Annotated in this window: 83 protein-coding genes, 2 pseudogenes and 1 CRISPR repeat array; of the genes and pseudogenes, 46 read left to right on the forward strand and 39 right to left on the reverse strand. The window is 41.8% G+C overall.

Annotated elements, in window-relative coordinates:
- Together F8S12_RS13290 and F8S12_RS42315 are read right to left on the reverse strand one after the other, a co-directional pair.
- A pseudogene (locus F8S12_RS13290) lies at positions 1-187 on the reverse strand (hypothetical protein); the annotation flags it as partial.
- Positions 188-210: 23 nt separating this feature from the next.
- Positions 211-399: pseudogene (locus F8S12_RS42315) on the reverse strand (IS4/Tn5 family transposase DNA-binding protein).
- 193 nt (positions 400-592) lie between these two features.
- On the opposite strand from F8S12_RS42315, the gene F8S12_RS13300 reads away from it, so the two are divergent.
- The 9 genes from F8S12_RS13300 (at position 593) to F8S12_RS13340 (ending at position 9,755) form a co-directional block, all read left to right on the forward strand.
- Entirely contained in the window at positions 593-1,225 is a 633-nt protein-coding gene (locus F8S12_RS13300) for a bifunctional 4-hydroxy-2-oxoglutarate aldolase/2-dehydro-3-deoxy-phosphogluconate aldolase (protein WP_196516744.1), read from the forward strand.
- A gap of 108 nt (positions 1,226-1,333) precedes the next feature.
- On the forward strand, positions 1,334-1,846 hold the full coding sequence (locus tag F8S12_RS13305; RefSeq protein WP_196516745.1) for a L,D-transpeptidase: 513 nt from the start codon (positions 1,334-1,336) through the stop codon (positions 1,844-1,846).
- A gap of 528 nt (positions 1,847-2,374) precedes the next feature.
- Positions 2,375-2,914 carry a L,D-transpeptidase gene (locus F8S12_RS13310; RefSeq protein WP_196516746.1) on the forward strand — a complete coding sequence of 180 codons (540 nt, stop codon included), beginning with the start codon at positions 2,375-2,377 and terminating at the stop codon, positions 2,912-2,914.
- Positions 2,915-3,447: 533 nt separating this feature from the next.
- Positions 3,448-4,191: a tetratricopeptide repeat protein gene (locus tag F8S12_RS13315; protein WP_196516815.1), complete on the forward strand. Its 744-nt coding sequence runs from the start codon at positions 3,448-3,450 to the stop codon at positions 4,189-4,191.
- Positions 4,192-4,270: 79 nt separating this feature from the next.
- Complete coding sequence (locus F8S12_RS13320; protein ID WP_196516747.1) at positions 4,271-5,152, forward strand: SDR family oxidoreductase; 882 nt, start codon at positions 4,271-4,273, stop codon at positions 5,150-5,152.
- A 260-nt stretch (positions 5,153-5,412) separates the two neighbouring features.
- Entirely contained in the window at positions 5,413-5,859 is a 447-nt protein-coding gene (locus F8S12_RS13325; RefSeq protein WP_196516748.1) for a hypothetical protein, read from the forward strand.
- Positions 5,860-6,166: 307 nt separating this feature from the next.
- Positions 6,167-7,180 (forward strand): glycosyltransferase family 2 protein, encoded by a 1,014-nt coding sequence (locus F8S12_RS13330; protein ID WP_196516749.1) that lies wholly within the window; start codon positions 6,167-6,169, stop codon positions 7,178-7,180.
- Between the two features lie 763 nt (positions 7,181-7,943).
- Entirely contained in the window at positions 7,944-9,500 is a 1,557-nt protein-coding gene (locus F8S12_RS13335) for a serine/threonine-protein kinase (RefSeq protein ID WP_196516750.1), read from the forward strand.
- 114 nt (positions 9,501-9,614) lie between these two features.
- A complete protein-coding gene (locus F8S12_RS13340) occupies positions 9,615-9,755 on the forward strand; it encodes a hypothetical protein (protein WP_196516751.1) in 141 nt (46 codons plus the stop codon).
- A 432-nt stretch (positions 9,756-10,187) separates the two neighbouring features.
- Here the strand turns inward: F8S12_RS13340 and F8S12_RS13345 are convergent, their stop codons facing one another.
- The 5 genes from F8S12_RS13345 to F8S12_RS13365 form a co-directional block, all read right to left on the reverse strand.
- Positions 10,188-10,385 carry an NblA/ycf18 family protein gene (locus tag F8S12_RS13345; RefSeq protein WP_196516752.1) on the reverse strand — a complete coding sequence of 66 codons (198 nt, stop codon included), beginning with the start codon at positions 10,383-10,385 and terminating at the stop codon, positions 10,188-10,190.
- Between the two features lie 646 nt (positions 10,386-11,031).
- A complete protein-coding gene (locus tag F8S12_RS13350; protein WP_196516753.1) occupies positions 11,032-11,769 on the reverse strand; it encodes a Stp1/IreP family PP2C-type Ser/Thr phosphatase in 738 nt (245 codons plus the stop codon).
- A gap of 17 nt (positions 11,770-11,786) precedes the next feature.
- Positions 11,787-13,475, reverse strand: coding sequence for an ABC1 kinase family protein (locus F8S12_RS13355; protein WP_196516754.1), 1,689 nt, complete (start codon positions 13,473-13,475; stop codon positions 11,787-11,789).
- A 143-nt stretch (positions 13,476-13,618) separates the two neighbouring features.
- Positions 13,619-13,945 (reverse strand): DUF6825 family protein, encoded by a 327-nt coding sequence (locus F8S12_RS13360; protein WP_196516755.1) that lies wholly within the window; start codon positions 13,943-13,945, stop codon positions 13,619-13,621.
- 499 nt (positions 13,946-14,444) lie between these two features.
- Entirely contained in the window at positions 14,445-14,687 is a 243-nt protein-coding gene (locus F8S12_RS13365; protein WP_196516756.1) for a hypothetical protein, read from the reverse strand.
- Positions 14,688-14,911: 224 nt separating this feature from the next.
- Here F8S12_RS13365 and F8S12_RS13370 point away from each other — a divergent pair, with 224 nt between their 5' ends.
- The 6 genes from F8S12_RS13370 to F8S12_RS13395 all read left to right on the forward strand — a co-directional run bounded on the left by F8S12_RS13370 (position 14,912) and on the right by F8S12_RS13395 (position 18,365).
- Positions 14,912-15,577: a CIS tube protein gene (locus F8S12_RS13370; RefSeq protein ID WP_196516757.1), complete on the forward strand. Its 666-nt coding sequence runs from the start codon at positions 14,912-14,914 to the stop codon at positions 15,575-15,577.
- Positions 15,578-15,616: 39 nt separating this feature from the next.
- The gene (locus F8S12_RS13375; RefSeq protein WP_196516758.1) at positions 15,617-15,907 is read left to right on the forward strand and encodes a hypothetical protein; all 291 of its coding nucleotides are present in this window, start codon (positions 15,617-15,619) and stop codon (positions 15,905-15,907) included.
- A 10-nt stretch (positions 15,908-15,917) separates the two neighbouring features.
- A complete protein-coding gene (locus tag F8S12_RS13380) occupies positions 15,918-17,054 on the forward strand; it encodes a hypothetical protein (RefSeq protein WP_196516759.1) in 1,137 nt (378 codons plus the stop codon).
- Positions 17,051-17,581: a phage baseplate assembly protein V gene (locus F8S12_RS13385; protein WP_196516760.1), complete on the forward strand. Its 531-nt coding sequence runs from the start codon at positions 17,051-17,053 to the stop codon at positions 17,579-17,581. Before F8S12_RS13380 ends, F8S12_RS13385 begins: the two co-directional genes overlap by 4 nt.
- The gene (locus F8S12_RS13390) at positions 17,581-17,916 is read left to right on the forward strand and encodes a hypothetical protein (RefSeq protein WP_196516761.1); all 336 of its coding nucleotides are present in this window, start codon (positions 17,581-17,583) and stop codon (positions 17,914-17,916) included. The genes F8S12_RS13385 and F8S12_RS13390 overlap by 1 nt, the downstream gene beginning before the upstream one ends.
- 92 nt (positions 17,917-18,008) lie before the next feature.
- Complete coding sequence (locus tag F8S12_RS13395; RefSeq protein WP_196516762.1) at positions 18,009-18,365, forward strand: GPW/gp25 family protein; 357 nt, start codon at positions 18,009-18,011, stop codon at positions 18,363-18,365.
- Here the strand turns inward: F8S12_RS13395 and F8S12_RS13400 are convergent.
- The gene (locus F8S12_RS13400; protein ID WP_196516763.1) at positions 18,349-18,489 is read right to left on the reverse strand and encodes a hypothetical protein; all 141 of its coding nucleotides are present in this window, start codon (positions 18,487-18,489) and stop codon (positions 18,349-18,351) included. The genes F8S12_RS13395 and F8S12_RS13400 overlap by 17 nt on opposite strands.
- 91 nt (positions 18,490-18,580) lie before the next feature.
- Here F8S12_RS13400 and F8S12_RS13405 point away from each other — a divergent pair, with 91 nt between their 5' ends.
- From F8S12_RS13405 to F8S12_RS13460, 12 genes are all read left to right on the forward strand, one after another.
- The gene (locus F8S12_RS13405) at positions 18,581-21,142 is read left to right on the forward strand and encodes a baseplate J/gp47 family protein (protein ID WP_196516764.1); all 2,562 of its coding nucleotides are present in this window, start codon (positions 18,581-18,583) and stop codon (positions 21,140-21,142) included.
- Positions 21,139-25,065: a putative baseplate assembly protein gene (locus tag F8S12_RS13410; RefSeq protein WP_196516765.1), complete on the forward strand. Its 3,927-nt coding sequence runs from the start codon at positions 21,139-21,141 to the stop codon at positions 25,063-25,065. Before F8S12_RS13405 ends, F8S12_RS13410 begins: the two co-directional genes overlap by 4 nt.
- A 14-nt stretch (positions 25,066-25,079) precedes the next feature.
- Positions 25,080-30,023: a hypothetical protein gene (locus F8S12_RS13415; protein WP_196516766.1), complete on the forward strand. Its 4,944-nt coding sequence runs from the start codon at positions 25,080-25,082 to the stop codon at positions 30,021-30,023.
- 10 nt (positions 30,024-30,033) lie between these two features.
- Positions 30,034-34,296 (forward strand): DUF6519 domain-containing protein, encoded by a 4,263-nt coding sequence (locus tag F8S12_RS13420; protein ID WP_196516767.1) that lies wholly within the window; start codon positions 30,034-30,036, stop codon positions 34,294-34,296.
- A gap of 86 nt (positions 34,297-34,382) precedes the next feature.
- Positions 34,383-34,823, forward strand: a complete 441-nt coding sequence (locus F8S12_RS13425) for a hypothetical protein (protein WP_196516768.1) — start codon at positions 34,383-34,385, stop codon at positions 34,821-34,823.
- A 35-nt stretch (positions 34,824-34,858) separates the two neighbouring features.
- Positions 34,859-36,397 carry a phage tail sheath family protein gene (locus F8S12_RS13430; protein ID WP_196516769.1) on the forward strand — a complete coding sequence of 513 codons (1,539 nt, stop codon included), beginning with the start codon at positions 34,859-34,861 and terminating at the stop codon, positions 36,395-36,397.
- 78 nt (positions 36,398-36,475) lie between these two features.
- Complete coding sequence (locus tag F8S12_RS13435) at positions 36,476-37,003, forward strand: phage tail protein (protein WP_196516770.1); 528 nt, start codon at positions 36,476-36,478, stop codon at positions 37,001-37,003.
- Between the two features lie 53 nt (positions 37,004-37,056).
- On the forward strand, positions 37,057-37,806 hold the full coding sequence (locus F8S12_RS13440; protein WP_230967994.1) for a T4 family baseplate hub assembly chaperone: 750 nt from the start codon (positions 37,057-37,059) through the stop codon (positions 37,804-37,806).
- Positions 37,806-38,765: a hypothetical protein gene (locus tag F8S12_RS13445; protein WP_196516771.1), complete on the forward strand. Its 960-nt coding sequence runs from the start codon at positions 37,806-37,808 to the stop codon at positions 38,763-38,765. Before F8S12_RS13440 ends, F8S12_RS13445 begins: the two co-directional genes overlap by 1 nt.
- Positions 38,762-40,060: a Pvc16 family protein gene (locus tag F8S12_RS13450; RefSeq protein WP_196516772.1), complete on the forward strand. Its 1,299-nt coding sequence runs from the start codon at positions 38,762-38,764 to the stop codon at positions 40,058-40,060. The genes F8S12_RS13445 and F8S12_RS13450 overlap by 4 nt, the downstream gene beginning before the upstream one ends.
- The gene (locus F8S12_RS13455; protein WP_196516773.1) at positions 40,057-42,051 is read left to right on the forward strand and encodes an ATP-binding protein; all 1,995 of its coding nucleotides are present in this window, start codon (positions 40,057-40,059) and stop codon (positions 42,049-42,051) included. The genes F8S12_RS13450 and F8S12_RS13455 overlap by 4 nt, the downstream gene beginning before the upstream one ends.
- Entirely contained in the window at positions 42,048-42,314 is a 267-nt protein-coding gene (locus tag F8S12_RS13460) for a hypothetical protein (protein WP_196516774.1), read from the forward strand. The genes F8S12_RS13455 and F8S12_RS13460 overlap by 4 nt, the downstream gene beginning before the upstream one ends.
- 10 nt (positions 42,315-42,324) lie before the next feature.
- Here the strand turns inward: F8S12_RS13460 and F8S12_RS41995 are convergent, their stop codons facing one another.
- From F8S12_RS41995 to F8S12_RS13480, 4 genes are all read right to left on the reverse strand, one after another.
- Entirely contained in the window at positions 42,325-43,041 is a 717-nt protein-coding gene (locus F8S12_RS41995; protein ID WP_196516775.1) for an eCIS core domain-containing protein, read from the reverse strand.
- The gene (locus tag F8S12_RS13470) at positions 42,989-43,330 is read right to left on the reverse strand and encodes a hypothetical protein (protein WP_196516776.1); all 342 of its coding nucleotides are present in this window, start codon (positions 43,328-43,330) and stop codon (positions 42,989-42,991) included. The genes F8S12_RS41995 and F8S12_RS13470 overlap by 53 nt, the downstream gene beginning before the upstream one ends.
- Positions 43,331-43,432: 102 nt before the next feature.
- Positions 43,433-44,080, reverse strand: coding sequence for a hypothetical protein (locus F8S12_RS13475; protein WP_196516777.1), 648 nt, complete (start codon positions 44,078-44,080; stop codon positions 43,433-43,435).
- Positions 44,070-49,079, reverse strand: a complete 5,010-nt coding sequence (locus F8S12_RS13480; protein WP_196516778.1) for an eCIS core domain-containing protein — start codon at positions 49,077-49,079, stop codon at positions 44,070-44,072. The genes F8S12_RS13475 and F8S12_RS13480 overlap by 11 nt, the downstream gene beginning before the upstream one ends.
- 402 nt (positions 49,080-49,481) lie before the next feature.
- On the opposite strand from F8S12_RS13480, the gene F8S12_RS13485 reads away from it, so the two are divergent.
- A complete protein-coding gene (locus F8S12_RS13485) occupies positions 49,482-49,631 on the forward strand; it encodes a hypothetical protein (RefSeq protein ID WP_196516779.1) in 150 nt (49 codons plus the stop codon).
- Positions 49,632-49,698: 67 nt separating this feature from the next.
- Here F8S12_RS13485 and F8S12_RS13490 read toward each other — a convergent pair whose 3' ends face one another.
- The 15 genes from F8S12_RS13490 to F8S12_RS13560 all read right to left on the reverse strand — a co-directional run bounded on the left by F8S12_RS13490 (position 49,699) and on the right by F8S12_RS13560 (position 59,839).
- Positions 49,699-50,187: a hypothetical protein gene (locus F8S12_RS13490; protein ID WP_196516780.1), complete on the reverse strand. Its 489-nt coding sequence runs from the start codon at positions 50,185-50,187 to the stop codon at positions 49,699-49,701.
- 63 nt (positions 50,188-50,250) lie between these two features.
- A complete protein-coding gene (locus F8S12_RS13495; protein WP_196516781.1) occupies positions 50,251-50,388 on the reverse strand; it encodes a hypothetical protein in 138 nt (45 codons plus the stop codon).
- Positions 50,389-50,645: 257 nt separating this feature from the next.
- On the reverse strand, positions 50,646-50,897 hold the full coding sequence (locus F8S12_RS40570) for a hypothetical protein (protein WP_230967995.1): 252 nt from the start codon (positions 50,895-50,897) through the stop codon (positions 50,646-50,648).
- A gap of 91 nt (positions 50,898-50,988) precedes the next feature.
- Positions 50,989-51,480: a DUF3368 domain-containing protein gene (locus F8S12_RS13505; RefSeq protein WP_196516782.1), complete on the reverse strand. Its 492-nt coding sequence runs from the start codon at positions 51,478-51,480 to the stop codon at positions 50,989-50,991.
- A gap of 2 nt (positions 51,481-51,482) precedes the next feature.
- Positions 51,483-51,725, reverse strand: coding sequence for a UPF0175 family protein (locus tag F8S12_RS13510; protein ID WP_331001388.1), 243 nt, complete (start codon positions 51,723-51,725; stop codon positions 51,483-51,485).
- Positions 51,712-51,903 (reverse strand): hypothetical protein, encoded by a 192-nt coding sequence (locus F8S12_RS13515; RefSeq protein WP_196516784.1) that lies wholly within the window; start codon positions 51,901-51,903, stop codon positions 51,712-51,714. The genes F8S12_RS13510 and F8S12_RS13515 overlap by 14 nt, the downstream gene beginning before the upstream one ends.
- A 28-nt stretch (positions 51,904-51,931) precedes the next feature.
- Positions 51,932-52,624, reverse strand: a complete 693-nt coding sequence (locus F8S12_RS13520) for a DUF3800 domain-containing protein (RefSeq protein WP_196516785.1) — start codon at positions 52,622-52,624, stop codon at positions 51,932-51,934.
- 128 nt (positions 52,625-52,752) lie between these two features.
- Complete coding sequence (locus F8S12_RS13525; RefSeq protein ID WP_196516786.1) at positions 52,753-53,223, reverse strand: hypothetical protein; 471 nt, start codon at positions 53,221-53,223, stop codon at positions 52,753-52,755.
- Positions 53,224-53,251: 28 nt separating this feature from the next.
- Positions 53,252-53,710, reverse strand: coding sequence for an aspartyl protease family protein (locus F8S12_RS13530; protein ID WP_196516787.1), 459 nt, complete (start codon positions 53,708-53,710; stop codon positions 53,252-53,254).
- Between the two features lie 103 nt (positions 53,711-53,813).
- A complete protein-coding gene (gene secA, locus F8S12_RS13535) occupies positions 53,814-56,606 on the reverse strand; it encodes a preprotein translocase subunit SecA (protein WP_196516788.1) in 2,793 nt (930 codons plus the stop codon).
- A gap of 275 nt (positions 56,607-56,881) precedes the next feature.
- Entirely contained in the window at positions 56,882-57,514 is a 633-nt protein-coding gene (locus F8S12_RS13540) for a cytochrome C (protein ID WP_230967996.1), read from the reverse strand.
- Between the two features lie 55 nt (positions 57,515-57,569).
- On the reverse strand, positions 57,570-57,956 hold the full coding sequence (locus F8S12_RS13545; RefSeq protein ID WP_196516789.1) for a type II toxin-antitoxin system RelE/ParE family toxin: 387 nt from the start codon (positions 57,954-57,956) through the stop codon (positions 57,570-57,572).
- A complete protein-coding gene (locus tag F8S12_RS13550) occupies positions 57,946-58,203 on the reverse strand; it encodes a type II toxin-antitoxin system RelN family antitoxin (RefSeq protein ID WP_196516790.1) in 258 nt (85 codons plus the stop codon). The genes F8S12_RS13545 and F8S12_RS13550 overlap by 11 nt, the downstream gene beginning before the upstream one ends.
- 302 nt (positions 58,204-58,505) lie before the next feature.
- Entirely contained in the window at positions 58,506-58,871 is a 366-nt protein-coding gene (locus tag F8S12_RS13555) for a hypothetical protein (protein ID WP_196516791.1), read from the reverse strand.
- 59 nt (positions 58,872-58,930) lie between these two features.
- Positions 58,931-59,839, reverse strand: coding sequence for an AAA family ATPase (locus tag F8S12_RS13560; protein WP_196516792.1), 909 nt, complete (start codon positions 59,837-59,839; stop codon positions 58,931-58,933).
- A 644-nt stretch (positions 59,840-60,483) separates the two neighbouring features.
- Between F8S12_RS13560 and F8S12_RS13565 the strand changes: the two genes are divergently transcribed.
- The 5 genes from F8S12_RS13565 to F8S12_RS13585 all read left to right on the forward strand — a co-directional run bounded on the left by F8S12_RS13565 (position 60,484) and on the right by F8S12_RS13585 (position 66,109).
- Positions 60,484-60,861, forward strand: coding sequence for a hypothetical protein (locus F8S12_RS13565; protein ID WP_196516793.1), 378 nt, complete (start codon positions 60,484-60,486; stop codon positions 60,859-60,861).
- 10 nt (positions 60,862-60,871) lie between these two features.
- The gene (locus tag F8S12_RS13570; RefSeq protein ID WP_196516794.1) at positions 60,872-64,282 is read left to right on the forward strand and encodes a caspase, EACC1-associated type; all 3,411 of its coding nucleotides are present in this window, start codon (positions 60,872-60,874) and stop codon (positions 64,280-64,282) included.
- Positions 64,283-64,655: 373 nt separating this feature from the next.
- Entirely contained in the window at positions 64,656-64,982 is a 327-nt protein-coding gene (locus tag F8S12_RS13575; protein WP_196516795.1) for a DUF433 domain-containing protein, read from the forward strand.
- 12 nt (positions 64,983-64,994) lie between these two features.
- On the forward strand, positions 64,995-65,348 hold the full coding sequence (locus F8S12_RS13580; RefSeq protein ID WP_196516796.1) for a DUF5615 family PIN-like protein: 354 nt from the start codon (positions 64,995-64,997) through the stop codon (positions 65,346-65,348).
- Positions 65,349-65,491: 143 nt separating this feature from the next.
- A complete protein-coding gene (locus tag F8S12_RS13585; RefSeq protein WP_230967997.1) occupies positions 65,492-66,109 on the forward strand; it encodes a Uma2 family endonuclease in 618 nt (205 codons plus the stop codon).
- A gap of 147 nt (positions 66,110-66,256) precedes the next feature.
- Here the strand turns inward: F8S12_RS13585 and F8S12_RS13590 are convergent, their stop codons facing one another.
- The 3 genes from F8S12_RS13590 to surE all read right to left on the reverse strand — a co-directional run bounded on the left by F8S12_RS13590 (position 66,257) and on the right by surE (position 69,671).
- The gene (locus F8S12_RS13590) at positions 66,257-67,330 is read right to left on the reverse strand and encodes a bifunctional riboflavin kinase/FAD synthetase (RefSeq protein ID WP_196516797.1); all 1,074 of its coding nucleotides are present in this window, start codon (positions 67,328-67,330) and stop codon (positions 66,257-66,259) included.
- 360 nt (positions 67,331-67,690) lie between these two features.
- Complete coding sequence (locus tag F8S12_RS13595; RefSeq protein ID WP_196516798.1) at positions 67,691-68,587, reverse strand: MBL fold metallo-hydrolase; 897 nt, start codon at positions 68,585-68,587, stop codon at positions 67,691-67,693.
- Positions 68,588-68,873: 286 nt separating this feature from the next.
- The gene (gene surE / locus F8S12_RS13600; RefSeq protein ID WP_196516819.1) at positions 68,874-69,671 is read right to left on the reverse strand and encodes a 5'/3'-nucleotidase SurE; all 798 of its coding nucleotides are present in this window, start codon (positions 69,669-69,671) and stop codon (positions 68,874-68,876) included.
- 279 nt (positions 69,672-69,950) lie between these two features.
- On the opposite strand from surE, the gene pheS reads away from it, so the two are divergent.
- From pheS to F8S12_RS13630, 6 genes are all read left to right on the forward strand, one after another.
- A complete protein-coding gene (gene pheS, locus F8S12_RS13605) occupies positions 69,951-70,943 on the forward strand; it encodes a phenylalanine--tRNA ligase subunit alpha (RefSeq protein WP_196516799.1) in 993 nt (330 codons plus the stop codon).
- 252 nt (positions 70,944-71,195) lie between these two features.
- A complete protein-coding gene (locus tag F8S12_RS13610; RefSeq protein ID WP_196516800.1) occupies positions 71,196-72,302 on the forward strand; it encodes a DUF262 domain-containing protein in 1,107 nt (368 codons plus the stop codon).
- The gene (locus tag F8S12_RS13615) at positions 72,299-72,964 is read left to right on the forward strand and encodes an MAE_28990/MAE_18760 family HEPN-like nuclease (RefSeq protein WP_196516801.1); all 666 of its coding nucleotides are present in this window, start codon (positions 72,299-72,301) and stop codon (positions 72,962-72,964) included. The genes F8S12_RS13610 and F8S12_RS13615 overlap by 4 nt, the downstream gene beginning before the upstream one ends.
- A gap of 124 nt (positions 72,965-73,088) precedes the next feature.
- Positions 73,089-73,733, forward strand: coding sequence for a Uma2 family endonuclease (locus F8S12_RS13620; protein ID WP_196516820.1), 645 nt, complete (start codon positions 73,089-73,091; stop codon positions 73,731-73,733).
- Positions 73,734-73,777: 44 nt separating this feature from the next.
- A complete protein-coding gene (locus tag F8S12_RS13625; RefSeq protein ID WP_196516802.1) occupies positions 73,778-74,119 on the forward strand; it encodes a DUF4926 domain-containing protein in 342 nt (113 codons plus the stop codon).
- A gap of 133 nt (positions 74,120-74,252) precedes the next feature.
- Complete coding sequence (locus F8S12_RS13630; RefSeq protein WP_196516803.1) at positions 74,253-74,552, forward strand: DUF433 domain-containing protein; 300 nt, start codon at positions 74,253-74,255, stop codon at positions 74,550-74,552.
- 22 nt (positions 74,553-74,574) lie between these two features.
- On the opposite strand, the gene F8S12_RS13635 is transcribed toward F8S12_RS13630, so the two are convergent.
- On the reverse strand, positions 74,575-76,464 hold the full coding sequence (locus tag F8S12_RS13635; protein ID WP_196516804.1) for a S9 family peptidase: 1,890 nt from the start codon (positions 76,462-76,464) through the stop codon (positions 74,575-74,577).
- A 399-nt stretch (positions 76,465-76,863) separates the two neighbouring features.
- On the opposite strand from F8S12_RS13635, the gene F8S12_RS13640 reads away from it, so the two are divergent.
- Both F8S12_RS13640 and pip read left to right on the forward strand, forming a co-directional pair.
- Complete coding sequence (locus tag F8S12_RS13640; RefSeq protein ID WP_196516805.1) at positions 76,864-77,109, forward strand: hypothetical protein; 246 nt, start codon at positions 76,864-76,866, stop codon at positions 77,107-77,109.
- A 42-nt stretch (positions 77,110-77,151) separates the two neighbouring features.
- On the forward strand, positions 77,152-78,090 hold the full coding sequence (gene pip, locus F8S12_RS13645; protein ID WP_196516806.1) for a prolyl aminopeptidase: 939 nt from the start codon (positions 77,152-77,154) through the stop codon (positions 78,088-78,090).
- A 237-nt stretch (positions 78,091-78,327) separates the two neighbouring features.
- On the opposite strand, the gene F8S12_RS13650 is transcribed toward pip, so the two are convergent.
- Positions 78,328-79,287, reverse strand: coding sequence for an RsmB/NOP family class I SAM-dependent RNA methyltransferase (locus F8S12_RS13650; protein WP_196516807.1), 960 nt, complete (start codon positions 79,285-79,287; stop codon positions 78,328-78,330).
- Between the two features lie 226 nt (positions 79,288-79,513).
- Between F8S12_RS13650 and F8S12_RS13655 the strand changes: the two genes are divergently transcribed.
- Positions 79,514-80,935: a DUF2157 domain-containing protein gene (locus tag F8S12_RS13655; protein WP_196516808.1), complete on the forward strand. Its 1,422-nt coding sequence runs from the start codon at positions 79,514-79,516 to the stop codon at positions 80,933-80,935.
- Positions 80,936-81,113: 178 nt separating this feature from the next.
- The gene (locus tag F8S12_RS13660) at positions 81,114-81,824 is read left to right on the forward strand and encodes a GDYXXLXY domain-containing protein (RefSeq protein WP_196516809.1); all 711 of its coding nucleotides are present in this window, start codon (positions 81,114-81,116) and stop codon (positions 81,822-81,824) included.
- A gap of 107 nt (positions 81,825-81,931) precedes the next feature.
- On the opposite strand, the gene F8S12_RS13665 is transcribed toward F8S12_RS13660, so the two are convergent.
- Positions 81,932-82,171: a hypothetical protein gene (locus tag F8S12_RS13665; protein ID WP_196516810.1), complete on the reverse strand. Its 240-nt coding sequence runs from the start codon at positions 82,169-82,171 to the stop codon at positions 81,932-81,934.
- A 342-nt stretch (positions 82,172-82,513) separates the two neighbouring features.
- Here F8S12_RS13665 and F8S12_RS13670 point away from each other — a divergent pair, with 342 nt between their 5' ends.
- Positions 82,514-83,158 (forward strand): peptidoglycan-binding domain-containing protein, encoded by a 645-nt coding sequence (locus F8S12_RS13670; RefSeq protein ID WP_196516811.1) that lies wholly within the window; start codon positions 82,514-82,516, stop codon positions 83,156-83,158.
- Positions 83,159-83,418: 260 nt separating this feature from the next.
- Here the strand turns inward: F8S12_RS13670 and wecB are convergent, their stop codons facing one another.
- Together wecB and F8S12_RS13680 are read right to left on the reverse strand one after the other, a co-directional pair.
- The gene (wecB, locus tag F8S12_RS13675; RefSeq protein WP_196516812.1) at positions 83,419-84,549 is read right to left on the reverse strand and encodes a non-hydrolyzing UDP-N-acetylglucosamine 2-epimerase; all 1,131 of its coding nucleotides are present in this window, start codon (positions 84,547-84,549) and stop codon (positions 83,419-83,421) included.
- Positions 84,550-84,823: 274 nt separating this feature from the next.
- Entirely contained in the window at positions 84,824-85,198 is a 375-nt protein-coding gene (locus F8S12_RS13680; protein WP_196516813.1) for a hypothetical protein, read from the reverse strand.
- Positions 85,199-86,034: 836 nt separating this feature from the next.
- Between F8S12_RS13680 and F8S12_RS13685 the strand changes: the two genes are divergently transcribed.
- Both F8S12_RS13685 and F8S12_RS13690 read left to right on the forward strand, forming a co-directional pair.
- Positions 86,035-87,309 carry a type IV pilus twitching motility protein PilT gene (locus F8S12_RS13685; RefSeq protein ID WP_196516814.1) on the forward strand — a complete coding sequence of 425 codons (1,275 nt, stop codon included), beginning with the start codon at positions 86,035-86,037 and terminating at the stop codon, positions 87,307-87,309.
- A gap of 399 nt (positions 87,310-87,708) precedes the next feature.
- The gene (locus F8S12_RS13690) at positions 87,709-88,476 is read left to right on the forward strand and encodes a circadian clock KaiB family protein (RefSeq protein ID WP_196516263.1); all 768 of its coding nucleotides are present in this window, start codon (positions 87,709-87,711) and stop codon (positions 88,474-88,476) included.
- Between the two features lie 468 nt (positions 88,477-88,944).
- A CRISPR array of direct repeats spans positions 88,945-91,155; the repeat unit is 37 nt; unit sequence ATTGCAATTAACCAAAATCCCTATTAGGGATTGAAAC.
- Positions 91,156-91,220: 65 nt separating this feature from the next.
- On the opposite strand, the gene F8S12_RS13695 is transcribed toward F8S12_RS13690, so the two are convergent.
- The 4 genes from F8S12_RS13695 to F8S12_RS13710 all read right to left on the reverse strand — a co-directional run bounded on the left by F8S12_RS13695 (position 91,221) and on the right by F8S12_RS13710 (position 94,180).
- The gene (locus F8S12_RS13695; protein WP_196516264.1) at positions 91,221-92,324 is read right to left on the reverse strand and encodes an AI-2E family transporter; all 1,104 of its coding nucleotides are present in this window, start codon (positions 92,322-92,324) and stop codon (positions 91,221-91,223) included.
- Between the two features lie 325 nt (positions 92,325-92,649).
- Positions 92,650-93,087 (reverse strand): NUDIX hydrolase, encoded by a 438-nt coding sequence (locus tag F8S12_RS13700; RefSeq protein WP_196516265.1) that lies wholly within the window; start codon positions 93,085-93,087, stop codon positions 92,650-92,652.
- A gap of 37 nt (positions 93,088-93,124) precedes the next feature.
- Positions 93,125-93,613, reverse strand: a complete 489-nt coding sequence (locus F8S12_RS13705) for a hypothetical protein (RefSeq protein ID WP_196516266.1) — start codon at positions 93,611-93,613, stop codon at positions 93,125-93,127.
- 168 nt (positions 93,614-93,781) lie between these two features.
- Positions 93,782-94,180 (reverse strand): hypothetical protein, encoded by a 399-nt coding sequence (locus F8S12_RS13710; RefSeq protein ID WP_196516267.1) that lies wholly within the window; start codon positions 94,178-94,180, stop codon positions 93,782-93,784.
- Positions 94,181-94,289: the final 109 nt, after the last annotated feature.

Raw genomic sequence — 94,289 nt, forward strand, 5'->3', positions numbered from 1 at the left:
CGACACCCGTGTGTTGAAGTTGACGAATTTTATCGAAAACTTCTGTGATATCACCTTCTCTGTCGAAAACATGAATTACTCGCGTGTGCTTAGTTACAAGTTTTTCTACAATCCTGCCATAATCAAGAAAAGTGGTGTCTCCAACACACAGCACTACATCGTATTCTGCAACAGTTTCCGCCGTCATTTGACAGTGCGGTTCGATTAGTCTTAAAAATTCCACTTTGGGGTTTGCAAAAACTCATAAGCCCTTTTGAGTACAGTTCCTCCGTTGAAGATTTCTGACAGCCATTTGCCAAATCCTTGACTTCAAGCAAAACCAATTGACATTGTACGTTCATTCAATCGGCGATCGCCTAACTCACAAGTCGCAAAATTTTTCTCCCACCAGTCCAACATGATTTGTCGCCTCTGATACCACGCTTGGCTTATTTTACTGCAAACCTTCTAATTTGCCCTAAATCCTTTGTGAGCAAGCTTTTCAAGACTTAACGGGAAAAGTCAGATTAGGTATTAGCTACTGAGTATTAGTATTGAAAATTAGGCATTAGGAAAACCATTCTCTAGTGCTAAGTTCCCAGTCCCAATTAAAATGCTTAATCAAATTTGGTTATCACAGTTGCAACAACACCGAGCGATCGCAGTCATCCGCGCCCCTAAAATCGAAGTGGGACAGCAAATGGCAATGGCTGTAGCATCTGGGGGAATGCAGCTAATCGAGATTACCTGGAATAGCGATCGCGCCGGGGAATTAATCAGTCAACTACGTTCGGAATTACCAGCTTGCATCATTGGCACTGGTACGCTATTCAATGTGCAGCAGTTACAAGAAGCGATCGCATCTGGGGCGCAATTCCTCTTTACACCCCATGTTGACCCCACAATGATTCAAGCAGCACAAGAAAAAGATGTGCCCATCATCCCCGGAGCGCTGACTCCCACAGAAATTGTTACCGCCTGGAGTCAGGGTGCTAGTTGTGTAAAAGTGTTTCCTGTCCAAGCAGTGGGAGGGGCTAAATATATCAAAAGTTTACAAGGGCCACTAGGTCAGATTCCCTTAATTCCTACTGGCGGCGTTACTCTAGAAAATGCCAAAGAATTTTTGCAAGCGGGAGCGATCGCAGTGGGTTTGAGCGGTGAATTATTTCCCAGAACGCTTATCATAGAGGGAAATTGGGAGGCGATCGCATCTAGAGCAAGAAAGCTGATGCAACAGTTAACTTAGAATCAAATCATTAAAAACTCACGTCTATTAAAGTAATAGATAGGGAAATAAAGGTGAAAACTGATAAGTTTCTCAAAACCCCGTGATTTGAGTGTGAGTGTATCTAAAATGAAAAGACTGATTTATTCTGACTGGGTGCGTCGCTTACAAATACTACTTGCTGGTACAGCGTTGTCCTTAAGTGTTTTTACTAGTGAATCGAGTGAAGTTTGGGCGAATTCCAAAAAGCAAGTAATTGCCCAAACAATTCAGAGATTACAAAAATCGGATAAGCGCTGGATTCAAATTAATCTTTCAAAGCAACGGTTAATAGCTTGGCAAGGTGACAAAGTAGTTTATGGAAGTGCTATTTCCTCTGGCAAAAAATCCACGCCTACTCTTGTTGGCAGTTTTAAGATTCAATCCAAGTTCAAAACTACGAGGATGCGGGGAGAAAACTACAATGTTCCCAAGGTTCCTCATGCAATGTTTTACCAAGGCAATTACGGTATTCATGGTGCCTACTGGCATAAGAGATTTGGCACTCCAGTGAGCCACGGCTGTGTAAATCTTGCACCTAAACATGCTAAATGGTTATTCGAGTGGGCATCAGTAGGAACACCAGTAGTCATCCATAAATAGTAGGTGAAGCAACCAAAAAACAATTTATGCAAAATCAGAAATAACAACAAATCCAGACAATTAAGTGATTCCCAGCATAAAATATTGCTGGGAATATTCGGAGTCGGAATTACTGAAATTGAAATAAAATATAGAAGAGGGCATTCAACAATTTGCCCAAAATAATAAGCGTAAATCCTGACAATTCCCGTATGAAATTAAAAGGCAAATATGAATTCGGGGAAAGTTTGCATTTAGGCATTTAAATGACAGATTTTTTGTAACTTTTGTCCTTTGCAATTAGTCATTAGGAATGTGGATTAAACAAAATGCAAAACTTTGCTCTTTATTAAATCTGTGTTCCTTAGTGAATAACCAAAGACAAATGTGCAAATTGGATGCAGATTAGCTTAGAACTTGTCTTGAGAAGCATTAGCGGATGAATTGCGTAAATCCTCCACAGGAAGCTAGAAGTGACTCTGGAAATTTGTAGTTTTCATAAAATTACTTCACTTCATAATTTTTGCGTAGTTTAGAAGATGAGGCATAATGCAAACCTGGATTCGCAGTGGTGGAATTCGTTCCTCTGGAACTTTTTGTACGGGCGTGGCGCTGATGGTGACTTTATTCTCTTGGTCATCACCGTTAACAGGTACATCCAACTCGACTACAGCAACAGCCACGTTAGTCGATGAAAACAGCATCACTCTATCTAATAATATCAGGCAAACATCCCAACCTCGCTGGATTGAAATTGACCTGTCAGAGCAACGCTTACGTGCATGGGAAGGTAATAAACTTGTTCATTCATACCGTATTTCTGGTGGTAAGCGATCGACTCCTACACCCATAGGTAGATTTCGGATTAATTCTAAGTATCGCACTCATCGGATGCGAGGCAGGGGCTACAACATTCCTGATGTTCCTTACACAATGTATTTCTACAGAGGCTATGCTATCCACGGCGCTTACTGGCATAACCGTTTTGGGACTCCAGTCAGCCACGGTTGCGTAAATTTACCTGTTAAGCAAGCTCGCAATCTTTACAACTGGGCTTCAACGGGAACTTTAGTAGTGGTGCGGAAATGATGATGAATTGAAATTGATCAGGCGTTGCAATTCTTGTCTTGATATATGAACAGGTGCGTTACACTCCGTAAACGCACCTGCCCATATATACTCAGGACTTAGAGCAAAGTGATCTACTGGATAATTTATAAAAGCTAAATTCAATAAAGTCCTAATTCTAAAGCCTACTAAAGATTTTGTTGAGAACAATTGTGCGGTTGTTATGTGTGTTTTTGCATATAGTGAAAACTAATACGATCGCACCCTCGTTAATTAAAAGAGGAATTACCAAACGAATGCGATGTCTACGATGGGCTACGCCTACCTGTCTACATAGCAAGACAAATTGTTGTTTAAGTAGGCTTTAAGCAAAGCAATTGCCTTATGGGTATTTAATATGGTAATGTAAAACACACTTGAGATTAATAACAATCTATACATGAACAGTAAAGTTTTTTCTCAAAGAAGTTAATGGTTAAAAACTAGTGTATTTTGATAATCTTCAAAAATCCGAAAAAACTTTAGCATCATCTGATAAATTCTGTAGGTACAGCATGGTCTTTCGTCGCTACTTCGTTCCATCTAGCTTAATAGTTTTCTTCGCATTAGGCTGTAGTGGTGGGGCAAACTCATCGACAGAAAATACTAAGCAAGTAGTACAAGAAAGTAATGTAACCCAGCTTTTCATAGAAGTGAAGGCTACCCAAAAAGCAGAAAATTTCTTTCGTCAAGGTAATAATTTATTAGATAGACAACATTACGAAGATGCAATAAAAGCATACGACAAAGCGATCGCCATCAAAGTTGAGAGTTCTGAAGCTTGGATTAACCGTGGCATAGCCTTAACATCGTTGCAACGCTACCAAGACGCTCTGGCATCTTACGATACAGCGATCGCCATCAGTCCCGACAAATACGAAGCTTGGTATAATCGTGGCATAGCATTAACATCATTGCAACGTTACAAAGACGCTGTTGCATCTTACCACAAAGCGATCGCTATCAAACCCAACAAGTATGAAGCCTTAATTAACAAAGGCATTGCTCTGACAAAGCTACACCGCTACAAAGATGCGATCGCATCTTATGATCGAGCGATCGCGATCAAGCAAGATTTGCACCAAGCATATTACAATAAAGCTTGCTCTTATGCTTTACAGAGCAATTTAGAATTAGCAATGGAGAATTTAGATAAAGCAATCCAGCTTGTTCCTGCAAAGTACAAAAAACTAGCAAAAACTGACCCAGACTTTAGCAAAGTGCGTAGTAAAAAGCAGTTTCAAGAATTGCTGCAATAGTATTTTTTAACCACCGCTCCGTGTATAATATAAAACTACTGTAGCAAGGAATTTTTTCTTGAGCGGTTTAAGATTAGACATGAAAAAACTGTTAATCACCGGAGCCAGTGGTTTTGTGGGATGGCATCTTTGCCAGCTTGCAAAACAAGAATGGGAAGTTTATGGGACTTATTTATCGCATCCTTTAGAGATTCCTGGCATCAAAACTTTAAAAGTAAATTTGACAAATTTTCAGGAATTAAAGAGCATATTTAGTAATGTCAAACCAACAGCAGTTATTCATACTGCTGCACATTCGCAACCAAACTTTTGTCAAACCCATCCTGAAGAATCGCACGCAATTAACGTTATGGCATCCTGCAATATTGCCGGACTTTGTGCAGATAATTTTATTCCTTATGCTTTTACATCAACCGACTTGGTTTTTGATGGTTTAAATGCTCCTTATCAAGAAACAGATCCGGTATGTCCTGTCAATCTTTACGGTGAGCAAAAAGTCATGGCAGAAACAGGTATGTTACAGCGATATCCGAAGACCGCAGTATGCCGAATGCCCTTAATGTTTGGCGCAGCAACACCCACAGCAAAAAGCTTTATTCAGCCGTTTATCCAAACTTTAAAAGCAGGAAAAGAACTAAATTTATTTATCGATGAATTCCGCACACCAGTCAGTGGAACAACTGCGGCAAAAGGACTGTTATTAGCATTAGAAAAAGTTAACGGATGTATTCACTTAGGAGGCAAAGAGCGGATTTCTCGCTATGATTTTGGGCGGCTATTAATCGAAGTATTTCAACTCCCCGCTACCATGCTAAAATCCTGCCGACAACAAGATGTGAAAATGGCAGCACCCAGACCAGCAGATGTTTCTTTGGATAGTTCCAAAGCTTTTGCATTGGGGTATCAACCTCTATCCTTACGACAAGAATTAAAAGAATTATTTAATAGCGATCGCTATTGACAAGACGCTGCATAAGTGGATATGTAAAAAGATTTAAACCCGTTTATAATAACTCAACTTCTTCTCCATTCAGCCTTCTGGGTAGATCTAGACTGAAATTGGGACTTTTACAAGAGGTTTATTTTTAATTCAGTACTCGTAACTCGAGACTCACAACTCAGGAGTCAGCACGGGCTAAAAACCCCGCTATCGCTAACGGAACTCAGCACTGCTATAACTGTAGTCTTGGTGGCACTCGATCAAGACAGGGAATATAGAAGGTGGCTCATACTTTTTTATTGGAACCAGGACGCTGGACAATGCAAGGAAATTGGCTGGAACGTAATGGTATGCCAATCAGCGTCAAGGGTATGACCTTGGTAGCTTGGAATCGAGATAATTGGTTCACCATGGCCACAAAGCTGATATTCCCAGGTAGCGATCGCTCGGAAATATCTTTGCAATACAAGGGGCGGTTGCATCAGGGAGAGCGCCAGTACACTTTTTTACTCCAACATAATCTTTTGGGGCAGGTTGAAGGCGAAGGCTGGATTGGTCTAGATACTATTGTCCAACATTACTGGGTAATAGGCGATCGTCAGCGTCGTAGTGGCTTTGAAACCCTGCACCAGATTTCAGAAGATACATATAACCTCAGTAGTGGCATGTTGGCTGGTCATTTTTTAACTAACACAATGGAAGCTAGCCTAGAGCGTCAGTCAACCTAAGGGCAATCAGTAGCTAATTACAAACAAAACAAATTATATTAAAGAATGTAAATTACTTATTTTCTACGTCGGTTACTATAAGTCTCTAATCCGATGCGATGCTAGCTGCTACAACGGTGGAAACCGCCGCTTCGAATTCTGTCTACAGTGATGGGCTCATCACTGTATACTAGCTCACCCGAGCTTAACAAGTCATGGTTTATTCTCACCAACCTACTTAGGTGTATAGTTAAAAAGAAATTATCAAGTTATCTATCGTCAGGATTTTAGCATTTTTCCCTAACGGTGTAGTCAGGAGAGCGGTTTCGTGAATCCCAAAATATCTGTCATTATCCCTGCTTACAATACTGAGGCTTATATTGGAAAAGCAATAGAGTCAGTCTTAGAGCAAACACTCAATGATATTGAAGTTATCATCGTCGATGATGGTTCAAGTGATAAAACTGTAGAAGTCGCTAAAAGTTTTACTGACCAACGTTTAAAAGTGATAGTTAATCAACAAAACCTTGGAGCTGCTGCTGCACGTAATTGTGCCCTCAGAGCAGCCCAAGGAGAATGGATTGCTGTGCTTGATTCAGATGATTGGTATGCTCCCGAAAGATTGGAAAAGCTTCTATCGCTGGCTAATGAAACAGATGCAGACATGATTGCTGATGATGTTCATTTAATCAACGATGGCGAAACATCTCCTTGGAGTACATTAATTAAAGAAAGTGGAGAACGTATAGATAAAATTCGCCAAATTGATATCGTTTATTTTGTAGAAACTGATGTTTTTGGACAACCAGGGTTACATCTTGGTTTAAGCAAACCTATATTCAAACGAGAATTTCTGGTTAAGCACGGCATTGAATACGATGAATCCATCAGGATGGGTCAAGATTTTTGGCTTGATATGAAATGCTTAATTAAAGGAGCTCGCTTTTTCCTTGAGCCAAAACCCTACTATTTCTACCGCTCCCGCCCCGGCTCTCTTGTACATCAAAGTTTATTACCACGGCTTAATCAATACTGCAAAGCTACTAATTCTTTCATGCAAGAAGAAGTTGTGAAAAGAAATCCAGCTTTAGTGCGTGCTCTGTCTCATAATCTTGCAGTCTATAAAAAAAATCTAGCTTACTACAAAGTTGTAGAGCCTTTAAAGCAAGGAGAATGGTTAACAGCATTGGCAGAAATGGTGAGAAATTTCTACTTTTTTTATTATTTTATTTTCCAGATTAACAAGATTATTGAACGTCGAATTCAATACTATGTGATGGGTAATAAATCAGTTTTTCACATTTCTTATAACTTACAGAAAAAACGAAACACTAACAATTAGTATTAGAGTAGTGCTAAATGATTTGTGAAAAACTACAAATGACAAACAGAAAAGTCTGAGCGTCGGCTTCCGGCGATAGCGCATTTAAGTCGTGTCCGTGTTCGCGTAGCAGCGTCTGGCTCCGCCTTCCCTTCCCTTCCGTCTTCCGTCAGCAAAAAGGTATGGAACTTCGAGGACAGCCTTCACAAAGAATCTTACAACTCAAATAGGATTGACATATCACAGCTTTATTTATATTTAAAACTCCGCGCTCATTACTCAGTTCTCAGAACTCCGTGGTGAGTGTAGTTTTCCCCAATACCGATTTTGGGCATATCCTAGAGTTATTTATTTAGTCAAAATTGGGAAAACTAAAACTACACCACAATTAAAGTGCAGAATGGTACAAAACGTCATTATAAATCTACCCTTTCTGCTTATTACAACTGGTATATTGCACCAGTTGTAATAAACGTCTCGGTTGCAAACTGCCAGATCATAGTTTCAATCCTCTAAAGAGGACTGAAAAAAGCTAGTACAGTAGGGCGGAAATCAAGCTACCACACCCTGTCTTAAGCCGCTACGCGTCTACAAAATGGTGAAAAAGCCGAGAATATAAGTCTTTAACTTTTGATTTTTGACTTCTGTGTAGCCGTACTAGCCCATGAATGGATTTTGGCTAATAACCTGGAAAGTGATTTCTAGACCGAGATAATTTAGATATCAGTTTGAATGCACTTTTCCTCCCAAACACTCATAATCTGCTTTTGGAGTCGAATTTTCTATGTCAGACCCCAACATTGGTCGCTTACTCAGCAAACGCTACCAACTCCAGGAGTTAATCGGTACTGGAGCAATGGGTCGTGTTTATCGTGCTAAGGATATTTTGTTGGGAGGTGTACCTGTTGCCGTTAAGTTTCTCGCTCTATCAATCCAAAATGAAAAAATGCAATTGCAAGACCGCTTTGAGCGAGAAGCGAAAACCTGTGCTTTACTAGGGCAAAAAAGCATCCACATTGTCCGAGTGATGGACTATGGCGTAGATGACAATAACACCCCGTTCTACGTCATGGAATACCTTCAAGGACAAAGCTTGAACACTATTATTCGCAAGCAACGATTGCCTTTACCAAGATTCCTGAGTATGGCGCGTCAACTCAGCTTGGGGTTACAGTGCGCTCATGATGGTATCCCAGTTGAGGGAACAATTTGCCCAATTATTCATCGCGATGTCAAACCAAGCAATATGCTGGTGATTCAAGATCCCAGTTTCGGAGAATTGGTCAAGGTTCTAGATTTTGGTATTGCTAAGTTATTACAGTCAGATGGTGACCATACGAAATTCTATTTAGGGACACTGGCTTATTCTTCTCCCGAACAGATGGAGGGCAAGGAATTAGATAACCGTGCTGATATTTATAGTTTGGGCGTTATGATGTTTGAGATGCTCACAGGCAAAATGCCACTAGTAGCCCCAACTCACTCTTTTGGAGCATGGTATAAAACACATCACTATCAAAAACCACGTTCTTTTGCTGAGGTTGCGCCTGGATTAGACCTACCAAAAGAAATCGAAAATTTGGTGATGAGTTGTCTAGCTAAAGTAGCACGCGATCGCCCCCAACGGATCAGTGAAATTCTTAGGGTTTTAACCTCTTTAGAACAGCCTGAGCATACACACAGCATTAAGCAAGACAGCCATAGCCATGCATTAGTTCCTGCTACACTGAGCAATGATCTGGAACAAAAGACAAAAGCCGATTTGCGGGCATCTTGGTCAAACGATGAAATCGCTCGCGCTGTTTGTTGGCCTCAAAACAAACCAATTGCTGATATTGTGTTTCCCCAGTCCATCCAGATAAAGGGGGAAGTTTTACCAGCCCTGTGGGTAATGCTACCGCAAGAGGAAATTCTAAAGCGCTTAGTCTGTACCCGGTATAATCAATTTCTTTTTATCTCCATTCCCCATCCTATGCTGCTGTGGATTACTGTCATCTACAACCGCAAATATGGCGCTAAATGGTTACCTTATTATCTTGATCTCAAAACCAGTCTTGGTCAAGAGATGACTCGCTTACTACAGCATACGGGTTACTACCGTCTGTTGTTTTTTACACGAGAAACACCAAGTCGCTGTACCCATATTCTACTTTCTAGCGTTGCTTTTGCTCAACGCCAACGACTGCAAGAGTGGGTCACAATGAGCAACAGCTTAATGTCTTCTGCCGACCCCCAAAATAGTAAAAGCTTACTCAAAAATGAGTATGAAAAGATTAAGCCTCAAATTCTGGCAAAACTGGAAGGTATTGATACAGATTCTCCATACGACTTCTCCGGCTAGTGATAATTTCTTAATGTTACCGAAACAGTGCTGAGTGCTGAGTAACGAGTGCTGAGTAAAAAAAAGTAATAATCGCACTCAGCACAAAAGGTCTAAAGCCCCTGCCTAAAGCCAATGGAAAAAGAAATAGATATTTATTTCGAGATGCGTAGCGCATATTTAATGCGTCCTTACTTCAATCCCCTAGATTTATCTATGGGGTTACTCAGCACTCAGTACTCAGCACTCAGCACTCCTGAAATATGTTTTCTGTAATATTAAGAGTGTTGACTCATAAAATGTAAATTTTTATAAACAAAATATATATGTTGTTGTAACTTCTAGTTATATGTATAAAGAGTGAAAGCACTAGATAGTAAAAGTTCGGCCATACAAATACTCTGAAAATGTTCCTGTGTACATATTCTGGGTAATTATAGATTTACGCAGGTGTAATGATCACAAATCTAGACGAAACGCAAAGAAGTTTGGCTAAAGTACACAGTGAATTTGGACTACAAATTTAAAGTAAGTCTACACTCCATTAGATGTGTGGTTGAAAATTTTACTCATTCTTATCGTGAATTGAACTTTTGTGCCAACCTTGTGGAATTGCTTATCGAAGTTGACGCCCCGACATCCCCAGCTCTTTTCCTCCTTGGAACCAAGCAAGAGAAGGAGGTCGCCCACTGCGACATTAGAACGACTCTATGCCATAGTGGAACCGGAATCTAAGCCCCACTGGTGCTTAAGAAGCTCTTGATAAGTTGCTTCGCGGACGACCATTTGCTCATAGAGCTTGACCAAGAAGTCTTTGGCTTGATCATGGCTCATGTGCTGTACTTGAGTGGAAAATGAACAGATGCTGAATTGCTGTTCCAAGGATAGTTTCATTGGTTGGTTCATAATTAACTCCGAAAAAAACAACGCGTAAAAATGATATCGCTCACAGAAGTCCAAATGGGATAATACTTGGACTTGTATCTGTCCCGCATTTGTTCTTCCGTATTAAGAAAGATAACAAGTATGTGACAGATTGCCCACATCCTAAGTGTGGATTTTTTTCGATTTGATATCTTGCACCTAATCCCACTGGTATACCACCCAAGTTAACCGAGGCATATTCCGGAAAAAAGGCTTTATTTAGTCCTCAGTTAGGTATAGCCACCTTGTTTAACTCCTTCCTGCTTTGCATAACTCTACTTTTCCGTAGATGAGCAGGTTTTATCCTTAACCCTTGATAGTTTCCCTATTTGAAGAAAACTAAATCATGTCTCCCCCACTATGGAGGAAGCTTTGGAGGGTAGAGATTTTAAGGAGGTTGGGAAAATGAATAGTATTAAGCGTGAATTATACTTGCTCCACCTCATTTCGTGCAAGATGTCAATTTATGCAAATTTAACCTCCTTAGTTTACTTCGGAGGTTAAAAGTATTTGTATCAAATTGTAAAAAGGAAAAATGCTCAGATTGAACAAATTGCTGGGTATATCTACTGGATTTGTCATCAGTCATTTGTCAGTTGTCCTTTATTCAATAACTAATGGCCAATGACTAATGACTATTTTCTTCGAGTGAGACGATGACAACTGTGATGTTATCGTGACCTCCTTGCTCTTTGGCAGCCTCAACTAGAGAGATGGCGGCTTTATCAACATAAGGAGTGTCTTGGAGGCAGCTAGCAATCTTCTGCTCGACAAGTTCTTCTGTAAGACCATCACTACATAGCAGTAAGCGATCGCCAGTTTTTACATCTAGTGGTTGCACGTCAATTTGATGCAAGTCTTCACGCCCTAAACAGCGCGATAATACATGACGAAAAGGATGTAATCGGGCTTCATCTAAGGTGATGTCGCCTATTTTGATTGCCCGTGCTACCCAAGTATGGTCTTCCGTTACCTGTTCTAATTGCGATTCTCGAAAGCGATATAGCCGTGAATCGCCAACATGAGCGCACCAAGGTGACTCTGGGGAGCGGAAAATTACTGCTACAACGGTTGTACCCATGTCAGCGCGTTCGGGATGATTTTGCTGATCCTGCAAAATCGCTTTATTGGCATCCCACAAAGCTTGCTCTAACAATTCTTGAGAAGACTTTGAAGATTGCCAATTTGACACCAAATAAGCCTGAATTTCCTTAGTGGCAATGCGACTTGCTTCCTCGCCTCCCGCATGACCACCCATACCATCAGCAACAACAAAAAATCGCCCCTCTGGATCGATATAGTAAGCATCCTGATTATTAGAACGAATAAGTCCCGGATCGCTAAAACCCGTGAAATTAAGTTTCATAATTTTTTTTGCAACAATTAATACATGCGATCATAACGGTCGAGGCGTAAAAGTAGTCGGATCAGGATTACTGAAAGCCCTACTGCAATTAAACCAGGCACTAGTGCCAACCATACATAATCCTTAACCACTAATAGGATAGTAGCTGAAAGTGTGAAACCGCTAATTAACAGAGCATAGCTTATTGAGAGCTGAATACTGCTCTGTCGCCGGAGCAGGCGTTCAGTTTCTATAGACCGAACGCGCAGGCGCATGTCTCCCCGCTCTAGCTTCTCTAGCGTATCCTCTAATCTCCGTGGTAGACCAAAGGCAGTACTACTTACCTGAGCTGCTTGACGACTCAATTCGTTAAGAAAGCTATTCCCCTCAGAACCATTCATATCGGTTATAAGTTGCATTGCGTATGGTTTGGCAACTTCCATAAAGTTAAACTCTGGATCTAAGCCTCTGCCTACCCCCTCTAGAGTAGAAAAAGCTCGCATCACAAAAGTAAAGGTTGCTGGAAATCTAAATGGCTGATTATAAGCTATTTCGTAAAGGTCGTCACTGATTGCCGCCACTGATTGGTTTTCAAAAGGCTTGTCCATGAAATGGTCGAGCATGTACTGGACGGAACGCCGCACTGGCCCCATGTCATCCGTTGGGGCGATCGCGCCTAAATCAATGAGTGACTGAACAACGCGATCGCCGTCTTTTTGGGCAATACCAAACAGTGTTTGCATCAATCCTTCGCGGACATTGGCTTTAATCCGCCCCATCATGCCGAAATCGTAGAATATCAAAGACCCATTTGCACTAATGGCAATATTGCCTGGATGGGGGTCGGCGTGGAAAAAGCCACTATTGAGCAACTGATGTAGGTAGGCTTGAGCGCTTTGACGAGCGATCGCCTTTCGATCTAAACCAGCTGCTTCTAAAGCTTCGTATTGGCTAATTTTAATTCCAGGGAGATATTCCAAGGTCAGTACTCTGGACGTGGCGTAACGCCAGTATATTCTTGGGACGTTCACCCAATCGTAGCCGCGAAAGTTCCGGCGAAAAGTGTCGGCGTTGCGACCTTCGTTAAGATAATCAATTTCTTCCCAAAGAATGCGACAACACTCTTCGTAAATACCTAACCAATCTCGCCCTTTTCCCCATTTAGGATGGTTTTGAAAGTAGCGGGTAATTCCTTTGAGAATTTGTAAATCTATTTCAAATAACTTCTTTAGTCCAGGACGTTGTACCTTGACGACAACCGATTCCCCAGTGTATAGCACAGCTTTGTGTACTTGCCCTAAGCTAGCAGCAGCTAAGGGAATAGGTTCAAAATTATGGAATAGTTCAGGAATTTTCTTGCCTAGTTCTTTCTCAATGGTCGCTTCTACTTGCTCATAGCTAAATGCCGGTACTTTGTCTTGTAACTTGGCTAGTTCTTCTACGTATTCACCAGGGAATATATCAGCACGAGTAGAAAATAGTTGCCCGACTTTGATGAAGGTTGGCCCTAAATCTAGCAGGGTATTCCGAATCCAAACCGCTTGGGTTTTGCGTTTTGCAGCTTGCTTTGCTTCAGTCACACCACCCGGATAACTCCAAGATTTTTTGTATAGCCAAAGTTTGAACAATAAGGTCAAGACAAAAGACCAAATGTCCACAAAACGCCGTCTGCTAGAGTAATTTTCCCGATTCCAACGGTATGCCTTTTCTGAATAACCTTGTTCCATATACTTTGTGTACCGTTGGTTTGCAACCGAATCACCTGGAAGAAAAGACACTCTGATTCCTAAACTGTTTTTTCTTAAGTGTCCTTTGTCATTTGTCCTTTGCGTATAATTTTTGACTAATGACCAATGACTAATGACCAAATTTATGCAGATGCTCTGCGATAATGTTGCAATTCTGTTCGCAACAAAGCAATTTCTGCTCGCAATTCATCAATATCTGCTTGCAAGTCGCCTGTATCTGAACTGGGTTGCCTAACGCCTGTGGTAGTTTGATTAGCATTAGCTGCTTCTGCTGCCCGATTTGCCCGGTCTAGGACTTCTTGTGTAAACTGGTGCAACTTTTCTCTAGCTTCCGCATCAAATTTGCCCAGTTCACTCAAAGCATCGGTCAAGGCGACCTCTAAACGCTCATTAACTACTTCAGCTACCGCTCTGCCTACGAAAAAGGCTTGCACAAGGGGGTTACTCATAAATATTTGTTACGTTGCTCCGCAAGAGAATTATAACTTGCCTGTATGCTTTGCGGCTTCTATTGTAGAGCTAGGATTTTGGGTTAGCGATCGCTTTTTCTATTTTCCCATCTCCATTTTTCCTCACAAACACTTAAATAACTATAGGACTATGATTTGATTTCTGAAAAAACTCCGTACAGATCAAAGAGCATTCTTTCCCGTTGCCTCTTGCCTCTTGCCTCTTGCCTGCCTACCCAGATAAGTTCAAAAATAAAATCGGATTGCTATATTGTCAAAAATATTCATTAATTGATGTACCCCTGGTAGCTTAAGTGTGTTTGCGTATTAAAAAAACCAGACCGAACCATTGGAAGTCGCGGCTAAACAAACGTTCGCGTAGCGTCTCGCAGAGAAGTCCGCACTTCTCTACGAGACGCTGCGCCAACGACAAGCTCAGTGAACACCTGCGCGGACTAAATCTTTTAGCCTCGGTCGGCAGGCTTTGTTTTGGTAGCCGCTATTTTAATCGTCCGGCGCAAGATGTGAAAATACTATATTTGTTATTTGTTGCTCTTGAACTATGAATGATTTCTGACTCTAAAATACTCGCCTGCAAAGTTTGACGATACTTTTCTTCAGTTACCATCGCACTCATGCGCTTATCTGCGATCGCATTAACAGCGCCAATCAGTGTAAATTCAGAAATTCTTGAAAATAATAAAAATACTAACTTGCCGGATGAAGCAAAACGGAAGTACATACTCTCCAGGAACGGTTAAATCAATTGCGGGTGGGGATTTCAAATGAAATTAAGATTGATTAACCTCGTCCAAGAAACCTCTAGTTGTTAACATTTTATTTACTTTTTGCTCAAAAAGTAAATAAAATTAGTCTTGTGCAATGGTAATCAGCTATTATCTATGTAAATAATTTTATCTTTATTCATTAGTCCTAAACTCCTCTTAGGAAAGGATCAATGACCTTGTGACTACTTTCCCAGGTTCTCCCAAATTATTCAAAGGGGCAATTGTCGCTATTGACTCGACTACAAATATAGTCATCAGCACGATTGCATTTCAATACAATCCAGAAACGCTATCTCGTACTCTTCAACCACAAACTGTGGGAGAAGGACAAGGTGCGCGTTCGGAAGCATTACGTTTAGAAGGTGCGCCAGTAGAAAGCATCAAAATAGATATTGAATTGGATGCCACAGATCAATTAGAAAAAGTAGAGGATGTGGCGGTTCAATTTGGCATCTATCCTCAACTTTCGGCTTTAGAAACTTTAATTTACCCAGCCAGTTCAACTATTGAAACCAACATGGGACTAGCAGACAGAGGAATGATGGAAATCATTCCGATGGAAGCACCAATGACACTGCTGGTTTGGGGCAGTAAACGAGTATTACCAGTCCGTTTAACAGAGTTCAGCATTACAGAAGAAGCCTATGACATTAATCTGAATCCGATTCGAGCCAAAGTGTCTCTTGGTCTGCGAGTTCTCAACTATGGTGATTTGCCGTGGGGACAGCGCGGATCTCGCTTGTTCTTAGCTCATCACAAAGCAAAAGAACTGATGGCAATCAAGGGTAGCATCAATAATCCAGCAGCTATCGGAGTTAAAATTTCCAACTTACTTGGTGGCTAGAAGTAAATATTTAGATTTATATCTAAACACAAATTCCCCATGTTTGACCATACCAGCCGTTATTACAACATAGAAAGTGTCGAATATACTACAGGAGATGGGCGTAAAATTGCTTACAAACGTCGGCGGTTTCTTCCCCAAGGTCAGGAAATTCCTCTGTTTGTGGAAGTCACGGTAAATGAGGGAAATCGTCTTGATTTGATTACCTCTAACACTCTCGGCGATCCCCTGCAATTTTGGCAGATATGTGATGCCAATAACACAATGAATCCAGAGGAGTTAACTGCTGAGTTAGGCAAAGTTATACGTATTCCCATGCCGCAAGTGTAGGGAGTAGTTTATGCCACTTGGAATTAACCTAACCCTACTGATTGGTGAAAACGTTCCTGCACCTGCTCCACGAATGATTATGGAAGCACTGCAAAGTGTAGAAGTAACACAGAGCGATGAAGGACGCTCTGGTTTTCAAATTGTTTTGCAGTTGGGACGATCGCAACGCAATGACATGCAAGATTACCAGTTACTCAAAAACCCTCTATTAAAAGTATTTAATCGTGTAATTATCATTGTCACCATTGGAGCGATCGCTCAAGTTTTGATGGATGGCATCATCACCAATCAACAGTTTTCACCTAGTAGCGCACCAGGTAGTTCCACCTTGGCAATAACAGGTGAAGATGTCAGCGTCATGATGGATTTGGAGGAAAAGTCTATTGAACACACCGCCCAGGATGAAGCTACCATCGCTCGTTTTTTGATTTCCAATTATGCCAAGTATGGTTTAATTGCTAAAGTCATCGCTCCAAAATTCAGAGATCGCCCCACTCAAAATGAGCGAATTCCATCACAGCAGGGAACTGACTTAAAGTATCTACAAAGCATCGCCGAACGATTTGCATATGTTTTCTATATAATTCCAGGGCCAACATCAGGTACAAACACAGCTTATTGGGGGCCACCTCAACGTCAAACCCAACCCCAACCAGCCTTGACGGTGAACATGAGTTCTTTCACCAATGTGAATTCCATCAACTTCCAAAACAATGGTTTGGCAGCTACGGATGTTAGGGGACAAGTCCAAGACCGACGTAGCAACGAGAGCCGGTCTCTGCCTCAAGCAACCAGCGATCGCCCCCCACTAGCAAATCAACCAGCAGCCACCAACCAACCCCACAAACGGACTGAACAGTATCGAGAAACAGGACGGGAGATAGCACAAGCCCAGGCGTATGCCCAAGCGATCGCTAACCGATCTGTCGATGATGTCGTCACGATTACAGGTGAAGTAGATACTGTGCGTTATGGAAGTTTGCTCCAAACACGAGGAGTAGTCACCTTGCGGGGCGTGGGATTGAATTATGACGGACTCTACTACATCAAAAATGTCACACATAAAATCAGCAAAGGAGATTACAAACAAAGCTTTACGATTACCCGTGAAGGATTAGGCAGCACAATACGGCAGGTTGCAGGATGAAGCAATTTTTTGGCAAATATCGTGGTAAAGTCACAGCTAACAACGATCCGCTTCGCCAAGGGCGAATTCAAGTTAGCGTCCCTGCTATTTTCGGAGACGGACGGCAGAGTTGGGCTATGCCTTGTTTTCCCTACGCTGGCAAAAATATTGGTCTGTTTGCGATTCCACCAGTTGATACCAACGTTTGGGTAGAGTTTGAGGGAGGCGATCCAGATTATCCGATTTGGAGTGGTTGTTTTTGGGGTAAAGACGAGTTACCAGAGGAGGCAAAGCAGGCCACTAACGCTGAAGATATCATTGTTTTCAAAGCTTTTGCGGATGGCAGAGCCGCCAAGGGAATTACCATCACCATGAGTAATTCTGGTGAAAAAGGATTGACCATTGAAGTCAATCCGCCAGTTGTGCCTCAGCCTCTCAAACTGACATTTGATCCTACAGGCATTGAGATTTCAGCAGGAAACTTAGGAACTATTAAAGCTTCCATCAATAGTGTTTCAGTCAATAACGGTGCTTTAGAGGTGACTTAATGGGCAATTCTCTATTTCATGTGAACGCTGTTGCCAATTGTCCTCATGCTGGTGTGATTTCCACAATAGTTACTAATCCTCGTGTGAAAGTTAGCGCTCAACCAGTTGCCACATTAAATGACATCTATTTAATTGCAGGCTGTCCCTTTACTTTACCTAACGGGAAATACCAACCTTGCCTCAAAGTCAAGTGGGTGACAGTTGCGACACGAGTTCGCGTCAACAACCAACCTGTAGTCCTGCAAACTAGCACAGGTCTTTGTCTAAGTGCCGAAGAGATTCCCCAAGGGACAGCAAATATTATCATGACTCAACCAAGAGTAAAGGGGATATAACACCAATTTGAAAAAAGAATGCAACAAATGCCAATCTTGAAACCCGCGCTAAATCTAGATTTATTAATTTTGAATTTTGAATTGGTATAACTATGGAAATCAACTATCCCCTACAAATTGATGGGCGAGGGCGAGTCGCCGAGGTAAATTACGATCGCCATATCCGGCAGTTGATTGAACAAGTGTTATTTACAGAACCAGGGGAACGAGTCAATCGTCCCAATTTCGGCAGTGGTTTGAAACAATTGCTTTTTGGACCCAATAGTCCTGAGTTAGCAGCAGCCACTCAGATGTTGGTGCAGGGAACATTAGAACAGTGGCTAGGAGATTTGATTCTACTGGAAGCAGTAGATATTGAAAATGTTGACTCCCGTTTAGAAATTGCGATCCAATATGTGGTTCGACAAAATCAACAGCGACAGGTAGCACAGTTCAGCCGCGAGGTTTGATTTCTAAAATTGTTTGCGTAGGTAGGCAATAGGCAATGGGCAATGGGCAATGGGCAATGGGCAATAGGCAATGGGCAATGGGCAATAATAAAGAAGACTCTTTGAGTTGTATTGATTTTTTCATCAAATAGGAGTCCTATAATTCGTAATTCGTAATTCGTAATTCGTAATTAAGACACGCTCAAAAAATACATCCTTTCCCAATTTGGTTTGAGATGATTACTCAATATCGATGCAAAAATGAGCAACGACGCAAAGCAGTCCGAGACACTTTTGATAATGGCCGTCCTCGGCTGAACGGCATTGATTATCTAGAAGTGCTGGCTGACCAAAAGACATTAGTTGTGTATTTGATTCATCCATTAGTTGATTTGGATGAGGAAGATAAATTCACTGAAGAAAAAGTGGTAATTGAGGGAGGAATACGGTTAAGAGATATTCGTGTCGAGTCTGCAAGCTCGAATGCAAATGTCTTAACAATACGTGTCAATCAAACTGGAGATTACTCTCGCTATACTTTACGTTTAGTTAATTCCTCTACCACTTCTTCACCACCCGACGGCTTCGATCCTCAACTTTCTCAGGTGGAGTTCTCTTTCTGGGTGGAGGAAGTAAGTGAATTCGATTGTCAAACACCTGCTCCTTTAACTGAAAAAGAGTCACCACCGCCAGCGATTAACTATTTGGCAAAAGACTATAGCAGTTTTCGTCAGTTAATACTCGATCGCTTGGCTGTAATCATGCCGCAGTGGAAAGAACGCAACCCTGCGGACATCGGCATCATGCTAGTGGAATTGCTAGCTTATACAGGTGACTATCTCAGTTATTACCAAGATGCTGTTGCTACCGAAGCATATTTAGGAACAGCCCGCAAGCGGGTATCAGTACGTCGTCATGCTCGGCTATTAGACTATTTCATGCACGATGGCTCTAATGCACGGGCTTGGGTTGTAATTGAACTCAACAATAATTTTGCAGAACAAAGTATAAAATTGCTGGGGCCTGCGATTGAAAAAAACCGTTCTGGCGTGAAATTTTTAACTAAAACCAACATTGCCTCTGCTGCATTACCCCTTGAAAAATTTGATACAGCTGTGAATGCTGGCGCACAGATTTTTGAAACGTTACATGACATAACTCTGTACCAATCTTTAAATACTATCAAGTTTTATACTTGGGGAGAGGAGCAGTGTTATTTACCCAAAGGTGCGACCTCTGCAACCTTGATAGATACAGATGGAACCCTGCAAAAGTTGTTAGTTCGCGGCAAAGTCTTGATATTGGAAGAAGTACGCGGCCCCAAAACAGGAGAGCCAAGAGATGCAGATATCACACATCGACATCCTGTACGTTTGACCCAGGTTGCAGGCAAAAGCGATCCGCTCTATGACGAGCAGATTGTAGAAATTCAGTGGTCAGCCACAGATGCCTTGCCCTTTGATTTGCAGATTTCTAATATCGATGCCCAAGGGGAACGCATTACTGACATTAGTGTGACACGAGGCAACGTTGTTTTAGTCGATGCAGGATGTACAATTCCTCAGCCACAATCAAAAGTCAACACGAGTAGCGAACCAGAAGTCAAACAACTAGAAGAACTGTCGAAAAATCCTGGTTGGAATCGGCTGCGACCTCGTTTAAAGGAAGGCCCATTGACTCAACAAGGGTATGTGTATAATAAGCGAAATCAGTGGGTTTGGTTTGATCCAGAGGAACCAGCGATCGCAGCCATGCAATGGAAGTTGCAAGATACTTTCCCAGCGATCGCAGTGTGGGAAAATCAACCACCTAACCCAGATACAGAACCAGGCCCGCGTTGGGAAGCGCAAACAGACTTACTGATTAGCGATCGCTTTGAGCGTCACTTTGTTGTCGAGACAGAAGACGATGGTAGGGCTTACCTTCGCTTCGGTGATGATACTTTAGGCAAAAAACCCAAGCTAAACACAAAACTATTTGCTACCTACCGCATTGGCAATGGCAGCATCGGCAATGTCGGTGCAGGGACGATCGCCAATATTCTCATCTTGCCTGAGAATTTGGAATTAGAGCAACGCTCACACCTTAAGGCAATTAACGAAAGCATCGTCAAAGTTTATAATCCCCTACCTGCTCAAGGAGGAGTTGACGCGGAACCCATAGAGCAAGTGCGCCTCTATGCACCCCAAGCATTTCGAGAGCAACGGCGGGCAGTGACGACAAAAGACTATGCAGACATCGCTCAACGATTTCCGGGAGTCCAAAAAGCGATCGCTAACCGCCGTTGGACGGGTAGTTGGCATACTATTTTTATCACCGTTGACCGTGAGGGGGGGCGATCGCTTGACGATGATTTCAAACAAAAGCTTTTAGCCTTTCTCGAAGAGTTCCGATTGGCGGGACATGACATCGAAATTGAAAGTCCTCGTTTCATCCCTTTGGATATTGCCATGATAGTACAAGTCGAGCCGGGGTTTTTCCGGGGCGTAGTCAAAAAAGCTTTATTAGATACATTCAGCAACCGAGTTTTAGCGGTTGGAAAAACAGGATTTTTTCACTCCGATCGCTTTACTTTTGGTCAACCTGTGTATCTGAGTCAGGTGATTTCCACAGCAGTGCAAGTGGCAGGGGTGCGATCGGTCGATATCACCCGCTTCCAACGTTTGAATGAATTACCCAATCAAGAACTGGAAATTGGTCAAATTCCTTTTGAACCCTTAGAAATTGCCCGTTTAGACAATGACCCTAGTCTACCTGAATCCGGCAAAATAGAGTTCCAAATGGAGGGTGGTTTATGAATTCTAATTATGCTCCCAAACAGCCCGAAAACCGCCCAGGTTTGCCACAGTTGGCATATCGAATTACAGATTATACATCCACTCGCAAGCGGCTACTGAGCTTACTGCGAGACAGCTTGCGTCTCCAAGAATCTCAGGAGGCAGGCCCCCTTGCCAAACTTACCATCCGTGCCGATGACGACCCCGCGATCGCCCTGCTGGATGCATGGGCAGTGGTAGTAGATGTCCTCACCTTTTATCAAGAGCGAATTGCTAATGAGGGATATCTGCAAACTGCAACAGAACGGCGATCGATACTAGAACTGGCGCGGATGATTGGCTATGAACTCAATCCCGGTGTTGCTGCTAGTACGTATTTAGTGTTTACAGTCGAAGATGCTCCTGGTTCTCCAGATGTGGCGACAATTCCCAAAGGCACTCAAGTAATGAGCATTCCGGCTGAGGATGAATTGCCTCAAACCTTTGAATCTAGTGAAGAGTTCATCGCTCATGTTATTTGGAATAATCTTAAACCCCGCCCCAACCGCCCCCAAAAGATTACAAGTGAAACACGACAGTTGTACATCAAAGGTGTTAATACCCGACTTCAGCCAGGTGATTTCCTTTTTTTGGTTGAGCAGATTGATGAATCAACTACTGGTCGCAAGTATCTTTTGCCATTAACGAAGGTTGAAACTAATACTAGTGAAGCCTATACCTTAGCAATTTGGAAGGATACTCTTCCAGATCAAAATACAACTTCTGAGCAAAGTAGTCTTCCTTTAGAAAATCCCCAAATATTCGCTTTTCAACAACAAGTCTCCCTCTTTGGTCATAACTTCTCTCCGACAGCAAATATTCAGATACCTCCTCCTAATCCACCAACAACAAAACCTATAACTTTAAATGATTTCGTGGTATCAAATCTTCTGCAACCTAATCTAAGCAAAAAACAAATTGATCTCGATAATCTCTATCCTAAAATTATTAAAGGTGGCTGGCTTGCTTTATATGATGCCCGGAATTCTAATAAATTACTTACTGGTGTTTATCAAACTAAGAATATATTTTCGAGTTCTAGAGTTGAAAATCTACTTTTTATTTTTGATAAAAACCTTGCTCAAACGCGAAAGATTACTAGCGTTGAATTGGATAGTTTTATAAGCATTGAGTTTAACGATGTTGACTCGGAAAAATTTAATATTAGAAGTACAATTATTCTTGCACAAAGCGAACTACTAGAATTAGCTCCCGAACCACTTAATATTAGCGATCTGCAAGCTAAAATCTTTGAAGATCCAATTCAGGGTAAAACTGTTTTTCTTAGTGAGTTTATTCCCAAATTACAACCAAATCAAACAGTAATTGTCAGTGGTCAATGCATTCGCGCTCAACTCAATGATATTGGTGGAGTGTTTGCATTAAGAAAACAATCAGAGAATATTTCCTGGGAAAAAATCAATAATGGCTTGACGAATTCGCAAGTGCGATCGCTAGCAGTTAATTCTGAAGGAACTCTGTTTGCAGGTACTACCAAGGGCATTTTTATTCATCCAAATGAAGCTAAACACTGGGAACCGCTCATTAGTTGGGAATCAGCTAGTCAGAAATTAGAAAAAAAAGAGATACAAGTACTACTTATCCCTGAAAACTCTAATTTAATTGTTGTTGGTACTGCTAACGGTATCTTCCGTTATGAAGACAAAGATAAGAAGTGGGAAGAAATTAATCAACAGGCTGGTTTGGGTTATACCGATATCAGAGCATTGATATATCGAGGTAGTGAAATTCTCGCAGGCACAATTAATGGCGGAGTTTTCAAATCAATCAATGATGGTAAAAATTGGCTGCCAACGGGTTTAAATAACACTGATGTGCAAACTTTAGCAACTCAAGGAAATTATATATTTGCAGGAACCATTCGGGATGGAATATTCCGCACTACTGATGGCGGCTCAACTTGGCAGCAAATTACTAATATCAGGCAAGGAAAAGGCACGATTACAACTGAAGGTACAGGTGTATTCCGTCACGACACAAACTTTTCGACGCAACGCCAATTAGATGATGTTAACACAGGTGATATAATTAACGCTAACGGTCAAAGTCGAACTGTTCTCGCAATTAGTTCTGATAAGCAGGAACTAACTATTGATCGCCCTTTCCGTCCCGATTTAACTGTAAATACTTCCTTCAATATTAATACTGGCTTAACGAATAAAAATTTTACTGTATTAGCTGTTAAACAAAATTATATCTTTGCAGGAACAGCAGGTAGCGGCGTTTTTCGCTCTGAAAATAATGGCGATCGCTGGATAGCAGTCAATACCAACTTGATTGATTTAGAAATTCGGTGCTTAACAGTTCACAATGAAGAAATTTGGGTTGGTACATCTCAAAATGGTGTTTTCTGTTCTACTAACAACGGTGATACATGGGATGCAATCAACCCCAATCTCACTAACTTAGATGTGCGAGCAATTTTACCGCCAACAGAATCTAATAGCAATTTCTTTGTAGCTGGAATCGGAATTTTGCAGCCTCCAGAAGGCTTATCTCCCAAACCTATACAGCGAGGAGATATTGTACAAATCTTAGAACCACCAGTTTCTATACCAGACAAACCAAATAACTACCTATGGAAGGTGATAGACAAAGACGGTTTCCCAGGCGATTTAATTACTACAACAGGTTTAGACAAGCCTGAATTTAAAAATGAGCTAACCTTGCTTCCCGCCTTGAAAGATAGTGAGATGGTGAGCGAAACGGCTGTAATTCAAATACCACCCACAGATCAACAAAGTCCCATTCTCACCTTGCAAGAGCCATTAAAATATGCATACGATACCGCAACTGTCAACATCTACGCCAATTTGGTACAGGCTACCCACGGTGAAACGGTAGAAGAAGTCTTAGGAAGTGGAGATGGCTCAACTCCCAATGAGCGCTTCATGTTGAAAAAGCCGCCATTAACTTATGTTGCTGCGACGAACGCTAGAGGTTCGGAAAGTACTTTAGAGGTGCGGGTAAATGGCATTCTGTGGCAAGAAGTTCCCTCTTTGTACCCTCTGAAACCATACAGCGAAAACTATATTATTCGCATCCAAAATGATGGAAAAAGCATTGTCACCTTCGGAGATGGCAGCAAAGGCGCTCGTTTGCCTAGTGGACAGGAAAATGTTACAGCTACCTACCGCAGTGGCATCGGTTTAGAAGGGAATTTGGCTGCGGAACAATTGAGTTTGCTAAAAACTCGCCCTCTTGGCGTTGCTGAAGTTATCAATCCTTTGGCAGCAACGGGAGGTGCGCCACGCGAGTCCCTAGAAGAAGCTCGTGCTAAAGCACCGCCTACCGTCCGCACCCTAGATCGCATTGTCTCAATCCGCGATTTTGAAGACTTTGCTCAAGGATTTGCTGGTATTGGCAAAGCTCAAGCCGTTCCTCTGTGGAATGGGGAAAGCCAGCTGGTGCATATCACGATCGCAGCTGTCAAAGGCTCAGATGTACCAAAGGATTCTCAACTTTACACCAAACTTGTAGAAGCGATCGACAATGCCAGAGATCCAATTCAGCAGGTGCAGGTTGATTCTTATCAGCGTTTATTGTTTAACGTAGAAGCCCGTTTATTACTCGATGCTCGCTATCAAACGAAACTTGTGCAGCAGGACATCCATGAAACTTTAAACAAAACCTTTGCTTTCGAGCAACGCCGTTTTGCTCAAGAAGTAACTGCGGCAGAAGTTATTGCTGCAATCCAGACAGTCAAAGGTGTGGTAGCGGTTGATTTAGATGCCCTTTACCAACTTGGACAAAGTAAAGCGCTAAAACAAACACTTCCAGCATTACCTGCTCGTTATGATCCTCAAATTAGTACTATTTATCCTGCCCAATTGCTGCGATTGAATCCAGAAGGTATCCAATTGACGGTTGTAACAACCTTGTAAGGAATAAAACTACTATGAACCAGCTACCAGGCGATCGCCTCTACAAATTAATACCCGCCATCTATCAAATACGAGATGTCGAAGAGGGAGAACCCTTACGCGCTTTGCTGGCCGTCATTGAACAGGAATTGGGCATCATTGAAGATGATATTAACAATTTATATGACAACTGGTTTATCGAAACTTGTGACGATTGGGTAGTTCCCTATATTGGCGATTTGCTGGACGTGAGGGAGCTAGAGTCTAGTTCTTTTTCGACCAATCAACCACAATCTGCGCGCTCTCGATCTTATGGACAACAAGAACAACGAGCTTACGTAGCCAATACCCTGGCATATCGCAGGCGCAAAGGCACAGCCCCAATCCTAGAGCAATTGGTACGTGATGTCACAGGTTGGCGAGCAAGAACTGTGGAATTCTCTCGCTTACTACTAAGTACGCAAAATTTGAATCACATTCGTTCTGCAAGTGCAACGGTTGATTTACGGGCAAATAGTTTACAACTGGTTGGCACTCCTTTTGAGCAACAAGCTGTTTACACAGCAGAAGTGCGACGGGCTAGCCAAGGTGGACGTTACAACGTCCCGAATATTGGGTTATTTATTTGGCGGTTGCAAAGTTACCCAATTGAGCGTAGCACCGCTCGTGTAGCGCCTTTTAGACTTGATAATGAGCCAACAGGACGGTTTTACACGTTTAATCCCCTTGGTTACGATGATGTACCGCTATTCAACCAACCCCAAAAAGAGACAGATATTGTCACCCTGGCTCAAGAAATTAATTTGCCAGCCGCTTTACGCTACCAACCTTTAGCGAATGAACTCAAACAGCGGCGACAGTTACGCTTACAAGGGAAATCTATAGAAGGAATTCGCTACTTCGACAGCGATCCGGTAATTCAAATCTTTGTAAATGGACAGCAAAACCCGATTCCACCAGAAGAAATACTAATTTGTAGTTTGTTAGAGATACAAGAAAATCAGCAAGAAGAATCGAAGCCTTGGCGCTTTGTAGAAGTTGATTCTGAACTGAGTCTGGATGATACGGCGTTACCGACAAAAACTGTTGCCGTCGATCCCGAACTGGGACGCATTGCATTTCTCGATCGCATTCTTCCCCAACGAGTAGAAGTAAGTTATCTCTATGCTTTTAGTGATGACCTTGGTGGAGGGACTTACAGTCGTGGTGTCACTAAAAATGATTTGCTTGATGCTTCTGCGCCAAACCAAACAGCATCTTTGACCAATCCTTTATTGTGGGAGGTTGAGCAAGCAATTTCTGCCGAGCAAAATCCTCTAGCTACAGCAGTCCAAGCATGGAATCAGACTGTATCTGCTTGGCAATCTTTACAAAATGGCACTCATATTCGCCTCGCCTCGATTACTGTTCATCCCGTTCGGGAAATTAAACCAGGCAAAAAACTGCAACGTTTTGCTCCTGGGATTGTGAACAAAGGGTTGGATGTTGTTCCTGGTTGGTGTAATACAGAGATATGTGTCACTCCAGGATTAGCGATCGATTCTCAAGGAAGATGTCTGCAAATCAGAGTGAAGGAAACCGTTGATCTGAGTGAGATTGATCTGAGTAGTTATCCCAATGGCACGGGTCTTTTAGTTATTAGCTATCGGGCAGCTTTGCAAGAAAATAATTACCAACTTGATGTTGTTCCTGAAACGGCTATTGATGATACTGGCTATCCTCAAGGAACGTTTATTCCCTTGGCAAAATTGGTGCATTCCCGTCATGGAATAGAATTGGATAAGAGTGTTCGCTACTCGTTCCAAGCGGGGATTGTGCAGGGGCTGGAATTTAAAGTGCGTCCAGGTACTTTAGAAGCTGTGATTACAGCCGGAACTGCAATTGATCACCAAGGTAAACAGGTTGTAGCGGCCACTGCAACCTACATTAATCTCAAATCTTGTCAGGGACTGAGTGGATGGTTGGCTGTTTCCAAAAATACTCAAGACAGCCGTGCCATAGGTTTTATCAAAAATATCCGAGATGGACAAAGATGGCCATTAAGCTTCATTTCAGCAGCAAACGCAAATATAAATCAATATATTTATCTAGCTCATCTCAATGTTCCGCAAGTGAAAGTTAGCGTTGAATCTGTCGCTGATATTCATGGGCTGGACGTGATTGCACAGGGAAATAAAATTACAGTTACGGCTGGTAGTGTTAAAAATACTGAAGGAGAAGAAATTAAGCTAGAGCGAAATTATCAGTTTGACTTGAGTGCTTATGCAGCTCGGCAATTAGTATTGTTCATTTCCAGCCAGAAAAGACAGGGATTCCCGATTAAACCTGTTTCTCATGACGATAATCAAGACTGGCAGCAACTTGGTATTGTCTCGGAAATACCGAAACAATCAGATACAGGAATTATTCTGATTAATGACAATCTCAGATATACGGGAGATTTAGAAATTGTTATCCCACAAGCACGACGCTTGAAAATAGTAGCAGCAGATGGTTGGCGATCGCATATTCAAGGCAATGTGTTTGTTCAAGGTACAGCACCTCGCGATCAACTAAATCAAGGAGAGTTGCTTCTCGACGGATTGCTCATTGAAGGACAAGTCATAGTTCTACCCGGCAATTTGGAACGGTTGGAAATCAATGATTCTACTCTCGTTCCAGAACAAGGTGGCTTACAAATCCTCCAATCAGCACAAGAACTCGATTCTTGGAAATCGTCTAACTCGGATCAAGAAGATGGCTTCGATCTAATTGCGATCGCGATCGTCATGCTTACCTTTATCCAGGAATGGTTACGCCCTAAAACCGGAGCAATTCGTCCACCTGAAGAATTTTTGCGTCAGCTAACGCAACTTCTCATGCAGCAAATCAACCAATTGAGGACAGAAATCTGGCAAACACTTGTCCCTAATGGCTATTTAGATGATTGGCATTGTTTACCCTGGGTTCAACTGTCGTCACAAACAACTGCACAACAAGATAATTCTCGTTTGGAAATTAGCCTCAATCGCAGTATCTGTGGTTCACTGGTTGATTTCACAGGAACTATTTCGCACCTGAAAATAGAAGCTTGCATCATCGATAAGGGACAGCCGAGAAATAATATTGCAGAAACTAGTGGTGTAGCAATCTCATTTCCTGGTGCAGCAGCCGACATTTTCAACACAACTGTTTTGGGTATGACTACTGTTAGTCAAATAGAAGTTAGCAACAGTCTGTTCATTGAAAAAGTCACTGTTGCCCAAAACCAGATCGGTTGCATCCGCTTTTCTCATATACCCGAAGGTTCGCGTACACCCAGCCGTTATCAGTGTCAGCCTGATTTAGCATTTCAAGAGGCGTTGAATCCCCTACCAGAAGCGATCGCATCAGTTGCGATCGCCGACGGCAAAGCGCAGCCCATCGCACCGCAAAATCAACAACTATTTATAGGAACAGCAGGCAGAGGAGTGTTCCGTTCCCAAAATAATGGTGCAACTTGGCAAGCTGTCAATCAAGGATTAACAAATCCTTACGTTGCTACAGTTTTAGCGTATACCCAAGATGGAATCGGTGAAGTTTTGTTAACAGGTACTACAGGGGGAAAAATCTTTCGTTCTCTCAATTCTGGTAATAATTGGACTTCTCTAGATGCCACCGGAACGAATGCAACAATCACGATTTTACGTCAATATGATTGGCCTTTAACCGGAAACTTAGTTGAACAAGGGCAAATCCAAATTAATCGCCTCCTTTGCCCAGCTGAATGCCGCATCGGTGACACGATCGCAGTAGAAAATCAAACGCAAGATAGACAATCCCGTGAGATTATCGCTATCAATATTGACGAGTCTGCTGAAATAACAACCTTAATTTTAAATGCTCCGTTTGATAATTTATCAGGCACAATCAACTTTTTTGTCAACACTCTACTAGCAGCAACGGCTGGGGATGGCATTATTCGTGGCAATGGCAATGCTGAGAACTGGATATCTATTAATACAGGACTCACTAATAGAGATGTCAGAACATTAGAAGTTTATTTTGATGGCTCAAAAGGACAATTAGTTGCAGGGACAGCAGGTGGCGGGGTTTTTCAAATTATTCATAATGAATCTGAAGATAAGTATGGCGATCGCTGGATACCCATTAACAAGGGCTTAAAGAATTACTACATTACTGCGTTGATACTTGATGCTGATGAGATAATAATTGGTACATCAGGCGGAGGGATATTTTATTTTAACGATTCTGAAGGATGGATAGCCATTAATCAGGGGCTAAATAGTTTAGATATTACTGCGTTAGTCAGTTATCAAATCACTGGCACAGTATCTATCGAAGTATCTATCGAAGGCACGGCTGTAACTGGTGTCAAAACCTTTTTTAAAGAAGAAGGACTGCACCCAGGAGACGCGATCGCGATCGCAGGAGAGACGGGAAAAATCAGATCAATTGATTCTAATACACAGATCATCCTTGAACCGACTTTGCCATCAGACTTAACAGGAGTGAAAACTTATAACCCAATCTATAATTTATTATTAGCTGCTACCTCAGATGGTAAAATATTTCGTTCTGTCAATGGCGGTAATTGGAGGCAATTAAGTCTAGATTTAAAAGGTTTAGATATTACCGCATTAACAGTTAATACTAGTAATGAAAATCTATTTGCGGGTACAGCAGCAGGAAGTATGCTCAGGTCTGAAAATGCCGGTGACAGTTGGTTAGCTATTAATGAAAAATTAACAAATGTAGTAGAAAAGTTACAAATAATGGAGCGATTGCAACCACTATTTACTTCAAAAAATTATGGCGATCCAGGCTATGCCCAACTTAGACAAAACAGTGCTTCAGAAATCCGTACCGGCAGCGACGATAAAGCTGAAATGGGTGCTTTTAACGCTCTCAAACAACCTCAGCGAGAGACTAACTTGCAAGCAAATTTAGAAGAATACTTACGTTTTGGTTTAGAAGCAGGAATTTTCTACGTTACTTGAGGAGAGTCGAATGAAAGGCGATTTTAGCCGTTTAACTTTTGATAAAAATAAGCATTATACCAGTGTTCGGATGCAGCAAGGTCGCCTGCAACTTGATTCAGACTCGAATGAACAAGTAGATATTCAAGCACATCTGTATCGCACTCAAGTAGTAGATTTGATTGGTGCAGAAAGTGGCGTACCGAGCAGCGAAAATGACACTGGTGAGCCTTACAGAGATAGTTTTAAAATCAGCGTCGCGCCTGATGGTGATGATTTAGCGATCGCCCCTGGACATCTCTACGTCAACGGTACGTTGTGTGAGTTAGAAGCTACTGAGATTGATTTTGAAATTGCACCCTCCCCTACTCAACAAATTATTAAGGTAAAAACTCTAATAGTTGATGGTCGGAAGTTTGCTAAAAATCAATGGGTTGAAATTCTTCCGGCTAATAAGCAATTTCTCCAAATTGAGCAAGAGATTGACACCCAAACATTACAACTGTCTTTAAGCGGTAAAGTTGAAAATCCTGGTCAATTACGCCGGATTGTAACTTATAAAACTCAGCCTGATTATCCCAATCCTGAACATTACAAAAATGGGTTGCATTTTGTCTATGTCGATGTTTGGGAACGCCATATTAGCACTGTTGAAGACCCTGAACTTCGTGAAGTAGCGCTGAATATTCCTGATACAACAACCCGGACTAAAACAGTTTGGCAATTGCAGTTACAACCATTGAATCGCCAACTTATTCAAGATTTGACTGCTGATGAACCTGATGAAAACAAACTGTTAGACAAGCTAAAGCAGCTTAGTATTAAGGAATTGGATCAAGCTTTTAATACTTTTTGGAATAGTGTACAAGTAGACACTAAGCCAGATATTTGGCAACAAAACTTTTTCCCTGAAAGGTCATTGCAAAAGTTTCATGAGTTAATACAAAATATTACGCGATCGCATCAGGAAGAACTGCAAAGCTATTTCCAGAACATTGCAACAATAGAAAATACTAAAAAAACTTTACAAACGGATTTTGATGAGTTTTTGAAACCATCAACATTAGAGCCAACAGCAAAGACAGAAAAAGTTAATAATTTTAATCAAGAACTGGAAAAAATTACAACGCCAGATCAAAAACAAGTGCAGGAGTTACTGGGAAAAATTACAATACCAGAACAAGATAAATTATTAGAAAATATTACAGAATTAGACAAGAAGAAACAAGAAATCTCAGATGATTTTAATAATTTACTAGAGCAGATTGTTGTACCCAAACAGCAGCCTTCTCAAGAGAAATTCAATAATCTTTTAGAGAATATCCCAAAAACAGATACAAATAAAAAACAAAACTTGATCGAGAAAATTGGGAATATATTAGAGATAGCTAAAACTTTAGAGCAGAATAAACAATCTTTGCGAGATACTTTTAATCAGCTTTTAGCTAATCTTATAGCATCAAAGCCAAGCCTTAAAAAAATAGTAGCCTACGAAAAAGATGAAGTTAATCCTGAAAATTTAAATGACTCAGAGTGGAAGGACTTAATTCAAGAAGTATGGCAAGAATTTCTCCAGAGAAAAAAAGGGCGGCAGGCATCTATGAACGCCTGTGCAAAACTATGTGCTTCTTCTAACAGCGCAACTTCAAATGGTAGGGGTTATCAACGATTAGAAAATCAACTTTACCGAGTTGAAATTCACGATTTAGGTCAGGTTGAAAAGGCAAAATTTAAATGGTCTCGTGATAATGGGAGCATTGTCAGTGCCATTGAAAATTCCAAAAATATTAAAGACGGCTTTATTACCATTCGCAAATCTGCTCAGGATGCCTGGGCTAATTCCAAAACTGGACAGTGGATTGAGATTCTGGATGAAGAAAGGGAGTTAAAAGGCTTACCGGGCGCTTTAGCTCCTTTAAAGAGAGTTTTGGATACCAAAATCGAGTTTGATTTTTCTAGAAAAGAAGGTGAGATTCCTGAACAGCCAACAAAAGTGCGATGTTGGGATCATACGACCAAAGAGGCTTCTATTTTGACTCGTACAGAATGGGTTGAGCTAGAAGCTGGAATTAAAGTCAAATTTGACGACAAATCTGAATACACGACTGGTAATTATTGGCTCATTCCAGCTCGGACTGCAACCAACGATATCGAATGGCCCGATGATCAAGCAGAACCTAGAGACAAACGTCAACCGCTATCTCAACCCACTCTAGGAATAAATCATGACTATTGTCTTCTTGCTACAGTTCAGATTGACGACGGCAAGTTTATTCCAATGGGCGATAAAAATGATCCGCAATCTTTAAAGGATGAGCGTTTTATTTTTCCACCTTTAGTACGTGCCTTTGACAGAGCAGGAGGTAAGATAGAAGGTGATTTGACTGTATTAGGAAAAGTTGGTATTGGGGTTGAAACAGCGATCGCACGATTACAAACTCAAGCCACTGGATTTGTTAAGGCTGAAGGAAAAAGCATTACCAAAATCGAAGATACAACTGTAACCGTAAATGATGCAACTGGACTACATCAGGGTGACTGGTTAAGAGTTGACAATCAACAAGTAATTATCACTGAAGTTCAAAACACAACCTTAACTATTGAGCCAAAGTTACCTAATTTTCCATCCAACACAGGAGAAACAAAGGAATTTGAGTATCAACAGCCAATTGCCCGATTTACAGATGATCAAGGCAAAGATAAATTGATTATCCTTGCCAATGGTAATACCGGAATTGGCACATCTACTCCTCAAAATGAACTCGAAGTAAAAGGCGTAATTAAAACAGAAGAACTTATTACTAATAAATTAAATATTCCTGGTGAACTGGCAGCAGGAATATTTCGAGGTGCAACATTTCAAATTGCTAAAAACCCAACTTCTACAACCCCAGAAAATTATGCTTCATTGGAGATTCAAGACAATCCTAAACGAGTTGAGTTTGTAGCAAATCAAGCAAATGTTTTTACATTCACTAATAATCAGGTTGGGATTGGGGCAAGCAACCTAACTTGTAAATTTGGGGTATTGGGTAACGTCGCTATTGGCGATAATAACTATCTACAATCAAACACTATTCCCGCAGAAGGTTTAATTGTCAAGGGTTCGGTGGGAATTGGCATTCCAACGTCGAAAAATAAACTTGATGTATTGGGTGGAGTCGCAATTGGTAATTTTGCTGGTCAACAAGAATCTCCTAGTAATGGCTTGATCGTAAGTGGCAAAGTTGGTATCGGTGTAGGAACATTTATCTCGGTTCCTGATGCACAGCTTTATGTCAAGGGCGGTGTTTTGAGAATTAGCCGCGACGTAGGCTTGACTGAACAATATGTGCAAATCGGACGCAAATCGGATGTTGGTGAACAAGCTTGTGATTTTGAGACAAACTGTTCTGAGTATAAATTCGATAAGGCGATCGCAGCTCCTGCTTTTATCGGGGATGGATCAGGATTAACTGGAGTTGTCAGAACAACAGCAGATAATACATTTACTGGCGACCTAACAGTTACTCAGAATGTCTTACTTGCAACTGAAAACACTCGCAAAGTTGGTATAGGTATAGCTGATTCTCAAAATGTGCAGGCAACATTACACGTTGCTGGTTCAATCAAGGTAGACGATAAGATAAAATGCGATCGCTTAATCATAGGCAACGATCCGCCTCAAAATAACCTTCTAAATGATGCAAAATTTTATTTAGATGGCAACCTTTATGTAGAAGGTCAACTTTATGCAACAGACATCATTTCTACAGATACCATTAATGCAAAAAACCAGACAGTTAAACTATTGAGGTCTGTAGAGATACTAGGAAACACTTTTAAACAAATTTCATCAAGAACCTTAAAAGAAGAGATAGGAAATTTATCTAGCCAAGAAGCTGAACAACTCCTGCAAACTCTTCAGCCAGTAAAATTTATTTATACAGGAGATAAAGATAAAAATTTACATGCAGGATTTATTGCCGAAGATACACCTGATTTATTAACCTCAACTGATAAACAAGCAGTCAAACTGCTAGATATTGTTGCAGTTCTGACAAAATCTGTCAAAGACCAACAAGCAAAAGCTGAAGAATTAGCTGAAGTTATTAAAAATCAACACAACGAGCTTGAGTCTTTACAAGCAAGACTAAAAGAATTAGAAGAAGGCGATTTGGCAACTCGGCAATCATCAGTTTTGTTTGCCAATTCTCTTGAAGAGCCAGTTAGGCGATCGCTCAATACATCCAGGCGTACCGAATTATCATTTTACCAAAGATTGAAACGATTACTTCGTCGCTTTTGGCGCTGAATTTAAAGACATTTAATTTAGATAAAGTGCCTCAATTTTTACTAAGTAATTACAGAAAAACAACTCTTAAAAAAGGAGAAAGATAAATGTCTATTATCAATGTCGGTTTAAGCATCCAAGTAGAAGGAGTCCCACAAATTCCTGTTCCTAATGTCAAAATCGAGGTCGAAGCTTATGACAAGATTGAAGTCAGTGTCAAAGCCGGTTCTGATTTAATTGTTGACGTTCAACCAGGTGAAAAAGCAGTCAGTTTTTTGTTGATTAAATCAAGCATATATACTTCTGCAAATGCAGCAGATGATAAAAAACTGACCTATCAACCTGATGGTAAATCAGCCATAAATTTGGATAATCCTCAAGTTTCTTTAGGTGTAGAATCAATCGCGGCTCTACTAGGTAAAGTTCAAAAAATTACATTTTCCAATAAACTTGCAGGTTCTGAAGGAAAAGAATCTGAAACAGCTGTGATTGAAGTGTTGGTTGGACGTGATGCAACACCTACTCCAGCACCTTCACCAACGCCTTGATCTTATTTTCAGCCATCCCATCAGGAGGAATTTTTATGCCCGTTAATCCCACATACCCTGGTGTTTATATTGAAGAAATTCCCAGTGGTGTTCGTACCATCGTAGGAGTAGCAACTTCAATCACAGCCTTCATTGGTCGTGCCCGCAAAGGACGTATCGATGAGCCGATTCGCATCCAAAGTTTCGGAGAATTTGAGCGGCAGTTTGGAGGCTTATGGGAAAAGAGTACCATGAGCTATGCCGTACAGCAGTATTTTCAGAATGGTGGACAGGACGCCATTATTCTGAGGGTTGACAATGGAGGAAAATTTTCCTCCATCACTCTCGGCGAATTAACTTTGCAAGCAGCAAGTCCAGGAGAGTGGGGCAAAAACTTGCGGGCTGCGATCGATCACCAGACAAGCAATCCCAATGATGCCAAACTCTTCAACTTAACTGTTCAACAACTTGAGCAGCGTGGTTCAGATAAAGTTGCAGCAACTGAGATACTTCGCAACCTTTCTAGCGAACCAGATTCCCGTCGTTTTTACAAAACGGTAATTGAGCAAGAATCTGTTTTAGTCAATGTTATAGGCAATACCACACTTACAGAACGTCCTGCTGAACTTGTAGTTAATGCTAACGAAGAAGGTAACGATGGCAGCGACATTACCGATACTCAAATATCGACGGGGCAAGGCTTAGAAACAGATCGAAAAGGGCTTTATGCTCTAGAAAAAACTGATTTATTTAATCTGCTCTGTATTCCGCCCCTGACTCGGATTCTAGATGTTGGGACTGACACAACTCTTAAGCTGGCTGCTCAGTACTGTAAGAAAAGGCGGGCGATGCTAATTGTAGATCCGCCCTCAAATTGGACAAGTATAGCCAATGCCCAGACGGGAATTGATACCTTGCGGCGGGAGATTGGAGGAGTTGAGGTGGGGACGAATGCAGCAGTGTTTTTCCCACGTTTGAAAATGGCAGATCCACTCAAAGAAAACCGAACAGAAGAGTTTGTTCCTTGTGGTGTAGTTGCTGGCATTTTTGCTCGCACAGATGCCCAACGAGGAGTTTGGAAAGCGCCTGCTGGAACCGAAGCATCGATTCTTGGTGTTCGGGAATTATCTTATAAGATGACTGATGATGAAAATGGTCGATTGAATCCTCTGGGTTTAAATTGCATTCGTCAGTTTCCTGTGTACGGCAATGTAGTTTGGGGATCTCGGACGTTAGCAGGAGCAGATCAACTTGCATCTGAGTGGAAGTACGTACCCGTTCGGCGGTTAGCGCTGTTCTTGGAGGAGAGCCTTTATCGAGGAACACAGTGGGTTGTATTTGAGCCAAATGATGAACCTCTGTGGGCACAGATTCGACTTAATCTTGGTGCATTTATGAACGATCTCTTCCGCAGAGGTGCATTTCAAGGCAAAACACCCAGAGAAGCTTATTTTGTCAAATGCGATCGCGAAACCACAACCCAAAATGACATAAATTTAGGCATTGTCAACATTTGGATCGGATTTGCACCTCTCAAACCAGCCGAGTTTGTCATTCTCAAGTTTCAGCAGATAGCTGGACAAATAGTTACTTGAGCGGCAATTCTTTTTCCCTCACATGTGTAAAAATTTGTATCTCTCAGTTACCAAAATTGCAATTTAAGGAGTGAAAATATGGCTCAATTTAGCGTCAATGCCCAACGATTTGACCCATACAAAAACTTTAAGTTTCGAGTCAAATGGGATGGCAAATATGTGGCAGGTGTCAGCAAAATGGGATCACTGAAGCGTTCTACCGAAGTGATCAATCACCGTGAAGGAGGCGACCCCAGCAGCCAGCGCCACTCTCCAGGACAAACCAAGTATGAACCGATCATGCTAGAACGGGGTATCACCCATGACAAGGAATTTGAACAGTGGGCTAACAAAGTTTGGAACTATGGTTCTGGATTGGGAGCTGAAGTTTCGCTCAAAGACTTTCGCAAAGACATTATCGTTGAGTTGATGAATGAATCTGGACAGGTGGCGATCGCATACAAAATCTATCGCTGCTGGGTATCGGAATTTACAGCATTACCAGAACTCGATGCTAATGCCAATGCTATTGCCATCCAAAGCATTCAACTGCAAAACGAAGGATGGGAAAGAGACTTTGAAGTTACTGAACCAACAGAACCAACCTTTCTAGAACCACCAGCCTAAGAGTTTTCCAAGGGACGCGGAGAATATAACCAATGACAACTGACAACTGACTAATGACTAGTAATCAGATGCATCCTCTATCGGCCGATCAGATTCTCCGCATTTGGGAAATCGGTCAGCGACAACATCCTGTGGATCAAGCCTTGACTTTACTGGCATTTGCCTGTCCAGAGCAATCTGCCACACAACTTGCTTCTCTAAGTGTTGGTCAGCGTGATGCTGCATTACTGACTCTCCGGGAGATGACATTTGGGACGATATTCAACTGTTTTGTTCACTGTCCTGAGTGCGCGGAACAGCTGGAATTCACTTTAAATGTCACAGATGTCCGGTTAGCTGATTCTGGACAGTTGCTTAATCAGGAATATGCATTTGTCGCTGAAGGATTTGATATCAAGTTTCGGCTACCCAATAGCTGGGACTTAGCAGCGATCGCTAACTGCCACAATCCCGAAGCGGGGAAAGCTATCCTATTACAGCGTTGTTTGTTGCAAGTGCATCACAATGGTTGTGTCATTTCCTCTCAAGAATTACCACCCCAAATCACCACTCAAATCGCAACGCAAATGGCCCAAGTCGATCCCCAAGCCGAAATGCTGTTGGATTTGTGTTGTCCTGCTTGTAATTATGAGTGGCAAATACTTTTCGATATCGTCAGCTTTTTCTGGGCAGAACTCAACAATCAAGCAAAACGCCTACTGTTAGAAGTTCATCAGCTGGCTCGTCATTACAGTTGGCGTGAAGCAGACATCTTATCCATGAGCGCAATGCGACGTAACCTTTACTTGGAACTGATTGGCTGATGGCAGACTTCCTTACCAGATTAGCTCAACGGACTTTGGGGTTAATACCTGTCGTTCAACCCCGGCTGATTTCTCGCTTTGCACCTGCCGTTGAAAGCATGATGGCAAATGATTATCCTGTCAATGCACCTTCTGGCACAGAGTCGGATGTGGGAATTTCTACACCAACAAAAGATATAGCTATAAACCAAACTTCAACAGAGGCGATGCTCCCCTTGGGAGCCACCCAAAGGGCGATCGCAACATCAATTTATTTTCAAAACCCTCAGATTCCCAATTTGCTAAATTCCAGTCCGACTGCTTCTTCTGTAACATCGTTCGAGCCAGTGACTCCTCAATTTTCACTTCCAGAGCCAAATTCTGCTTTATTAGTCCCTGAACCTTCTCAAAAACCACCGCCTGATTCTCAAAATTCAATTGCGGGGCAGACTGAAAAACTGACTAATTTTCGACAACAAATTACAGAGACTCATGCTGAATCTCTAAATAAAACTATTCTAAATAAAACTATATTTAATCCACAGCCTGTTTCTACATATCCACCTTTTTCATCCTCTAAAATAACTAATTTATCGTCTCCTATTTCGGAAGTCAATTCTCAACTTTCTCCTCATACATCATTTAATAATTTCCAGGATAAAGATGATTATCCACCACTTGTAAAAACAGAAATATCACATCTGAATCAATTAAATCAGACTGATTTTAAACTTCCTCCACCATTAATATATCAAGAAAATAAAACAACATTAAAATCAGCTTCTTTGCCCTTATCAATAGCTAATTTATCACCTTCGATACAACCAAGCCCCCAACCCACAATTGAGATTCGGATTGGTCGCATTGAAGTGCGAGGAATCCAAAATTCCACACCGAAACCACCTCCAAAATCTATTACGAAAAAACCTACCTTATCGCTGAGGGATTATCTCAGCCAGCGTAACGGAGGAGAAATATGAGTAATGCATTGGCAATTGCAGCAGTTACAAAGACTTTACGACAGTTATTGATTCAGGGTATACCCGATTTACCCAACCAAAATGTGACTGCAAAACCTCCAGATCGAGCCTTTCCTGGCGGGAATGCTACTACTGATCAAATCAACTTGTTTTTGTATCACACTATTGTAAATGCGGCTTGGCGCAATCGCGATCTTCCCAATCAAATCAAACCGGGAGAAACTAGTCAGCAGCCGTTAGCACTCAATCTACATTACCTAATTAGTACTAGCGGGGCTGGAGATGATGAAATTCTCAGCCATCAATGGCTAGGGATAGCTATGAGTGTGTTGCATGATCATGCAGTGCTGAGTCGGGAGGAAATTAGAACGGCAATCATCACAGCCGACATTCGAGGAGAATCTGTCAACAGCGATTTACATGAACAAGTAGAACGGGTACGAATTACACCTCTGCCTCTTGGTTTGGAAGATTTATCTAAACTGTGGACAACCTTTACCACTCCCTACCGAGTATCAGCAGCCTATGAGGTTTCTGTAGTACTGATTGAAAGCACTCGTCCTGTTTTGACTCCTTTACCAGTGTTGGATCGAAATTTATTAATAGAGCCAAATTTATCACCACCCTTCCCGACACTGACAAAAATTCAAATACCAAATCCTCAAGGTGCTGCTCGTTGCGGAGACGGTTCACTTAACTCTGGAGAGATCATTACGCTTATTGGTCATCACTTGGATAAGACAACTAGAGTCCGCTTTCAACATCCCCGCAGACAAGAACCTTTGCAATTAACGCCATTAACAGGCTCATCTGCTACCCAAATTATTCTACGTCTACCTGATAACCCCGACCCAGAGACACTTGCAGGTGAACCATTACAAGATCCGAACCAGTGGCTGGTGGGAGTTTACAAAATCTCTGTAGAAGTGAATCGCGATCGCCCTCAACCAGACGGAACTACAATTACTGAAACTGTGACTACAAATGAGCTACCATTAGCGATCGCACCTCGTCTGATTTTGCCATTTAACTACAATTCAGTTACCCGCAGATTGACGCTAACTTGCCGTCCGAGGGTGTTACCTGAGCAACGTGTGATGTTGCTGATTGATAATTACCAACTCATTAGTAACCACACCATTCCTACAAATACCCTAGAGTTTACCCTGCCCACAACCCTTGCTCCAGGAGAGTATTTGATTCGCTTACGGGTGGATGGAATTGACAGTTTATTGGTGCGAGGTACACCACCTAAATTGGAATTCGATCCAAACCAGAAGGTATCTGTGCCATGAGTAACTTAGAGCAATGGCAAATAGGAAACGATCGCTACTTAGCTGCCTTATTGCACTGGCTGCGTTTACGGTTGATACAATTAGCTGAACTATCTGATAAACCAACAACGCAAGAGTTAAAGCAGGCAGAGGAGAACATTGCTGAAGCTGCCAAACTTCAACCTCCGCCAGCATTAGAAATTCTCAGCCAACAATTTAACCTATCACCATTTGAGCAGAATATCTTGCTGCTGTGTTCTGCTCTGGAACTGGATACACAAATGGCTACGCTGTGCGCCCAGGCACAAGATAATTCTCACTGGCGCTATCCCACCTTTGCCTTAGCATTAGCCTGTTTTGAACAACCCATTTGGGATGCTTTATCACCTCAACGCCCTCTGCGCTATTGGCGACTTTTGGAAATTAACCAATCCGGTGTGCAACCTCTGACCACCAGTCCTTTACGAGCAGATGAACGCATTGTCAACTATATTAAAGGGCTGAACTACCTAGACCATCATCTGACTAGCTTTCTGATTCCTCTGGACGTTCCTCAACAGGAATTTGAATTACCTCCATCGCAACAGAGTGCTGTAGAGACAATTGTGCATTCATTGGAACAATCTGACTGGGAACATTTGGTAATTCAGTTAGTTGGTTCAGATTCTCTGAGTAAGCAACTTGTCGCCCAACAAGTTGCTGCAATTTTGGGCTTAACTCTTTATCGATTGCCGATAGAGTTATTGCCATCCCAACCCCAGGAACTAGAAACACTAGCACGGCTATGGTATCGAGAAAGTTTACTTTTACCAATAGCTTTATATTTGGACGCTCATGAAAATAATGCGTCTGTTTTGGAGGGTTATGCACTGCCACTACATCGGTTTTTAGCTCGTAGTGGCGGGCTGATTTTCGTTAGTGGTCGAGATACCCAGCCAGGAATAGCTCAGATTGATTGCACAATTGATGTCAACAAACCCACTCCAGATGAGCAGCAACAGCTATGGGCTGCGGCTTTAGGAAGTGTAGCAGGCGATCGCCCTGGTTACTTGTCTAGTCAATTCAATCTGAATTCCATCGTTATTGCAGAGATTGCAAAATCTACCTTAGTGGAAAATCAACCTGTTGCTGATTCCTTATCCGAGCAGTTGTGGCGCAAATGTCTTGCTTACACTCGACCTCGATTTGATATTTTGGCACACCGACTTGATGCCAAAGCAACTTGGGAAATGCTAGTTCTACCTGATGAAGAACTGAATTTGTTGCATCAAATTGTGGATCAGATTCAGCATCGCAGCACAGTTTATCAAGACTGGGGTTTTCAACAACGAATGAATCGGGGATTAGGTATTAGTACTTTATTTGCAGGCGAAAGCGGTACTGGTAAAACGATGGCAGCAGAAGTGATTGCTAACGATTTGCATTTGAATTTGTATCGGATTGATTTATCAACTGTTGTTAATAAATACATTGGTGAGACAGAAAAAAATCTCCGCAGGTTATTTGATGCGGCAGAAGATGGAGGGGCAATCTTATTTTTTGATGAAGCAGATGCTTTATTTGGTAAACGCAGTGAAGTCAAAGATTCACATGATCGCTATGCAAATATTGAAATTAATTATCTCCTACAAAGAATAGAATCTTATCGGGGTTTAGCGATTCTTGCCACCAATCTTAAAAATGCTTTAGATCCGGCTTTTATGCGGCGGCTACGCTTCATTGTCAATTTTCCTTTTCCTGGAGCGAAAGAACGCTGTTTGATTTGGCAAAAAGCTTTTCCTCAAGCGACACCAATTCAAGATTTGGATTTCAATCGTCTAGCCAAATTGAATTTAGCTGGAGGCAGTATTCATAATGTTGCTTTGAATGCAGCTTTTCTGGCAGCTAAAGCTGATACGCCTATAACAATGGCAATAGTATTAGCTGCTGCTCGTATAGAGTTTCGCAAACTCGATCGCCCGATTAATGAATCTGAATTTCGCTGGCATAATCTCACAGAGACTACACGATGAACATCAAACTAGAAATTGATTATTTAATTTTGGACAACATTAATCTTTCTTCAAGAGAACGTCGTCAACTTCAAGCAGTAATTGAAACGCAACTCTTACATTTACTTACAATTAACGGATTGCCTGCAAATATGCAATCAGGAAGCACGATTCCCAAACTGAATATTGATCTCAATATAACTTCTACAGACAATACTTTAAACATGGGTCAACAACTAGCCCAAGTGATTTATGAAAGAATTAGTTCATCAGGCGATCGCTAAATTTTTGAGTCTACTGGCTTTCATAGGTTGGTTTAACAGGTGCTGCTCCTTGTTGTACAACGTGAGTTAACTCGTGAGCGAGAAGACGTTGACCCTCATGTACTTCGGGTTGATACTGTGCTGCATTAAAAACGATATTGTTTCTATGGGTAAAAGCTCGTGCATTTAGGGATTGAGCAGCTTCAGGATCATTATGCACCCGCACTTTACTGAAATTATGATGGAAGCGAGACTCCATTAATTCACGGGTTGGCTCCGGTAGAGGTTGACCACCGCCTTGACTAGTCTTGAGGCGATTTTCTACTGCTGGCGCAATGATTGGCATTTGTCCCGGTTGGGCTTGCTTTTGCACTTTCCCTTCTTCTTGCTTTTGCGGAACTTTTTGTTTTGCAATCAGCTTCTTCTTTTCTTCTTCTGCTGTTGTAGTTATTAGCCTACCCCTGACTTGCGGCGGCTTTGGTTTGTCTTCGTCTGCTGTTGATTTTACCACCTGACTCGCCACTTGATCGGCTTCTTGCTGATGTATATCACCTGGCTCACCTACCATCGGTTTAGCTTGAATTAATGGTGCTGTTGTCGTCCGAACAGGTATCTTGCTGAAGTCATGCTTAAAACTCGACTCCCTCAAAGGATGAGTAGCAGTATCTAGTAAGCCTGATGTCAGCCCATCGTGTTCAACAGAGGGGAAGTAGATTAGGATGGAGGGTGACTTCGAGTTGGATGTCACTTTGGGGAAGTAAATCTCCGTTGGAGAATGGGCTGCGGATTTGGGGTTTGAGATTGAAGAGAATTTCAGTGTCGATGCGATGATAGAGTTCGCAACTGACATTCAAACTGAGGCGGCATTCAATAATGTCGTTGTTTGATGGAATAAGTTTTAGGTTAACTATGCTAACAGTTAGGGGGGATTGGGAGCGATCATATAGATCCAGGTCTGTTTGTTCTAACCAACGGTAACAGTCCTGTCCACATAAATTGGTAGTGCTATTTTGGTGACTTGTTCGTGGGTTGGTCATATTTGATCGTCCAAGTGATGCACCTTTCCCTAATGTATGAGGCTTACTCTCATTGTCAGCAAGGACAATTTACGTAAATTCTCACAGCCCTCAATATTTAAATTAGAATCCTTCAATTGCATCATCAGGGAATAATTGTTTTAAATAAAATTTCATCTTTTCAACGAAATTCGTGCTGGATTCTTTGTAAAAAAGAGTATGTTGCCAGCCTTGAAATCCCTTTGTAGAAAGCATGACACGAATATAATCATCAAATGAAAGGTTGACTGGACAAAAACCTTCTGACTCTTGTTCGATAAATACCATATCTTCTTCAGAAGATTCATTATCGAAAATAAAGCCTACGCGAATATTATCATCGTTGTAATCAAAATACCGAAATTTATTAAGTTCTTCTCTTTCCTCTTCATCCAAAAACTGTGTCCAAACCCTTGATTTCATTTTAGGATCAAACTTGACCATATCTTGAAAAGGCAATATTTCGAGTCTTCCAGAAAAATTTGAATCATCCTTGTTATATTTATCCAAAGTACCATGTTGCTCTAAGTCACAAGTCCAAATAATCTTCAAACCATCAACATTGCGATAAAATTCGAGAAGCTTCTCAGGTATTTTGAAATTAAGACTTGCCAAAGTGACATCAAGTAGAAAGCTATCGGTGCTTTCTCCAATCCACTGGTGTTGCACATCAATATAGCTATTGCTTTGCAACCGTTCCAGTAGTGATATAAAAAAATGTCTATAATCCATATTCAATCTTAATCTTTTGTTCTACATTAATAACCTTATTAAGTGTCAGTTTCTTATTGTCGGTTAAACTTGTCAGTGACTTCTTATTTGTCTGCCCTATTTTTAGGGTTAATTTGTCTTGATAATATTTCGTAAGATTGGCAATAAGATCAGAGAAGTTCTTAAAGCTACCATCTGTTTCTTGAAATTTATCTCTACATGAAACAATATCGAATGCTAGATTTTTATTAATTTCACCATCTGAAAACTTCTCAATATCTACTCGCCCCAATGCATTAAGGTTAGGCGCTCCGCTTAAGTCAGGATAGGTTTGAGTAATTGCTGGTTCTGGGTGTTTCTCAGTTGCTTTGTACTTAGATATCTTACCTGAGTTATCCCGAATGGCCTCAAGTTTTCCCCAAGAAATTTTTATGCTGGTTGGAATCTTGTCAAGCGGGTCTGGTTTGTTGTCATCATATGACACTTTCGTATTGTAATAAAGTATGGTTCCCTGCTGTTTGATCAAAGGTTTTACTTTATCTTCAATGTTTTGCATTTTTGAATTTGATGATTCACTTATCGGAGTAAGATTCCAAACCTGATCTCCAGGGCCATGAAAATGTTCACTTAACAAATGACCGCGCACCCATTTTGTAATTGATTTGCTGGCATAATCCATACCCGGAGGATTAACTGTAGGACTACTGCCAGTATATTCTCCAGGAAGATATGTTAAAGGATACGCAGTAACATTTCCTGCACGTTTCCCTTTTTGTGCATATTTTATATCTGTCCTGATCGCTAAATCAGTTTCATTACTAAATGCAACTAGTGATAGCTTCTCTGCAAATACCTTCATATGGCTCCTGAGCAATTCTCCGGCTTTAGAATACTCATGTCTGGCAGATCGTTTAGCTTTCTTCTCACTCTCTTTCATATAAATATCTTCGGTGCGTTTTACTTCTTCAATCTGGTTGTTTACAGTGCTTTGATAGTATGTGAGAGCATCTGAAATAAGTCCCTTTTGAGTAGCATCTTTTTCTAGGTTATGTCTACCTTCCAAGAATTTCTGCACAGGAGCTACTTCACTAGCTACGTAAGCCACTACCCTACGATTCTGACTCTGGAGGAATAATTTGTGTTTGCCTCCATCCTTTGATTTAAAATTATTTTTAATTTTTAACCATTGTAATAGTTTATTTTTAATTTTTGCCGCTACTGCTTGGCCCTTAGCAACCAGTGATTTTGCTTTTTTCTTCCCTTTCTTGACCAGAGCTTTCACTTTTTTCTTAGCTTTCTTAACCAGCCCTTTCCCTTTCTTGACGAGTGCTTTCACTTTCTTGAAAACACGCTTGACAATGGGTTTGACTTTCTTTAACAACCACTCGATCGCTCGAATAATGGGCTTGCGAATGGCCTGAAGGATTTTTCGGACTTTTTGTGCTAAATCACCCAGATTGAGAAGTTTGGCCAGGAAATCAATGGCTAGAACGATGAAGTTTTGCAGTGCTTTGACGATTTTGCTGGCAATTGCGCCTGGATTTCCTTTGGCGGCAAGTTCGAGAGAGTCCAGGAAGGCATTGACCACTTCTCTAATGCGATCAATGTTATCTATCAGGAAGCGCAAGCCTTTGTAGACGAGCTGGACAGCTTTAATGAAAGCCCCTGCTGGAGTAAACAACGAGCCAATAAAAGCTAACGCTTTCTTAATGGTTTTAAATAAGACAGTTTCCTTAACTTGATTGATAATGCTATCAAAACTGCTGACAATCATTTCCTTGAGGTCATCCCACAGGGCAATTAAGCCTTTTCCCTGGATCAGTTGAAAAATTTCCAGACCTTTCTCAGCCGCCCCGGTCCCTTTCTCTATCAGTTCAATCTCTTCTTTGCCCAGGATTTTGACAGCAAGCATCCGAAAAGTATCGTAGTTAAGCCCCAGCACTTGCATGACGAGAGAAAAAATACCTGCGGCATCCAACTTGTCAGGAATTGTTATACCAGCTCCACCTATGGAACCCCGCAGCCAGTCAAAGAATCCCCCGACCACATACCCTTGAATCCCTGCAATAAACTGATCGAATCCAGCTTTAACACCAGCCGCGAGATTTTCCAGGAAAAGAATGGGATGAGCCAGGATATCTCCAATTATGGACGCAACACGTTGCAGGATTGACTGCAATAGATCGGCTAATTTAGCAATGGCATTGGCAACCTCTTCAATAAACTCTACCGCTTTGTCGATCCAGGATTTTTTCACTTCCTCGTTAATCTTATTGAAGGTTTCCCTCAACGAATCGACATTAGACTTATAGGATTCTGCTAGAGTTTGGGCAAGTTCATTCTGCTTGTCATTGACGCTCTCTTCTAAATCATGATATTGAGCCGTAAATAACTCCAGCGCATCACTCGATTTTTCTTGTTGATCTTTATCCAGCCCATTAAATAACTTTTCTGACTCCGATCTACCATGCTCGATCCATCCGATAGCGTTATTCAACCATTCGGCGATCAAATTTGCAATCTTGTCTAGCGTTTTATCCATCGCTGACAAGAATTTTTCCTTTTCCTCTTTGAAAACCTGCTCAATGGCTTCGGTATCTTCTCCCGCAAAAAACTCGACAATTCCTAAACCATGAATGTCATCGAGTTTTTCTTCAACGGTGTCTTCAAATACTTTCTTGGCTTTATCCGATTCTTCGGTAAAAATGCGATCAACTTCCCCAGATAACCAAGTCAGGATTTTGCTGACATTATCCTTGGTCTCGTTATATATCTTCTCAAGTCCCTTAAAAACTTCCTTTTGCTTATCTTCGTCTGCTTTTTCCGTAGTAACCTGCTTGGAATATACCGTGTCAAAGGCTCCCTGGCGATCGCTCACCATGGCATCAAACTGATTTTTCCCAGCCCCTTGAGCCTTTTTCTCCGCTCCAGCCAAGATTTTTTCTTCTTCCTGCCGATAGCGTTGTGGGGCAGCTTTAGCTTCCTCCTGAGCTTGCTGTTTTGTCTTTAATGTTTCCTGAAACTTCTGCTCATTCCCGGAATTTCTCAATTGCTCTTCTGTCATGTTGTTTTCAGACAGCTTTGCATCAAGCTTTTTACTTTCCTCATCCATGGAAATTTCCGAGTCCTGCTTTGGTTTCGGAGCCGCCGCGTGAGGATCAATGGGCCGTGGCTTGGAACCAACTGACTCTTCTGACAATGCTTTCTCTGCCTGAGTCGGCAGCCCACTTGCGGGGGGGTCTTGTTTGACCTGACTGGTAATGGGAGCGGCTACTTTTTCGTTTTCGGTCGCAACCTGTTGCCCAATTTCCTCTTTGACTTTCTCTAACGGTTTATCATCCTTAAATCGTCTGGCACTTGCCTCATCTTTAGGAAGTTGGTTCTCAAGCGCATTCAGGTTTTGTTGGAGGAGCTGCTTAAAAGTTTCCGGCTTAAAGGGTTGTTTTTCTTTATCAACCGTTGCGGCGGTTATAGCCATCGCCTCCACATGTTGTTTGCGATCATTTTTATCTTCCTGCTCATTCTCAGGCAGAACTGCCGCTTGTTTTACTTCTCCAAGCTTCCTATCTGGAGGAACATGCTGGCGCTGGGTTCGTTTGGTTCGATCAATCTGCTTTAAAGTTTCTTGAAATGCTGGATCTTCATCTGGTGAGGTGGGAGTCTGTTGAGCGGCTTCAGGCGGTGCAGTGTCCGCTACTGTTTCATCAGACTTCGCAGCTTCTGCCTCTTCTGTGGGCGTGGCATCTTCTGTTTCAGAGTCTTGCTTTGCTTCTTCAGGCTTCATGTCGTCCTGATTCGCTCTGTTAGAACTCGACGGCTTCGAGGAAGGCTTTAAAGTAGCTCCTACGTTTGCCTTTACAGAAGCGTTTAAGGAAAAGACGAGATTGGTAGTCTGGCTTCCACTTCGACGCAGAGAAATTAGTTTTTGTGCAGTGGGTACTTCCTCCGAAACCGTAACGGATGTAACCGGAGAATCCTGTGCCACTTGATGAGCCACTGATTCAGGTTCGTGTTCTAGCGAATCAGTGGGTTGACTGACTCTTAGAGGGGGTGCGTCTGGATGATGAGAGCGTAAAGTAGGGGTGGCCTGTTGCTGAATGGTGTGAGTCAGTTCGTGGGCCAGCAGACGCTTCCCGGTTGATTTATGCGGTTGGTAATACCCTGCACCAAAGTAAATGTCCTGTTTCCAGGTAAATGCTTGAGCATTTAGTTCATGGGCAAGTTGATTCGCTTCTGCATCTGTATGTACTCGCACTTGACTGAAGTCATAGTTAAAGCGAGATTCCATGAAGGTGCGGGTTTGTTCACCAATAGGCTGTCCTCCGCCTCGGCTTGCCTTAAGACGAGTTACCAAATCAGGGTTAACATTAGGGGTTATAGAAGAACGTTTGGTTTGAACAACTTCTTCTTCATCTTCATCATCTTGCGCTGTGTCTTCGGCTTGCCGTTGCAGTGTCTCGTCTTGTTGGGGGTTTAACTGATGAATCGATAGCGATGATAAAGATTTACCTTGCACAATTTCCTCATCTTCATCATCTTCTTGTGCGGTGTCTTCGGCTTGCCGTTGCAGTGTTTCGTCTTGTTGTGGGTTTAACTGTTGAATTGATAGCGATTTAGTTTGAACAACTTCTTCGTCTTGAGCTTCTTCTGTGACTTCTGTTTGTCGCTGTAGTTTCTGTGTGGATTTGGGATTAAATCGCTGAATCGAGAGTGCTGTTCCGGAAAAGGTTTTTGGCTCTGGCATGGACATCACTTGATCGGCAACCTTGTCGGCTTCCTGCTCGTAGCGATCGCTCGGCTTTCCTATAATCAACTTGGGTTGAATTAACGGAACATATGATGATTGCACAGATACTTGGCTAAAGTCGTGCTGAAAGCTAGATTGCTTCGCTTCATCTGATTGCTGATGATTGTCTTCAACCTGTACTTGTTTAGCTGCGGAATTTTTGAGCAGACTGGTCTTGACAGCAGAACTCGCTTGTTGGGATGTCTTTGCCTGGGCAAGGAATCGTGTACTCATAAGTTCAACTTCCTCAAGCTTGACCAGTCTTTAACATGGTTTCATCCTCTTCCATGAGGCCATAAAATCAGAACTTTTTCTTTTGATTCCTAGAGATTTGTAATAATTATTGATATAAATTCAATTTTATGGAATTTGAAATCAAAATAAGCCAGGACTTACGCAGTGATGATTAGTCATTGCGTACTCCTTTGGAGAACCCGTAGGGTACGAAACGCAGTGTAGTGTTCGCCTAGCGTCTCGCAGAGAAGCAATCTCGTTAAGACTGGGATTACTTCGCGAACGTTCGCAATGACGGAAATACGTTACCTTTGCGTAAGTCCTGTAAGCTTTTGCAACATTTAATTGGTTTTTTAACAAGCTTAATGCATAATCAGCAACATCTTGCATGGAGAAAAAGCTATGCGTTTTTTTATCTTTTGGTGGATTGTTGTTCCATCTGCTTTAGCATTCATTCTGGGGCTAGCAGCCAATATCGCTCAAAGACTGGCGAACAAGTCAGAGGAATCCTTAACGGAAATACCTACAACTAATGATACTTCTGCTGTTTAGGCAGAAGTAATAAAAGGAAAATTTACTGCTAGCATAAAAATTTTGCTAGCAGTTTTGAGTGTACTTTTTATTCTGAATCTCTGAAAGGCAATAGAGCCTCCTGAGACTCAACCTTAGATGCTGGCAGAAAAGGGAAATTATCGGGTAACTTGATGCCCAATTGTTTTTCAACGATTTCCCGCAAATTAATCTCAGGTGGGAATTGGATTTGGAGTTTCTCAGTAATTACTTTTTGTGACCAATTGGCAAATAACGCTAGTGGCGAAAACAATCCCACAATAAAACTGTATATTAAATTCAGCGACAGTTTATTTTGATCCTTTGATTGCGGTTCCTCTAGCCAAGCACCAAACCTCCATCCAGTCCGGAAGCTAGCAAGCCATATCCAAACTAAAGTAGCTACGAATAAAAGTCCTAATAATACTAGCAACCAAAGAGTTTTACCTATTAGGTAAAAGATTTTTGCAAAAGCACTAAAATATGAACTTCCTTCGCTATCATTTGTGGCTGACTTGAGAAGTCGGCGATTTTGATCCGACGTAGGGGCAAGTGTCATAGTTAAAACTCCCTACTTAATTCCTATAAAATTTCAAGATTATTATACCATAGTGATTTATCTTCATTGTGTTACTTTTAGTAAAAAATAATTCTGTAATACTAAGCGATCGCCATTTGTTGGCTTAAGTTGATTGGGTATGGTTTTAGAAAGTAGGTTTTCGTGTCCAATAAATAATTCGTAATTCGTAATTAAAGACATTTTCAGACGGGGATTTAAACCCCGACTGAAACTGACCAGAGGCGGAGTGGCTCCGACTCCGCGCTATGTGTAATGGTTGGGGTCTTAAACCCTTTTATTTACGATAAATACTCTCGCAGCGATTTCTGGTTCTAATCCTAAAACTTCCATTGGCGTTATGTCTCGGCAAGCTCCTAGAAATACACTATTTTTGAGAAATGCACAAATATGCAAAAACCTTAAGAAAACTTTTGAAACTGGTACTTCGGCATAGCAGTCTAAACCTGTTGAGTTAGTCTCAAGTCCTTCATAGCTGAATGTAAGTATAAATTAGCCTGACGCAGAGATAAGTTTGAGATATAGAGTTTTTGGGCGTTGCTGAATAAAGTTGCGATCGCATCAACGAAAACATTATCCAGAGTATAAGAGCGAACTGCCTCCGAAGAAATAAAGCCTCGTTGAGCCAAAACTTGATCAATTCGATTCGTAACTGTTAGGGTAACTATTACTTGCCCCATTTGCTTACCCATTTCAGCAAACTCCTGAAAATACAGTATTTTTGACCAATGCACCAATATGCAAAAACCCTAAGAAAACTTTCGCCCTGCCCTCTCAAAGAGATTACTCAACTAATTCTCCTGTCTGCTCTAAGACTTGTTTATACAGCTTGACATTGACCCAATATTGGGCAATATCAATCATGGCATCAAGTAGTGGTTGTACTTGAGGAATAATTTTTCTATTTTTTGCTAACAAGAGAATGCCAAGAGTACCAATTACCTGTAATCCCAAATTTTTAGCTACTTGGCGAGCCTCCCGTTCATCTAACAAAATGTTTAGCTCACCAGTTTCGAGAGCTAAGGCAATGGCTTCTCGCTCCCCATGATCTAGCTCTGGGGGGATGCTGAGTACTATGTTTGAGACAGGACGAACTTGTAGCCATCCAGAAGCAATTGCTTGCAATATAAATTGTGAACTTAGGAAGCCTGAACCTGTAGTTTCATTATAGACAGCTTGGGGTATAATAATTGTCCCAAACACTGCCTGTAAAATATCAAGACGATTGATAGCAGCGAAGTTAATCAAAGGCGTAGCGTTGCAAATAACTGTCACAACTACCAAGAACCTGTTTTAATTGACTCAATATCATCTGCTAAATCCATTTCAGTATAATGACGTGGAATTTTTTGTTGCGCTAAAAGTTGCTGAAATTCCCATACAGATAGATTAGCCAAGCGGCGTGCTTGACCAAAGGTAAAAATATTCTGATCGTATAGCTGTAGAGCAATTTCTAGACGAATAGCCTGTTCGCCTTGATTTAGGGAATCTGGAGATAATTGAAGGTTAATTGAACTCACAAATTGACTCATACCCAAAAAACCAACGTTTCACTTTTAGCATAAAATATACGACAATATGAAGCAGTAATATTTTAGAAGCCTTTGAATCTAGGCTATTGAGCGATCGCACCACAAACAACCCCAAAACTACGCTAAGTATAAGCGATCGCATCTCTTCAACTTCAGAAAGTTGCATTGTAGTGTGGGGTTAGATAAATATAGTTTCATTGCTGTATATGTAATCCATGAACTATACCGCCTTCCGAATCAAATCTAGACTCAATGATAGAGAAAAACCTGGTATCTCCCTTTTCAAAATGTCTAAAAATTGTGTAAGCGAGTATATCAGCAAGTTGAATTAGTCTCGAAGCTTTTGAGTCTAAAAATAAAGGCACTTCCGAAAAGTTTCTGATAACACCCCAACTGTATCCAATAGTTCTAAAGTCAGTTGCTAAAGATTGAATTGTTGTCTCATAAGTGGATTTGTCAAAAATTATAATGCCTCTCTGTGTATTATCATTTTTGTGCTGCCTGATCAAATACCGATCAAACCTACTAGCCAGTTGTTCAAACGCAACTTCAACAGGGTCTTTTGGTGATACTACAGTCTTCTTAATCACACTTGCGAATAGTCGGTTACTTGGGTGTGACTGTAGGAAAACCTGCAAAATATCTTCAATAGCTTTCTCTCTATCCTTCTTAGGATAGCTCCTCCACTTTCCTCTACCACTCAGCATTGGACTACCGTGCAATTCAACTGATACCGGATCAGCTGGATCAAATCTAGCAGCAATTTGGTCAAGCTGATCAGAAATCCAGTATCCTTGACGCTCAAATACACAAAATCCAGCCAGTACAAAATATTGTTGGTTTGAGTCGTGCGTTGTACCAGACTCATCTGCATACAGCAAATACATGGCTGTTCTTTATTCTTAGACAATAAAAATCAGTCAAGGGAAGACCTAGCTTCCGCGATCTGAAAAGGTCAGACCTCTTGACTGCTAACTATATTATAAGCTGTTATATCTCTAACATAAAAATTTTACTACAATAGATTTCTTATTTCAGGACTTACACCACCAGCAGATAAATAAAAATCCTGAATTTTTTTAACGTACTCGTAAACAAGTTTGTGCAAATCTGAATCAAAATTTGAAAATCCTTGCTCTGATGATAAATCTTCATCTTCATCTTGCCATACTAAATGGCCAGGACATGGTTCTTTTGATTTCCAAATTTTTTTGTCTTTCTCTGAAGGAGTAATGCTTTTATCCCATACACGAATTACATACATATCATTTGGCCAACTGAAATAAACTCCTAGCTCAATAAAAGATTTTTCCAGGCTGACATCTATTTCAGATAACCTTATAGATGCATCATTTTCTTCATAGTCTGTAGAAGTTTTTAATTCACACTTGTTAGATTTTAAACCCTGAATAATTGATTCAGAAATATGTATTAAATTATTTTCTAGCTGACGGTAAGTGAAATCGCTTCTATTGTTCTGTGTCATAGTGCCCCTTCTGAATTGAGATGGTTGCTTACAATACACTAAGGTAAGTTTGCTCAGAATTCATCGGTAAAACTCGCAACTTCCGATTTTTCAGGTCTGGTTCTAACCCTAAAACTTCCATTGGTATTACACCCAAAAGGGGATATGGTACTTCTGTGAGTTCGAGACAATCAAAGGTTCCTTGACGCTCTGCAATACTAAGTTCAACATCTCGGAAAATTCGCCCCTGCTTCACTCCAGCAGCAGTCTCTACCTGGGCTTCTCCACCTTGGACTAAACCTAGTTGACTAATAACGCTAGCAGGTAAACACAGCAAAGTTGCACCCGTATCAACTAAAACATTATCCAAAATACAAGAGCGAACTTCCTCTGGAGAAATAAAGCCTCGCTGCGCCAAAACTTGATCAATTCGATTTGTGAGAGTGAGGGTAACTACTACTTGCCCCATTTGCTTACCCTGAAGATTTGGTAGTACCAGCTTACCCATTTCAGCAAACTCCTGAAAACAAAATATTTTTGAGAGATGCCTTAAAATACAAAGACGCAAAAACGCCTCTGCGCCTCTGCGTCTCTGCGTGAGACATTTTTCCTTACACCATCTCAGACGAAGCCTGCACCATCTGCTGCGGCTGCGGCTGGAACATAAACAATGAGTACACCACATCTCGGCGGATATTCACCATCATATCCAAGAACAATTCATACCCCTCGCTCTTATACTCAATCAACGGATCTTTTTGCCCATAACCACGCAATCCCACCGATTCGCGCAAGGCATCCATTTGTTGCAGGTGTTCCCGCCACAGGGTATCAATGCGTTGCAAGATAAAAAAGCGTTCAGCTTGGCGCATAAGTCCGGGTTGAACTTGGTCAATCTGCGCTTCTTTGAGGTCGTAAGCAATTCGCACCTGTTCGTGGAGGAAAGCTTTAATCTCACTAACAGACATATCCTCTAATTGACTTGGCTGCAAATCCGCTAGCAGATAAACGAATTCTTTGACTTTTTCAACCAACTTTTCTAACTCCCACTCTTCGGAGGGTAAGTCTATGTTGATGTAATAATCAACGATGTCATCCATCGTTTTTTCGGCGTACTTAATCACCTGTTCTTTCAAGTCTTGCCCTTCTAGCACCCGACGGCGTTCGGCATAAATAGCACGACGTTGATTATTCATCACCTCGTCATACTCAAATACCTGCTTCCGAATGTCGTAGTAGTAGGTTTCAACTTTTTTCTGTGCGCCTTCCAAACTGCGGGTAAGCATCCCAGATTCGATGGGCATATCTGCTTCCACATTGAAGGCTTCCATTAAACCAGCCACGCGATCGCCACCAAAAATCCGCAGCAGGTTATCCTCTAAACTAAGAAAGAATCTCGTGGTTCCAGGGTCGCCTTGTCTTCCTGCGCGTCCCCGCAACTGGTTGTCAATCCGCCGCGATTCATGGCGTTCTGTACCAATTACGTGCAAACCACCGATTTCCACTACCTCGTTATGTTCGCGGGTAGTAAATTGTTCGTATTCCTGCTTGACGCGGTTGTAAGCTTCCCGCAATTTCTGAATCACGGGGTCATCAATGGGAGCTTTTTCTGCGGCGATCGCTACCTTGTCTTCTGCTTCCAATTCCGGTAAACTGCGATCGCCATACTCACGCACCGCAATTTCTACTGCATCTTTCAGCAGTTTTTCTGTTTCTTTTGTCAATTGGGTGGGAAAAATTTCTGGCGAAGCCCGCCAAGTTTTGACTTTTTTGCCAGGGACAAATCCTTGACCACCGCCGTGTCCTGTAGGCAATCCGGTTGGTCTTTGAACGCCAAAGCTATCTTCGTCTTCTGGCATGACGATTCGGGGCATGAAATATTCCCGCAGCTTCAGACGTGCCATGTATTCGGAGTTACCACCAAGGATGATGTCTGTACCTCTACCAGCCATGTTGGTAGCAATGGTAACAGCACCTTTTCGTCCGGCTTGGGCGACAATTTCCGCCTCACGCTCGACGTTTTCCGGTCGGGCGTTGAGTAATTCGTGGGGAATTTCCAACTGCTTCAGTAGTCGGCTGAGAAGTTCGGATTTTTCTACGCTAGTGGTTCCTACTAACACAGGTCTGCCTAGTTCGTGCATTTCGGCACATTCTTTAGCGATCGCTCCCCACTTGCCTGGTTCTGTCTTAAAGACCATATCCGACAAGTCTTCGCGTCTTCTGGTTTGATTGGTGGGAATTACCGCGACTTCCCGTTTGTAAATTTTTTCAAACTCTGGTTCTTCCGTTTTGGCTGTTCCTGTCATTCCACCTAATTTTGGATACAGCAAAAACATATTTTGATAAGTAATTGTCGCTAGAGTTTGAGTTTCTGGCTGAATTTCTACGTGTTCCTTGGCTTCAATAGCCTGGTGTAGTCCATCACTCCAACGCCGTCCGGGTAGCACCCGACCGGTAAATTCATCCACAATTACCACTTCCCCATTGCGGACGATGTAATTTACGTCCTTGAGAAAAAGTTCTTTGGCTTTAATCGCGTTGAAAACGAAGTGTGCCCAGGGATCTTCCGGGTCAAATAAATCTGTGACTTCCAAAAGATTTTCAGATTCAGCAAAGCCTTCATCTGTCAATAGCACGTTACGAGCTTTTTCATCCACATCGTAATGCTCGTCTTTTTTGAGTGTGAATGCGATTTCAGCAGCTTGCAGATACTTTTCTGTAGGTCTTTCCACCTGCCCGGAAATAATTAGCGGTGTCCGCGCTTCATCAATTAAAATCGAGTCTACCTCGTCAATCACGCAATAATTGAACGGGCGTTGCACCACATCTGCCATTGATGTCGCCATGTTATCCCGCAGATAGTCAAACCCTACCTCGCTGTTGGTGACATAGGTAATATCGCACTCGTAGTTTTTCTGGCGTTCGCTGGGAGTCATACTTGCCTGGATTAACCCCACACTCAGCCCCAAGAATCGATGCACCTGTCCCATCCATTCCGCATCCCGACGAGCCAGATAATCGTTCACAGTGACGACGTGTACGCCTTTACCAGTCAGGGCATTTAAATAACTTGGCAAGGTGGCGACTAGTGTTTTACCCTCGCCGGTTTTCATTTCGGCAATTTGCCCTACGTGTAAAATCATACCGCCAAGCAATTGGACATCAAAGTGCCGCAAGCCTAAGACTCGCCGTCCTGCTTCTCGGACAACGGCATAAGCTTCTGGCAAGATATAATCCAGAGTTTCGCCTTTAGCGAGTCGTTGTTTAAACTCGGCGGTTTTACCTTTTAACTCATCATCGGAAAGAACCTTAATTTCTTCCTCTAAAAGGTTAATTTCAGTAACATTAGGTTGGTATTTTTTAAGCTTACGAGCGTTGGGGTCGCCCAACAAAAGTTTTAGCATGGCAGATTATAGAACTGAATGAAGGGGATGGGGATTAAAGGGTCGGCATTGATTATAAACATTTAACCCAACCGTCTTAGTCATGGATGGGTGTGAAATGAGAATTACCTCAAAAACAGGAGAAAAACTAGCTGTATTCGTTTTATAAACGATTGGTTTTAACTCTTATCTTATATTTAGTCTTTCTTCATAGTATCATTTTGCTCCCAGATGGGGACAGAGAAGAGGGGGCAGGGGAGCAGAGGGCAACTTTCTCAAGGTCTTTCCCCTCCCCCCTATTTCCTCTGCCCCTCTGCCTCTTCTGCTGTAAAGCGGCGGAAATTGTAGTCACTAGCACTGGAATGACAGCTGACACAGCTGCCAATCTGGACGGGACGTGGTAATTTAACTCCTGGATGCAAAGCTTTGAAATAACGCGAGTTGTTAAGGCGATAGGGTGTTTCTTCGTCGTCTAGCTGGACACGGGAGAAAGTTGAAAGATATTTCCACACCAAGATGCGTGGCGGATCTACTAAGAGCTTTAGTTGTGCGCCGTAATGCTGGGAGTCTTGCAGGAGATTTTTCCAAGTTTGGGTGGGTAAAACAGATGGTGGTAAGGCGATGTGACATGTAGAGCAGTTTTCCAAATACAGTTCTTGCCCCAACTGATACTGTGGAGGCACTACGTCAACAGTGCCAATTTCAACGGTGGGAGTAGCACTTTGGGCGTTAGTTGCCAAGGCTAGAAGCCAGCCCATAGCTAGGCTCCACGTTACAATTACCAGAAGCAAACTGAAAAATTGGCGTTTAAATTGGCGTTCGGCGCTTTGCTGTAACGTTTTGCGTTGGCGTAGCCTGCCGTAGGCATCGCTTCCAGAGGAGCGTAGCCCATCGCCATCACGGGTTTTGCCCTTAACAAAAATTGACATTCCTCACATTCCCAGATATTTAGAAGTGGCGCTTGTGCTAATCATAGGACTTACGCTAACCTGACTCACTAGAAAAATCAGCTAAAATATCTCGAATTTCATTTGCCCCAATATCTTCTCGGTCAGACTTAGAATAAATCGTTAGTAGCAAAATACTTGTAGGTGACTCAACTTGATAAATTAATCGGTATCCAGCACTCTTACCTATTTGGATATTATTGTTACGAACTCTTACCTTGTAAATAATATACTGCTTACCAAAACCTGCAATGCGTAGGCGTAGCCCGCCGTAGGCATCGCCGACAAAATTCCCTTGTTGTAATTGCTCAATAATCGGTTGAACATCAAAGCGAATATTGCGAAATCTCTTTGAAAGGTCGCGCAAGTTTTGTTTATATTCAGGCGTTAAATCGATGAGTACGGATGGCTGTTCATTCGGCATCAATTCCCTCCCACATTTGGGATAGTGGCAAGCGCTGACCAGCTTTTGCTTGCTGCAAAGCTCTTCTCAAGCTGGCTTTAATCTCCTCAACGGGTGTATCATCATGGTCAATCTCTTCTGTTTCTGCCTGGTCTGGAACCAACACAATTACCCGAACCTGATAAGGATAAGTAGTTCCCTGAATCGGCTCATCTAAAACTAGGTTTCCCTGAGAGTCAATCCTGCCAGTAACTTCGATCGCTTTCATCTGTTGTTCACCTCATTTTGTAGGATATCTTAACATTTGAAGGATTTTAGGTGATTTCTGATTAAAAAAATACCTATGTTAACGAGTTTCGACTTCTCTGCGAGACGCTACGCGAACGCTCAACTCTCGACCACTGAGTTGGTTGAGCGAAGCCATTTACTGAGCTTACTAAAGTGTTGAAACCAACTCAGTGTAAATTTATTACTAGAATTCACCTTAGGTGCGATAAGACGAATCTCCATAAAGCAACGGCAGTTGTAATCTGCGGCTTAAGCGGCTTAAGTTGCTCATAACTGCCTTTCTTACAAAACTGTACAAAAAGCTGCTAACAGTTCTACCATTTTTGCTTTCAGTACTGCAATTGCCTCTTCTAAAGACTCACAACCTTCAGTATCTAGCAAGTGGGCATCACCTACATCAGCACTTGACCAAAGATAGCTGTGTTGCCCTACCGTTAAACATCCTTGCCACTTATATTCATAAGTATCGAGTGTGATAAAAAAACGCCGTGGCATTAGCTCTTCGGGGTTAAGAACAAACTCTCCCCACATAGAAAAGCCGAAATACTCCCCATTTTTTTCGTTATTGTATTCCCAATCATTCAGGTTGGGAAAAGCAGCTTTAGCTTTGTCTAGAACTTGTTGAATTTCAGGTTCTGTTAGCAGCATTTTCAAAAGAAAGCAATTAGGTCAAAACTTAGAATCAACTGTTGTCTACCTTTTTTATATTAAGGAATAGAAACCGATCGCAATAATCGCTCAACAACAGTTCTAGCGTTGCGTCCTCCTCTGGGAATGAGGCGATGGCAAAGAACGTGAGGGACGAGAAATTTCACATCATCGGGAATGGCATAATCACGCCCTAATAGAAAAGCTAGCGCTTGGGCAGCCCGTTGTAATGCTAATGTACCACGGGGACTGACACCAAGGGCGATTTCCTCATCTTGGCGTGTTGCCCGCACCAATTCAAGGATGTACTGTTGCAAGGAGGTTGCCACTTTGACTTGAGAGCAGAGGTAACGCAATTCCTGTACTTCTGCCAAGGTAATACAAGGCTGCAAATCAGCAACTTTCACACCATTTTGGAGATTTTGCAGCATTTTGAGTTCTTCTGCCTCAGAAGGATAGCCCAAACTCAGCGACAACATAAACCGATCCATTTGCGCTTCCGGCAGAGGAAAAGTACCTTGATACTCAATAGGGTTTTGGGTGGCAATCACAAAGAAGGGCTGGGGAACTGCACGAGAGACACCATCGACTGTTACCTGATGCTCTTCCATTACTTCCAGCAAAGCTGACTGAGTGCGGGGTGTGGCGCGGTTGATTTCGTCAGCTAGTAACACATTGGCAAAGACTGGCCCAGGAAGAAAAGTAAATTCGCCGCTTTTTGGGTTCCAAATGTTGGTGCCAGTGATGTCAGTTGGCAGTAAATCGGGGGTACATTGTAGTCGTTGGAACTTGCCATCCACTGAACGAGCTAGGGATTTAGCGAGCAAGGTTTTACCAACACCAGGGACATCTTCTAGGAGGGCATGACCATTACCTAGCAGGGCGACTAGCACTAAGCGTATTGCCTCAGCTTTACCAACGATGGTAAGAGACAAATTTTGTATTAGAGCGTCAATTTTTTCTCTCATGCGGTGTGGCGATTGGGAATTGGGGAGTGGAAATGGAGAATGGAAAATAAATTTTTCCTAATGCCCAATTTCCCTAAATACATTGTTCCCACTCATAACTCCTAAACTCTTAACTCAGAGAAAACCAATGAACACTAAAGGCTATATAGTTCTCATTTTAAGACTTTTAGGCAATTCAACCCTCTCATTTCATCTCAACCAACCCTACAATTTAGGCTAAACTCCAGTAAGCTAGGCGATCGCATTCTATCTTTATCCACAAATATACTGACTCACTAGGACGTAATTCATCTGCGATGCCTACGGTGGGCTACGCCTACGCATTGTGCCAAGTTAATTTGAGAGAATCTGATTATCACCGTAACAGCAGAAAAATTGACATTATTTCTTTAGTTAAGACCAAGCTAAATATAATTTAATTCTTTATACGCCTTCCTCTGTGCATAGCTTTTCCACGTTGCTCACATCTTCGCAACTCTCTAGTATTATTTGTCGGAGTTGTAACCGAAAAGATAAGTATGTCTTCTGTGAAGATTTGTACAATTGTTCGTTATGTTAAATAGAGCATGAGGTTTTTACTGATATAACTCAATATAATTGTGAGTTGTTATAAAAAAAACTAGCCAAACTTTTATTAGTGCAGTATGACCGCAAATAGCATTAAGTTTACGATCGCCTTCAACGACCCTGACTTGGAAGCACAAGAACAGGACGAACAGGTTCAACGGCTAATGACTGAACTCAAGCAAATTGACGAGATAGATGCAGTTGTTGGTCGTGTTCTTGACCCCAGCCCACCGGAAGGCAACAAAGCATTAGGGGGGTTTTTGGTGGGTCTGTTAATGGCTGAGGTGAATGTAGGCAATGCGAAAAAGTTGATGGGATTTTTGGGCGATCGCCTCGGTGGTAAACTTATTGAACTATCAGTGGAAGCCAACGGCAAGAAGCTGACGGTGAAAGCCCACAGTCGAGAAGAACTAGAAGCCGCCATCAAAGCAGCCCAAGATTTTATTGCAGCATAGATAAAAAAATATGCAAAAAGTAGCGTTGCTAATTGGGGTTAGTGAGTATGAGCCAGGGCTAAATCCATTACCTGCGGCTGTGAAAGATATTGAGGCGCTGCAACGGGTCTTGAAAGATCCGGAGATGGGGGGATTTGATGATGTGAAAGCACTTCCTAATCCTGACCGACAGACAATGGAATCTGAGATTGAAACCTTGTTTTCCGGTCGTGATAAAGAAGATTTGGTGTTACTATTTCTCTCTGGACACGGCATCAAGGATGATGGTAACAAGCTGTATTTTGCCACTCGGATCACTCGCAAGAATCTCAAAGGCGAGTTGATTCGGTCAACTGCTGTACCTGCCAACTTTGTCCACGAAATTATGAACGGTAGCCGTGCCAAACGGCAAGCAATTATATTGGACTGTTGCTTTAGTGGAGCCTTCGATCCTGCATTACACGCCAAAGATGATGGCTCGGTTGACTTGCAGACCCAACTTGGGGCTGAAGGGCGGGTGGTACTCACTTCCTCCAGTTCAACTCAGTATTCTTTTGAGCAGCAGGGATCAGACTTATCGATTTACACCCGATATCTAGTCGAGGGAATTGAAACAGGAGCAGGCGATCGCAATGAAGATGGGTTTGTTTCGGTGCTGGAATTGCATGAGTATGCTGTCAGCAAGGTGCAGGAAACTGCCCCAAACATGACCCCGAAGATCATCGTTCTTAAAGACAAAGGATTTGAAATTGTTCTCTCCAAGGCACGAGTTACTGACCCTAAGCTGAGATATCGGAAAGCCGCTTCACGTTATGCAAATGCCGGAACGATTCGTCCAGCAGGTCGGGCTGTTCTAAATACACTGAGGCAGCAGTTAGGCTTGACCTCTGGAGAAGCTACTGAAATTGAAGCTGAGATATTACGCCCTTATCAGGAGCGATTAGCGAATTTACAAAGCTATCGAGAAGCTTTAATTGCAGAAGCAGAGCATGAATACCCTCTAAGTGAGGATGCTCGTGAAGAAATGAATAGGCTTCAAGAGCTTTTGGGGTTAAAAGACGCTAATATTTTGCCAATTAAGCAAGAAGTTGAGGCGCAGTTTGCCCAAAAGTCAGAGTTATACCAACAGAATTTAGCTCAATACAAGCAGGTATTTACAGAAGCAATTCAACGAGAATTTCCTTTAAACCAGCAAGATAGTCAAAACTTAGAGAATTTACAGAAGTCTCTAAGACTAAGAGATGAAGATATTACAGGTATTGAACAACCTCTTCTTCAGCAAGCAGAAATCAGATATCAGGCAAAGCTAAAACAAGAGGCAGAGCAACAACGGCAGAAACAGGAAAAAGTAGAATATGATGATAAACTTCGACGCTATGAGCAGGAATTTTCTAGGGCAATCCAGGCAGGATATCCTCTGAATCAGCACGTTTTGGAGGGACTAAAAGCTTTTCAACAGCAGTTGGGATTTAAAGATGAAGATGTTGCACGCATTGAGCGACTGATTGGTGAACCAGCAGAGTCAAAATATCGAGAAAAGCTCAGACAACAAGAAGAAGCCGAACAGCAGCGACAGGCAGAACTGGAGCAGAAGCGCCAAAAGGCAGATTATGAAAATAAACAGAAACAGGAAAAAGTAGAATACGGTGATAAACTTCGACGCTATGAGCAGGAATTTTCTAGGGCAATCCAGGCAGGATATCCTCTAAATCAACACATTCTAGAGGGACTGACAACTTTTCAACAGCAATTGAAACTTAAAAATGAAGATGTTGCACGCATTGAGCGACTGATTGGTGAACCAGCAGAGTCAAAATATCGAGAAAAGCTCAGACAACAAAAAGAAGCCGAACAGCAGCAACAGGCAGAACTGGAACAGAAGCGCCAAAAGGCAGATTATGAAAACAAACTGCATCGTTATGAACAAGAGTTTGCAAAGGCAGTTGAGGCAGAATATCCACTAAGTCAAGCAATTTTGAATGAACTGAAGAACTTTCAGCAGCAACTCGGACTTAAAAATGAGGATGTTGCACGCATTGAGCGAATAATTTGTGAGCCACTGGAAGTAAAGTATCGAGAAAACTTGAGGCAACAAGAAGAAGCCGAACGTAGACAGCAGAAAGACCTTGAACAAGAACGCCAGAGATCAGAATATGAGAATAACCTACAACAGCAATCGCACTCTGAAGCTCAGGTGAACTTTGACCTCACTAAGTCTGTGTTTTTAACAACTGATGAGATGAGAATAGGAGTAGAAAAGCAAATTACTATTGAGAATGAAACCATCACTGTTAAAATTCCTGCTGGTATCACAATTGGAAAAATTCTCGGTATAAGAGGTAAGGGTAAGTTAAACTCTTTAACGCAAGAACGTGGCAATCTTTACTTAAAATGTGAAAATGTTGATTCTGATTTTTCAGATTTTCCACATATACAGATGGAATTTCGCAAAGCTATTCAAATTGACACTAACAATGCAAATGCTCACCTCAATCTGGGAATTACTCTCCATGATCAAGGAAAGTTGGATGAGGCGATCGCAGCTTTCCGTAAAGCTATTCAAGCTGACCCCAAGTATCTAGATGCTTACTTCAACCTGGGAAATGCTCTAGAGGCTCAAGGGAAGTGGAATAAGGCAATCATAGAATATCGCAAAGTTATTCAACTCCAACCTAATTTTGTAAAGGCTTACAATTTATTGGGAGATGCTCTAGACACTCAAGGCAAATTAGATGAGGCGATCACAGAATATCGCAAAGCAATCCAAATTGACCCTAACCATGCACTTACTTATGCTAATTTGGGATGCTCTTTATCAAGACTAGGCAAACTAGATGAGGCGCTCGCTGCCTGTCGTAAAGCAATCCAAATTGACCCTAACCACGTACTGGCTCACCACAACTTAGGGGCTGCTCTCTATGCTCAAGGAAAGTTGGATGAGGCGATCGCAGCTTACCGTAAAGCTATTCAACTTGACCCTAACCACGTACTTGCTCACAACAACTTAGGGGCTGCTCTACAGGCTCAAGGAAAGTTAGATGAGGCGATCGCAGCTTACCGTAAAGCTATTCAACTTGACCCTAACTATGTACTTGCTCACGTCATCTTGGGGAACACTCTAAGGGTTCAAGGAAAGTTAGATGAGGCGATCGCAGCATTCCGTAAAGCTATTCAAATTGACCCTAACTATGTACTTGCTCACGTAAACTTAGGATTTACACTACAGGCTCAAGGAAAGTTGGATGAGGCGATCGCAGCTTACCGTAAAACTATTCAAATTGACCCTAACTATGTACTTGCTCACAACAACTTGGGAGATGCTCTACAGGCTCAAGGAAAGTTGAATGAGGCGATCGCAGCGTTCCGTAAAGCTATTCAAATTGACCCTAACAATGTAGATGCTCATAACAATTTGGAGGCTGCTTTGAAGGCTCAAGGATAGAAGAAAAAGTTCTTAGGGCTTTTCTGATATATAAGTTTGAAAAGAGTATTCACAAGAGTCCTGAATAATTAAATCACAATTACCTATTAGACAAAGTTTACCAACGCGCCAAACACTTTGTTCGGTTAGCCAACCGCGATGTTGTCAGCATTATGTTAAAAATGAAGATGACTGAAAAAGGCAATTATCATGACTATTCGTGAAGCTTCATAGGCGTAGCCCGCACTTCGACAAAGCTCAGTGACCATCGTAGATATCGCTCCCTGCAATATTTTCATACAAAGCGATGCCTACGGCGGCAAGCTACCCTCTAGACTAGTTAGGGCTTCAGCTTATACTAGAAAAGAAAGACTAGAAGAATATTGCTTTCAAAATGCTACTTGTCCCAATTGCTGATCCAATTCCGCTTGGAACTGATGCTAATGGCGTTATCCGCATTAGTAAAACTCGCGTAACTTTAGATACAGTTGTTACAGCTTTTCTGGAAGGGGCTACAGCAGAAGAAATTAAGGAGCAGTACCCATCACTTCAGCTTTGGGATATTTATTCTGTGATTGGCTATTATTTGCGACATCAAACCGAAGTTGATGAATATCTTCTAGAACGTCAGCGCCTTGCCAGCGATGTTCGTCAAGAAGCCGAGAGACGTTTTAACCCTGTTGGGATACGCGATCGTTTATTGGCAAGACGCAACCCATAAGGATAAACTAAAATGTTGCGATTCTTGGCAGACGAGAACTTTAATAATCAGATTGTTCGTGGTGTTCTGCGTCGTAATTCCAATATTGATATTGTCCGTGTTCAGGATGTTGAATTGGCGGAAGCAGACGACCCAACTGTCTTGGAATGGGCAGCACAGAACGGGCGTATAGTGCTAACTCACGATGTAACAACAATGACAAACTTTGCCTATGAACGAGTGCAAACAGGCTTGTCAATGCCTGGGTTATTTGAGGTTAGTCGTCGTGTTCCAGTTGGTTTGGCGATCGAGGAAATCCTGTTATTAGATGAGTGTAGCTTGGAAGGAGAATGGGAAGGGCAAGTACGATTTTTGCCGTTGCGTTGAAGAGGACTGAAGAAGGGATTATTCTCATGACCTTCGTAAAACTGCGTAGGCGTAGTCTACGCAATTGAGGAGATTCATGAAGGAGCGATCAAAAACAAATCAATTATTTTCAAAGCTTATATATAGTCATGCTGGTAAAGAGTATGTCACAATTCAGGCAGGGATTGCTAGAGGTGAACGGGATGCCCCCACTACTCGACCGAACTACCGACCAACGCATTGTCCATTATGGGACGTGGGAACAGTTCAAGTTCATCCAAAAGGGTTTTGATGGTTCTCCTGGTGTGCGGCTGTTTTACTATGACGATGCGATCGAGATTCTCATGCCAGGACGCGAACATGAAATTTTTGCCAGTATCATCGGTTATTTAGTGACAACCTTTCTCGTCGAAAAAGGCATTTTCTTTCAGCCAACCCGATCAATGACCCAGGAAAAAGAAGGGGTTGTCTCGGTTCAAGCGGACGAGTCCTACTGTATTGGCAGCGTTAAATTGATTCCAGATTTGTCCATCGAAGTCGTTTTTACCAGTGGTCGTATCAACAAGTTAGAACGCTATAAAGCTCTGGGAGTACTGGAAGTCTGGTTTTGGGAAGATGGGCTGTTAACACTCTATCATCTGCATGACGGCAGCTATGAACGCATCGAGCGCAGCCAACTGCCCGGACTCAATGACCTCAATTTGGATTTACTGAGACGCTACATTTTGATGGCTGAGACCGATGCTGGAGAAGCTATTAGAGCATTTCGTCGAGAGATTTAACGCATGGGCGAGATTTTCGTAGACATCGCTAGTCAGCAGGGGTTCTTACAGAAAGCGATGTCTACGATGGTCACTGAGCTTGCCGAAGTGCGGGCTACGCCTATGACAAGCATTTAAACGGACATGATATAACTCCTAGCTTTGCGCTTACGCTCCAGCACTCAAAACTTCTTTGGCAACAAGGCAGTCAAGTTGAATTTGTGTTTTCAGAGCTTCTAGAGAAGGAAATTTTTGTTCAGGGCGCAAAAATTTAACTAGCTGCACAGCCAGTTTTTTACCATACAAATCACCTGACCAATCGAATAAATGTACTTCCGCAGATGAATAAGTACCATTTATGGTTGGGCGATTACCGATATTCATTACGCCCAAGCTCTCGCTAGGAGCGGCATCTGATGTTTCACTGATATTGAAAACGCGGACAGCATAGACTCCTTGGCAGGGCAAAAACTTTTCTTTTGGTAATTGCAGGTTGGCGGTGGGAAAGCCAATTGTTCTACCTAGTTGTTGACCTTGAACGACATCACCAAGGAGGGTGTAGGGGCGTCCTAGTAGTAGATTTGCGTTTTCGACATCTCCGTGTTCAAGGTTTTGGCGGATCAATGAAGTGCTAATGCGGACATCCTGAGTCGGAGTAGTACTAACACAACTGCTTTGGGTGGGCGAGTCACCTGTATAAGTTTGTAAGGGAACCACGGTAACGGGGATATTATGCTTGGCGGCAAGTAATTGCAAATCCTTGGCAGTACCACTACGCTTTTCGCCAAAACAAAAATCTTCCCCGATACTAATTCGCTGGCATCGCAGTTGTTGCACGAGAATTTTTTCGACGAATTCTTCGGGGGTCAAAGCAGACAACTCTTTGTCAAAGGGTAGTAGTACCAGTTGTTCTACCCCAAGCGATCGCAATTGTTGGACTTTTTCATCCAGTGGCGTTAATAAAGTCCGGGGTTGCCCTGTAAAAAACTCCTGTGGATGGGGGTCAAAGGTGACAACTGTTGAGTAAATATATTCTTTATTTGTCAGTTGTTGATTTTCCTTTAACTGCGGATGACTGGCTACTAACAATTGACCACCAGCGTGCAAGACTGGTTGAATTACTTTTTGATGACCAAGATGAACACCATCAAACTTGCCAAGCGCAACAGCATTCGGCGTTAGCAGCCCTTCGGTCGAAGAAGCAACCCACACAGAACACCCATTTTGAGACAAATTTAGCACGTAGATTCTGAGATTTTAGGTTTATTTTAGCTATCAGCAGGAAGCTACCCTATGGTAAGCCGCCCTGAGGAGGACAGCTATTGTAAATGGGTTTGAACCTCCACCAACTGCCCATGAGGTCTTGAGCTTACGGGGAAATTGTAACGAGGTTTTACCCTACCATCAGCCCCAAAAAAGGGCGTCTGTGTATGTCTGGGCTGAGTTGGTGAATCTACAAACTGTGTCCTCCTGTCGCCCTTCTGCTGTGGTCGGTGCTCCAACAATTCTGGGCAGCACTGTCTCACTATGCAGCCAACAGATACGCTCTCGCGCTGAAAGCCTCTAATCACCAATCTAATCTAAAATCTCCGATCGCAATCTTTAGATAGAAAACTTGCTAACAGGAAAAGATTCTGATAATGAAACGGAGATGGGAACCTGAAGTACCATTCCTTCCCGTGCCATGATGGCACCAGGAAATTTTGCAGCAGCTTGTTTTCCTACACGATCCAAAAAGTCGTCATTGTGCGCGGGGTCGTGGTGATAAATCACGAGAGTTTTGACGTTGGCAGCTTGTGCCACTTTCACAGCTTCTTGCCATGTAGAATGTCCCCAGCCAATTCTTGGGGATGTTGGGGAGTGGTATTCTTCGTCAGTGTAGGTGGAATCGTAAATCAGAATATCGGCATTACGAGCTAGCCACAGCACATTGTCATCGAGTCGGTCGGGAAAATGTTCGGTATCAGTCAGATAAGCAGCAGCACCACCCCGCCAGTTGACGCGGTAGCCTACGGCTTCACCTGGATGGTTTAAAGGTGCTGTTTCTACCGTAACGTCATCAATGTGGATTGGTTGCCCCGGTCGAATGTCGTAGAAATTTAAATTGGCTTGCATAATCTGCAAGGGTACGGGAAAGTTCGGGTGCAACATCTGGTCATTGAGGCGCTGTTCAATGGTAGAACCATCAGGTGCGATCGCGCCGTAGATATGAAAGTCATTCCCCTTAACAAACCCTGGGGTAAAGAAGGGAAAACCCTGCATATGATCCCAGTGAGAGTGGGTAAAAAATATATGAGCTTCTAACGGCATTTGGCACAACATAGATTGCCCCAAAACATGTAGTCCCGTGCCAGCATCGAAAATTAAGCGTTTATCGCCCGCTTGCATTGATATGCAAGGGGTATTACCGCCGTAACGAACAGTGTATGGCCCTGGACTGGGGATGCTGCCGCGAACGCCCCAAAATTGTACGGTAAATTGGTTCTCTATCCTAGACATAGGTATTGCTTGCTGGACTGAGCGGGCGATAATGGGAAAAATTGTTACTTATTTTGTCTAAGTTTATGCTGTCTGACCGATTTTGGTAGAGGGAGGATTTCTTGGTAAAACAGCATACCCTGTTTCTGGCTGATTGTGTAAATGTGGATGAAATACTGTCAGGTAAAATTTTCGAGTTTTTAGGGTGGATTTGTATCGGTTATTTCAAGAGTGCCCCTACGTTATAGCCTACATTTTTCTTTGCTGCATTTAAATAACCCCAGTTTTGTCCTGATAATCAAATGATTCACGGAAACTGGAATTCCCAGTCAGACAATTTATCTAGTCCAGTTGCGTAGGTAAGATTGTATTGTAAGGGGGTAATACTGATATAGTTTTTACGTATAACATGTACATCTGTAGGTACATTTTGAGGCAGATTTAATCCGGTTGGGGGTTCTACATCCTCAATTACTTCTCCGGTTAACCAGTAGTACGTTTTTCCACGAGGATCAACTCGTTTATCAAATACATCAATATAACGCCGCACTCCTTGACGGGTAAGAGTAACTCCGGCAATTTCTTCCCATTTAACAGCAGGAATATTAACGTTGAGCAACATCAAATCTGGTAGCGCTCTTTGCGCTAACTGATCTACGAGAATTTTGGCAAATTTAGCAGCAGGTTGAAAGTCTTTAGAGGTGTGGCTAGTAAGACTCAGCGCTATACTGGGAATGCCTTCAATTAGACCTTCCATTGCCGCAGAAACAGTGCCGGAATACAAAATTTCAGTTCCCAAATTCGCACCTTGATTAATGCCAGAGAGAACTAAATCGGGGGGAGTCTTTAATAAAGCCCACAGCGCCAATTTGACACAATCTGAAGGCGTACCATCGCAAGCCCAAGCTTTGATAGCGGGATGAAAAATCTCTTCAACGATTTCGGCGCGAATAGGTTGGTGTAGAGTTAAGGCATGTCCAGTTGCCGATCGCTCTCGATCTGGGCAAACTACAGTAACATCATGACCTGCCTCTGCCAAGTAGTTGGCTAGGGTACGAATACCTAAGGCAGAAATGCCGTCATCATTGCTAATTAGTAATTTCATAGTCATTGGTCATTAGTTATTTGTTATTTGTTATTTGTTATAAGCCATTTGTCAATGTCGCAGGTCACAGGCGGCAAAAAAACATATATACTCACTAGTACACTGTGGCGGAAGTTTGCCTACTTTTAACAAGTTGCTCTGAGCAACTTGTCTAACCCGTTGTTTAGTTAATTGAGATGTTAGTGTTAATGGCATAGCTGTATGTTTATTTATCAAGCAGTTGAGAGCTTTTGACTATAGACTAATGACTAATGACCAATGACCCATGACGAATAACTAATGACTAGCAATTTAGAAGCTCAACTTTTAGCACTGCGGCAGTCAGGAGAAAAAGCGATCGCAGCCGCTGATACCCTAGAACGCCTAGAAGAACTCAGAGTGAACTATCTGGGTAAGAAAGGGGAACTGGGGGCACTGTTGCGAAGTATGGGGCAGATGAGCGCAGAGGAACGACCAATAATTGGAGCGATCGCTAATACAGTCAAAGAATCCCTGCAAACTAGTCTAGACCAGCAACGAGTCGCTTTGGAAGCCGCGCAAATCCAGGTACAGTTAGAGGCTGAAACTCTGGATGTAACTATGCCGGGAATTTACAGTCCCCAAGGTCGCATTCATCCCCTCAATGGTATTATCGACCGCGCACTGGATATTTTTGTCGGTATGGGTTACACCGTGGCTCAAGGGCCAGAGATGGAAACAGATTACTACAATTTCGAGGCTCTCAATACCCCCCCTGACCACCCCGCCCGTGATATGCAGGATACTTTCTACCTGCCAGATGGTAATCTTTTACGGACTCATACCTCGTCAGTGCAAATTCGTTACATGGAAAGAGAAGAACCACCGATCCGGGTTGTGGCTCCAGGGCGAGTTTATCGACGAGATAATGTAGACGCGACTCACTCAGCAGTTTTCCATCAAATAGAACTTTTAGCCATTGACGAGGGATTAACTTTTACAGACCTCAAAGGCACAATTAAGGTATTTTTACAAGCAATATTTGGCGAGTTACCAATTCGCTTCCGCGCCAGTTATTTCCCCTTTACTGAACCCTCGGCTGAGGTGGATTTACAGTGGAATGGGCGCTGGCTGGAGGTGATGGGCTGCGGTATGGTCGATCCAAATGTACTTAAGTCTGTGGGTTATGACCCAGAAATTTATACAGGGTTTGCTGCTGGTTTTGGTGTAGAGCGCTTTGCAATGGTGTTACATCAAATCGATGATATTCGTCGCTTGTATGCTAGCGATTTGCGGTTTTTGCAGCAATTTTAGGTAATTGATTCAAAGATAGAATGGGCTAATTGCATAAGTCACTAATTACCCATAAACTTAGGATTACACCGAGAAGCCTGCTTGTTTTGCAGGCTTTTGAAGCTTTTTATTGTTTAGTTCTGACAGTTTAGTTTTGTTTATTGCAGCTTGATGATGATCAAAAGTTAACTGTCTTAGCCTGAAAGATAGAAATAAAAAAATTGGCTAACCTGGCAAAAATTTCCATATTCTCAACAAAATTGGAGTAAAACCATGGGACTTCAGGAAGAAATCGACAAAATGAGACAAGAGATTAGAGCCGATCACTATTCCATGTCTATTGGGGAATGGATCAGCCTATATGAAAATGCAGAAATTGATATACATCCAGAGTTTCAAAGGTTTTTTCGTTGGGATAAGAGTCAAAAGACAAGCTTGATAGAATCAATTTTACTAGGTATACCTATTCCACCAATTTTTGTTTCTCAACGTGAGGATGGAGTATGGGATGTTGTAGATGGTCTTCAAAGATTATCAACGATATATGAGTTTATTGGAAAACTAAAGGATGAAGATAAAAAGCCTCTAGATCCATTGGTTCTTGACAAAACTAAATATTTGCCAAATCTGGAAGGTAAAAAGTGGGAAGATCCATACGATATACCAAATTCTCTAACGCAAGTTCAGAGATTGTTAATCAAAAGAGCAAAGATTGATGCAACTATTCTTCTAAAAGAAAGTGATGAAATTGCAAAATATGAGTTATTTCAGAGATTAAATAATGGGGGATCAATAGCTACTCCGCAAGAGATTAGAAACTGCATTTTAGTAATGTTTAACAGAGAAATGTTCCATTGGGTTAAAAAGTTAAGTCAAAATGAAATGTTTAGGGAGTGTATAGCTTTAAGTGAGAGGCCTATTGAAGAACAATATGATATTGAGCTACTAATCAGGTTTTTAGTGTTCCGTACTCTTGAAGAAAGAGACATGAAAAAAATAGGTAATGATTTAAGTGGCTTTTTGACTGATAAGATGGTAGAAATGGCTAAGAATAAAGAGTTTAATTATACTGAAGAAGAAGCTGCATTTAATAAAACATTTGAAATTTTATATGAACAAATGGGAAGTGATAGTTTTCGTAGATATGCGCCTAACAAAGATAAGTTTTTAGGAGGATTTTTAGTTTCTGCTTATGAGGTAATTGCTTTAGGAATTGGTTACAACTATGAACAGTTATCTCATTCACATATCAATATAAGTGAAAAAGTAAAACAAATTTGGACAAATCCTGAATACACAAATTCTTCAGGCTCAGGTACTACTGCACAGCGAAGAGTACCAAAACTAGTTCCCTTTGGTCGTCAAATGTTTCAGCCATGAAAATACGTACCGTAGAGCAGCTTAGTGATAAGCTGGCAGAAGAACTTGCATGGCGAAAAATAGAACTTTCAGCATTGAAAGCCCTAATTGATTTAAAGTCATTCTCGTCAGGAAAACAAAAGGCATTACTTCGTAGTGGAATCACCATGCTTTATGCTCATTGGGAGGGGTTTATCAAGGTAGCAGCCAATACTTACTTAGAGTTTGTTGCTATGCAGGGTCTTCCTTATAATAAACTTTCCAACAATTTTATAGCATTGGCAATGAAAGATAAGTTGGATCAAGCAAATCAAACAAATAAAGCAACTATATACAATGAAGTCGCAGAATTTTTTATAACAAAACTGACAGAGCGAAGTGTAATAAAATACGAAAATAGAATTGCGACATCTAATTTATCATCATCAGTTTTTAAAGAAATAGTATGTATGCTAGGTTTAGATTACAGTTTATATGAATCAAAAGAAGTACTAATAGATCAAAAATTACTAAAGAAAAGAAATATGATTGCTCATGGAAACTCTCTTGATATAAATGAAGAAGACTATGATGAATTACACGGAGAAATAGTAGCGATAATCGATCTTTTCCGTAATCAGATAGATAATTGTGCGTCTACAAAACAATATTATTGCCAAAGTACATCTATCACATCGCTTTAACATGAAAATAAGCGGCAATCAAATTTAGGCAAACACGGGTTTTCAAGCTAATTGGGAGAGGATTGATGCAATGCAAGATGAAGACATTGATCTTTCTGACATTCCAGAAGTGACTGAAGAACAGATGAAGCAAGCGGTACTGCGGGTTGGCGGAAAACCTACTGAACGGGTTCAACAGCGTGGCAAACGTCTAACGCTTGAGGAATATCTTAAGTATGACGATCGCACGGATAGCCAATATGAACTGGTGGCAGGTGAGTTAGTTGCAATGCCACCCGAAAGCCCAAAAAATGTCCAGATATCTCTCTTTTTGCTAGTCAATTTCCTCAAGTTCGTCCCGTTCAATCGGCTAAGTAACAAAGTTGAAATTGTTGTTGCTGGTTCTCGTGCAACAACTCGCATTCCTGACTTAGTTGTGCTGACGGATGAACTTGCAACAGCCTTAGAAGGTGCAACGCGATCCACAATTACTCTGGATATGCCACCTCCGGCATTAGTTGTTGAAGTTGTTTCTCCTGGCAAAGTTAATGAAAACCGGGACTATCGCTACAAACGTTCCGAATATGCCGCAAGGGGAATTGCTGAATATTGGATTGTTGATCCACAAATAAATGCAGTTACCGTACTGATATTAGTTGACGGGTTTTATGAAGAAACCAGATTTACAGGAAATATTGCGATCGCATCTACCATTTTCCCAGAATTACAGCTAACCGCAGAGCAAGTACTCAAAGCTGGAGAAAGCAATGCGGACGATGCCATTTCTTAGTAAAAATTTAAAATAAAGACAGGCGAAGTAATTGGAGCCAACTTATGAAGGTACAGCACCCCCTATTCTCCCAAGTTGCCTTAGCACAGGACTTACCAGAATACAACCTGAAACGAGGGAATGTTGCAACAATTGTGGAACATTACCCCATGCCTGAAGGGCAAGAGGACGGGTATAGTTTGGAAGGGTTTGATCTGCCCCATGTGACGATCGAAGTACCAGCATCTCAAATTATCCCCATTGCCCAGTGGCAGCAAGAAGAAATGATTTTAGCCAAGTTACGCCAGCTATCTGGAGCGAGGCTATTGCAATTACAAGACTATCTTGATTTTCTCTTGCAAAAAGAAGAGTCTGAACATCAGAGTAGGTTCAAATCTCCCACTTAAGTATTTGGCGAGAAAATCCGCGGCGATCGCATCCCTCGCTCAAACCATTTTCTAGTCTGCCAAACCAACCTGCTGCTGACCATAACTATTGGTAAACTAAAGGCAACGCCAGTTCTGCTGAGTGATTTATTCTATGTTCGCTGAAACTTCCTCACGCTACGTTACCCGTAACCCTGAAATTTTGAGTGGAGAGCCACTTATTATAGGTACTCGGACATCTGTTCGTGCCATTGTCGGTTTGTGGCGGTTGGGGATTATGCCAGAAGAAATCCTGAACCATCTGCCACATCTGACCTTAGCACAAGTGTTTGATGCCTTGAGTTTTTATCTCGATCATCAGGCAGAGATTAATGAATACATTGAGCGAAACCGAATACCTGATAAGTTAATACATCTATCTGTAATTAAAAATATTAAGGTGGTTGGTGAATGACACTAACCACCATTTTGAAACTTTATTTAACTATTCCTGAATGACCGGGGATATCTGCTAAAGGTTCAAATCTCCCACCTAAGTATTTGGCGAGAAACTCCTCTGCGATCGCAAAGAAATGCAAACGATTTTCTGGTCTGGCAAAACCATGTCCTTCATCGCTGTAAAGTGCATATTGCACTGGCAAACCAGCCTGTTGCATTGCATTGACAATTTGATCACTTTCTGATTGTTTCACCCGTGGATCGTTTGCACCTTGACCGATAAGTAAAGGTTTTTGAATCCGGTTAACAAAGAATAAAGGCGATCGCGATTTCAGAAACTCCTCTTCTGTCTCTAAATTACCAACGCGATGGGAAAGCATTGCCTTCATCGGTTCCCAATAGGGCGGTATAGTTTCTATCAGGGTAATCAGGTTACTAGGCCCCACAATATCCACACCAGCAGCAAAGATTTCTGGTGTAAAAGTCAACCCCACTAGAGTGGCATAACCGCCATAAGAACCGCCCATAATCGCAATTTTTTGCGGGTTGGAAATGCCTTGTTCCACTAGCCAGTTAACACTGTCAATCAAGTCGTCGTGCATTTTGCCCGCCCATTCCCGATTACCAGCATTCAAAAATGCTTTGCCATAGCCAGTGGAACCGCGAAAATTGACTTGCAGAACAGCATAACCCCGGTTAGCTAGCCATTGCGTTGTGGCAGAGAAACCCCAAGTATCCCGCGCCCAAGGGCCACCATGAACCAGCAGTACTGTTGGTAGATTCTGGGTAGGTATTCCCACAGGAGTTGTTAGGTAACTGTGGATAGTTAAGCCATCCCGCGCCTCATAAGAAATCGGTTGCATTGAAGCTAACTGCAACGCTTCGAGTTTGGGTTGGTTGCTAAAGAGGAAAGTGCTAGTTTTTGACTCTCTGTTATAGGCATAGTAATAAACCGGCCCATTGTCAGTTCTATAAGCCAGTAGCCAGGTTTTATCTTCCAAGTCGCGGCTAATTATAGAGAATTCCCCAGGACGCACCTTGGCGATTTCCTCAAAATCAACGGCAATACTGCGATCGATTACCTGCCATTCCTGTTTATCTTTGTAGAAAGAAACTGCTTGGATAACTCGTGTCAATGGGTGAATGATTATCCCCACCACATCATACTGTTCATCTTCAGCGATGACGGTTTCTTGACGGGTGTCTAGGTCAACAGCTAGCAGACGTTTGGCGTTTGCATCATGATTGCCTTGAATATAAAGAGTTTTGCCATCAACCGAGAAGCTAACAGAACTCCCTTCCTCTTCTGGCCCCCAGTGGCGGAAAATTTCCCACTGTTTATCTGTCGTTTTCTGCAATAACAAATCGTAACCACCATCGGGTGTACTAGCTGTTGCTGCACGTATCTGGAAATCGGCATCAGATGTCCATTTGATAATATTACCGGGGTTGTCGGTGTCAAACTCCACTGCACCATTTTTTAAGTTGATGCGGTAAACGTCAAACTTTTGGGGATTGTTCAAGTTCAACGCTACCAGTACTTGATCTGGAAATTTGGGTTCCAGTTCCACGAGTTCGGCTTTTACACCCTGGAATGGCGTTAAGTCACGCACAATCTTGGAGTGAATATTAACCAAGTGGAGGTGAAAATTCTCATCACCATCCGAGTCTTGCATATAAATCAACTGGTCGGCGTTATAAGTCCAGAAGAAAATGCGAATACCGCGTTTTTTGTCAGCAGTTAGTATTTGTCCATCTTCTTGTCCTACAGTTCGCAACCATATCTGCAATACATTTTTCTCATCAGGGGCAATATATGCCAAGTGTTTGCCATCAGGCGAGAGTTGTGGGCTGGTTTTTTCGGGATTTCCAAACAGAATTTCACGCGGAATCAGTGGTGGTAGGGAGGGCGCTTGGGCAGATGACATATTTTGATTCTCTACTTGATTACCCTATTGTCACTTGGTAGTGAAAATGACAATTCATCCTATTGGGTGAACCTAGCTAAAAAATAGACGATGGGGCAATGCAGTTGAGTTAAGAAAATTTAGCGTTGCCGAATCAAAAGATAAAATTTTATGTATTAAAATCTAAAACTCCTTATCCTCTGCGCGACGCCAGGTGCTTTAAGTCGGGAAACCCGCCCAACGCACTGGCTCCTCTGCGTGAAAGAAATCATCTTGCAATTATGCAACGCCAAAAATTTATCTGTTGAAGCAGCCTGTTCTTGATCTAGACGAGTTGGGAAGTAAAACACAATAATTTGTAGCTTTAGTTGAGAGAATTGGTATTACAATCAGCGATAAGCAAAACTCGCCGATGAGTCTTTGATACTCGCCGATGAGTCTTTGATACTTGCCGATGAGTCTTTGATACTTGCCGATGAGTCTTTGATACTCGCCGATGAGTCTTTAATACTTGCCGATGAGTCTTTGATACTCGCCGATGAGTCTTTAATACTCGCCGATGAGTCTTTAATACTTGCCGATGAGTCTTTAATACTTGCCGATGAGTCTTTGATACTCGCCGACGAGTCTTTGATACTCGCCGATGCCTCAACAACGTCATGCTAACGCAGCGATCGCTATGACAACATTACTGATAAAATATGCAAAATGCGAGAACTTTACCCAGCAATCAAACTTTATCTAGAAGGTAGTTTACAAGTTTCCGACCTTCATACCATTCATTTTGAAGAGTCAGGGAACCCGCAAGGTCAACCCATCGTTTTGCTGCATGGGGGACCTGGTGGTGGATGTCCAGCTTTTTATCGACAATATTTCCACCCAGAAAAATGGCGGTTAGTGATGTTTGACCAGCGCGGTTGTGGTCAAAGTACCCCCCATGCTGAATTACGAGAAAATACCACTTGGGATTTAGTCAGTGATATCGAAAAACTGCGCCAACATTTAGGTATAGAAAAGTGGGTGGTCTTCGGTGGTAGTTGGGGTAGCACTTTATCATTAGCCTACAGTCAAACCCATCCCTCTCGATGCACGGGGCTAATTCTGCGTGGTATCTTCATGCTGAGGCAAAAAGAGTTACGATGGTTCTACCAAGAGGGTGCTAGCTATATTTTTCCTGATGCTTGGGAAGAATATTTAAAACCGATTGCGATCGCCGAACGTGATGATATGATCGCAGCGTATTACAAGCAGTTGACCAATCCAGATTTAAAAATTCAATTAACAGCAGCGCGTGCTTGGTCAATTTGGGAAGCGAGTACCAGTAGACTTTTCTTAGATCCAGAACTCATGCAAAAGTTTGGTGAGAGTCAATTTGCCTCAGCTTTCGCACGTATTGAATGCCATTACTTTATGAATAAGGGATTTCTGGAAACAGAAGATCAATTACTCTTAAATGTACACCGTATCCGCCATATTCCGGCTGTAATTGTTCAGGGGCGCTATGATATAGTCTGCCCAATGATATCAGCTTGGGAATTACATAGCGCTTGGCCAGAAGCCAAATTTATTGTGGTTCCTGATGCTGGGCACTCGATGAGTGAACCAGGAATTTGTAATGCTTTGATTCAAGCAACAGATAATATTTAATTCTAAAAGGATAGACTCAAATTCCGACTTCTCTAAGAAGTTACGGATCTCATTGTTCACGAATGATTTATGATTCCTATATGCCACCAATAGACCTCTTGCAAAAGTCCTTCTTTTCGCTTTCTTCTTTGCGCCTTTGCGCGGCAGTCACTCATGGGGGAAACCCCCAAGACCGCGCTGCCTTGCCTTTGCGTGAGACAAAAAATTATTTATGCAAGAGGTCTAATGTAACTAACTTTACTGTTTTAGATTTTGGTAGATATATAACGAAGATATTGTATTTAAATCTACTTCTTTATGATCATCCTCATTAGTATTTTTAAACAATACCGTAAACGCACCAGCGCCTAACCTATCTTGAGGAAACATTCGATAACAAGGCATTGTAGTTAAATGAGACTGATATTTTGCTAAATTACTGATTTCCATCGGCTGAAACTGGGGAAAACGTTCCAAAAACCATTCACAAACCTGCTCATTTTCTTCAGGTGAATAGGTGCAAGTCATATAAGCAAGGTAGCCTTGTGATGAAACAAGTTTAGCAGAATTAGCTATAATCCGCTTTTGCCGATTTGCACTCTTATTAATAGCAGTTGGGTGAAAACATCCGGGTGCTTTTTCGCCTTTAGCAAGTAAAGATTGTCCAGTACAAGGAGCATCTACTATCACTAAATTGCTAGAAGATGGTGATATTTCGGCAAATATACTCGAATCTCTATTAACCACTGCACTAGGGTTAATCTGGCAACGTTTTAAATTAGAAATTAACATTCCCAGACGTTTGCCAATTACTTCATTACTGATGAGTAAGTCAGGTTGTAAAGCTTTCCAAGCGAAGATACTTTTACCTCCGGGTGCAGCACACATATCAAAAACTAAACGCACTGACTGAGGAATAGCTAACAAAGTAGTAGCCGCAAACACAGAAGAAAAATCTAAACAATAGAAATATCCTTTCTCATGCAAGGGATGCTTACCGGGTTTTTCTCCCAGGTTTAAACGGTCTATAAATTGTGGTTGCCAATGAGTTGGTGTTTCCACTGTAAAAGGCGAATTTTCTGGCTTTTCTTGACACCAAAGAATACTGGGTAAGAAAGGCTGAGGTTTCAATAAAGCCTCAAGAAATTTTTCTTGTTCATCTAGATTAGTAAATAAGCGCCGCGAGACTTTAAGTAATAAATTAGAAGGTTTTTCCATCTGGATACATAAATAATGTAAATTTTAAATCATCTGTAACCTGACTTTCTTAATTACGAATTACGAATTACGAATTACGAATTACAAATTAATAGTTTGTATCCGAATACAAATCAAACTGTTACACAAGAACAATGTAATTAAGGCTTTTGGCTTCATACTCAAAATATAATGACCGCCATTGCGATCGCAATAGCCAAGCTACCCCACTGCACCGGAGAAAGTCATGTTTTTAGATGATTTTCAGCAAAAATTACGCAAAGAATCACAATCATGGAGAGATGAAGGATTTATTAGTTCTTCGCAGTATGAGCAAATAGCAGAGCGTTACCAATTTAAAAACCTGGAAACTGCTGCACGCGATCGCAATAAAGCGATCGCAATAGGTGTAGGTGGCATACTTTTATGCTTAGGCATAATTATCCTTATAGCAGGAAACTGGCAGGGAGGATCACGAGAAGTCAAGTTTATTCTAATAATAAGTTTGTTTTTTGCGATCGCTATCACTGGTTTTTACACCTGGAGGCAACCTGAAGGCAAGAAGTTGCAACAAAGCAAACGCTCACTGGGAGAAGGATTGCTAATTTTAAGCGCTTTCATTTTAGGTGCAAATTTACTACTGATGGCCCAGATGTTCAACATTGCCGGTTCAATTTCCCAACTTTTTCTCGCCTGGGGGTTGGGTGTTGTAGTGATGGCGTACAGTCTGTCATTGAATTCTTTAGGAATTCTGTCAATTGTCCTTGTTGAAATCGGGTACTGGACGGGACTAGAAGACTTATGGTACTCTTCAGGTGAGTTAACTTGGTCTCGGCTAGTGGTACAGCACATGCCTTTGTCGGCATGGCTGCTGTTTGTACCCTTAGCCTACATCTGCCGCTCCCGTTGGATTTTTGTTCTAGCAGCGTTTCTCTTTGCCAGTTCCTTACAAGCCAACCTCAATCCCCTACCACTGTTGAATTATGCTGATATAGCTCCTTGGGTGGCATCTTTTGCTTTTGCGCTCCCACCTGCTTTATTCTGGAGTTATGATGATCTACTGTTCCCAACTATAAATTACAGATTGTTTCAATCTCTTGCCCGTAATTTAGCATTGGTGAGCTTTGGCATTATCTTTTATGTACTGTCTTTTCGTTGGGTTTGGGAATCTCCAGATTATGGTTATAATCAGCCAACGACTTTGACAAACTTGTTCGAGTCTCTGCCGATTATCGATTTAGGGATTCTCAGTGGCTTGGCGGTATTACAATGGTTGTTTCTACTGCGTCAAAGAAATAATCCTCCGCGCCGCGAAGTGATTTTCACAACTGCTGTCATTAGTACCTTTCTTGTCTTCATTACCTTAGTACCTTTTTGGCATCAAACTATCAGCCGAATTGATGAACTTGGCATTTTTATTTTCAATGTACTTCTAGCAACATTAGCCTGGGGACTAATTCAAGAAGGATTGAAATTAAGTAACAGAAGTTCCTTTTGGGGCGGTATGCTGTTAGTAACACTGCAAGTTATCAGTCGGGTGCAAGAGTATGATACAGACTTACTTTTCAAGTCATTGGTCTTTATCTTGTGCGGTTCTGCTTTAATTAGCGCTGGACTCTGGTTTGAACGCCGCGTACCTGGTGGCTCTAGCTTTGGAAGTAAGAAGTAGTGCAAATTTTAGATTTTGAATTTTAGATTTTGAATTGAATAAAAAATCTAAAATCCAAAATCCAAAATCCAAAATTCTGAAATCTCTGTGCGTCAAAGTTTTTAAAGTTTCTCTGCGTCAGTCCTAATCTCGTTACTTATAACCTCCTCAATACCTCTGCTTTTTAGGACTACGTGTTATGACTAATAGCTCTTCTGAATCTAAAAATAAACCCTTGTCTCCCGAAGCCGAATTTTCCAATAAGGTGACTTTTCGGGATTACTTGATTGCCACTGAACAAAAATCGAATAAGCCCTTACCTTTTTGGCGGTTACTAGTACCCCTGGCGCTGCAAACAGGGCTAATTATGGCAGTACCAGCCCAAGCGCTTTACACAGACATGACGGGCAAGACGGTGATTTTGCAAACCGTGCCTGTAAACCCTAACGATGTGTTGGAAGGTAACACCCTAGCGTTAGATTACAATATATCCCGTACCGCAAATTTGAGCAGACTGGCTGGTTGGCAAACATTAGTCAGCAAAGGTCGTGGAAGTGGCAGACGATTGCCTGAAGGAACGCAGGTATACGTGATTTTACAAGAGCAATTATCTTCTGGCCGTGGTGTTCCTAGAGCTTGGAGACCGTTGCGAGTCAGTAGCGATCGCCCCACAACTCTAAGAGCCAATCAGGTAGCCTTAAAAGGTGTTTATCAGGATGGTTCCATCAATTACGGCTTAGAAACATATTATATCCCAGAAAATCAACGCCAGCAGATTAGGAACGACTTACAAACCCAACGCGCCAGGAGAGGACAGCTGCCACCCATTGTGGTGAAAGCAAAAGTCGATCCACAGGGTAAGGCAGTGCCAATTAGTATGTGGGTGCGCGATCGCAACTATCGTTTTTAAGCTGTTAGGCAAATAAACATTGCATATTTACTCGCAAGTTCGTCCTTTGTCCTGTATAAATACAAATGACAAAGGACGAATTACGTGCAATTTAGACATACATAAGCTTAATCTTCGTGCCGTAAGTGCCATGCCGCACCGCAAGCAGCCCCAGCCCCAGCTAACAAGCCAGTGCTCATACCTTGGATAGTTTTTTGGATTGGGTCTTGGGTTAGACACTCATTTGTAACTTTGCTATCTTGCAAGCAGGTATTACTTTCTGCCCAGCTGGCAGTACCTCCCAAAATTACACCAGTTATACTACAAGAAACAACTAGCAGCAAAAGACGTTGATTTTTTATAACCATAGATAGATGCGTCAAAAATTAAAATAGTCACTAACTATCAACTACTTTACACATCTAGACAGGTAATGTCATCCTAATAGCTATTTTTAACTGTGTTCAATGGCTTTGTTGCATGAAACAGAAGTCAATACTATAGAAGATGGCTTCGAGTTATACAAGGCAATTTGCTCGCTTAACAACGAATCAGCGCGCGATCGTGAATCAATTTTTATTTTTTATTAATTTTGCTACCAGTAAAACCCTATTTCAAGTGTAGTGATATAAAATATACTAAGAATAAATACAGAGAACAACTCAGTTTTTCTCTGTAAGCATCCATTTTTCATATATAAGGAGCGCGTTATGGAATATCTTGCTTATTCCCACATGTTTATTGCCCAAGAAGAGGCATCTGCAAACACCAAATATCATCCTCCTAAATCTTCTAACATAGTTATTACTAAAGAAGAGGCATCTGCAAATACCAAATCTAAATTCAATTGGAAAAAACTTCTTAAATCTTCAGCTTGGTTAGCCTTAGCTGGCGTTGGTGTATTACTTGTTGCCCTCACCCAAATTCAAATGAGTTCGGCTGCATATGTAAAGACTAACGGCAGTTGTCTACGCATCCGAACAGGCCCAAGCACCAACTACTCCTATATAGATTGTGTATCAAATGGCTCAACACTTCCAGCCATTGAAAGGTATGAAAACGGTTTTGCTAGACTTTCTACGGGTAGATACGTTTTTGCCCGATGGATTGGTGATAAACCTAACACTAACAATCTTCCTGTAACTAGACCTGGTGGTGTTGGCGGTTCCGTGATTCTGAATCCTGGTTCTAGAGGTCAACTTGTGAGAGACGTTCAAACAGCTTTAGGCAATCTTAGAGTTGATGGCATTTACGGTCAAGAAACTGTTAGCCGAGTCCGAAGCTTTCAAGCAAGTAAAGGTCTACTTGTAGATGGTGTTGTAGGCCCTGAAACTCGAGCAGCTATGGGTATTTAGAAGTTTACGTTAATAACTTAAACTCTCGTATAGTACGTTATGTTATGAACGAACTATACAAGAGTGCTTTCGCTACATTACGCTGTCGAAGAATGCACCCTAACAAACAGAAATTTTGCAGGCGTTGCATAAATGCGGGATGAATTGAGATTGTTAGCAAAAGGTAAATCTAGATTTTTTGCGCCTTTGCGCCTTTGCGCGAAACAAAATTCATCCCATTAATCAGCAACGCCATTTTGCATTTTGTTTAATGCACATTCCTAAGTTGGAGTTTTTGATGAAAGACCCAAGTAATTTTGCACAATCTCCAAGATGCGCTCTGCTGCATGGCCATCTCCAAAGGGATTAATTGCATTTGCCATTGCTTCATAAGCAGCTTGATCACTGAGTAACTCACTAGCGGCTGCAAAAATATTCTGACTTACAGTTCCCACAAGTTTCGCTGTACCTGCTGCAACCGCCTCTGGTCTTTCTGTGGTGTCTCTCAAAACCAGTACTGGTTTTCCCAAACTGGGGGCTTCTTCCTGCAAGCCACCAGAGTCAGTGAGCAAAAGATGCGATCGCCCAATTGCTCCCACCAATTCGCCATAATCTAAAGGTTCTGTCAAGAAAATTCGGGGATGATTCCCTAAAAGCTCCTGCAAGGGGACTCGCACTGTTGGATTGCGGTGTAATGGTAGCACCAAAGCCGTATCAGGAAACTTATCTAAAATTTGTAAAAATCCCTGAGCGATCGCTTCGAGAGGTTCTCCCCAATTCTCCCGGCGATGAACTGTTGCTAACAAAACGCGATATGATTCCCACTCTAAACCTGGCACATTGCAGACTGTTTGGGTTGCAGCTACATTCAACAGCGCATCAATTACCGTGTTACCCGTCATGTGAATTTCACCCAAAACACCAGAACGGTGCAAGTTTTCCACAGCCCAAGGAGTTGGCGCAAAGTGCAACTGAGTAATTTGAGAAATTAAGCGCCGATTAGCTTCTTCTGGATAAGGATTGAATATATCATTAGTTCTTAACCCTGCTTCTACATGACCGACAGGAATTTTTTGATAAAAAGCTGCCAAAGCTGCGGCAAAAGCCGTGGTAGTGTCTCCCTGCACTATCACTAAATCAGGCTTTTTCACTTGGAATAATGCTTCTAACCCTTGTAAACTGCGGCAGGTAATATCATTTAGAGATTGTTGAGCCTGCATAATTTCCAAGTTATAATCTGCCTTGATGTTGAACAGTTGCATAACTTGCTCAACCATCTCCCGATGCTGTCCAGTTAGAATTACTTGCAACTCAAAATCTGAAAACTTTTGGAAAACCTGAATCACCGGAGCTAGTTTAATCGCTTCCGGACGAGTACCCAAAATAATGCAAACCTGCTTTTTATTAGTCATTAGTCATTAATCATTAGTCATTAGTCAATGGCTATAGTCAATGGTCTATGGTCAATAGTCAATAGTTAACGGTAAATCATCACAGAAACCATAAATATAAAAGCATAAATCACACAAAATATCAAAAAACCCAGCTTAACCGGGCAGATGCACTGTTTGTCGAATTCAACTGTAATAACTACATTTTAATTTCATAAGTAAAATCTCAAAGAGCATGAAAAAACCCGGCTTAACCGGGCAGACGCACTGTTTGTCGAATTCAACTGTGTAAACACTACATTTTAATTTCACAAGTTAAAGGACAAGCAGCGTAAACAGTAGTCTGCATTTGGTCTGCCTCTCCATGCAGCCAGCTTAACCATCTCACTTCCTGAGGATGAATTCCTTTAATAGTTAATACACCCGCAGCAAATACAACTGCCATGACATTAAACATTATCAAAGCGCCTGCTACAAGCAAAACAGCACTAACAGGCATCACAGATTGCAAAACAATTGACAACAGACACCCAACCGTAGCCATCAAAAAAACTAGTGGAAAACCAACAACCAGCAAGCATACTGCCAACGTGAAAGTCCAGATTAAAAAGCTTTTAACCATTAATAAGGAGTGGGTCTTTCCTAGATTAGAGCTTTGAGCAGAAACCATGACTTTTCCTCCCAAGATATAGAGTAAGTTTTAATTTTCATTTCAGTTATGTCTCGTTTTTTGCGAGTAAACTGAATCGTTCATTGATGCTTAAGTATATAAAAAATAATCGGAAAAATGAGCATTTAGTTACTAAAGTTTACAGTTAATTTTTTCTAATCATGAATGGAAAGTTGGGTTTCTATTTGTTCAAAAACTTATTTTCCACATCCCTCTTCAGGTATAGAAGCTAAAAAACATCAGCTTTTAACCTTGATCCCCAAGACATTGCTCCTATTCAACTTAACATTTCTTATAAAAATTATTAGTTTTTCTCATAATTTATAAATGGGCTGAATAAATGAATTGCTAGTATTTGTACTGTTAATTGCTAGCAATTCCTATCAATATCTGGAATAAATTTCTCATTTAGGAGTTAGAATATTTACAGTAAATAGAATGTATTTAAAATTACTTATTTAACTACGGATTTTTACTGAGCCACTTTTATGTCTTACGTGTGTTAAACCAGGTTAGATAAGTTAAAAAATTTCTATAAGTCTTTTAAGCAGCGTAGTTTTAGGACAAAAAGATACAAATTGAGGTGTATGCAATGGATTGATTACCAATTTTTAGATTTTGGATTGGGGAAAGATGATTCTGATTGATGCTTTTTCCCTGATAGGCGAAATCAATTTAAAAGAGGCTCGCACTCCTGTTCAAAAGCCAGCTAACCGCAGATTGCACATTTTGCTAATCTCAAATTCCCAAAGCACATCCCTTCTAAAAGTGCGGCCAATCCAAAATTGATTGACTTCTCGCTAATTCAACTTTTTAACTACCAAATTTGAAGATATATGACAGAATCACAGTCTGCATTAAATTCTAACTCTGCTGCTGGACGTAACCTACCACCAATGCCGCCACCACCGCCAACGCTTAGTACGCAGCGTCAGCCTACACAAACATTGGATATGTCAATGGATAGAAGCACCAACGCGCCTGTTGCAGGTCATCGTCCGGGGACTCCGCCGCCAATACCGAGTTCAGTTAGCCCTAAAAACAGCAGTCCAAAACTCACCTTAGCGCAGTTAATCAGGGAGGCTTACGATCAGGGATATTCTGACCTTCACCTGGGTGTAGGTGAAGTACCCCGCTTCCGCAGCCGAGGAGAAATTCAATCAACGGATTATCCAGAAACGGATAAAGAAACTTTGATGAATTGGTTGCGAGAGGTGATGAGTGAGGCAGAAATTCAACGTTTTGAAGAACACTTAGAATTTGACGGAGCAACTCAGTACGACTTTGTTCGTGTGCGGATCAACGTCTTTGGCTCCCTGAAAGGGGCAGCAATGGTGTTGCGGTTGATTCCTCTGAAGATATTAACTATGGAACAGTTGAATTTACCCCCAGTTTTCCGGGATATTTGCCATCATCATAAAGGTTTAATTTTGGTGACTGGGCCCACTGGTTCTGGTAAGTCCACCACAATGGCAGCGATGGTTGACTACATCAATAAGGAGATGGCTAAACATATCATCACTATTGAAGACCCGATAGAATTTGTCCACCAAAGCCGCAAGTCTTTAGTCAAACAGAGAGAAGTGGGAATGCACACCCGAAAATTTGACAACGCTTTGAAAGCAGCTTTGCGGGAAGATCCAGATTTGATTCTGGTAGGGGAAATGCGGGATAAAGAAACAGTTAACACCGCCCTAAAAGCGGCTCAGACTGGTCACTTGGTCATGGGAACCCTGCACACTAATAGCGCTGTCAAAACTATTGAGCGGATTCTCAATCTCTACTCTGGTGAGGAACAGGATGCAATGCGGGTGGCAATTTCTGAGTCTTTAGTAGCAGTAATTGCCCAAGGCTTATGCCGCACAACTGATGGTAAGCGGGCTGCTTTCCACGATGTGCTGATAAATACTGAGGCTATTAAAGAATGGATCAAAGATGGTAAGTATGATGAAATTGGCGAGTTGATGAAACAAGCCGGTTTTGACGGGATGATTACGATGAATCAGTCGTTGCTAAATCTGTATCAAGATGGTCGCATTACTGAAGAAACTGCTTTAGAAATGTCACCAACTCCTAATGAAATGGCGCAGTTTCTCCGAGGTCGAGTTTAAGATTGGGGGGAATACGATTCGCTTAAGATCCCCCCGCCTGCGGCGACCCCCTTAAAAAGGGGGTGAAAGAGGGTTATAAGCCTCTCTTAAAAAGGGGGCTTTTAAGATTCCCCCATTTTGAAGGGGGATCAAGCTTTCAAGTTTTCAGTGTGTAATATCATGTCCGCTTAATCACTTACGATATGTCATTGCGAGTGTAACGTAGTGGAATGAAGCAATCGCAAGGGTTTGGAGATTGCTTCTCTACGAGACGCTCCGCGAACACGACCTTCGCAATTGACTTGTGTTCAACCGGACATGATATAAGTCTTGACCAAATATCTTTGTGTTCCTGGTTGCGGTTATAGCTAAGGTAAAAGGTAAAAAGAGAATTCTTTACTTTTTAGTTTCCTAACCTCCGTGACTAACTTGACAACAAACAAACTATCTAGACCCCAGTTGTTTAAAGGCATTGCGCTATTTACACCTGGAGGAGATTTAATTTACTGTATCGACCCTAGTAAGCAAGGTCGATGGCATTTACATTTGTGCTCTGCTTTGCAGGAAATTCTCGATTTACCAGAGCCACCGCATTTTTTAGTGCCTTGTTATACTGCGACGATTGACCACTGGTTAGATCCGCGCACTCAACAAGTGAGAACTTTTGCTGAAGCTTATCCGGCTGTAATCAGACATCAAGCTTTGCTGAATGCCATTTTTGGTATAGAGGAGTTAGTATGGCAAGCTGCTCCCTGGCAGGAGGGGTTGTGCGATCGCATGGTGTTAACAACTTATCGCTCCTCATTTGGGCAGCTTTGGGAGGATCACGACTTAATTGTCCGCTTAGACCTTTCTGAACCTGTGCCAAAATACCACCAGCCTGTAATAGTACAAAAAGAGCAAGTAACAACACAAGGCTATGTGCTTCGCTTGTTTGTTGCAGGACATAGCGGCACCACTGAACGCATTCTCCAGAATCTACACGAATTGTTAGAGCGATCGCTGGGACATCCTTATACTTTGAAGGTAATTGATGTTTTAACTCATCCAGAACAAGCAGAAATTAATCAGGTTTCTGCTACTCCTACCCTTGTCAAAGTTTGGCCCCACCCAATTCGGCGAATTGTTGGAGAGTTGGATCATGTAGAAAAGATTTTACAGATGTTAGCTGTTAAGGAAAAATTTTAAGATTATTGGGAGTGCGAAGGCGTAGCTCAGTCCAGGCGATCGCTCTCAACTCAGCTAGGTACAGCTTGGCGTAAAACTGTGGCTGATTGAGGGTTGAAAGTCAAATGCAGAGGGGCGCAGAGTGTACGCAAAGGTTTGATAAGCGGTGATTGTTTTAGCTAAGACTTTATGAAAGCCTGTATTAAACTCATTGATATTGATAATGAGCCGCTTTGTAATCAGACTAGTTTTTTTTGCCAAATGCGCGGATGGGTAGGTGTTGGTGAGAGGGTGACTACAAAAATGGCTGAATTGCCGTATATGCAAGCATTTAACGGCTGTAGCATCTTTAAACGATCCGCGCACCTTATGTGGACTGGGTTTCAGCTATTTACATCTAGCGCAATTACAATTCCTTGTGTTATGATTTGTTCATCCGCGCTACTGAACCTTGAAAACCATATAATACAAGGCTTTCAAACGCCAGCCATTGCAATTAACCAAAATCCCTATTAGGGATTGAAACCCGCCCACGACGACGGGTTATTTACTTTTTACATTGCAATTAACCAAAATCCCTATTAGGGATTGAAACATCTATCAGTATTTCTGCCTCTTCCAGTGATGGAAATTGCAATTAACCAAAATCCCTATTAGGGATTGAAACAGAAAACGATAGGTTTTTCCTTGAAGATCCAAAATATAATTGCAATTAACCAAAATCCCTATTAGGGATTGAAACTCACCATCAGCACCCGCACAGTGTAGTCACTGGCATTGCAATTAACCAAAATCCCTATTAGGGATTGAAACGGATTCAGGTAAGTTGCAGCCAACAGCAGAAGCGCTATTGCAATTAACCAAAATCCCTATTAGGGATTGAAACAGACCAACTGCCAATAAATCTGATTTTTTAATAATTGCAATTAACCAAAATCCCTATTAGGGATTGAAACGTTAAAAAACAAAGTCTCGCTGACGGATTAACCCATTGCAATTAACCAAAATCCCTATTAGGGATTGAAACTAAATTACCAATAGTTTATCATGCTCAGTCCCCATCCAAAATTGCAATTAACCAAAATCCCTATTAGGGATTGAAACGTTATTCTCACCATTCTACTCTCGATTCCTCAAGTATTGCAATTAACCAAAATCCCTATTAGGGATTGAAACTTAGAGTTGCTAGCGGTTCCCGCTTTATTAGCGATATTGCAATTAACCAAAATCCCTATTAGGGATTGAAACGAGAGCAAGGTAATCGAGGCTAAAAAACAGGCTATTGCAATTAACCAAAATCCCTATTAGGGATTGAAACAAATCATCCACCATTAAGGTGTATTCAGTTCCTACGGATTGCAATTAACCAAAATCCCTATTAGGGATTGAAACAAGTCTAGTTGCGTAGTCAATAAATCGTCAAAGGATTGCAATTAACCAAAATCCCTATTAGGGATTGAAACATACTTGCTGAGGCACTGCATCGCAACCATGTAAGATTGCAATTAACCAAAATCCCTATTAGGGATTGAAACTAGTGCTTGATTTGCGGTATTGTTGGCACTTGAATTGCAATTAACCAAAATCCCTATTAGGGATTGAAACATTTGTCCATCAACATTTCGTTTATTTTGCCTGGCTTCAATTGCAATTAACCAAAATCCCTATTAGGGATTGAAACTTTTGAAGCGATAACCCCACCCGTAGGAGGACATCCTATTGCAATTAACCAAAATCCCTATTAGGGATTGAAACAGCCATTACCGATTTCCCGCTACCTGCTTTACCCTCGAATTGCAATTAACCAAAATCCCTATTAGGGATTGAAACATCGAACCTGTTATCGTAAGCGGCGATGTAATAGAATTGCAATTAACCAAAATCCCTATTAGGGATTGAAACAATCTTCAATCCCTTGGCACCCACTTGCTTTTGAATTGCAATTAACCAAAATCCCTATTAGGGATTGAAACAGGGAATACGACACTTCGGAACTCAAAACCATCTCATTGCAATTAACCAAAATCCCTATTAGGGATTGAAACTGGAATATTTGCCAAGTGCCTATCGCTGTAGGCGTGTACTGCGGGAATTGCAATTAACCAAAATCCCTATTAGGGATTGAAACGGCAATACGAGTTCCACAACTCCAACAATTACTTTAGATTGCAATTAACCAAAATCCCTATTAGGGATTGAAACAAAGTACTGCACTGTCTAACTACCTTCTCGCTATATTGCAATTAACCAAAATCCCTATTAGGGATTGAAACGCATCCACAATTCCACCTGCTGCTGACACCATTGAATTGCAATTAACCAAAATCCCTATTAGGGATTGAAACAATGGCTTTGGTGATTTTACCATCGGTAAAGGTTGCATTGCAATTAACCAAAATCCCTATTAGGGATTGAAACGCCCCAACTTCATCATCATTGAAAATCCTACAGATTGCAATTAACCAAAATCCCTATTAGGGATTGAAACTAGTAAACCTAATTGTTCTAGGGTTCCTACTTCTAATTGCAATTAACCAAAATCCCTATTAGGGATTGAAACTTGATAGCACGGCAGAATTCCGTACTTTTATATTGCAATTAACCAAAATCCCTATTAGGGATTGAAACCTCAGAGTACCGTTGCTGGCATTAAAAATCCCTTTATTGCAATTAACCAAAATCCCTATTAGGGATTGAAACATCAGAACGAGTTCATCGTACCAACCCCAGAGTTGTCAAATTTGAGTTATGAAAACTATCGAAACTTAGCTATAAGTTCCTGCTGTCTCATTCGTGACCTTAACAAGTTCTGGCTCGATATCATCTATCTTATTAAACTCTCCAGCCCGCCAGCTATCTGTTATGTCCTTAATAAAACTGGCAATAGGTATTGCAATTAACAAACCTAGTACTCCTCCCAACTTTGCCCCCAGCAGTAAAGAAATCACCACCCACACTGGATTTAAGCCAGTCAAATTGCCGAGAATACGAGGTGCAATAACATTAGAATTAACTTGGTCGATCGCAACAGCAACACCTAAAACTTCTACTCCTAGCCAAAAGTTTTGCAACGCCACCAATAGACTAACTATGGCAATACCTACCCCCGTACCAAAAGGAAACAGAGAAAACAAGCCAATGCCAATGCCAAAAAGTAAAGCCAAGGGAACTTGCAGCGCCAAAAACGCTAGTGTAATTGTCACCCCTAACACAGATCCCAATGTTGCTTGACCGATAAAGTAATTCTGGAAATCCTCTCTCAGTGATTGCCTTACTTTTGAGCCAATGTTAGCAGGGAACCACTGAAAAACTCCGTCCCAAAGACGTTTGCCGTTCAATATTAGATAGATAGTCAGCACCACCGCCAGCAGCACGTTGACTACAATACCAATGGTATCGACGGCAAAACCGAGAATTCTACCGGTGAAGGACTGGAGTTGGTTAGATAATCGTTCCAGAACTTGAGTAAATAAACCACTTAAATTGATGGGAAGCTGTTGTTGACTTAATGCCCAATCCTGGAAAGTTTGCAGCTGCTGAGTCCCAGAATCAATCCAACTGGGCAAAATATTAGCTAGCTCATTCAGCTGTTGTAGAATCAGGGGAACCAAGGTGATGCCTAAAGCCACTAAAATCACCACAGTCAAAAGCAACACTCCCCCGATCGCTAAGTTGCGTTTTACGCCTTGTTCTTGGAGAAACTGGATCGGATAGTTCAATACAAAAGCCAGTAGGATGGCGGCGGCAATAATGCTGATTAGGGGTTGAAAATACTGTATAACCTGGAGCAATAACCAGCCGTTGAGAATGGCAATGGGAAATGCCAATCCTATATTTAACCATCGCGGCAGTTTGTTTGCTGATTGCATTAATGCTGACTCCACAAGAATTTTAACTTTATCAGGACTTACGCAAACAATAATCGAAAAGAATGAATTTTCTTCTTAGGGCAATTCAGGAATTGCCCCAGAGGGCGTGTAGTTTTGCGTAAATCTTATTTTGAGTTAAGGGCGGGCGAGATGCCATTGGTGTCAACTTAAGCCAAAATCCCTTTTAAACCTCGTTTCTAGCCTCTGGCTAGAAATGCTGCTCATCGGGCTGCGGCCGCAAGTCTTGAGGCGGCAGCCCTCCCGTTAGGCATTCCCAGTCGGAGACTGGGAACGAGACACTTTAGCTAACAGTGAGTTTCTTTGATTAGGTCTGTTGATTTGTCTTCATAAAATCCAATATAATTTGCTGATGCATATAACCCAAAGGTCGCACTTCGCCAGCGTTTTGCGAATAACATTTACCTTGGTGAATATCTTCTGGGGTAAAGAATCCCATGTCCCAGCCTTCATTCAGAACCAGTTGATTTAATTCCACCAAAAGCGGCGCGTGAAAGACATGACGGATAACTTTTTCATCGGGATAACAGCCAAATTCAACAAAGGGTGGTAGTACATAGCCTATTTCTTCTAATATTTCTCGCTTTACTGCTACATCTGGCGTTTCACCGGGTTCGAGATGACCGCCAAACAGCGCCCAGTACCCAGGGTAGAGAATACCAGGAATATTATCCCGCAGTTGCATGAGAAATTTGTTTTCTTGGTAGAGAATTGCGATCGCTACATGCAGTGGTTGATTGGTCATAAATTTTGATTTATTTGGCTCTTCTATGTTGTAATTATTACTCTTCTTCTAAATAAACTTCTCCCAATTCTTTGCCAGCTAAGGGGATACTTCGGTAGCGAACTTTACCCTTAATTACTACTTGCGATCGCTCGCCCAGATCCTTTTGATTGGTGACAACCCAAATCTTGCCAGTTGAGTCATTAATTTCATAAGCCCACTGCTTTATCAAGGGAGCTTGCTTTTCTACCTTACCTTGGATGTAAACTATAGCCTGATTGTCTTGTTCTGGTTTAATTTCTCGAATTGGAGTGACATTAGTGCCAATTTTCAAGTTACTCCCGCTCAAGCCAGAAGGTGTCAAACTACCACAACTACAAAGTCCCACCACCAAAAAAAAAGTAAACCCCAGGCGGTAGGAAACAATGCTGTGTCCGTACAATAACGAAAGAGACAAATTTCTCGCTTGTTGCATGAAAGCCACCGATTGAGCAAATTTTTGGGTCACTGCTTGCTTTGTCGCCAGTTTAATTAGGTCAGTTCCCATCTATATTATTCTCTTCGGTTTCAGAAACACACTCTCAATGTAATGGGGCATTGAAAAACTCTTCTCTACCCCCCCCAGTTTTAGAGTGCCCATCCTCGCAAGAAAGCTTCGCCGTGAAAGAATCTTGGGCGCGATCGCTTGAGTAAAAAAGAGTGGAGTTTTTATACTTCAGGACTTACGCAAACAATAGCCGAAACCTTGATTTTCAGGTAGGGGCAATTCATGAATTGCCCCTACAGCGTGTAGTTTTGCGTAAGTCCTATACTTGTTCACGAGTATCAAAGGTGGATGAACGGAGTTAAAAGACTCGTTAATGAGTATCAGAGGTGGATGAATGGAGCTAAAAGACTCGTTAATGAGTATCAAAGGTGGATGAACGGAGTTAAAAGACTTGTTAATGAGTATCAGAGGTGGATGAATGGAGTTAAAAGACTCGTTAATGAGTATCAAAGGTGGATGAACGGAGCTAAAAGACTCGTTAATGAGTATCAGAGGTGGATGAATGGAGCTAAAAGACTCGTTCATGAGTATCAAAGGTGGATGAATGGAGTTAAAAGACTCGTTCATGAATCTTAATTTATACAAGTTATAGTTATAAATCATTCTCCTCTGCACCCACTACCCTCAATACGGTTCGGTTAAGGCAAGAGACGCGATAAATCGCCGTCTCTACAAT

Origin of the sequence: Nostoc sp. WHI (genome assembly GCF_015714725.1) — a bacterium.
Classification (GTDB): domain Bacteria; phylum Cyanobacteriota; class Cyanobacteriia; order Cyanobacteriales; family Nostocaceae; genus Nostoc.

What these genes read in the sequence shown, in the direction of transcription:
- F8S12_RS13300 (WP_196516744.1), top strand. Translation starts at nt 593, where the DNA reads ATGCTTAATCAAATTTGGTTATCACAGTTGCAACAACACCGAGCGATC.
- F8S12_RS13305 (WP_196516745.1), top strand. Translation starts at nt 1,334, where the DNA reads ATGAAAAGACTGATTTATTCTGACTGGGTGCGTCGCTTACAAATACTA.
- F8S12_RS13310 (WP_196516746.1), top strand. Translation starts at nt 2,375, where the DNA reads ATGCAAACCTGGATTCGCAGTGGTGGAATTCGTTCCTCTGGAACTTTT.
- F8S12_RS13315 (WP_196516815.1), top strand. Translation starts at nt 3,448, where the DNA reads ATGGTCTTTCGTCGCTACTTCGTTCCATCTAGCTTAATAGTTTTCTTC.
- F8S12_RS13320 (WP_196516747.1), top strand. Translation starts at nt 4,271, where the DNA reads ATGAAAAAACTGTTAATCACCGGAGCCAGTGGTTTTGTGGGATGGCAT.
- F8S12_RS13335 (WP_196516750.1), top strand. Translation starts at nt 7,944, where the DNA reads ATGTCAGACCCCAACATTGGTCGCTTACTCAGCAAACGCTACCAACTC.
- F8S12_RS13340 (WP_196516751.1), top strand. Translation starts at nt 9,615, where the DNA reads ATGGAAAAAGAAATAGATATTTATTTCGAGATGCGTAGCGCATATTTA.
- F8S12_RS13345 (WP_196516752.1), bottom strand. Translation starts at nt 10,385, where the DNA reads ATGAACCAACCAATGAAACTATCCTTGGAACAGCAATTCAGCATCTGT.
- F8S12_RS13350 (WP_196516753.1), bottom strand. Translation starts at nt 11,769, where the DNA reads ATGAAACTTAATTTCACGGGTTTTAGCGATCCGGGACTTATTCGTTCT.
- F8S12_RS13355 (WP_196516754.1), bottom strand. Translation starts at nt 13,475, where the DNA reads ATGGAACAAGGTTATTCAGAAAAGGCATACCGTTGGAATCGGGAAAAT.
- F8S12_RS13360 (WP_196516755.1), bottom strand. Translation starts at nt 13,945, where the DNA reads ATGAGTAACCCCCTTGTGCAAGCCTTTTTCGTAGGCAGAGCGGTAGCT.
- F8S12_RS13365 (WP_196516756.1), bottom strand. Translation starts at nt 14,687, where the DNA reads ATGTACTTCCGTTTTGCTTCATCCGGCAAGTTAGTATTTTTATTATTT.
- F8S12_RS13375 (WP_196516758.1), top strand. Translation starts at nt 15,617, where the DNA reads ATGTTTGACCATACCAGCCGTTATTACAACATAGAAAGTGTCGAATAT.
- F8S12_RS13380 (WP_196516759.1), top strand. Translation starts at nt 15,918, where the DNA reads ATGCCACTTGGAATTAACCTAACCCTACTGATTGGTGAAAACGTTCCT.
- F8S12_RS13385 (WP_196516760.1), top strand. Translation starts at nt 17,051, where the DNA reads ATGAAGCAATTTTTTGGCAAATATCGTGGTAAAGTCACAGCTAACAAC.
- F8S12_RS13390 (WP_196516761.1), top strand. Translation starts at nt 17,581, where the DNA reads ATGGGCAATTCTCTATTTCATGTGAACGCTGTTGCCAATTGTCCTCAT.
- F8S12_RS13395 (WP_196516762.1), top strand. Translation starts at nt 18,009, where the DNA reads ATGGAAATCAACTATCCCCTACAAATTGATGGGCGAGGGCGAGTCGCC.
- F8S12_RS13400 (WP_196516763.1), bottom strand. Translation starts at nt 18,489, where the DNA reads ATGAAAAAATCAATACAACTCAAAGAGTCTTCTTTATTATTGCCCATT.
- F8S12_RS13405 (WP_196516764.1), top strand. Translation starts at nt 18,581, where the DNA reads ATGATTACTCAATATCGATGCAAAAATGAGCAACGACGCAAAGCAGTC.
- F8S12_RS13410 (WP_196516765.1), top strand. Translation starts at nt 21,139, where the DNA reads ATGAATTCTAATTATGCTCCCAAACAGCCCGAAAACCGCCCAGGTTTG.
- F8S12_RS13415 (WP_196516766.1), top strand. Translation starts at nt 25,080, where the DNA reads ATGAACCAGCTACCAGGCGATCGCCTCTACAAATTAATACCCGCCATC.
- F8S12_RS13420 (WP_196516767.1), top strand. Translation starts at nt 30,034, where the DNA reads ATGAAAGGCGATTTTAGCCGTTTAACTTTTGATAAAAATAAGCATTAT.
- F8S12_RS13425 (WP_196516768.1), top strand. Translation starts at nt 34,383, where the DNA reads ATGTCTATTATCAATGTCGGTTTAAGCATCCAAGTAGAAGGAGTCCCA.
- F8S12_RS13430 (WP_196516769.1), top strand. Translation starts at nt 34,859, where the DNA reads ATGCCCGTTAATCCCACATACCCTGGTGTTTATATTGAAGAAATTCCC.
- F8S12_RS13435 (WP_196516770.1), top strand. Translation starts at nt 36,476, where the DNA reads ATGGCTCAATTTAGCGTCAATGCCCAACGATTTGACCCATACAAAAAC.
- F8S12_RS13440 (WP_230967994.1), top strand. Translation starts at nt 37,057, where the DNA reads ATGACTAGTAATCAGATGCATCCTCTATCGGCCGATCAGATTCTCCGC.
- F8S12_RS13445 (WP_196516771.1), top strand. Translation starts at nt 37,806, where the DNA reads ATGGCAGACTTCCTTACCAGATTAGCTCAACGGACTTTGGGGTTAATA.
- F8S12_RS13450 (WP_196516772.1), top strand. Translation starts at nt 38,762, where the DNA reads ATGAGTAATGCATTGGCAATTGCAGCAGTTACAAAGACTTTACGACAG.
- F8S12_RS13455 (WP_196516773.1), top strand. Translation starts at nt 40,057, where the DNA reads ATGAGTAACTTAGAGCAATGGCAAATAGGAAACGATCGCTACTTAGCT.
- F8S12_RS13460 (WP_196516774.1), top strand. Translation starts at nt 42,048, where the DNA reads ATGAACATCAAACTAGAAATTGATTATTTAATTTTGGACAACATTAAT.
- F8S12_RS13470 (WP_196516776.1), bottom strand. Translation starts at nt 43,330, where the DNA reads ATGACCAACCCACGAACAAGTCACCAAAATAGCACTACCAATTTATGT.
- F8S12_RS13475 (WP_196516777.1), bottom strand. Translation starts at nt 44,080, where the DNA reads ATGGATTATAGACATTTTTTTATATCACTACTGGAACGGTTGCAAAGC.
- F8S12_RS13480 (WP_196516778.1), bottom strand. Translation starts at nt 49,079, where the DNA reads ATGAGTACACGATTCCTTGCCCAGGCAAAGACATCCCAACAAGCGAGT.
- F8S12_RS13485 (WP_196516779.1), top strand. Translation starts at nt 49,482, where the DNA reads ATGCGTTTTTTTATCTTTTGGTGGATTGTTGTTCCATCTGCTTTAGCA.
- F8S12_RS13490 (WP_196516780.1), bottom strand. Translation starts at nt 50,187, where the DNA reads ATGACACTTGCCCCTACGTCGGATCAAAATCGCCGACTTCTCAAGTCA.
- F8S12_RS13495 (WP_196516781.1), bottom strand. Translation starts at nt 50,388, where the DNA reads ATGTCTTTAATTACGAATTACGAATTATTTATTGGACACGAAAACCTA.
- F8S12_RS40570 (WP_230967995.1), bottom strand. Translation starts at nt 50,897, where the DNA reads ATGGGTAAGCAAATGGGGCAAGTAATAGTTACCCTAACAGTTACGAAT.
- F8S12_RS13515 (WP_196516784.1), bottom strand. Translation starts at nt 51,903, where the DNA reads ATGCAACTTTCTGAAGTTGAAGAGATGCGATCGCTTATACTTAGCGTA.
- F8S12_RS13520 (WP_196516785.1), bottom strand. Translation starts at nt 52,624, where the DNA reads ATGTATTTGCTGTATGCAGATGAGTCTGGTACAACGCACGACTCAAAC.
- F8S12_RS13525 (WP_196516786.1), bottom strand. Translation starts at nt 53,223, where the DNA reads ATGACACAGAACAATAGAAGCGATTTCACTTACCGTCAGCTAGAAAAT.
- F8S12_RS13530 (WP_196516787.1), bottom strand. Translation starts at nt 53,710, where the DNA reads ATGGGTAAGCTGGTACTACCAAATCTTCAGGGTAAGCAAATGGGGCAA.
- secA (WP_196516788.1), bottom strand. Translation starts at nt 56,606, where the DNA reads ATGCTAAAACTTTTGTTGGGCGACCCCAACGCTCGTAAGCTTAAAAAA.
- F8S12_RS13540 (WP_230967996.1), bottom strand. Translation starts at nt 57,514, where the DNA reads ATGTCAATTTTTGTTAAGGGCAAAACCCGTGATGGCGATGGGCTACGC.
- F8S12_RS13545 (WP_196516789.1), bottom strand. Translation starts at nt 57,956, where the DNA reads ATGCCGAATGAACAGCCATCCGTACTCATCGATTTAACGCCTGAATAT.
- F8S12_RS13550 (WP_196516790.1), bottom strand. Translation starts at nt 58,203, where the DNA reads ATGAAAGCGATCGAAGTTACTGGCAGGATTGACTCTCAGGGAAACCTA.
- F8S12_RS13555 (WP_196516791.1), bottom strand. Translation starts at nt 58,871, where the DNA reads ATGCTGCTAACAGAACCTGAAATTCAACAAGTTCTAGACAAAGCTAAA.
- F8S12_RS13560 (WP_196516792.1), bottom strand. Translation starts at nt 59,839, where the DNA reads ATGAGAGAAAAAATTGACGCTCTAATACAAAATTTGTCTCTTACCATC.
- F8S12_RS13565 (WP_196516793.1), top strand. Translation starts at nt 60,484, where the DNA reads ATGACCGCAAATAGCATTAAGTTTACGATCGCCTTCAACGACCCTGAC.
- F8S12_RS13570 (WP_196516794.1), top strand. Translation starts at nt 60,872, where the DNA reads ATGCAAAAAGTAGCGTTGCTAATTGGGGTTAGTGAGTATGAGCCAGGG.
- F8S12_RS13575 (WP_196516795.1), top strand. Translation starts at nt 64,656, where the DNA reads ATGCTACTTGTCCCAATTGCTGATCCAATTCCGCTTGGAACTGATGCT.
- F8S12_RS13580 (WP_196516796.1), top strand. Translation starts at nt 64,995, where the DNA reads ATGTTGCGATTCTTGGCAGACGAGAACTTTAATAATCAGATTGTTCGT.
- F8S12_RS13585 (WP_230967997.1), top strand. Translation starts at nt 65,492, where the DNA reads ATGTCACAATTCAGGCAGGGATTGCTAGAGGTGAACGGGATGCCCCCA.
- F8S12_RS13595 (WP_196516798.1), bottom strand. Translation starts at nt 68,587, where the DNA reads ATGTCTAGGATAGAGAACCAATTTACCGTACAATTTTGGGGCGTTCGC.
- surE (WP_196516819.1), bottom strand. Translation starts at nt 69,671, where the DNA reads ATGAAATTACTAATTAGCAATGATGACGGCATTTCTGCCTTAGGTATT.
- pheS (WP_196516799.1), top strand. Translation starts at nt 69,951, where the DNA reads ATGACTAGCAATTTAGAAGCTCAACTTTTAGCACTGCGGCAGTCAGGA.
- F8S12_RS13610 (WP_196516800.1), top strand. Translation starts at nt 71,196, where the DNA reads ATGGGACTTCAGGAAGAAATCGACAAAATGAGACAAGAGATTAGAGCC.
- F8S12_RS13615 (WP_196516801.1), top strand. Translation starts at nt 72,299, where the DNA reads ATGAAAATACGTACCGTAGAGCAGCTTAGTGATAAGCTGGCAGAAGAA.
- F8S12_RS13620 (WP_196516820.1), top strand. Translation starts at nt 73,089, where the DNA reads ATGAAGCAAGCGGTACTGCGGGTTGGCGGAAAACCTACTGAACGGGTT.
- F8S12_RS13625 (WP_196516802.1), top strand. Translation starts at nt 73,778, where the DNA reads ATGAAGGTACAGCACCCCCTATTCTCCCAAGTTGCCTTAGCACAGGAC.
- F8S12_RS13630 (WP_196516803.1), top strand. Translation starts at nt 74,253, where the DNA reads ATGTTCGCTGAAACTTCCTCACGCTACGTTACCCGTAACCCTGAAATT.
- F8S12_RS13635 (WP_196516804.1), bottom strand. Translation starts at nt 76,464, where the DNA reads ATGTCATCTGCCCAAGCGCCCTCCCTACCACCACTGATTCCGCGTGAA.
- pip (WP_196516806.1), top strand. Translation starts at nt 77,152, where the DNA reads ATGCGAGAACTTTACCCAGCAATCAAACTTTATCTAGAAGGTAGTTTA.
- F8S12_RS13650 (WP_196516807.1), bottom strand. Translation starts at nt 79,287, where the DNA reads ATGGAAAAACCTTCTAATTTATTACTTAAAGTCTCGCGGCGCTTATTT.
- F8S12_RS13655 (WP_196516808.1), top strand. Translation starts at nt 79,514, where the DNA reads ATGTTTTTAGATGATTTTCAGCAAAAATTACGCAAAGAATCACAATCA.
- F8S12_RS13660 (WP_196516809.1), top strand. Translation starts at nt 81,114, where the DNA reads ATGACTAATAGCTCTTCTGAATCTAAAAATAAACCCTTGTCTCCCGAA.
- F8S12_RS13665 (WP_196516810.1), bottom strand. Translation starts at nt 82,171, where the DNA reads ATGGTTATAAAAAATCAACGTCTTTTGCTGCTAGTTGTTTCTTGTAGT.
- F8S12_RS13670 (WP_196516811.1), top strand. Translation starts at nt 82,514, where the DNA reads ATGGAATATCTTGCTTATTCCCACATGTTTATTGCCCAAGAAGAGGCA.
- wecB (WP_196516812.1), bottom strand. Translation starts at nt 84,549, where the DNA reads ATGACTAATAAAAAGCAGGTTTGCATTATTTTGGGTACTCGTCCGGAA.
- F8S12_RS13680 (WP_196516813.1), bottom strand. Translation starts at nt 85,198, where the DNA reads ATGGTTTCTGCTCAAAGCTCTAATCTAGGAAAGACCCACTCCTTATTA.
- F8S12_RS13685 (WP_196516814.1), top strand. Translation starts at nt 86,035, where the DNA reads ATGACAGAATCACAGTCTGCATTAAATTCTAACTCTGCTGCTGGACGT.
- F8S12_RS13695 (WP_196516264.1), bottom strand. Translation starts at nt 92,324, where the DNA reads ATGCAATCAGCAAACAAACTGCCGCGATGGTTAAATATAGGATTGGCA.
- F8S12_RS13700 (WP_196516265.1), bottom strand. Translation starts at nt 93,087, where the DNA reads ATGACCAATCAACCACTGCATGTAGCGATCGCAATTCTCTACCAAGAA.
- F8S12_RS13705 (WP_196516266.1), bottom strand. Translation starts at nt 93,613, where the DNA reads ATGGGAACTGACCTAATTAAACTGGCGACAAAGCAAGCAGTGACCCAA.
- F8S12_RS13710 (WP_196516267.1), bottom strand. Translation starts at nt 94,180, where the DNA reads ATGAACGAGTCTTTTAACTCCATTCATCCACCTTTGATACTCATGAAC.